Origin of the sequence: Pseudomonas sp. TH43 (genome assembly GCF_016650635.1) — a bacterium.
Taxonomy (GTDB): domain Bacteria; phylum Pseudomonadota; class Gammaproteobacteria; order Pseudomonadales; family Pseudomonadaceae; genus Aquipseudomonas.
On record NZ_JAEKFI010000001.1, the window covers coordinates 575,793 to 685,027 of the forward strand.

Sequence of the window (109,235 nt, forward strand, 5' to 3'; positions counted from 1 at the left end):
AGAAACAAACAAGGGTTTGCATCAGCTTTCGCCCGCAAACCCTTGATTTTAGATGGTGCCCGAAGCCGGAATCGAACCGGCACGCCCTTACGAGCGGGGGATTTTAAGTCCTAGGAGAAAACCAAGCGGGCTGAGGCTTTCAGCCTGTTTTCCGGGTCGCAATTACTCTCTAAACACCCATGTTTCGCCCAATGTTTTCGGATATTGAAAATTCATTGCGACCCGAAATTCTCTATCAAATTGGCGGCATCCCGGAGGTGATCGCTGCTATTTCGTCTTCCAGCATCATGCCTGTTTTGCATAATCCAACTCGCGGCGTTCCGCCGACAGATCAACCCCCCCCCTGCTACTCTGGTTTCGTTCAAAGAGGAAACCAAAAATGCCCAACTCCGACCTGCTCCCTTCCCGGCTCTTCAAGATCAACGAAAACCAGCTCGCCCTCGAAGGCGCCTCTACAATTGGCGTAACCGTGTAATCGCGTCGGTGATTGCTTTCGCATTTGTGTCCAGGGTTTCCATGGCCACGATTGCGTTCTCCGCAACAATTTCTACGCCACTCTCTGAAAGCCATTTCGTGACCTCCTCTATCGCAGCCCCTAGCGCATGCTGGTTATGCAGAAGCAATGTCAGTGCATCCGCTGTAGCAATGTTGGAGTCTGAGTTATTTGGCATGGAAGTCATCCTTGAGGTCAGGTGGCGCTAGCCTAGTCACTTTCCTACATTTCGTCGCCTCCTCCTCGTCTGCTCGCCGCACCTATATTACTGTACATAAATACAGCATTTGTACAGCGAACCTTGCTCCATGAATTTCGACCAAGCGAAAACCCTCCGGCTCAAGCAATGGCGCGCCACACTCGACGACCAGGGCTTCCGTATGCAAAACCCTGAAGGCCACCGGGAAACACTCCATGAGATGGCAGCAGCTCTCCATCGCGAAGGACTGATTGATCAGCTTGAGCGGTTCGACATGGGCGAAATGGCAGACGCCGCGTACTGGCATGCAGTTGAGGAGTTGCAGAACTCGCCGGGCCAGTACCGCGGAGCGTCGACCTATGACGTCGTGCGGATCGACAACGGAGAGTTGCTGGGCACGATCAGCCGCTCAATCTTCTACTTTGCAACTACCGAGCCGCGCTGCGCATTATCTTCCTATGACGGCAAGGTTTACTCGGGCCCAGAGGGGATACACCTGAATCTGGGGCTTTCCCGAAATGTCGGCAAGGTCACAGGGCTGATTTTGGAGATGCACGGGCGGCGGTACCAATTGATCGAGACGCAGCGGATGATCCGCGGAATCTGCCACACCCCCATCGACGACCCGGAAGCTTACCGAGCACTGGTTGATGCGGCTCAGATTACCCAGGAGGACCGGGATCTGCGCGTCTTTGAAAAAGTGCGCCCTCACATCGAGTTGGCGGCCTTTTGCATCTGCCCCACCTGCCGTGATTGCTTTGGTGAGCGCGACGATTGTTCGACCTGCGCCGGACAAGGGTTCGTCAAAAAGCTGATCCCAACTGCCCTCACTTGAAAGCTCAACAATGGAAGCGGATGCCAATTGGCCCCCACCGTTAAATTTCAGCCAAAGAAAAGCCCGCGAAGGAGCACGCGGGCTAAAGGTGTTGCAGGACAAATTCAACTATAGCCAACCCTTTCAAGGTCGCACTAATTTTTCATTGAGTCATTCGAAACTGTTGGCGCAGTGTTTCCTGTTATGACGTAAAGAATATCCACACCAACCTTCGCAATTTCAGCAAGGTAGTCTGCTTTTGGAATCCGAAGACTACGCTCGTATTTGTATTGCGCATCCGTCTTCACCCCGCCGATTGAGCCGAAATCTTGCTGGCTCATATTGAGTCTCACACGCTCTTGGCGAAGCCGATCGCCGAGCGTAACGGCTGTATCAGGGCTTACTGAAAAGCGACCATCCGTCATCTTGGCATCCTTTTTTTTCTGAGGCTTTTGGGATGCTATCAACTTCTCTCTGGGCAGAAAACAGGCTGCTGCCAGCGGCTCTACGCTGACAGAACCATGAGATGAACGAGCGTTTTGGTCAAGCGCCCCGGTTCATGAGCTACGCGACAGCGTTTTCAGCCGCTCCACCAGCGCAGCTTCAAAAATGATGTACAGCCTTTCAGCATCACCGGAGCGCAAAGCCCCGCCGGTTTCCAGACCAAGCACGAAGCCATCAGCCCGTGCCCCCGCCTTCACAGCGATGATCATCGAATCCGCCCGGACAATCTGCGCCAGCAGCCGATCTGCTTCTCGCTGCATCTTTTCGCTCAGCACCACGCCTTCCACGTCAGCCCCCATTACATTCACTACGACATCCAATAAATGACTGCAACAACCACTGAAACCCAGATAACCGTCATCACGATTGAGTAGCCAGCCAGTTGTTTGTCCATTCCACCAGTCATCCAGTTCGAAACTGAATAATGGTTCACGACTGGCAGCATCGCAAGAATGACTTGGAGCAATCAGTGCTGCAGGTTCCTCAAATAGTCCTGACAAGCCTGTAGCGCGATCAATCCCCGGTCACCTTCACCGGTAATGGCGATAATTCGTTGAGCATGCGCTGGGTCAAGTCGGGCTCGTACGGCTGCATGATCCACGCCGCCGGCGCCGGAGGTGGCTGGCACGTCGCAGCCTTTAGCAACGTCGGTTGCGTCGAGGAGGACTGACAAGCGGACATCAGCAGTAGCAAGGCGATCGCGCAGGCGATCTTGGTCACGTTGAGCATCAGTCATTTTCCTGAAGTGGGTTTGCTCGCTGGCTGCCAAGCGCTGCTCGAGCGCCAGACGTTTGTCCTGCTCGGCCTGCTGAGCGGTGGCGGCGGCCTGGGTCAGTTGATTGAGGGATTCGGCGTGCAGTTGCTCCTGCTCGGCGACTTGGCGGCCATAGCGCCAGTCTTGAAACTGCCAGGCACTACCGGCACCGATCAGCACCAGCGCCAGCGCTCCGATCAAGCGCCACGGTGCGGTAATCACGGCACGTCCTTGAAGAAGACGTGCCCACCCAGCCTCAGCGTCTGCTTTGCCTTCGCTGCCCACGCCGGCGGCGTCTTCATGCTGAGCGCGTAATAGTGCGTCGCGCCACCAGCTGGATCTGACACTTTGCCGTCGATAACCTGGTCAGCCGCGATTCGACATTGCGCCAGCTCGCGGAGCGGGATCTGCTTCACACCAATCAGGAACTGATAGTTCGGGTCGGTCTTGTTCCAGCAACTGAACTGGTATGGCTTCTGGCAGACACCGGCATACCCCTCACCCCACCATGACTTCTCCTTGCCATCGAACACGCGGTTGCGGACGGTCCATGCAACGGCTATTTGGCCGGCCGTTCCTTCTCCGCGCGCTTCGCCCCAAATCGTACGGGCGAGGATGTCGCGATCTTTATCGGTTGCAGTCATCACTTTTCTCCAGGCAAAAAAATACCCGCTCGATGGCGGGCTTGAAAATTCAGATTAAGGGCAGCGTGCTACCATCAGCGCTCAAATAACGCTGGATGGAAAGTTGCGGAAATGAATCGAGACACGTCTTACTTGAACGGCATCCGGGCCTTCGCGGCTTTTTGGGTTGTTACCGGACACTGTTTCATTTGGGGCGGTTCATGGTTGGAAATGTCGGTTCCTGCGCCAAAGATCGCTGTTGACCTCTTTATGGTGTTGTCCGGATTCCTGATGGCCTACACCGTTCAAAACCGTGAAACGAGTGAGCCAATGTCCAGCCCTGCCAATTGGTTGCGTTTTTACGTCCGCCGTTATTTTCGACTGGCCCCTGCGTATTACCTCTGCCTGTTCCTGGTAGTCGTATTGGCCCCGATTTATCTTGGCGGATACACGCACTTACGCGAACTGAACCCAGCCCTCTGGCAAGGTGACTGGGTCTACGATCCAGCAAGAACAAATTACACGATTGGCAATTTGCTCCTTCATGTCTCGTTTCTATTCGGCCTGTTCCCCACTTACTCTTTCTCGACGTTTTTGCCGGATTGGAGTCTCAGCCTGGAGATGCAGTTCTACATTGTATTTCCATTTATCTATCTCGCGATGAAGCGGTTCGGGGCTGGCAAAACAGCGGTCGTGCTTGCACTCCTTTCCTACGGGTTCATGTGGGTGTTTAACCAAGCGGTAGTAGCTGGCAAAGCAAATGCCTTTTTTGAGCCTTCAATGCTGTTTTTCAAGCTGCCGATCTTTCTCGCTGGCGTGCTGATTTACCGGGCGGCATCAACTGCAACCACATCGAATTGGCATCGACTTGCTTACGTTCTACTTGCCTTGCTGATGTGCGCGAAGCTTGAGGATATCTACCACGGCCAAGTAATTTACCTCGTTGCGCTGATTGCATTAATGTCTGTCATGGCCATACCGTACCGTCCTGTTGCGCGCCACCTGACCGGCCTCGAAACACTATGTCGCACCAGGATCGTCACATTCATGTCGGATGTTTCATACTCGGTCTACCTGTTCCATGGCCTGTTCCTAGCGATTGTTGGCTCGCAAATTGGCATGGCGGCAAAAGCTGCCGGTCTGCCTCTTATTGTTGGCACACTTGCGATCTGGCTGGCCGTAATCGTACTAACCTATGCATTCAGTTATCTCGTATTTCGCTTTGTTGAGCTGCCCGGAATTTCGCTTGGAAAATCGATAATTGATCGATTTAACACCGCGAAAGTTTCCATAGCGGATAGTCGATAGGTAACTAAAGAAGCCTTACATCGGGTTCAGCTGAGTGAGCGTATGGCATCCGGACAGAGGGTCTCAACAGCGAGTTTGGGCGTTCAGTCAAGGTCAGCTCGCAAAGGCTTCTCCAAGTAAAGGCGCGGCGATGATCTCAGGAGTCGCGGGCTCCGTGGGCCATACGGGCGCCTCGTACCACGTAGGCTGCACCGTGACCTTTCCCAGTGCGAACTTGTACGTTTTCCACGCCTTCAGGTTGAGCAGCAATGCGGCCTGTTCGGCTTCGTCCTCTACGGTTGCCTCGCCGATATCGATGCCGAAACCGATCGTATCGATACGGTCTTGAATGCGGGCGATTTGAGTGATCGCTTTAACATTGCGCGTCGCGAGATCGGCCTTGGCCGCGCTCAATTGAGCAGCCTGAATCGCTGCATCCTTCATCGCCTTGGTGACGAGCTGGCTCCAGTCAATATTCATTGCTGCAATTCCTCTACAGGCTCTGGTAACGGTTTCGGAAATGCGACTGGGCCGTCGGCGACATCGAGCAGAGGCAACGGAAAGGCCTGTTCAGGACTGAAATTTTCAGGAATCGGCAAGATCAACGTGAGTTCGAGCTCCTTATTGATATTCTCGACCTTATCGAAAAACCATTCTGAATTAATCGCCGAGGCTGGCAATGTATCGCCGTCCGCGATCGGTGAAAAGTCGAAGTCTTCGCCATTCACGGTCAATACGTTTCCAGACTTGAGCACGACCAAAGACTGATCGCGTCTTTGAGGTGAAAGGATAATCTTCATTAAAACCATCTCCCTATAGCGATTCGCGAAAGCCTTGCACCTGTAAGCGTTTTCGCAACTTCTGCAAACGGGTAACAAGCTGGCCATGCGGTGGCACTGGCCGCACCAGCAGGGCCGCTCCACGAAGCTCCTGTACCTTCGAAAAATTGAATAGTGGCTGGCGTGCTTACGAATGCCACCGCGTAAGCAACAGAGGGGGCTGGGGATGCAAAAAATATGTAGCCTGACGCGCCGGTGATGGCGACGCTAGCGAACGTGTCTACTCTCCAGCAAATTTGCGTGCCATCGGCATAACGAACAAATTCGCCATTCGCGTTGCTGCCCCTTTCCACTATCGCCCCTGTCGGCACCCCTCCAGATTGCGATACCGTCCCAACGATCGCGGCGACAGCGGCTGATCCGAGACCTAGACCTGTTCGGGCGGCGGCTTGAGTTTTTCCGCCTGTCCCTCCCATGGAAACAGGAACAGCAGTAGTTAAGGCTGTGAGTGAAGTTATGTCATTATTTGCACCGGATTTGGCGGCGCCAAGTGTGGCTCGAGCAGCTGCCGCATCAGCGTCATTCAATAAGCCTTCAATGAAAACAGACAGATCCGTAATACCAGTGCCGCCCTTGCTTGGCGGCAGGATTTCGTAATTGCCGGTGGTGCCGAGAGCCGCCAGCTTTTCGCCGTAGTCATTGAGGATCGCGCGCACCTGATCAGACAGGTCCTTCTGATAGCCCTGCACCGGCATGATCGAGTAAAAGCTACCGGTAGCTGTAGGGCCTTCGTAATTCGGAGAGATCGACAGAGCGGTGTTGCTGGCGATGTTGGTCACCTCGTACCAGCGACCGTCCGGCCCGCGGAAACCATCGCCGACACGGCTATTAGCAATGAAAGCGGTGCCAGTACCGATCACCGCATTGGAATTTTGGGTGACAGAAACCGTTCCTGATTTATACCAGGGCATGGCGGCATCCTATAAAGAGAGAAGTTAGACGGCTTGCTTGGCGAAAACCGCTGGGAGGAAGAAGTTGAACGGGTTGTTGGCGGCAACAGTTACGGCGTAGAGCGTGCCGGTGGAAAAATCCCAAGTGCAATAGAGCTGTCGGGGAATCGCGCCACCCGAAACCATTTTCATGCCGAAGTTGTTGATCAACATAAACTCGTTTTGCGGGAAGTTGAACGGCACTGAATAGTAGTTTCGGTACAGCCCCTGATCGGTTAGGTCGGATTTCACGTACGTCCAGTTTTGGAAGGCGCGTGTGAAAGTGGCGTTGGGTGTTCCTGAGTCGAAAAGCATTTTGCCTGTGCCATCCCAGAGCCGCATGCCGTACTGAGCCACTGCTTGCGCGGCAAAAGCTCCGACGAAATAGCGGCCATTAGGCTGGGCGGCTGCGGCGCTATACGCCCGAACATAGAACCCAGTCCAGTTTCCCGCCGAGCCGATCAGGCTCATGTTGCTCAGGCCGGCAATCCCCGCGACGGTGTCGGGCCTCACGAATACGAGTGGCGGCTCCTGCGATGTCGCTGCCCTTGCAAAGTAGGTCGTTGACCCCATTCCCCCCTCTTCCGTCGGAGCGTATCGGCCGCTGGCAATTACCATCAGCCTGGCAAACTCCGAGTCGATGGTGACCACGTTGCTGTTATTGGTGAACTCGAGTCCGAAGGACATTAATTGAACCTCATGACGATCAGTCGCATCGTCCCTGACGCAGCGTAGCTCGCGGCATAACCCCTAGTGTGGTTGTAAACCCGGGCTACGTTGTCGACGAGCTCGGTTTCAAACTGCTGCTGAAGGTCAGTGTAAGGACCGACGGGCACGACGATGGCACAGCCATTTCCAGGCCCGACGCCCGGCACCGAAAAGTCCTGATTGGTCTTCGCAGCATTGCTGAAGGTAACGAGTGTCGAGAGCACCACTCTGATCGTGAAGGAGTTTTCATCGACCTGGAGCACGCCATCGGCACCCCAGATCCGCATTCCATGTGCCATTGATCACCCCAGATAGCCAAGACGGACACGCAGCACGCCGTTAGCGTCGTACACGGAGACGTTCAGCGAGTTGATCACCAGCCGTCCCTGTCCGGGCACGATGCCATTGATCTCCAGCGTTCCGTCTTTATTGAGAATCCAGCCTTGCTGGCCGGCGATGTAGTTGGTGGAGCTGATGTAGCTGCCGATCTTGGCGTTGGTGATCGTGCCGTCAGCGATGAACGCCGAGTTCATAAACACCTGCCCACCCTGCACCGCAAAAGGAACCGAGATGGCCCCGCCTGCAATGGTGTTGACGATGGCAAACCGGTCAGCGCTGACCAGGAACTGGCTTTGCAGACCAGCACCTGTGTTCTCGATCCCTAGCCCGATACCCGCTGCGACATATTGTCCATTCGCCGTGACCTGCATCTTCACTGACCACATGGTGCTCAGCTTGCCGGCGGTGTCCGCGTAGGCCGAAGATGTCTGCTGAATAGCCGCAGAGTTGTCGCCTACAGACACATTTAACTGTTCAATCTTCGTGGCTGTAGCCGACTCATTGGTAGCCACCACCTCTTCAAGCTCGGTGATGTTCGCCGCGTTCTCGCCGATCCTTGCGTCAAAGGTCGTTACGCGCCGTGCCATCGCTTCATTCTCAGAGGCGCGCACCTTTGACTCGGAAGCGATCGCGGCCGTACTGGTATGGCTTTTGATCGCGTCGGCCAGATCGCCAGCCCCGTCATCGTCTCGAGAGGAGGCGCGAAGAGCCTCGAACGCTGTTGCCTGCGCCGTCACTACTCCGTCGAGCTCGGTAATCTCGGCGGTGTTGGTCGCCACCTGCTGAGCCAGGCCATTTGCCGTTTCCACGGTCTGGCCAACGTCGAGCCAGTAGGCAGGGTTCGGCGGTGGCGTATCGAGCGGTACCGGGCCGGTGGCCTGGTAGATGCGCTTGCCCACCACTACAAGGTCGTACTCCTCGTAGGTCGCTTCCGGGTCGTAACCCTTCAGCCCGTCGAGTGCATCGATCTGCGCCTGCAAGCCAGGAATCTTGTCGATTTCGTCGAGGATGTCCTTGCCCAATTCGGTGCGGCCGATTTCGCCGGCGATCATTTCCAGAATCGCAGCAGCGTCAGAGCTCGACTGCCCCTGCACGCCCATGCCGATAGGGTACCAAGGCCCGATGTTGCCGATCTTGTCGACGATCCGCCCCCAGAAGTAGAACGTCACGCCGGCGCGCAGGCCGAGCATGGAGAAGTCGCTCTGCGGGTAAGCCAGGTCGGTCAGTTTTGTGGCTGCATCCAGTTGAGTCGTCGGCCCGTACCAGATTTCAGTGCGCTGGCTATCCTCTGCACCTGGTGGGAAACCCCACTTCAGGTAGATACCGAAGAGCAGCGGCGTAGCTGTCAGGTAGCTGAGTGCCGGCGGTAGGCCCTGCTTGCCCTTGAGGTTGGTCAGAATCGAGTTGCGCCAGATCGACGTGATATCGAATGCACTCACTGCGCGCACCCGGGCCACGTAGGCTCCTGCGTAGATGCCGACCACGTCGACGTTGGTCATGCCGGTGCGCTGCAGCTTGATCCAGTTTCCGCTGTCCTTGCGCCATTCGATGTCATAGCCGACGGCGCCGGGCACGGCTGGCCAACTGATGGTCATCGTGGCCACGGCCAGGCCCTGAACGATCGCCGACGTCGAAACGACGGTCACGCTCGCCGGCGCCGGCACAACGGTGATCGGGATCACGCTGATGGGCCGCTCCTCCAAGCGAGCGCCGGTGTCGATGTAGGCGAACTTGCTCGGCTCGTATTGCAGCGCGCTGATCTCGAAATCGCCCTCGGTCGTGCGCCTGGTGCGCAGCACACGGTACAGCGGAATGGCGAGGTCATCGGCGTCGAGCGCCCATTGCAGTTGCGCGATCGGCGGCTCGCTGTAGTTGGTGGTGACGGTGACAGCGCGGCCATTTACGCTCTGCACGGTGCGGCCCTCTGCACGTCCGCCCGGCAAGTTGATGATCAGGCGATCACCAGCCTTAGCCTGTGTGTCGCGATCGAGGGTCACTACGCGACCGGACGCTGACGAGATTCGCCCACCCACCTCGCGGCCCGCCAGCAGCGAATCCGCCACCGGGATGATATGCCCCGGCAGCGGAATGACGCCTTCCATTCCGGTCTTGAACGACACAGTGCGATCTTGGTTGTTGCTCAGGATCGCCCACTTGCCGCGGCGTTGGGCCTCGGATGCGCGAGTGCAGCCAATGGCACTCAGCTCGGTCGGCCGGTCGCCGTAACGGCGCTGCAATTCCAGATCGGCGAAAGGGATAACGTCGGTGTCGTAGTTGTTCGCCGGGTTGTCGTAACTGACCAGTGCCCGGGTGAACCGCGTCTTCGCCGAAGCGCTTCCGTAGGAGAATTTCCCGTCGATGACGTTGGCGCGGGTGAAGACATAATCGAAGTCTTGCGCGCGCGGCATGTCGGCCTGCATCACCAACTGGCCTTGTGCCCAGTACGTCATGCCTCGGTAAATGCCGGCGATATCACGCAGCAGCGACCAGGCATCCGCCTTGCCTTGCAGGTTCATGTCGCAGAGGAATCGCGGCTCGACGCCGCCAAGACCGTTCGGCACCAGCTGGTCGCAGTACTGCGCGATGCGGTAAAGCTCCCACTTGTCGACCATGAATGGCTTGATACGCTTGCCCAGGCCGAACCGGTCTTCGGTGCACACGCCGTAGGTGATCCACGCCGGGTTGTTCGTCCACGCAGATTTCATCGAGCCATCCCACGTGCCGGTGTAGGTGCGCAAGATCGGGTCGTAGTTGCTTGGCACCATCCAGCGGCGCGCTTTGCACTTCACAGTCACGGCCGGAATGTTGGTGAACTGCTCGGCGTCGAACTCAATGTAAAGCAGCGCGGTGTTCGGGTAGCGCAGCTTGGCGTCGATCACTTCGGTGTAACCGGCGACCAGCATCGTGTCGGCGATTTTGTTGCTGTTCTGGTTTGGCGTCAGGCGGCGGACGCGGATCTGCCAACCTGTAGTGGCGTCCGGCAAGTCGATTCGGCGCGAACGCTCGTAGCGGGTCGTGGTTTTGCCATCGACAGCGTCCACCAGCACCTGCTGATAAGCGCCGCCGTCAGTGGCTACATCGATCGCGTACTCGATGCGGTAACCACCGATATTCCCTTCGTCATCAGCGCGCTGCAGGGCTGGCCACGCCAGGCGCATGCGTACCGCCGATAGTTGAATGTTAGTGATCGAGCGGACCCAAGCCGAATCGCTGCGCAGTTCGACGTTCAGTGAGGTCTCGTTCTCGACTGCCGGGATGCCCGGAATGTAGCTCTGATTTACCGAGCCTGAACGCCAATCCCACCGAACATTTGGGAAGTTGTAGTTTCCGCTGGCATCACGGATCGGCGTGTTGTCCAGGTAGATGTCGTATTCGGTCGGAACGCTGTCGAACTCGCCCTCGCCCACCGCAATGAGCAGCTTTGCCAAGTTGGTCGAGCGCAGGCTGTCGCTGGCTTCGACCGGCGACTTCGGCTTGCTGCTGCCGCCCTTCTCGCCGTGGATCTCGATCTGTGCTGCTGCGCCCATGCTTTCCTCCAGGCATAAAAAAACCGCCTCGCGGGCGGTTGGTGTGCTGCTGTTCTGATTACGTTTTGTCTTCAGCCACGATCGAGGCCGAGATGATCATTCCGCCCCACCGACGTTCGCCGATGCAGATTGGTACCGGGTTGCCACTGGCCGTAGTGTTCTTGGCGCTGCCGAAAGCGTAGGACGGGGAGTTCTCGGGGGATGCGCTTTGCTTCAGGCCAGAGGCTTGCGGGCTGAGCATTTGGATAACGCCGCCGGCAATAAGTCCAATACCCGCCGGGGTCAGATATGGCGCGGTAAAAGGAAGCGCGTACGAGATGGCCAGCAATACCACGCCGACGACAGTCTGCAAAACCCCGGCACGCTTACTGCCTTCGACGACTGGCACGATCCTGATTTCCCGAGTGCCGCCGAGATCCAAATCCGGCTCGCCAACATTGACGCGGTTTCTGAATACCGCAAAACGCATACCCAATGCGGCTAGCCGCCTGATTTCAGATTCAAATCCATCGATTGTGCAACTCAAAGACTTGAAAGCCTCACGGCTTGAGCCTGAATCGATTTGTTTGGAGTGAACTCTGCCAAACTTCTGCGCGAGAGATCCTGAAAGCTTTATGACCGTCATGCCGGTCTTGTGAGGGAATTCTGCCACTCTTGAGTCCACCCATAAAAAAACCGCCTCGCGGCGGCTTTAGATTATTTGCATTTCTGAAGCGACTCTCTCAAATCGCCCCTTCCGATTTGAGACCAAGCCACTCGCTGATAGAGCTTCGCAACGGAGCCCGTTTTGGCGGAAGAGATATCGAGCACATCGTCTGTTTGTTGAGCAAAACCGTTAACAAGCCTGTAACCACTGGCTGTTTCACTCATGCTTGCGTTCGAGTTGTGCTCCTGCCATGCAGGGAAAACACACAGCGCGATCGCTTTCGGGGTCTTCGCCGAAGAGACGGTTATCGACGGCGCCGACGCCATCAAGTCAGATGGTGAAGAGCACCCCGCCAACAGCGCTACCGCCAGCGCTCCTACGATCAATTTCATGCATATCACTCCTTTATGGACGTGACACTGTAGCGCGACACTGTGCAGGCATCCAGTGTGGACGAACTGCCAGTGGCGAATTTGGGATCATTGATAGTAGGGTCGCCAGTTTCTGAACTTGAGGAAAATCGGCAATGAGCGAAGAACCCCTGGCGATAAACGATCACCCTTTCAAGGGGGTAAAAGTGTGCTTCGTGCCGAGGGCATCTATCTCAAACACCCTTGAAAATTTGGAATTAGTAGGAACGACCTGCGAGTACGGCGGTGCAATATTTACGCGCATCAACAAGTTGACCTGCGACCGCTACTTCCCGGCAGGATCATTTGTAGCACTCAACGAAAGCGGAAATATCGAAAGCATTCACACGTGGTCAGATATTGGACAGCTCGATTTCGCATTCAATGACTATCTGAATTTCCTAATGGACGTTCGCCGGATCTATGAAGTGCCGGGGGCGGAAGAAGATAAGATACGGGCAATTGAATGTCTCGCCTTGGGAACCGGTAGGCAAGGGCATTCCCACGGATACTTCGTCGCCAAGCACGGAGGCGCGCGCCGCCTTCTTGAGAAATGCGAGCAGCGAAAGTACTAGCCCACATTTCCTACACCTCTTTGCCGAAGAACCATGCGCGTACGGTCGAGCCAAGGCCCACCGAAGCCGCTTAAACTCAGTCTGCTGACGTCACGAAAAACAGCCGCCACACCCTCGGCCTCAGGCTCTCTGGAGGACGTCATAGTCAGCGTGAGGTTGTACTTGCGATCCACCATTTCAATGGTCATCGAAGCTACGCAATTGTGCTCGAAAAAGAGTTCGTTTAAGCAGGACAGCTCCATTCACGACTCCGATTGCAAATCCGGTGATGCGCACAGCGCTACTGTTCAAAATAGCAACTCCAAGTGCGCTTGCGGTTTCGAGTCAGGGATCGACCTTCTCATCGAAAACTATCTGATACTGTTTTCTACCAGTGCCCTCAAGTAGGTCTTTCAGAGCCTGGGCTCGACGGTCTAAGCAAGCTTTAAAACCTGAGCTTTCAGGGGGGCCGAAATCTAAGCAAGGATCACGATTATCAAGTGGTTGTCTCTTGTGGGTGCACCCCAACAGGAGCGCTACCGCCAGCGCTCCTACGATCAATTTCATGCAGGTCACTCCTGTGGAAATGCGGGCAATGTAAAGCACCCAATGAACCGATGCAAAAAGCCCAGCGTTAGACAGGGATCGGCGATGCGCCTCACCTGCGTGCGGTGGGCTCCGACTTCTCTGTCAACAATGAGTCGATGACTTTGCCTGAAGAATCAAACCGTGCGGTGAACGCTTGACTCTTATAGCCGACCCCTAAAAAACTCGACCGAACATAGACCCAGGTAACCATCTTGTTTCCATTTGCGTCTTCGCTAAGTAGATAGGGTGGCCCAAAGCGATTCAGAAGCTCTTCGCGAGTGGTAACCCCTTTAGTCACTTGATCAGTGTCCGCAGGGGATATAGGCCGCCCGACTTTGGTGCAGGCAGATAAGACGCACACCAAAGCAAACACAAGAAACTGACGCATCAACGCTTTCCGATTACTGAAGATAATCTCCAATTATACCGGTAAAGCTTGCCCTAGCCATTGCCACTGTCCGGGCATCCAGCGTGGATGAAATCCCAGTGGCACGGAGTGCTTTTTGCGTAGTAGCGTTGAGCCATGTGGAGCTGGAGTCTAACGGGCTGGCTCAAAGAAAAGACCTCAAGGGAATCGCTTCATGGCAGCAAAAAAAGCAAGATTTTACGCGGTGGAGGCTCGGAACGGGCACGGTCCATACACTTTTATAGTCCCCGCGCAGAGCAAAGACGATCTCCTTAATACGCTGAGTATTCCAGGCAACGAGGTATTGCTTGGGGTAACGCACCTGAAGCATCACGAGGTTGACGCCCTACCTGATGAAGACAACGGTACAGTCGAGTTCAGAGCTCAAGTGAACGGAACTCCATGCACTGTAACTGTGGGACAGCAAGGCCACGAATACCTAACACGACAATTCCCAAAGAAAGTTAAAGAAGTTGAAGATTATTACAAGGAGCGTTACGCAGATTACAACGAGGATTGATCGAGAACCCCCAGCCCTTTGCCTGCAAGCCCAAGGACTGGGATTGCGCCAATATCGGCGCGTTTATGACCTGGAGGTCAATGTGGCATACGAAGTAAAACCTTTTGAACACGGCGTTCTCATGGCGCTTTTGTCGCTTACTCATGCATTGAAACAGACACCAGGGTTCAATGAAGAGGCGCTGCAACGCGCAGCACAGTTTTTCAGAAAGGTGCCTGCAGGTGGATGCGAAAGCGGCGAAGCAAGAGACGCTTACGAATGGCCGCTTGAGGTCATTCTGAAAGACGTTTCCTACATCGAAAAAATGCTGGAAAACAAAGGCAACTAACCCTTTGTTAGCCGCCAGACCGGTTCGCCACTGGCGGTTTTAGCCGCTGACTCAATTACACTCTGCATATTTTTCTCCCGCGGCGACGCCGCATCACGTAGTTGGTTGTGCATCTCTGTGCCTGAGAATCAGCCGTGTTCGGTCGAGCCAAGGGCCACCGAAAACGATGACGTCGGACGGCTTGCCGTACAGGTGGTGCAACAGGAACGGCCCGGGGCCGAAGGTCGCGGCATCCTCCCCGGGCAGAGCCGGATCGACGCCGAGGAAAATTCCGGCATGGTTTGGGAAAACCGTCCGCCCTACTTCCATCACGATCATGTCGCCGCGCTGCGGCTGGTCGACGCGATAGAAGCCGGCCGCCTCATAGTTCGCTTCGTACAGGCTGGTGTTGTCCTTGCTTTCCCACCAGCCATCAGCCCGCTTGAAGGTCTCGAACTCCAGTCCCCACTCGCGCTTGTACCAGTCGGCGCAGACCTGCCAGCAGTCCCAGGCACCGTGCACGAACGGTCGTTTCAGCAGCGGCACTTCGCCGGTCGGAACAATGGTTCGCAGATCCCCTTCCGGCCAGCTCAGGATGTGCCAGGGCATCGCCGTCGCTTCGCACATGGCGAGGTCACGCGGTGACGGGCGGCTGGTGGCGTCCGGATGCGAGTGCACCACGCCGATCACTTCGCCGAGGTCTTCGGCCGCCGCGTACTCCTCCGGATCAATTCGGAACTCTTCGTTCGGCTCGGTGGAAACATTGCGGCACGGGTAGTACTGCTGTTTGCGACCGACGGCCAGCAGCAGCCCGCACGATTCGGCGGGATAGCACTGCTGCGCGTGCACTTGGATCGCGCTCAAGATGTGCTTGCGCATTGTCAGCTCCTGGCAATGAGGGAAACTGCGGGAAATCCACCGAACGGATAGGCGTTTCCCTCGCCGAAGCGCGGGATGCAACCTTTGCCCAGCGTGGCGTCACACTCGTCCAGTTCCGGGTTGTCGGTGACCACGCCGTCCTTGGTTACATACGGGCCGGTGTAGCCGCAGTTCGGCCCCCGATATCCGCCAGTGAGGCACCAATGGCAAAGGGTCGTGGCCTGCCTGCCGATTGATTCATTGCCTACGTCGCCCGGGCTGGCCAACTCCCAACTGACCGTCTCCCCGTCCTCGTTTGTCTTCTGGTCGATGTACCAGACTTCAATCGTCTCTTGTGTCGGGTCAGCAGTTGGGTTGCCGGCGGGGAAGTTCGCTGCGTCGAGATAGGTGCCGAGCGTATGCCGCATCGTCAGCTTGAACTCGAGCAGATCCTCGAAGGCCAAGCACAGCGCAGTGATGCGCCCGTTGACGTTGCCGACCGAAAGCGTGGGCCGAACCGCTGTGCCATCGCCATTCGCCTCGATGCCGTCGATCTGCATCGGCCAGGCGCTGTACTCGTTGCCCTGCCAGTAAATCGCTTTCGCCGGCAGCTGGTCCGCGTCGTCGCCGGCGGCGATCAACTCGGCCGCCGTGTGCGGAATGGCATGCCCGTGGAAGCGCAGAACGTCTGCGCCGTAGTCCGTGCCGTCCAATTCAAAGAGCAGCACTTCGCTGCCAGGCTCAAGCACCTGGATGTCACTGATCAGCGGCATGATTGCCCCTTATGGTTGGAATGCACGCTCGAACGTGGCTGTGAGTTTGAACACGCCCCCACCCATTGGGGTTGGAGCGGGATTTTTGCAGGTGAACAGACCGAGTTGGCCGAGGGGCGTTGTCCAGAGAAACGCCTTGGCCCCGGCGTGCCGATCGAGGAAATCCATGATCTCCAGCACCTTGGCCTTCTCACCGGTGAAGGTGATCGGGTAGGAGTCCTCCTTGCTGTTTGGCCCGTCACCGACGTTCTGCGCATATCCGCCGCCGAATTGGGCGGTGCGCACCCGATAAGCAATCTCGGGTGTGCCGCCGCGCTCGGTTGGCCACGTGAATTTTTCGATGGCCATCAGCCTCTCCCATTTGTCAGACGCCAGATCGAACCGCCTGGCTGTAGCGCTCGGGCGATTGCGGTTTCCGCTTCGGTTTTTGCAGCCTGCTGGATGCCTTTGCCGAGCTGGTTCGATGCCTCTTGCGAGACCCCGCCGCCCTCGCCGGCCGACGTCTGCACCGAGACCGCCACAGGGAAGTTGTAGGTGTTGCCGCCACCGGTACCGGACATTGCGGCAAGCGCTGGCCCGCCCCCGGAAGTCAGAGGTGTGACGCTACCGCCGCTCGCGCCAGTCATGAGGTATGACCTGCCGCCCTGATTGAAAAGCTCAGGCCCCTTTTCGTTCACCTCATAGAAAGTGTTCGGTTCAACAGCACCGCCAACAGCGCGACCGCCACCGAAAGACACCGATGCAGAACTGGCATCAAACTGACTGCCAAAACTCTGAGCCCCGGCCTCCGCCCCGCCTGCCGTTGCAGACGCTGTGGCCCCGCCTCCCGTGAAGTAACTTGTAGCGGCGCCCACCAGACTGCTCAGCAATGCCGAACTGGCCTGCCGAGTGGCAATGCGCGCCATGTCCGCCAGAATCGATTTGGTGAAGTCGGCGAACGATAATTTCCCGCTCATGGCGAAATTGACGATTGCGTCTTCCATTGAGCTGAAGGCGTTGGTGAAAAGGCTTTTGGTTTGACCGGCGACATCTCGGGCCGATTCCAGGTAGTTCTGCCACGCCGACGATGCGCCAGCGCTCCAGTCACCTTGAGCCGCCGTCATCTCGTCATAGTTGGCTTGAACCGTGTTGTGCAGATCCTTCTGCGTGGCTTTGAGCGCCGCCAGTTTTTGGGTGTACTCGTCGAGGCTCATGCCGCGCGAGCCATCGCCATACTGGTTGGCCAGTTCGAGCTTCTGCGAGTTGAAGCGGTCGTCGATGGCGTTCTGCTGATCCGTCAGCCCTCGCTGCCGATCACCCTGGCCAAGTCCCGCAGCGGCGCGCTGGCCTTGTTCGCGCAAGGTATCAACTTGCTGCTGCAATGCGTTGGTGTAGGTCTGAACCGCCTGCTCCTGCTTCCTGAGCCGGCCTTGTTCGTTCTTCGCCAGCACATCCAGTTCGCTGTCCGCCGCCTTTTGTGCCCTGACCATATCCGCGCGTGCATCTTCGATCTTCTGGTCGAGTTGAATACGCTGCTCGGCCGTGGTGCTGGCCTTGGCCTTCGCCGCTTCAAGCGCCGCAATCTCGGCCTCGTAAGCAGTCGTGACCTCGTCCGTTTCGTTGCCGATCAGCGCCTCACGCTTCAGCAGATATTCCTGCTGCGAGATCAGCCCGGCCTTCTGTGCGGCATCCAGTTGTTTCTGGGTGCTCGCGTATTCGGCCTGGATTTCCTTGAGGGCATTTTGCGCGGCGTTGTAACCGGTAAGGTCAACGGCGCCAGCAGATGGGGCCTTGGGATCTTTGTACTTGTTCTTGATGTTCTGGATATCTTGCGCGACCAGCTTCTCATCGAGTAGCGGGCTCGCCGCATTATTCTTCCGCAACTCCTCGACGCGTTTTCGGTAATCCAGTATTTCCTTGTCGCGCTTCTGTTCGTTGCTCTGGAAGCTCTCGCGAACTTTGCCAATGTGCTCTGCCGCCGAAAGAGCTTTCTGTTCCTGCTGCTGCGCAAACCCCTTCGCGGCGGCCCGGCGATCCTGCTCACCCTTTTCGAGAAGGAGCTGGGTCTTTTCGGCTTCAAGCTTCGCAACGCCATTCGCCGCAAGGGACGCACCATAGCTCCCGCCGACGCTCTCACCCTGCGCCTTGAAGTCGGCAATGCGCCTTTCAAGGTCTGACATCTTGTCAGCAAAGGACTTCTCTCGACCGACATTAAGCATCGCATCCCAAGCACCTTTGGCGCCGTCCGCGACGTCCTTCCAAGCAGCCTCAATAACGCCGAGGTTCGCTTTCACGTTCGCAGAAACAGTGTTCAGCGAATCCGCATAAGCCTTGCTCGCAACTGTCGCAGCTTCTTGAGTTCGCCCTTGGCGCTCAAGCGAAGTGATCTGCTCATACGTGCTGACCGTGAGGAAGTTCATCGACTCGTTGAGGGCAATGACTGCCTTCACGGGGTCTTTGGCGATCTTCTCAAAGTTGGCTACGGTTTCTGAGGCAGCTTTGTCAGTGGCGTCCTCAAAGTTTGCGGCAGCGGTGGCAATCATCTCGAACGAGGTGACCGGAATCCTCGTCGACGCTGCGAGCAGTGCCAGACTCGCAGCGGCTTCATTGATGGTGCCGTTCGACTCGGATACAGATTTGGCCATCACGCTGAGTTGAGCGGCCGTTGTGCCAGCAGTATTTCCCGTCATCGCCAGCGCAGTAGTGTAAGCGGTGGACTCAGCACTGCCCTGCTTGTACGCGAGACCCAAAGCCGCAATGGCTGCGGCCGCAACGACGGCACCGCCAAGAATCAACCCAAGCCCAACCCCTAGCGGAGGTGTTGCGGCTCTGAGAGCGTCAGTAGCTTCCTTGGCATTTTTAGTCGCGTCAGCTGCGGTGTTTGCGCCTTCGGCCAGATCAGACAGACTTTCGCCTGCTTTCCCGGTGTTCTCGGCCATATCCTTGGCGTTGACAGCTATGCCGGCAAGCGACTCCCCCAGAACCGCCGCTCCGGCGCCGCCAGAGAAGATGGACTTAATTTTTGCCCCGAGGGCATCAAAGGTAGCGCCCACACCACCGAACGAATCCTTGATCTGCCCCCCCTGCTGGATGAGCACCAAGAGCGGGTTTTGTCCGCCGGCCAGGCTGGTAAAAATATCCGTGAACTGCGCAGGCAATTGACGCAGCGCAGCCTCGGTTTGCTTCGAGCTGACACCGGTCTTTTTCAGGCCTTCATCAAAGTCGCCCAGCTTCTGCCGAGAGGCATCCATACGAGCGGAGTACTCCCGGAACGTATCAGCATCGATCAGCCCTGCAGCCTTGTACTTCTGCAACTGCGCCTGCTGCTGATCCAGCTTGTCGAGCGCGGCAATTGCAGGATTGATCTTTCCCAGCAGCGCTTGCAGGCCTTCTGCCTGAACGCCGGTAGCTGCGGCCGACTTCTTCGCCGCCTCTGCCTGTTTTTCAGTCGAACCAACCAGCGCATCCGAATCAGCCTTCAACCGGCGAGCAAGTGCCGCCAAACTGCCGGCCGAGGAGCCGGTAGCATCCATCGCCGCCGAATTGGTCTCCATGCTGGTGGTCAGGCGCTGGTAGTACTCGCTCGACTCCAAAGACGCTTTGGCCATTGCCAAAAGACGACTTTTTGCATCCTCGGACGACTCTCCCAACTTCACTTCAGCAGTGCTGAGTTCAGTAGTTGCCGCCGTAGTGGATTTCAGTCCCTGCGTAACCTCCGCAAGCGAGCGTCCCACCGTCGCCATCAGTTGAGCGGTGGTGTCCTGCTTCGCGTTAAGAGCCTGCAACTCTTTCACGATCTGCTTGGTGTCACCTGCCATCCCGGCAAGGGCTTGCTCCCAGGCTGAGCCAGTTCGCTTTGCCGCTTCCTCCGCGTCCTTGCCCGCATCGACCAATTTATCCAGGTCAGTTGCAGCCTTGACCGCATCGCCCGAGTCAACCTCGATGCCTAACTGCGCGATAGTGCCCGACATGAGTGCTCCATTACTTTGATTCGCTCATGACGAGCAGGGCCTCGACCTCCATAGCCTGAAGGTCTGGGAAGATCTCTCTGAGTTGTTTTCTGGATGTGCCGACAAAGTCGGAGACGTCTCGAAGAGCCGTGTAATCAAGGCCGGTAGCCCCGCCCATGCCTGTTCGCCACTGAGTGGACATGGCGTTGAAGAGCACGAAGGCCGGCCAGTTTTCGGCCAGCACTTCGCACTCTTCCTCAGGAATGTCAGAGATGGACAAGCCGAATGCCGCCAGATCTGCCTCAGACGGACCAGGCTCGTACATCAGGCGGGCGACCTTCGTCAGTTTCCCAGCCGGGCTGCCGAGAAGGCCTTTTGGTAAGCATCGACAATCGCGTCACCGGCGCCGGCCGAGGTTTCCACCAGGGCTCGAATCGATTCGGGGCTCAGCTTGTCTTCAAAGCCCCAGCCGGTGACCAGTTGAGTCACCTGCTCGACCTGCCGCTCGACGTGAGAGTCGGTGATCTCGATCAGAGTGAGGTCGTCACCCTTGGCCTTGAAACGCTCTTGGTCTTCCTTCGCGCTTTCCTGCCAGCCAGCGAAGAGCTTTGCGAGCTCCTTGCGATCGCGATACTTGAATTCAAACGGCACCTTGATAGTGGTACCGCCGACGCGAGGAATATCCACGTCAGCTTTGAACGTCGGGTTTTGGGCGATCTTGAATTTAGCCATGGGTTACACCGCCGCCGCGTAACGAGTCGGGCGCGCAGCCAGCGACAGCGTGATGGTGCGGGTCATGATGTTGTTGCGGGACAGCGTCGGAGTCGAGGTGATCGACACGTACGCGTTGTAATAGATGACAGACCCGTTAGGCAGGGTCAGACGCAGCACTCGGGGCGCGCGGTCTTCGTCGGCAGTCTCCACCACGGCCACGTACGGCAGATCCGGATCATCTGCAACGGTGATGGACATGCTGATCGGCGACTTCGTGGTAGGCAACTGACGATCGTCGGATTCTTCCAAGAAACCGAAGGTCGTGAACTGCTGCTCGCCACCAGAACTCGAGCTATCGGTGATCTGGCTGATTTGCGCCCAGCCACTCGCGGCGCGCACCGATCCGGCGCCCGCGCCCGCAGTGTAAACAACGGTATTGGTGGTGTTGATGCCTTCGAGCTCGAACGTGCCCGAATCGGATTCGGCTATCCGCGCGATTTTGTCATTCAGACGGGTCCAGCCGGACTTAACGACGATCACATCGCCGTCCGCGAGGCCGTGCGCTGCCGCAGTGGCGACAGCCGGATTGGCGTTGCTGATAGCAGTTACTGGCTTCAACGCACTGAAAATCGCGGCGATCTCGAGAATGGAGCCGTTGGGGAGAATTGCGCTCATGGGTTTTCCTCTTTGCAGAAATGACAAAACCCGCTCAATGGCGGGTTCCGGGTTTGCCCAGTGGGCGGATTAAGTTGTGGTGTCAGCGCGGTACTGGAAGGACACCGGCACTATGAAATTTGTGTCGCCGGGAATGCCCGGCCCCTGATCAACCGGGGTCAACGTCACAACGGTGAGTGCCCCTTTCGTGTTTCGCTCATACAGCGGGAAAAGCGCGGCGATCTGATCCGCCAGCGCTCCAGCTGCGCCGCGGTACTTGCCTGAGGGCGTCACGATGCTGACCTGAAATACTCCAGTGAAGAGCCTGTGATCACCGCCGAGTGTGTTGCTCGCGGTGTCGGCCGGTAGCGTGAAAGCCCTCAGGTAAGTGGCGTCGTCGCCGGGAGTAAAGGCCTCGTTCTCGACCACGACCTTCAGCGGATTCGGCAACGCTTTTGCCCAGGCGATCAGCTTGGCTTCGTAGATCGAAGCAATGACGTTGTGGCTCATACCTGATTGTTCCTGATGGCCTCAAGCACGATCTGCTGGAAGCGAGCCACAGTGATGCGAACCATCCCGCCCGGCGCTTGGGTGGAATGCCCGAACTCCAGGGGAATCGCGTAACCAAGGCTGTTGGTGATGTAGCAGGTATCCCCTGCTTTGAACTCAATGGCACCGGCAACGATTCGCGCCGTTGATTTGGCACCGCTCGGATCGACTTCTTCCGTCGTGGTGCTGTCGGGCGCGCCGATGCTGAACATCCAGTTGCCGCGGAACCGGCCGCCGACGTAGCCCTTGCCAGCCACCAGGCCATTAACATTGAAGTTCTGTTCACGCTCAGCCTTGGTCAGCGGCTTGGCGTATTTCACACCGCTGCGGAGCTTGCCCGCCTTCGTGAAGTTCGACTCATCGAGATTGATGATCGTGTTGCGAATATTGACCTTGAAGTCGTAATCGTCTGCCGCCCGGGTGTTCGCTTCGCGATGAACGACGTTTGCAGCCCAGATTTCTGGATTGCCCACTGGAGACATGCGGATGACGCTGTTGCCAAGTTCGATGATGATCTCGCGAAGACTGGCGTCGATGGCTTCCGTGGCTTTGGCTGCGAATTCGGCAAGGCTCAGTGCAAAGCTACCGGACTGTCCGCCGTACTTGGATGCCATCTTCAAACCCTCAGTTGAATTGTCCAGGTGGCGCCAACTGGGTCCTGGCTGACGTTCAGAGCGCGCTTTCTGTCGATGATGTCGCCGATTTTCGGCTCGGCAATCATCGCTGTCGGCACTCCCTCAACAGTGAGGTACAACTCGTTCTGCAAGATCAGCAGCTTTTCGTCGGTTGTCTGGATCAATGACCCGTCGATTTCCTTGGCCAAGTAGCTGCCAAATACTCCACGACCGCCGAAGGTGGTGGTCACTTCGGGTGCACCGCCCAGATCAGGGTCATACTCGCCCGCAATCTTGCGCACACCTGTCACTGGCTTCACCGCATCGGCAAGGCCATCAGGATCATCGAACGCTTCAGCCATTTCAGCCTGGAGCTCTTCGCGCATGCCCATGATCAGATCCTCTTGAGCATCATTACGCCGGAGCGCTTGATCCACGGATCGAGCAGTGCCAAGGCGAAATTTACGCCCGCTGACTGATCGGTAGAGCCAGCCACGTAGGTCTTGCTCACTGACGTGCCGGACTGAGCCGATACGGTCTTGCTCTGCACTTCCTTCTGCGTGGACGTGTACAGCTTGCCCGCCGCCGCCTCTTTGGCGACCTGAGCGCCGGCTGTTTTGATCTCGGCCGGAACCGGATCTGGAACAGCCCGCTTAATCTTGGTCGTGAGCCAGGCATTGGCCATGGTCACGGCAAGGGCCGGATCACCGGTGCCAGCCCAGCCAGGACCAAGCTGGGCGTCAACATCGGCGACGGTGATGAAGTCGGTCATGTGCTCGTCCTTATTCCGCCGGCACCAACGCCTGCAGGTCTTCTTTCTTGGCGGTTGCGTCGAAGGTGATGCCCTTCTCGGTCAGCCATTCTTTCAGCTCGGGAACCTTCATTTTCAGAGGGTCGGTTTCCGGGGCTTCCTGCTCATTGCCGTCCGAGACCTTGATGCCAGCCGCTTGGTAGGCATCGACGATATCCGGTGCATCGCCATCGACGACCACCTCGGTGGCGGAGCCGATGACACCGAAGAATTCGCTCAACAGGCGATAGCACACGCCGCGCTCTTTGCCCGGCTTGTCCGTGTAGATCACTTTCATAAGTCACCTCAAAAGCATCCCGGCGCCAGACGGGCGCCAGGTTGTGCGGGCCGAGTTACGGCGTGGTGGTACCGCTGATCACGGCGGCGAATGGGACCTGCTTGCGGCTGAACACGCGCTGCCAGTTGGCGGCGGCGGCGTATTGGGTCGCGGTCGGGCTGGCGTTCTGAGCTTCAGAACCTTTCCAGCTGAAACCGGCAGGCTGGAGGATGTAGGTCTTCCGCTCCCAAAGCACTTCCGCACCGCCACCGTTGCCGCCACCTGGCTTACGCTCGAGTTCTACCGGCACCTTCGGCGTACCTTCGCCATAACCGAATGCGCCTTGGCCGAAGAACACGGACAGGTATTTGCCCGCGCCATATACCAAGGCATCGTCCATGAACACCGGCTTGCCCAGGTAAGTGGCCAGAATGATCTTACCGTCGGAGTCGCGCAGGTACTCGATGAGATCCTGTTTGACCATCTGGTTCATCACCACCGAGTGCACGCCGATCGCGCCAAACTGGTCGGCCGCATCACCGGCGGTGAACGCAGCATCCTGGAAGGCGTTCGCGCTGATGGTCGCGCCCGCGTCGATGACCATGTCACCGCCGTTATTCGCAATGTTCGAGGCGATGATGCCGCGAGCAGCTCCCAGGGTGTAACGCTGCCACTGGCGAGTCCAGTAGGTGCCGAAGCGGTTGCGGATCTGCTGCTGTGGTTCGGTGTTGGCCAGCTCTGCGGTCAGGTCGGTAACGCCGTAGCCTTTGTTGAGGTAAAGAACGCGGGCACGCATGCTGTCCTGCTCGACTTTGCCAACTTCGCCTTGGTCGTTCGGGTCGTCGTTGCTGATGTTCGGGGCTTCATCAGCGTTGAGATCCTGCCAGTAGCTGATCTCCGCGGTGCCCTGACTGCCGGAGGCGATCGCGTCCAGCACAGGCGAGCGGGTCACAATGCCCGATTCGTAAACAGCGGTCTTTTCCGGGCTGTTAACCGGCGCCAAGGAGGCGTAGTAGTCGCCGACGAAGATGTCGGTCAATTGGGTAGTTGCCATGGATTAGGTTCCTTTGGTGGCCTGGAGTTTTTTGAATGCGTCGGGGTTGTCCCGGGCCAGCGCGGCGCGCTCCTGCTCGGTGTACTCGCCCCATTTCTTCGTGGCCTTGCCACCTTGATCGCCGGTCTGACCGGCACCCTGAGCCCTTGGCCAAAGGTGTGTTGCTGTTTCACGCAGCGATTCCGCCCATTCGAGCGGCGACAGCGGGGTTTTCCCGTCCTTCCCGTAAACGACCTCGCCGTCACGGTCGGTGGCGATTGCCTCGCCGTCTTCACTGAGTTTGAAAGTGCCCCGGGCGCGCAAGATGATGTCCTCGGCAGCCTCTGGAAGCGCGCCGGCCTTGATGGCGGCAGCGCGGATGGAGTCGGCCAGCACTTTGTCGCTGTACTTGGCAGCGAAGGCTTCGGCCTTGTCGGCACGCTCGTTGGCGGCTTTGATTTGCTTCTCGGAGTCGGTGCGCAGGCGCTCGGTGCGGCGGTTGATCACCTCGTCGAGCTTGCCCTCTGCAATCAGCTTCGTTTCTTCGTCCTGACCGACCTTGACGAGCAAGCCTTTAACCGCGTCGATATCCAGGCCTTCAAACTGACCTTTCAGCTTGTCCAGTTCGGTTTTGATGGTCCGGTTGGAGCCCAACAATTCCTGATTCTTGGACTTGAGCCCGTTTACTTCCTTGTCCAGATACTCCTGAACTTTTCCGCCAAGCGCCTCCTGGAGGGCTGCAGTCTGAGTTGCATCGAGGGTGAGGCCAGCGGCGGCTGGGTCAAATTCAAATGGCATGGGTATCCCCTGGGGATTGGTTGGCCCGCCTGGCGGGCATAAAAAAACCGCCCATTGGGCGGTTTGGTGTGAATTCTGTGTTTTACCGGACTATTGAAAGTCCGCGCATGACAAGGTAATCAGCGAACTGCGTCCTACTCGGCGCGTATGGCGGCGGGCGCATGCGAAAGCCCGGCGTATCGCGATTGAGCCGCGTCCGCCGGCCGTTTGGTTCAGTGCAGTGAGTTGGCTCTTCGATCTGGAAGCCCTGTTCGGCAGCGTATAACCCAACTGCCAGCCGTACTTGGCCCCACTCAAGCTCAAAGGGCACGAACGTGTCGGACAGCGTCTGATATTCGATCTTGCAATCGCGCCGTGGCCGGGCCATGGCCTGATTCGTATTGGCCTTGCGTCCTTTCCATTGGCGAGCGTTGATATCGGCTGCAGCGCGCAGCAGAAGTTCGACCTGGTCAGCCTCTGCTTCAGGTATCTGGAACCCGTAGTAGTCACGGTAGAAGGTCAGCTTATCCAGCGGCACGAAGCTATTGGCGTCCGGCCTACCCTTCCCGTCCTCAACGATAATCTGCATGCGCTATCTCAACCTGGTTGAGCGCCGAGTGTAACGCCTGCTCGGATGAACATGTCAGGCTCTGCTTCCTTCAACTGCGCCAGCGTCAGCGGCTTGAACGACTTGTCGAGCTGCAGCTTGGCGAACTTCTCAGGAGTCAGCCCCCCATCGCGGAACAACTTGGCCCGCACAGGACCGAGAGCATGATCCTGAAAGCTCGCCGGCTGCGTTGCCAGCCACTCGTAATAGTTCAGGGCGGCGTCGACCTGGGCCCCGCCGCTATCGCCCACCGAGGCGCGCGTGGCGTCCTTAGCGAACATCTCCGAAAGCCTGGTTGTCGGCACCGTGGTTGAGCGGCAGTTGATGTGCGCCGGCGGCAGCGGCCCTTTACCCAAGTCGAAGCGCATGCCATCCAATCCTTTGCATTGCTGCGAGGTCTTGCGGTCGAGTGTCGAAACCCATCGATAGCCTAAAATCACATCGCTATTGGCCTTGAGCGTTTCCATCCGCGCCGTGGTGGCCACATGCTGGATTGCCGTCTGCACCACAGAGGCGGCGTTGCGATTGCTCACCGCAAGGATGCCGTCCGTGAAGTTCTGCGTAGCGGTTCCGCGAATCGCCTGAATGATCTGGGCGTTGGTCTGGCCCTGGCCGAAGCCGAGCCTGATGGTGTTCGTGACTCGCATCGTCTCGGTGCGCGTCCAGCCACTGACGAAGCTCTTCAACAGTTTGCCGCCGTCGATGCCCTTCACCTGCAACGGATACGAAAAGATCGCAGCACGGATGACGGTATTGGTCGGAACGACCGCGTCAATTGACAGCGCATTACTCAAGCTCTTGGCTTCAAAAGTCGATTCGTACAGCGCGATATCGGCCAGATCGGTCTGCACCAGGTCGCCATAAGCCTTGTAGATCTCCAACAGTTTTCCGTCCACTCGCGCCAGAAACTGTTCGAGACGGTCGCGACTGTAGGTGGTCAGCTCCTTGCGTGTCAGTTGCTCCCGCACCAGCTTGTCGATCTGGCGCAGATACTTCTCGAATTTCTTTACCTCACCGGCCTTAAGCCGCTCCAGCATTACCGAGTGGCGGGTCGTCTGCTCCAGTAGTTGGCTGTCCGCCTGCGCCTGGCTTGTCGTTGGCATCTTCTTTGTCCAGGTTGATGCCGGCCGACTCGCGCTCATCGCTGATCAGGTCGGCTTCATCTTCATATGGGCGGTCCGGCAGCTTGCCGGTGGTGAGGTACTGCCAGTAGGTATCGGCGCTGATCGTTCCGGCCATCACACCTTTCAGCAGCTCGGCGAGCACTTGCGCGTCGACCACTGGGGTCACGAATTCAGGGGTCACCTTGAACTTGACCTGCTTGGGGTCGTAGCCCTTCCACTCGGCGGCGTACCGCAGGCCTTGCTCCACCGCCTCGGCCACCGTGATGACGATGCTGTGCAGCGTGGCATGCTGGTCGTTTTGGCGTGTTTTTCGCGCCTCTCCCGACTCAGTACCGCCCACGTCCATAACCTTGGCGCCAGCCTCAAGCGCGGCGTTCTTCTGGTCATCCATGGCTTTGCGGACTGCTTCAATGCCGGCACCTTGGAACTCCAGGTAACCGCACTCGCCATTCGGGCCCAGATCCCAAGCAGCAGATGGCCCGGTCACGCTGAGCTCTACAGACTCATCAAGTCCAGACACCCACGGTTGAGGGTGGCTGGTCTGGTGCAGGGCAGTGAAGTAATCAGCGCTCAGTTGGTAGGACTTCAACGCGGCGCGCGCCATCGTCAACAGCGGCACCTCATCGACGTCCGGCGAGTTGTCGGTCGATCCGCAGTAGATCACCGGCAAGTACGACAGGCCTTTGACCAGGCGGTTGTCCGTTCCTGTGGTGCCCAGCGGCTTTTCGTTCTCGACCAGCTCACCGCCTTCATTCCGCACGGCGGTGTAGCAGACCTCGTTGAGCATGAAGAACTCACGGAACACGGTGTCGCAGTCATGACTGTATCGATCGCCGCCCTTCTTGCGAAACTCGCGGAACACCGAAAGGACCAGGTCTTGCCGACCGCCTTGATCAGCGGTGTCCCAGTTGATGGCGTTGCGTGTGGCATACGTCGAGAAGTACGGCTCGCCGCGGTCATCGATGTTCACCACCAGCGGCACCCGACCGTGCGAGATAGCCTGGCGCACCATGCGGAAGAACAGTTGCTTCAGACCGAAGCCGTCCGCAGTTGCGTTTTCCTCCAGTCCTTTCAGGCCGCCGGGCAGTTCGATCTCCGGGATCAACCGAGATACCAAACCCATCATCGAACGCAATGAGTCACGCACCCAGTGTTCGTATTGAGCGCGGTCGGTGTAGTTTTGGTACAGATACTTGTTGCCGGCGCCATCCAGCTTTTCGGCTTCGACCATTCCGCTCGGCTTGGGCAGATTGCGCTCGTTGCGCTTCACGGCGCACTCACCCTCGAGCGCGTCGTCCATCATCTCCCACTCCGCGATGTGCGCGTCGTAGTCGGGGTTTGTCGATTGCACTGGCATCAGGCCAAGCCTCCAATACGGCGGACACCGCCTGTGCGTTTACGTCTGCCCATCGAAACAGCGAAGTAGCGAAATGCATCCGCGCCGTGTGATGACCAGTCGTGTAAGGGTTTGTCTTTCCAGCAGCCCCGCTTGTCGTCCCACTCCTTTCGGTAATTCTCCAGACAGGAGATACCCAGTTCGCACTTGGACTCATCGAAGGCGCAGGCCGGAAGGATTTCCCGAACCTGTTCGATGCCTTCGTCGAGACCAAGCTTTGGAACAACGCTGAACTTGAGGCTGTATTTCTGCCCGTCGATCTCGTAGCCCTCGCGTGCCAGCTCGCGGCGAGTCTTGCCGTCGCTGCCGAACTCTCGGTTATCGATGTCGTGCGGCCCCCAGTGATCGCCATACGTGTATTTGCGATCCTTGAGCACTTTCATGTAATGCCGAAGGCCTTCACCGCTGTTCTCGTAGAAGTCGATGACGTGGTATTCCTCGCCGACGATCCGGACAAACCAGATCGCCGTAGAGTCGCCGACGCCGATATCCCAGATCGTGTGCACCGGCAGATGGCTGTTGTCGGGTAGTGCGCCGATGCGCTGAGCGGCGTAGAGCTTCGTAAATTGCTTGGCGTAGTAGGCGCCCTCAATCGACTGCTGAAAGGCCTCCGCCGGCAGAGACGGATATTCCCGCTTCATGTCGTCGCCGAGTGTCTTCTCCTTGGCGGCGTACCAGGCGCGCTGGCCCGGGTTCGTCTCGATGCCGTGCTTGGCGAACAGCTCGTTGAAGTAGTCGGTCAGGCGCTGCGGGATGACCGCGTCGGTGGGGTCAAGCCAGTACGCCTTGTTTTTCCACCAACTGAAAAAGAAGAACTTCCAGTCCAGCTTGCCGAGCGGCGTGCCTGACAGCAGCTGCTTCTCGGCAGTCTGGGAATAATCGAAGAAGTAGCCGGCCCGGCCCTCAGCCGTGGATTCGATCGTGACAAAGCAGTCAGTCGCCACCGCCTCGAAGGCGCCGGTGACGATCTCGCGCGCCTTGTGCGGAAATTTGGCGCAAATCTTCCCGAACTCGGAGACGTGCAAATAACGCAGGGTACCACCCCGAAACGAGGTGCTGACGTAGAGCGAACCGCCCTTGCTGAACACCAACTCACCGGCGGAGTCGTTGCTCGCAGGGTTGGCGGCGCGGATCTCTTTCGGCAGGTTGTCGTAGGCGTACTTAACCTTCTCCCGGAACAGGCGCTTGGCGTCGTTCAGGGTGTGGGCGATCAGCGCGCACTTGGCCGACTCAAACAGAGCGGCGTCCAGCTGGATGATGCAGCACTCAGTCGTGAAGCCGAGCTGCCGAGCCTTGAGGATGATGTTCCGGGTGTGCATCCCGTCGAAGTATTCAATCTGCTCGTCCGTCATCCGGAAGCGGGTTTTCTTACCCTGCTTGTCGGTGATGAAGTAGAGATTGTTCAAACGCCAACGCTTATCCCGGAGCAGCTTCATGTGCTCGGGCTTCATGTCAGGCGTCCTTCGATAGTTCGTCCATCATCTTCGAGAGTTCGTCGGCTTCGTCCGTCTTCTCCTTCTCGTCCAGGCTGTATGCCTGACGCTCCAGAACCTGCAGATTCTTCATTGCAGAGGAAAGCTGGAACAATGTTTTGGAATTGCTGGGCAGCGCTACGGCGGCGAGCATCGAGGCCCGGCGCATGCCGTTGTTGTCTTCGGAGGTTTCATCCTCGATCGCGTCTTCGATGTCTTCGCGGCGCTGGATGGTGATCATCAAATCATCCATCAACAGGTTCGCAAGGATCGTCGCCTTGCGAATGTCTCGCCGGTGGCTGCGAACCACCCGGGCACCTTCTTCTGCGGCCTCTTCGATGATCTCGGAGTCGAGTTCGCAGTTCGCGCCTTGGTCGTTGCGAACCTCTCCGCGAACCAGCTTGCTGCGAACCTCTTTCCGTACCTGGTCAGAAAGGTCTCTCGCCCATCCAAGAGCTTTGGCCTTCTTCCTGATTGCGGTGTCGCTCACGCCTTGGCGCTCCGCGATGGTTCTGATGGAAAGCGAGCCGGCCCGGTAGGCTCGTTTGATCGCCTCCCAGTCGGGTTGCTTGGTTGTCATTGAAACTCTCTGGCACTTGAAAAGGTGGCCTGTTGCCGGTATTGGTGCAGGCCATGTTATGAATGGACCAGAGACCTGACCCAATGATGTCGACCATCCAAATAGTTGCCGCTACCTCTATGGCCTTTATTGCACTGCTCTTCACGATTGCTAGGGCCACACCAGAAGAAACGTCTAAGGTGATCGGATGGGGGCGGCAAAGCGCATATTTCGGACTGCTTATCCTGCTAATTGGGGTGTGCACGTACAACATCATCAGTTTCGTGATCGGAGTCGGCCAGCCTAGTAGGGTAGAGATTGCCAATTTTGTGGCTGCCACCCTACTTTCGATTTGGTACACCTACCTGCTCTTCGCCCACCTCATTGACATCCGCAGAACCAAGCACAGGAAAAAAATCGAAGAGCTTGAATCCGAACTTGCTGAAATTAAGCAGCAGGCTCTTACACTCGAAATTGAGGCAAAAATAACAGAGAAGCTGTCCGTACTTTTCTCTGCGCTGCTGCAACCTCCGGCTAAAGATGCCGGAGGGCCAGGCAACGATAAGTCTTGTTGACTGCGCGAAAATGGCGATATCCCTGCTTTTTCCTTGTAGCGACACAATTTACTCATTTGCGAAACGTGTCGCGGTCTACTTGGATCGTCGCTCAATCCCGCCCGGCGCCTTTTCACAGCGCATGCAGTGCTCACAGTTCAGCGTCCGGCAGAGCAAGGCCTTCACCCGCTGCCACCAGATGACCATGAAGATGTGGCGCATGCCGGCCAGAGCCAGCGAGACGTGCAGCGTGATCCCGGCCGTGGTCGGGCCCATCATGAAGATGTTCTGCGCCCGGCTCATCACAACGAAACCGCTGATGGCGATCGCCGAATAGATCAGCTTGCCGATGACGCCGTCCCGCACTCGACCGCTCAGAACACACCAGGTCGCCCACAAGGCAATCAAGCCGCAGGCGATAGAGTTGATCAGTTCAAGACTCATGGTGGATTGCCTCCCCCGAACCGCTGGCGAATGAGCGCCCAGAGATCAGCGGCTTTGATGGCTCGATTGATGGCCGCGAGCAGCGAACCGCCGAAGGTGCCCAGCAGGAAGCCAATGCCCGCAACGATCTTCGGCTCGGTTACACCCAGATAGGTGCTGACCATGCTCGTCAGATAAAGAGAGCAGGCAATGCCGGTGACCAGAAAGATCATCCAAGCACGCCAGTCAGCCAGATCGTCTTTGTGCCACCAGCTTGCGACGACAGCGCCGACCAGTCCTGCGATCAGCAATTCAAACCTGTCGATCTTTTCGAGCAGGCGCTGCAATAACTCCATGCGCTCGACTCCTTGGGATGGGCATGAAAAAGCCCAAGTCATTGCTTGGGCTTGGAAAAAGAACTCTCAGGTGCTATCACTACATTTTCAAAAAATCAGAGAAACTAAATATGGGAAATGAAAAGGACGTCAGCTCTAGAACGTTTTACTTTGCGCCCTATGCGCCAGAGATCGAAGGAAGGTCTCCGAAAAGCCAAAACGATTTTATGTACAACTTCAACCGATCTGTATCAAAGGAAAAAATCAGCCTCGCCCACAAGATCTTGAAAGGAGCGTTGATATCCGACAACTCCAACAAGGGACTGGAAGAGAAGATTGAAAGAGCTCTTAGTGCCAATCTTGGACGGAAAATTGATCACCTCGTAGATAAGTCAATCCCTTATGGCCAAGCCGGTCGATGCACCTATGGGATAGTCGTCTGCTTCGAACGCCTTCCCGATGAACTGGAAATAGGGGAAGAGTGGGTTAGAGTGCCTACCGAAAATATCCCCCTGTATGACCAAGAAATAATTTGCGTTTCAAATAAATAACAAAAAACCCGGCTCGGTGGCCGGGTTTCGAAGTTGTCGTGCGCTGGAGGTAAGTTGCGCAGTGTGGGAAAAGTACATCAAATCCCCCACCATGGCAATATCTTTATGCCGCATCCTCTGAATTTTCTGCGTGAATAACCTGCCACACAGGTTGTTGAGCCTGAATATCCACTTCCTCAATAGCCTTTCGCAGGAAATTCCAGATGTCGAGCCAATCGCGATCCCAGTGCTTTGGCTGGATGGCGATCCCGTACAGCTTCATCATGGCGCCGGACACTCGAGCCGGCCCCCACGCATCGCCGCCGTTCGCCTCGGCCTTGTAGGACTGCAGGGCACAGGTGATCAGGCAATGCACCTTCGCCGCCTTAACATCGGTCAGCGCACTGAAGTCGGTATCCGACCAGATCAGCTTCTCGGCGTTGAGCATGTGAACGACTGTCATGCAGGGGTGGTAGAGGTAGTGTCCCAACTGCTGCACCTGGAACGGCAACGACTCGATCGCCTTCTGGACCTTCCCCATGGTCACCAGGTGAGCGGCTCGATGTGTCGATCGGCCAATAGGCGTGCGGCGCGTCTCGGCAATGTGGATCTTCTGGCGCACAGCCATGATGCGTTCTTCCTTGTCCTCGCCCTGGGCGGCAAAGATGACCTCTCGAAGCGCGGCCTTTTCCTTCCGGACGACAGTCGCGGATTTTGCCCGGTCAGCCGCTGCCGCACTGATTGAGGCGTTCGACTCATGCTGTGCGTCTGTCCACGCTTGACGTGCGTTGATCAATTTCATGCTGCCTGCCCCTTTTTCAGTTCGCGGGTCTTGGCCCGGTATTCGGCCTTGATGGTTTTGATTTCTTCGACGGTGTACTTGCGGGGCTCATGAGGCCCTTCGAGCCATTCCACTGTTTCGGCGCCGATGCGCTGCACCAACCGGATGCGGTACTCGACCGCGTTGCCGGACAGGTTCCGATTGCACTTCACGCACTGGCGGTGGATGTTCAGCGGCTCGAAACGCAGTTCCGGACAGGCGCCGACGGATCGGTAGTGGCCGGCGTCCCAACGGCTACCCGTCATCAGGTCGTTGTCGTTCGGCATTGAGTCGCAGCTGATGCACGGCAAGTGCGCGTCTCGCAGGCGGACGAACTCGTTGACCGCCGCTTGGGCTTCACGGAGGTGATCCGCCCTGCTCTTCAGCTTCTCCTTGCGGACTTTGATCTCATGGCGCTCGCATTGACCGATGGCTTTACGGGCTTTCTCGCTGTTCGCCGGCGCGTGAGCCAGCGCGCATTTCGGACTGCACACCACCTGCGTGGTGTTGAACATCGGAGAGAACTTGTCGCCGCAGGCCTTGCACGTCTTCTGCTTCGCTTCCTTGAGGGCTACGCGCATGGCTCGGCCTCCTTCGGTACGATCACGGCATTCACCCAGCGAGGGCTGTGTTCGCCCATCACCACCATGACTGTGTAATCCTTGAAACCAAGGCGGAAGGTTTCGCCAATTTTGGGCGGCGTCTCCTCCGCCGTTTTGATGATTGCCGTTTTGCCGAGATACCAGGTGGTGACGTACTTCGTGAGTGCGTCGGCGATGGTGAAAGTTTTGGCTTCTCGCATCAGTACCGACCTCCCCACTTGTCCTGTTCAGTCCAGCGCACGTCATGCTCGGCGCCGAAGGCATGCATCAACTCGAACAGATCGCTGAACCACTTCTGCGACTGCTTGCGGGTCGACACGGCCATGACCACGAAGCCACCGTCGAGGCCAGGCTCGGCGCGCTGCTTCTCCAGCGAGGCACTGAAAAGGCACTTCCAGTCCTCACTGGTCAGTTTCTTGCCGTGCCAGATGACCTGGTCCGAAACATCCTTGAGCATTGCCCACATCTTCCGGTTGCAGACGTCGGGGCGCTTTTCGTCGCGGATCACCACGACCTTCGGTTTGCTCAGGTCGATTGCATGCAGAACACCTGCCACGCGGTTGGCGTCGCGGCGATCTCGGATTGTGTATTCGGGGTTCATGGCTGTACCGCCTTGCTCAAGGCGGTGTCGAGGATCGCGCGAGTTCCTTCAAGCCCCGCGTATTCATCCCAGTATTCGCGCTGCACAGAATCACGAACGCCACTCAGCGCATTACGCAGCGCCTCGTTCTCGGCCAGCAGCTCAAGCGCGACCTCCTCCACGGTCTTCTCGCCGAGGAATTCCTGCAGGGCCTCGGTATTGCGCTTCCAGTCGGCGCAGTCCGCGCTCCACGATGCGGCTTCAGCCCACAGCAGCTTCTGGAGTTTTTGTTTATCGATGCTCATTGAGCCGCACTCCTTGCTTCCAATTGTTCGGCCTGCTGAATGAGCAGCGCCCGGCGATCCGCCAGCTCATTGGCTGCCAGAATTCGCAGTTCTGTTTTTTCCTCGGCCGATGCTTTGCGCATGGCCAGCATTGAGCCCTTCACCGCTGCGAGCTTCTCGCGCAGTTTTGGCGAAGGCCGCGCTACATCACCGGTCAGCAACGCGACGACAGCCCGTCCGTCTTCTGTGACCGGCGCGACACTCAAGTCGGCCAGGTACTGCTGAGCGCGCTCCTGTGGGATTCGCTCCATTTGCAGGGCTTTGGTAATCGCCTGCGTGCGGCGGTTGGCGTCGAAGCCGACAGACACATGCCAGTTCACCTCTTTGCTGTCCTCCCGAGCCTGCCCCACCAGACGCTCGTAAGCGCTGTTGAACGCCATGCGCGCACCGACCTTATCGCCAGCGTCGAGGACAGGTTTCGCAGCTGCCAGTGCAAGCTGGATTTCGTCGGTCAGCACCACGGTTTCAAACTCGTCGTTCGTAGTCATGGCGATTGCCCAAGCTTCGTCCTTGCCCGGGCGGCCGTCAGCGGCCTGCACGCGCTGGAGAATGTCAGCCATGGCCAGCTTGCCTTTCACCTCGAAACGGCAGGCCTTCAGCGCAGCTTTCACGGTGGGCACTGAGTAAGCGCAGAGGTCTTCCGCCATCATCGCCGCGGTGCCTGGGTTCATTTCCTGACCCATGGCCTCAGCGGTGGCGCAGATCGCAGCAGCCAATCCGGCGACCTGTTGATCATTCATTTCAAAGGTACTCATTGCGCTCTCCCGCTTGGCGCTTAGCCAATACCATTTGCGCGGCCTGCTCGGCGGCGGAGACGTTCGCTTCGGTCCGTTCCATCTGGCGTGCTGTCGTGCCGTTGATGCGCTGACCGGTCACCCACTGGGTGTGGTAGCTCTCGGCGTTGGCCAGCAGTTCGTTGAGGCTGTGGCACTTGCGCAGGACGGCGGCATCGCTGGTTTTCAGGTAGTGCGCAGCGACACGGTGGGCAACATCGGCACCGAGGCGGTCGACCAGTTGGCCAAGCTGGCCACCGACCTTGGCGTTCCACACCGGCCAAGCACCGTGGTAGCGCTTACGGTAGGCCATGGCGTAGTTCGCCCAGACCTTGAAGGTTTTGCAGGACTGGTCTTTAGGGCCTGGCATGTCGGCAGGGATCTCGACCCGTGGCGCATCGGTTCGATCAACCACCAGAACCAGATTGCGGGCCGGCTTGTCCGGGCTGCCTTGCAAGTCCTGACTGGTATCCTGATTGGTACCCTGATGATTGGTATCCTGATTTGTCGGAGATTTTTCCGACCCTTGCTCGGATTTTTCTCCGACCTTGCTCGGATTTTTTTCCGAGGTAGATCGGAGATTTTTCCGACCTTCGTTCTTTGGTGGGGTCGGATATTTTTCCGACCCATCCAGTTTCTGGTTCCACTCAATCGCCTTCTCGGTCAGGCGAAACAGGGTGATGTTCGACGTGCTGGAAAGCTCAATCAAACCCGCCTCTTCCAGGGCCTTCAGCATGCGATAAGCAGTGTCTGGCTTGTCAGTGAGCAGTGGCAGCTCCTCAGTGATCTTGGCCTTACTCAGCGCGAAGAAGATCCCGTCGTCAGTCTTGATTGGCTTGGTCCAGCTCGGGCAGCCGTAGACGAAGGCGAACAGCAGGGCCTGCTGAGAGTTCAGCCCCCACTCCAACGCCTTCACCTGATTGATCGTGACGGTGAATTGCATATCAGGCCTTCCCGACCAGTTTGGCCAGCTCAGGGAAACGATCCACGTACCAATGCGGCTGTGTTTCGCGGGGGCATTGAGGACTGGTGAGGTTCTTGCCGTAGGCCAGGCCTTTCTCGGTAACCGACCAGAATTCGACCGTCTCCTGCTTGGAGTTTTTGCGCTGCATGGTCTTGAGGAAGCCATGCGCCGCCAATGCTCGGTTGAAGCCTGGCGCGGTGCTGCTGATGGCGTTGTCTTTGATCAGTGCGGTAACGGCCTTGGTTGGCATGGATGAGCCGCCCACAGCGTCTGGTGCTGCGTCCACGGCATAGCCCGGCAAGAACTTGGCATCGAGCCCGTTGTTGGCGGCGATCTGGTTCAGCATCATCACCTGGCTGGATGGCGCAGGTTTCAGCAGGCGCGTGAAGCATTCTAGGATGGCGAGCTCGCCGACAACCTTGGTCCCGCTGAGCATGACCTGCTCGCGGGCGCCCTGCTGCTTCTCCAGTTCATGCCAGCGGCGGATTACGGCGAGGCGCATTTTTGCGCTGTAACCAGTGAGCAGTGTGTCGGTGAGTTCGCGGTTGAGGTTGAAGCATGGAAGTGAGCGTCCGGTACTGTCTTGGTACTGAGCCGAACAATCGGCCCAGTCAATTTCCAGCTCCTTCAACATTGAGCGAATGTCCGAAAGGACATGCTTGTGCGCTTTGCCGGTGAGCTTGGCAATCTCGCGGGACGACATGGTGGTGCGCGACACGCTTTCAGAATTTGTAAAATGTGTCGCGACACTGTTGGGGGTATTGACGTAAGCATTCTGTGTATTCATTATTGCCTCGCAGATGTAGCAATGAGCCAGGCCACGAACCTGGCTTTTTTGTGCCTGCGATTTATGCGCGGGCTTTATGCAACTGAATTACCGCCCCGATAGCCTCGAGGCTCGCCGACATGTATTTGGCGTGCAGGGCGCGGATCTTTTTTGCTTCGTTCGAATCGATCTCGCCGTCTTCCAAGGCGGAAGCCACCATCTGATCGAGAGCGCCACGCTGTGCGGATGCAGCCAACGAGCGTTGGTAAAGGTCGACGTTGTCCAGCTCCCCCGCCTCCGGGATCTTCACGAACACACCGCCGTACATGGCGCAGATGTAGTCCGGCAGGTGCTCAGTCTTCGTTTCGCTTTCCAGCACGAAGATCTCGGCATCGCTCAAAGGCTTGCACCCGGCCGTTTCGTAAATCTGGTTTTCAAGGCGCTTGTCCTTGATGCCAAGGCGAGCAGCTGCGCAATCCATCCCGCCAGGGAAAGCATTGGACACGGCTGCCATTACTTGGCGACGGGTCTCTAGTACGGGCGTTTTCATGTCCTAGTTTTACCTTGGGTCGGTTGCGGTCAAGATGGCTTCAATGGAACGGCGGACAGGGTTTTCAGGCGGCGGATTTGGCGTTTTTCTGGGGGGTGCATAGCTCGCGCGCAGTGATCTTTCCGCCAGTCAACTCTTCTGCCTTGAATGCTTTTTCGGCGCGCATCGGGTGAATACCGGCAACCCAGTACGAAACTGCTGCTTGAGATACGTCGAGTGCTGAAGCGGTTTTTGTTTGCCCGCCGAAGAAGTCGACGAGCCTTTCGATAGGGGTCATATGAGAGTCCTCCTGATAAGCCTGCTTATATCCTAATTAGTAGCAGCCTTATTTGCAAGCCAATAAGGGAACTTATAAATTCATGTGCATGAGCACACTTGCAGAACGACTAAAAGAAGCGCGAAAGCACGCCAATCTGACCCAGGCAAAACTGGCGGCAGTTTCCGGCGTCGAGCAACCACTGATCTCCCAATTGGAGACAGGGAAAAACCTCCAGAGCGCGCACCTTCCAAAGTTCGCCCACATATGTGGCGTCAGTGCGATTTGGCTTTCGGACAACATTGGCCCGATGATTGCGGAAACGAGAGAAGTCTCGAACGTATCTACGGCTGCGCAGCCCTCCCAAAGCTACCGTTACCCGGTCATCAGCTGGGTGTCGGCCGGCTCCTGGGCGGAGGCAGTAGAGCCCTACCCGAGCGGGATTTCGGACACCTACGAGTTTTCTGAGTACGACGCTAAAGGCCCGTCCTTCTGGCTGACGGTCAAAGGTGACTCGATGACCGCGCCCTCCGGCCAGAGCATCACCGAAGGCACGCTGATCCTGGTAGACACAGAAGCAGAGGTCGCACCAGGTAAGTTAGTGGTGGCCAAACTGCCTGACAGCAATGAAGCCACATTCAAGAAGCTGGTAAGCGATGGCGGCAAGCTGTTCCTAAAGCCGTTAAACCCGAGCTACCCAATTGAAGCGGTCGACGAGAACTGCCGGATCGTGGGCGTGGTTGTCCAGGCGTTGCAGAAGTTTTACTGATGTCATCCGCCCTTGGAAAGCCATCGACCTCATGGCGGGAGCAGAGCTTCTGGAGCAAGGTTGGGGTATGGGCTTGGTTGGCATTGCTCATGGTGATTCCCTACACTTCCGACGCGGGGTGGCCGGGTGGCGGCTCATCCTATCGAAAGCGAATCTTCAGCCCTGCCTTCGTTGTGCTCTGCACCTTCGTGGCTGTGATTGAGTTGATAGCGCTGAGCCATTACTATGCTCCATACAGCTGAGGGCTCACTTGAGCCCTCCTAATACATGAAAACCCCGAACTAATATAAATGGACTTATAATGAGCCTCTTACTTCAAACCAACTTAAAAGGCCGCCTTAGAAACACCTCACTACCAAAAAGCCACGGTCTTCTTCCGGTATTTGAGGCAATTGTAAACTCTATTCACTCAATAGAAGAGAAAGACAATCTTGATACGGGACGAGTTATTTTAGAAATAAATCGATCCCAACAATCAGCTCTCGAAATAGAGGCCGGGTTGGAGCCAATAGTTGGATTCACGATTTCTGATAATGGCTGTGGATTCAATGATACAAATTTCAACTCATTCCAAACCCTTGACTCCGACCACAAAATAGACAAAGGCTGTCGCGGCGTCGGAAGGCTGATGTGGCTCAAGGCTTTTGACAAAGCAGATGTTGAAAGCTTCTATTATGATGGCGAAAAGTTGCAATCCCGCTCATTCAGTCTAGACGAATTGAATGGAGTGAACAACTTATCACAACTTCCTAGGGAAGGCACTGGAAGTGGTTCAAGAATAAAGCTTTCTGGATTTAACGAAAGTTATCGAGACTCAACGCCAAAGTCCGCCGCGGTAATCGCCAACCAATTATTGGAGCACTGCCTCTGGTATTTCGTGCGTCCAGATGGGGCTCCGAGAATTCTGGTTAAAGATGGCCAAGACACCATTGATGTGTACAGTCTATATGACACCAATATGATGTCGGCAGCTACTCATGAGAAGATCGAAATCCTCGGTATAGATTTCGAATTGACACATATAAAATTTAGATATTCAACGTCTAGAAAGCACCAGATTGCTCTTTGTGCAGCAAATCGTCTAGCCAAAGAAGAAGGCATACAGGGAAAAATACCTGGGCTAACCGGAAAGCTGACAGACTCAACAGGAGACTTCATTTACAGCTGTTACGTTTCATCTACCTACTTAGACGAAAACGTGAGGAGCGAACGAACCTCCTTTAACATAGCTGAAGATTTCAATGGGATTTTTTCGCAAACTGAAATAAGCTTGCGGATGATACGAGAGAGGGTTTTAGACAGGGCTAAACTGTATCTTGAAACTTATTTAAAAGACAGCATTGAAGCTGGCAACAGAAGAATTGCGTCGTTCATAGATAATCAAGCACCACGCTACAGATTCATTACTCGCTATGCCTCACAAGAGGATCTCATCGTATCCCCAGACATCACTGACAAAGATCTAGACCTGCACCTTCATGAAATCTGGTATGACATCGAAAGGCAGCTTGTAAGTGAAGGCCACGACATTATGTCTCCTGCTAAAAATGAATCACTTCTAGATTACAAGGAGCGGCTAAACAATTACATAAGCAAGGCGGAAGACATTAAGAAGTCCGACTTAGCCAATTATGTTTCTCACCGCAAAGCCATCATAGATATTTTAGAGCAATCAATAGTTCGCCTAGAAGACGGAAAATACGCCAGGGAGGATACAATCCATGAGCTGATTTTTCCTATGGGTAAAGACTCAGACTCTGTAATGGCTGACGGAAGCAACTTGTGGCTGTTGGATGAGCGCCTATCGTTCCACGCATACTTAGCATCTGACAAAACGCTAAACTCAATGCCTATAACTAATAGCTCGTCAACAAAAGAGCCGGACATTTTGAGCCTCCGGGTTTTTGACAATCCTATCCTTGTTAATGACGGGGGCTCTTTCCCCATGGCTTCTCTTACTATTGTTGAAATCAAGCGCCCGATGCGAGACGACATGAGAGAAGGAGAAGATAAAGACCCGATAGATCAGGCTCTAGGTTATCTAGATCGTATCAGGGATGGTGGGATTATGACTAAGAGTGGTAGGCCGATCCCCGGAAACAAAGAAATCCCTGGCTATGTTTATGTAGTATGTGATCTCACACCGACGATGAAAAAGCGTTGCAGGCGAGCAAATTTAAGGATCACGTCTGATGGCCTAGGTTACTTTGGCTACAACGAACCAAGCCATGCATACGTTGAAGTAATATCATTTGATCAACTTGTAAAATCAGCAAAAGAGAGAAATCGTTCATTCTTCGATAAACTTGGCTTTCCTACACACTAGGAGTTGGGATATTGCCTTGCATTTTTTGAGTACGGCTCACCGACAAAATGGTGTAAAGAGGCTTTAAATTTTCACCAAACTGCAACAACTCTTCAGCCTTGGTCCTATCTGTAGTTACATGCTCTCCTAGATAGAACCATGACCAAGCAACTGGCCTAAGCAAAATCCCATCAGAAAGATGCGTCTCTCCTGATGGAGTTTTGCATCCGCGTGAAATATCGTCGATGCCCACGAGGTTCGTATCATTTTTAATAATAACAATGTCTTCGAATACGCTCTTTTTTCTCATATACCCTCCGAAACAAGCAAGCACTGTTCATTCATACAGCAGAAAATAAAGAATGGCAACGTGAAGCTCATTGACGCGGACACCCGCTCGACGATAGGGATTGGCGAGATCTAGGAGTCTGGGCCAGGGCTTGAGCCCTTGTTTGCGCCCCTTTACACTCTTTTCACAGCTGAGCGCCTATGGTCATGCCAGCTCCTACTGAGCATCACTTTAAGCCCGGCCCCCCATCGCGGGCTTTTCTTTGCCTGCGTTTTGGAGGGCCGACACTCGCCCTCCCCGACTTACCCGACGACGGCTATACACGCCCACCTTCAAAATGACACGATAACGTCTCGCCTTCGTAAGTAGGAATACAGGATGTTCAGTCACGTAACCGTTGGGACAAACGATCTTGATAAGGCCTCGATCTTCTATGACGCGGTGCTGATCCCCTTGGGGCTCTGTCGCAGGCCTGTAACGCCTGATGGCGGACCACCTTCGGCATGCTGGATTAAGCCAGAAAGCTCTCTCCCTCGTTTTTATGTGTACAGCCCCTATGACCGCAATGAAGCCGGAGCAGGGAATGGCAGCATGGTGGCTTTCACCGCACCATCTCCAAATGCGGTAGACAGCGCCTATGCAGCCGGGCTTCTCGCGGGCGGATCTGATGAAGGTGAGCCTGGCCAACGTCCCCACTATGGTGACGGTTACTACGGTGCGTACCTACGTGATCCAGATGGCAACAAGGTACATATCGCTCATCGTGGGGATTTGGACTTGGCGGGGTAGCCGCCGCTCACCTATTCGGTTGAAGCCCGCCCAACGCGGGCTTTTTCATGCCTACCGAAATGCACTCACCATAAAATATGCATTTATGCATGAAACTTACGATCGCCCTCTTGCCAAGATATGTCAGCGCCAATACTGTGTATACATACAGTACTCGCAAGGAGCGAAGAATGATCCAAGCCCCCTACCCCACAACGAAACCGAGAAATTCCTACGAGCTTGTTGGCCGCCGCCTGCAAGGCTTGATCGCCTCTCCTCGGGTTCAGAGGATTCAGCTGGTCGAGGTATCCAGGCGAGACGACGAAAGCCCCGAAGCTTGGCACCAGGTCATCCAAGATATCGGTGACACCGAGGGCATAAGGGTCGAGCATCTGAATGACGGCACCGTCAGGATCGGCTGGCGTGAGTACTGCGATTCCTAAATGAGCCCGCCAGTGAGCGGGCTTTTTATCGCCCGCAGCAAAATATATAAGCATGCTTATTGACGAACAAAATAAGCCCGCTTATATTTCACCCGTCGCAGCGACTCACAGCCACTGCGAAGGGCCTCAACACACCCGCAGTTCTTTAGATCCACCGCTTCACCTTGCCGGATCACCACCGGCCCAGATTCAAAGGCAGCGATGAACCGGCCTCAACGGTTCAGAGGGTTGGCAACTGACCCGGGCGTGCAGCGTAAAACGTCGAAAGCAGTTATCCAGCGGGAGAACAAGCCGAAAGGCCCGCGGCTGGAGGAACAATTTGAATCGATCTGTACCGCGCCAGTAGCGCCGAAAGATCAGCGGAAAGTTTCACTGATGCGCCTGGTTGGCCGGGCGCATTGGGAAAATAACCGATCAAGCACGGAGCATCAAATGAGCGAACAAACACTTCAATCGCTGCTCGCCGAGCGCGTCACTGCTTTTGCAAACAGCGACAAGCCAGTCGAAATCATCGACGAGCAAGTCAAGAAGATGTTCATCAGCGTGATCGATAACTGCTTCGGCCGTTACGGCGACATGGGCAAGCAGGTCGAGGAGGCAATCAAGTCCGCACTGCCGGCCAATTTGACCGAAATCTTTGAGCTGACTCGCTATAACGCAATGATCGCTGCTGCTTTGAAGGAGAAGTGGGAAAACAGCGGCGTAGAAGCCGACATGGTGCGCTTGGCGCAAAAGCAGATTGATGAAGTACTGAACAAAGACGCGCTGCCTGAAGTGATCAGTTTGCAGGATCTACTGGAAGCCTTTGTCGAAGACCACAAAGAGTCAGCGGCCGAAGAGCATTGGGAAGCCCCGGACATCCGTTTCCAGCCATCCGACTACGGTGGCCTGCACATCTACTTCGACAAGAAGCCAAAGGATCACGGAATTTCGACCTACTCCAGAAGCACTGAGCGCAGCGAGTACATGCTCGACAACGCGATCCACATCAGCTTTGACCGTTACGGGAAAGACCGAAACGAAAAGGGTCATGAGGTTGGCTCGGTGTACGCCGCCAAAATCGACAACGAGAAGATCAGCCAAACACTGAAATTCCGCTCTCCATTCGAAAAGATGGTCGCTGCACTCTACTTCGGTAAATCCAAAATCATCGTCGACTGCGATGAGGATGAGTTTAGCTACGGCATCTACGACTGACTAATCAGCGCCACGATAGCCTGTCGTTAACTGCCTGATCCTCTCTATGAGAGCGCATCGGGGTGTGATCTGAGGCTAAGTCTCGGGCAGCGGATGAGCCAACCGGTCGCCTATAGGGCCACCCCTTCCGCCAAATGCCGGTTGAGCCCCGGCCAGATCCCACCCTGATGCGGACGAAACTGCGGTCTATAACCGCCCACCTGCATCGCAACCAACTACCGAGGGATGCTCGGCAGTTGCCTTCAGTCAGAGGAATGGCAGCCATGTAAAAGTGAGCGATTCACCTGCGCGGCGCGGCAAGCCTGAAGGCCGGCGCCCATCACACATACAGGCAGCGGACAGTAGGACGTCGATGTCACCGCGCATCGGCCGGAGTTTCCGGTAGTCCACCCCACGCACGTCGACAATGTGATGCTTCAAGCCCGGACCGACGCCAGTAGCGGGTCTGGGTGCTTTGCTGATCACTCAGTTAGAAAAATTGAATTAGCCAGTTGCCCGCTCGGTCAAGAATTATGAACGCAGAAAATCTGACGAGGTGACAGCAATGACTATCCAAGCAGAGACACTCGTACAACTGACCGAAGCGCTCCAAGAGCGAGGCATGAATCTGGTTTCAGATGTGCACTTCACTCGCGCTCCTTACCGTTACAACCACCGCTGGATCTGCATCGTAGAGTAACCCTGCTCAATGCCGGCGGCTCGGACTAAGACTCCACCGCCGGCCCCACTGCCCCGTTACACAGTTTCCTATGGCCTAACCCTGCCGCCGTATACCAGGTGAGCCCCGGCCAGGTCACACCCAGATGCAAAAGAAGCTGCGGATTACTCCCGGTCCTTTGCATCTCGAAAATAGCTATCACATACGACTTCAAGTAAATCTTGGGTGGCCTCGGTCCGCATGCGCAGAACAGTATCCTCAAGTTCTGCTTTGTGTTTTGGCTGCGAGGAATATTCCCTAATGTCGTTTGCCAATTTAGTCGACATGTGTGGATGTAGCGATATGTATTGCTCTAAAGAAAGTTCCTTTTCTGGATGCTTCTGTCCGCAGACTTGGTAGAGAGCTGCACCACCGACGGCCATCTCATGTTCGCTGGCAGCCTGTGCAGTCGACGCAAAAGTGCAGCCGATAAGTGTTGCGAATACGCCAGTACGCGCTTTATTCCACGGCATTTCATACTCCAGCTTTCATGTTTGGCATCATTGCCGACGCAAGCCTATCGGCTTAGTCCAATCATTTCTTTAACCCCGCCCCGCTGCCGACACCACCTGAATGCACTCACCTCCGCGCCCAACGGCAATCAGCGGAGCGGATGAGTGCATCCGAGTTTTGTTGGATCAACACCCGCCGCTCTGGAGGCAACCATGAACGCAGCAATGAATATCTGTCAGTCCATGCACGATGCGAAGTTGCCTCCGGCGGTGAGCGAACCGGACGAACAACGGGAGTGGCTGGAAAGCGCCGCCGAGCAGTTGGTGTGCGGCTCGGATGTGGAATGGAAGCGCCGATTTGGCCCGGTCCAGAAGGCGACCAAGGCGCAATATGCCGAACACCTACAGCACCACCTGAACCAGCGGCAGATTGACGGGCTGGATGATCGCGACTCGTTCGCCAACCTGGTGCTGGCCGTCGTGGTTGGCAGCCCCGCCGAAGCGCTAACGCACGCCAAACTCCTGCTTGGGAGTAGCAGCCCGGTGACGCAACTTGAGGCGATCGCCGCCGACTTCCTACGCCCGCACGCTGCCAACGCCGTAGCCGCGGAGCGCGAGACGGCCGAAGACGATGTGGATGGCGACTTGTGAGTCCTTACATCCTGATCGATCAAGCCCTTGATGGTGTGTCGGCGCCCGCCGGCGAAGAAGACATCAGCCTGCTGGTGCAAGGCTTGATCACCCGCCTGTTCACTGACGGTGCGATCACCACCGATGAGTTCAACCACTACTGCAAACGTCTGCGTGACACCTGTCAGCGGCGCAAGGAGGAAGCATGAGTACGGCACCGGTTAAATCGCTGATCGACGAGCAGCTCGAGGACATCGAACACAAGATCGCTGTCCTCGGCTTCGGCCTTCCCTTCAACGAGGTGATAGGCCGCAAGCGCGAGGATCTAGTCGCCAATCTGCCGCAGCGCCTGGCACCTTCCATGAAGGGCAAGCGGATTGCGGTGAGAGTTCGGCCGTGACCGCTCTCCAATGGGCGCGCCGCCTGATCATCTGGCGTGGCGCGTTCTCTTCCCTCGGCGTTTTCACCTTCTTGATGCTGCTCAGCGCACTCGCCGACCGCATCACTCAATAAACAAAGCATTCAATCGCTGCGCACCGCGCGGCAAGGAACAGTCATGTCCGCTCAAAGCGTGGCGCCGGTGGCGCACGACCGAAACCTTCACGTCCTTCCGCATGCAGCAACCAGCACCAGCGCTCTGGTGCTGGACGGTGACAGCCTGGACAAGATGATGCGCCTGGCTGAAGTCATGGCCACCGGCCGAGCCACACTGCCTAAGCATTTCAACGGCAACCCGGCGGATTGTCTGGCGGTCGTCATGCAATCGATGCAGTGGAAAATGAACCCGTTCGCCGTGGCGCAGAAAACGCACTTGGTCAACGGCGTGCTGGGCTACGAAGCGCAGCTGGTAAACGCGGTGATCACCACCTGCGCACCGGTGGTGGATCGCCTGCACTACGAGTGGTTCGGTGCCTGGGAAAAGGTGATCGGCCAGTTCGACATCAAGACCAATAGCGAAGGCAAACAATACCGTCAGCCAGGCTGGAAGCTTGAGGACGAGCAAGGTTTGGGCGTGAAGGTCTGGGCGACCTTTCGGGGCGAAGACGAGCCTCGGGTGCTTGAGCTGCTGCTGGCCCAAGCCCGCACCCGCAACAGCACGCTTTGGGCTGATGACCCTCGCCAGCAGCTCGCGTACCTCGCCACCAAGCGCTGGTCGCGTCTGTACTGCCCGGACGTGATCCTCGGCGTGTACAGCCCCGACGAGCTGGAAGAAACTGCGCCCACCATTCGCGACGTATCACCGGCGCGTAGCGCGGCACCAGCTGAACTTCCGCCCTACCCCGACGAGAAGCTCGCGGAAAACCTGCCCAAATGGCAAACCGCGGTCGACGCCGGACGCTCCGCCCCTGATCACCTGATCGCAACCGTCAGCAGCAAATTCATCTTGAGCGAAGAGCAGATCGCCAAGATCAAAGCGCTCGCGCCAATTGAAGGAGACCACGAATGAAAATCCACAATGTCGCTCAGGGCTCCGAAGCCTGGCATGCGCTCCGCGCCAACTACTTCACTGCTTCAGAAGCGCCGGTGATGATGGGCGCCTCGAAGCAGATGAAGCGCACCGAACTGTTGCACGCGAAAAAGACCGGGCTCGATCGGGACGTGTCGTGGTGGGTGCAGAAGAACTTGTTCGACAAGGGGCACGAAGCCGAGGCACTTGCTCGACCGATTCTCGAAGGACAAATTGGCGAGGACCTGTTTCCCGTCGTCGGCACCGAAGGTGATCTGCTCGCATCCCTCGATGGCTGCACAATCCTCGGTGACGTGCTGTTCGAGCACAAAATGTGGAACGAGCAGCTTGCTGCCGACGTTCGTGCCGGCAGCCTTGATCCGCACTACTACTGGCAGCTCGAACAGCAGTTGCTGGTCAGCGGCGCCGAGAAGGTAATTTTCGTCTGCTCCGACGGCACCGAGGAAAACTTCGTGTCGATGGAATATGCGCCGGTACCGGGCCGGGCCGCGACACTCGTCGCAGGCTGGAAACAGTTCCACGCCGATCTGCAGGACTTCACTCCCGCCGAGGTGGTGCCGGAAGCTGTAGGTAAAACGCCGGAATCCTTGCCAGCACTGCGCATCGAAGTAACCGGCATGGTAACCGCCAGCAACCTGGAGCAGTTCAAAGCCCACTCACTGGCTGTCTTCGGCTCGATCAACACCGAGCTGGAAACCGATCAGCACTTCGCCGACGCCGAGAAAGCGGTCAAGTGGTGCGGCGATGTCGAGGAGCGCCTCGAAGCTGCCAAGCAACACGCCCTGAGCCAAACCGAAAGCATCGACGCACTGTTCCGCACTATTGACGAGATCAGCGCCGAGGCCCGCGCCAAGCGTCTGATGCTCGACAAGTTGGTGAAAGCCCGCAAGCTCAGCATCCGTGAAGACATCGTCATGGATGCAGCCAAGGCGCTGCAGATCCACATCGGCCAGATCAATGCCTCACTGGGCGGCAAAGCGCGCATGCCGGCGGTGCCTGCAGATTTCGCCGGAGCCATCAAAGGCAAGAAGACGATCAGCAGCCTGCGCGATTCTGCCGATTCCGAGCTGGCCCGGGCAAAGATTGCTGCCAGCCAGGTCGGCGACAGCATTCGGAGCAACTTGGCCACCCTGGACGAGCTCGCAACCGACTACATGTTCCTGTTCAGCGACGTTCAGCAACTGGTGATGAAAGCAAACGACGACTTGGTCGCGCTGATCAAGGTGCGGATCTCGGAACATCAGACGGCGGAGGAGCAGAAAGCCGAAGCGCAGCGTGAGCAGATCCGTCAGGAGGAGCTGAAGCGAATCGCGGACGAGGCGAAAGCCAACGCACCGGTTGAGCCTGCAACGGTCGCAAGTCCAGCACCGGTGAGAGCCGCCGCTTTGGTTCAGTCTGCCTCGAAGCCGGCGACCTCAACTGCGGTGACGGTGAACCTGCAAGCTGAGGTGTTTGATCTGGAAGCGCTGATCCATGCCGTCGCTGGCGGTCATGCTCCAATCTCGGTTCTGACCGTGGACTGGGAGAAGCTCGACGCGATGGTCGCTGCTCAGGGCGCAAACTTCAGCATGGCCGGCGTGAAGTTGGTCAAGGTGGCCGCATGATCAGCAACCACCTAAACGACGTCGAACAGCGGCGCCAGGACGCCAGCGAGCTCTCCGAGCAAATCGCCCAGTTCCTGGTGGCCGGCGGAAAGATCGACGTACCAGAACCGGCGCCGATCAAGTTCACCAGCACCTCCGAGCGGAAGCATCCGCCAAGCTTTCAGCGACCGAAGGTGAAGGACGAAACGACCGCTCGCGTTGCGCGAATCCGAGAAATGGCAAAGACACTGACCCGGAACGAGATCTGCGAGCGGGAAGGAATTGCGCTGGCCACACTGAAGGCGATCGCCTCCAAGCACGCCATCAAGTTCCAAGTTCGGCAAAAAATCGGAACGGCGCCGAACAAGGTGCCGCCAGATGTGGAAACGCGATTGGTCAATCAGATCAAGGACTGCATCGCCGGCAGCTTGAACCGAAGCCAGTGCTGCAAGGCTCTGGCGATCAGTTACAACATGCTTGACCGGATCGTCCGCGACCACAAGATCGACTATCCAAAGCTGAAGTCCGCATTTCGATGAAACGAACAACCAACCGGGCGGCCACGCGCCGCCGACAAACCTGGCTTGACTTGCCGGCCAGCGGAATTGAAGAGGTATCCCATGGCCAAGAGCAACGCGGAACGCTCAGAGAAAGCCGCGGCGAAGAGGAAGAGCCGCGGCGAAGTAGAGGTTCGGTTCCACACCCTGCCAGCTACTCGCCAAGCCCTTGCTGAGCTGATGGCCTGGAGCGGCATCGAGGAAACGGGCGAGGCGATCACACTGATGATTCACCACTTGCACGGCCTTGGCCCGGGTGGCGCCCTTCCCTTACTGACACCTCCGCGACACGAAATCACGGTCTCGCCATCTGTGGCGCGGAAGCTTCAGCAGTTCAGCCAGCGCGAAGCTGGCCGCATCACTCACGACTAATCGTTATCTCAGGCGTGAGCCGATGTACTTCAGGTACTCCGCGGCCTCTGTCTTTTGCTCCGGGCCGCCGGGACCATCGCTACCGAACAAAGATGCGTTCGCCCGTTCTATAAGCTCGCTCTTGGGCACGCCGTTAGAGATGGTGCTGTTAAGCACCGCAATCAGCAAATGTTCGATCGCATCGACTTGCGCGTTGTTACTCATCACCACTCCTTGATCCGGCCGCATGCCGGGCCATCAAGCAATAGCTCACAAACACATATCTCGCCACCACCGGTCACGGAGGGCGGCGCCTGACTGGAGATAATCCATGGACAAGAACACGAAGATCCTGATCCCGGAGATCCCTGGTGAGTGGACCCAGCGGCAGCGTAAGGGCAGCCTCAACGTGTGGAACGGTAAGGATCATCACCGATTTCACCGTACCACCACTGACCTGCCTGAAGTCAGACTGCAGCCCCCGGAAAACGGACTGTACGCCGAGCGTATTGAGGGAGCTTGGTATTGGGTGTCTGGCTGCGCCAAGTGCAACGGAACCGGTGATAAGTACAGCTACTCGGTGTGCGACAAGCACAACGTTTGCCGCCTGTGCGGCACTCACCGATCGAAGCTGACGGAAACACCGTGGGGCCATCCGGACGGCTTTACGTGCAAACCCTGCCAAGACGCCGAAGACGCAGTTGCCAAAGCACGGGCGCTGGCCAAGGTTGCCGAGAGCGACTACGACGAGTGGGACTATCGTCTTCAAGACGAATGCAAGTGCCCGCATTGCGCAACCGTGATCCACATCGAGTCGGAAGACTACGGCAACAAGAACATGACCTGCGACACCTGCGGCGGCGAATTTGAGTTGGTCACCGAGTACACCGTGCAGTTCACCACCACCGTGATAGGCGAACACATCACCGCCTGATCCGGCCTAATGCTGGACCGGACACAAATATTCAAATTTTTACAATGAGGCCAGATTCGCGCTATTTTTTTTGCAGGTACCAATCATAGAAACATTTCCAAAAGCGTCCCGGTCCTAGATAGATGAAATAGAGCGAAGCCAGCCAGTATCACAGGGATTATAAAATCAACAACAAGCCAACGTATATTTTGGCTAATCAAAAACATATGAAATCTTCTGTCAAAGATTTTCAGCGAGTCGTTAACCTGTGAAGATTCGTAGGTTTTCAACGCTACTTTGACAGACCCCTCAATACCGGTGAGTTGATTCCGTATATCGTGCAACTCAATGCGCACGCGATCTAGCTTACTATCATGCCGATCTCGCAGCACTTCCAATATTTCTTCTGGTATCTGGCCAATCTTTTCGCTGCAATCCTGCAATGTCGAAGATAGATCGCCAATGCGTGCTGCTTGTGTAGTCCACCAAAAATAGAGAGTCGACTGCCGAGGGTCGGAAGGCATTGAAGGACGGAACGTTTCTTCGATGTCGTGCCTAATGACTGGGGCAAACGCTTTTTTGGTTCCGGTTGTACGGATCTCCCATTCCTGGAGGGCGTCGTAACTCATCCAAATAAAGTGGATAACCATATAAGTTATAATTATGAATAAACCAAACCTTATAGCTTGCTCAGTGAGCCCAGTAAACTTAAAACCAAAAAAAATAGAACCTTGATCTACATGCACGCCCCCCAAGGTTAGAAATAATGCAATGAAACTCAGGATCATTAAATGCGTTTTTATTTTTAAAGATGAATCATCACTGATTATAAAGATAGGGTTTGCGAGTATTTCTTTAACTTGGTTATGCGTTTCCATGCATTTCACTCTGAATGTGTAGGTGCCTCGAAAACCGACAGCCCTCGAAACAACCATCCGGCTCAATTCATTCGATCTTATCACCACACCGCCCGGGCATGCCCCGATATAGGACGCCCCATGCCCACAGAAAACAAACCGGCCGAGCCGCTGAAGGTTGAGCGCTCGACTGTGACGAAGCTGGTCATCACCGGCGCGCCGCGACTCGACCCGATCACCGTGTTCCTCGAGGACTTCGGCCGCCGCGACTGCCCTACTGAATCCGACCCGAGCTATCAGACCGCCCAAGGCAAGATCACCATCAACTGCTGGGACCGGAGCTGGAACGCCTACTGGGGCGGCATGGGGCCCCGCACGGTGGCCGAGTTCGTGGCCGACTGTGATTGGCACTACGTCCTGAACTGCCTCGACCGCGGTATCAGCAGCACGCGGTTCAGCGGGAACGCCTTTCACGCCTTCGCGAAAAAGTGCATCGTCCAGCGCCGCCGGCAACAGACCGGCCGACACGACTGGGAGTGGCATCGAAAGCGCTAACGAGTGCTAGCATCAAAGCAGGCTGCTTACCGAATTGTTCGGAGACGAGTGGCACTACGCGCTAGATGGAAAGGCTCTCGAAGAAAACCAAAAATTCACATTTTTGCAACGAGTCGTCGAGGCGGTGCAGCAGGCGCTTCGAAAGTAACAATAACAACTGGCAAAATCTAGGTAGCGAATACCCGAGTTTTTACTAAAAATGAATACGTCTAATTTCACGAGCTAACCCATCGAGATCCGGAAATAGAGAGTATTCATTTACTCCCGCAATTAGCAGAAATCTTCTTGCATCAGCAATAGCCCGCCTTGGGATCAAAATTTTTCTAACTGCTTTGGGTGCAAGTTCATCTAGAGACGTTCTCGAATCCATATGAATGGTAAAATGTGATTTCTGGCTAAAGGCTCGTGGATGGTGACGCCCTGGCGCAGCAGCAACCACTGAGCCGGACAACTTTTTATCCCTATCGATGAATATAGTCTGATAATCACCTACGATATCCTTCATTGTAAATAACGTCGGATCTTGTGATAACTCTCTATTCAACTCATATGGATCAAGCATCCATACACAAGGGACCTCTCGCCCTTCATCCCTAAGCGCAAAATAGAGAGCCACGGCAAAACTATCAGTCCAGTCTAGCAATCTTGTAGGTATACCATGATGCTGCATAGATATCGCTAACGACCAAGGATTAATACCCTCCGGAAGTAGCGGCCCAGCCATTGTTTGATAATCAAAATATATAGATTTTTCAGTTGAGGGCGATACGCGCGTACGACCAATGCCTGGAATCAGCTTCCATTCGGCATCCCGATGCCCCCTAAAAAGTAGCCCGAACGGACCAGCATCTTCAACTAAAGCAGCAACCTCTTCGTATATTTTATTCCAAACCAAAATCACAACTCCATTTTCTGATTATACGTCTTACCGCACATTTCAACATAGGTTAGCTGGAAGCGCGCAACCGCTCCATCTAAAAACTCTACTCCCTTCAAAGTCAGCCGCTATAGCGGCAAGGACGAAGTCATGCCTGAAGAAAATGAAATTCGCCTGAACAGCGCTGCGCGGGATGTCATGGCCGAGCGACAACGCCAAGTGTCCGCCGAGGGCTTTTCGCTGTATCGCGACGACCTGTACGTGAATGGCGAACTTGCCGAAGCAGCATCCACCTATGCAAGCCTCGCCGGGAAGCCGCGCAGCCTGAGTACGGCCTGGCCCCGTGTGATCGGCGAGTTCAAGCCGAGTGCTGATCGGCGCCGCGACCTTGTGAAGGCAGCGGCGTTACTGCTGGCAGAGATTGAGCGCGTCGATCGCGTCGGCCTGATCAAACACTGGCCGGTAAGGCGGGATGAAAACGGGATGTTCCAGCACCCCGATATGCCCGACTTCGACGAGGGTGATGGCGACAAATGCAAAGCATGGATCGCTGAGCAGGGCCTGACCGTGGCCATGGTAAGTCTTGAGTCCGCTGAGCCAGCAATTGCCGACCGCTACTTCGAATCACACGATCCGAATTGCAGCTACTGGGAACCTGACCGCCCCGACGGCGAAGGATGGTTCTGCCTGGCTATTCACGATACCGACGATGGCCCGGTCTGCTGGTGGGCACGCCGCGAGGTGACGCCATGAGCCAGGTCAAGGAACGGCCGATCCTGTTCTCGGCGCCGATGGTGCGCGCCATTCTGGATGGCCGGAAGACGGTCACGCGGCGGCCAGTGAAAACAGATTGGATTCAGTCGGATCGAGCGCCGCTCAACACCGCTCCCGGCCTTTTCCACTTCTGGTGCAGTGGTGAGCACGTCTGTCCTTATGGTGAGCCTGGACAGCGGCTATGGGTTCGCGAGACCTGGTACTGCGATCACGACGACGTCATGCGCGGCCCATACCTCGAGCCGGATAACTTGGATGTCCGCGAGGCGCGCGAGGACGGCACGCTGGTCTATGCCGCCGATGGCCTGACGCCTTACGAACAAGAGCAGCCTGTCTGGAAGCCGAGCATCCTCATGCCGCGCTGGGCCTGCCGCATCCTGCTGGAGATCACCGACGTTCGCGTCGAACGCTTGCAGGACATCAGCGAAGAGCAGGCCAAGGCCGAAGGCTGCTTCTTCACCGACCACGGCAAAGCCTGCTTTCACAGCGGCAAAGGTGTCAGAGACGCCGCGCATTGTGAACTGCCGGAATCCACTCACCAGCAGCGCAATGGCTGGATGTGGGACCAAACGACCAGCCACGAACAATGCCTTGGTTCCGCTCGCAACGCCTTCGGCAACCTGTGGCAAACGACTGGCGGCGACTGGGCCGCCAACCCGTGGGTCTGGGTCATCGAGTTCAAGAGGGTGACGCCATGATCTTCGCCCCGCTCTACATGGCCTACATCATCTACAAGGGGCCGTGGCGATGACAGAACAACACCGCATTCTGGTCGGTGACTGCGTCGACATGATGCGGACGCTGCCGGATAAGTCAGTTCACACCTGCGTTACCAGCCCGCCCTACTTCGGCCTGCGCGATTACGGCGTAGACGGGCAGATCGGCCTGGAGGAAACCCCGGGCGAGTTCATTGCCCGACTGGTCGAAGTTTTCCGCGAAGTGCGTCGGGTACTCCGCGACGACGGCACTGCCTGGGTGAACATGGGCGACAGTTATGCCGGCAGCTGGGGCGCGCAAGGCAAACGCGAGACGCCCGCCGCGATTAGTCGGAATAGCATCAGCAATCATCCGAAGCGCGCCGGCACGGGGCGCCTGACTGAAGGCTACAAAGGGAAGGATCTGATGGGCATGCCCTGGCGCCTCGCCTTCGCTCTGCAGGATGACGGTTGGTATCTGCGACAGGACATCATCTGGAACAAGCCAAACCCGATGCCGGAGAGCGTGCGCGACCGTTGCACCAAATCGCACGAATATGTGTTCCTGCTCAGCAAGTCGAAGAAGTACTACTTCGACCAAGCGGCGATCCTTGAGCCGTGTTCGCCCAACACTCATGCCAGGCTGTCGCAGGACGTACAGGCGCAGATCGGCAGCGAGCGGGCGAATGGCGGAGCCAAGAGCAACGGCAACATGAAGGCGACCGCGCGGAAGACCAACGGCGTTGGCTGGGGTTATGGAAGCGATGCTGATGAGCGCCAGCGCGGAAGGGTCAAGGATAACGAGTCGATGAATTCGGCACTCGCGATCATGCCGACGGAGCGAAACAAGCGCAGCGTTTGGACTGTGGCCACACATAGCTTCAAGGGCGCCCACTTCGCCACCTTCCCGCCTGATCTGATCCGCCCTTGTGTTCTCGCCGGCGCACCCCGCGGCGGCGTGGTTCTCGACCCGTTCGGCGGCGCCGGTACCACTTCGCTGGTGTCGATGCAGGAAGGTCGCCGTTCGATCATCTGCGAGCTGAACCCCGAGTACGCCGCAATGGCCCGGCGCCGGATTGACGCGGCCTGGCTCGACGGCGCCGCGCAGATGGACGTTTTCCACGACGCTGCAAACGCCTAACCCCTCCCCCAACTCAACAGCCTGCCGGTGTACGGCGGGCGAGGAATTCTGCATGCCAAAAGTTATGCGGTCCGTCGCAGACTCAAGCGCGGAACACGGCTTCCGAATCGAGCCTGCGACATACGAGCAGGCGGAAGAACTTGCGGGTTTCCGGCTTGATCGCCGACGCAAATACTGGATCACCGAGGACGGCGAGGTTGAGAAAGACGGCGTCGTGACGCTGTCGTGTAGCGGGTGCAGTTGCGGATGTGAGGGTGGCTGCAGTTGCGGCCCATCGTCCGGATGCAGCGAGTGCGGCTACACGGGCAGGCGGCGCTTTCACTTCGGGTACCCCGCTCAATCCCCCGAGCAACGAAAAGAACTTCGAAACCTTTAACCACCTTCTGCCGCCACGCGCGGCATGGATAGCTCATGAACATTCAATTTTTATCGCATGAGGAGGTTTGCGAGCTGACCGGCGCGCGGACCAAGGCAGGACAAATCCTGAATCTAAAGAAAAATGGGATCCGGCATTCAATCAAGCGCAGCGGCTGGCCAGCAGTGACGGCCTTGGCAGTCACCGCCGTCGGATCGTACGAACCAGAAAAACCTGTGTGGACGCCAAGAAAGGCCAGTTGAGATGGGAAGAAGACCAATGAAGCCGGGTTCCATAGCCCGGCTGCGGGAACGTAAAAAGGCAAGTGGCCGGATCTACTATTACTACGAGCTGGGTGGAAAAGACCGTAAGGAAATAGCGTTGGGCAGCGATTACGGCCTGGCGATCATGGAATACGCGAAGCTGGAGCGTGATCGAACCGCGGTTGAACTGGTTGCCAAGGTCGTCACGTTTCGCTACGTGGCCGAGAAGTACATGATCGAGGTAGTGCCAACCAAGGCAGAAAGCACTCAGAAGGACAATGTGCGCGAGCTAAAGAACCTGATGGCGTTCTTCGATGATCCGCCGGCACCGCTCGAGACAATCGAACCGCTCCATGTCCGCCAGTATTTAACCTGGCGAAAATCTGCACCTGTTCGGGCAAATCGGGAAAAGGCTTTGCTGAGCGCGATCTGGAACTACGCACGAGACAAGGGCTACACGTCGCTGGCCAACCCTTGCTCCGGAATCAAGGGCAACAAAGAAACGGGCCGGGATACCTATGTCGAGGATGAACTGTTCAAACGGGTACATGACAAGGCTGACGCCGGATTGCGCGACGCCATGGACCTGGCCTATTTGACCGGACAACGAGTGACAGACACGCGACTTATGGATGAACGAGACGTGCGCGACGGCCAGATCTGGGTGCTCCAGGGGAAAACGAAGGCCAAACGACGGATCGAGGTAACTGGTGAGCTGAAAGTTTTGATTGATCGAATCATGGCCCGGAAGTCCGGACACAAAGTCCGCTCGACGCGGCTGATCGTGGCAGAAGACGGCACTCCGATGACGGAGGCAATGTTGCGCAGGAGATTTGATGTGGCCAGGGAGGCCGCAGGCGTTGAAAAGGCCGAGTTTCAAATGCGCGATTTACGCGCCAAGGCTGGTACAGATAAGGCTGAATCGAGCGGCGACATCATGCAGGCCAAAGATCAACTTGGGCATACCACCGTGGTGATGACCGAGCAGTACATCCGTAATCGTAAGGGTAAAAAGGTCATGCCCACAAAGTGAATTGCGAACCACTGTCAGAATTGCGACCCGGAAACAAACAAGGGCTTGCATCAGCTTTCGCCCGCAAACCCTTGATTTAAGATGGTGCCCGAAGCCGGAATCGAACCGGCACGCCCTTACGAGCGGGGGATTTTAAGTCCCATGCGTCTACCAGTTTCGCCATTCGGGCGGTAGCGCGGTGTTGCTCTCTTCAGTCGTCGAGTCGCGATCCTCAAAGGATGGCAGGCTTGAGCAGCAGAGCGGGAAATATATACATCAGTTCCCGGTGAAGCAAGTTCGCAATGGCCTTATTCAAGACTAAATCTTGCAGCGCACTGGAAATAAAAAAGCTCCGTAAATCATGGATCTACGGAGCTTGTTTATAGTGGAGGCCGAGGTCGGAATCGAACCGGCGTAGGTGGATTTGCAATCCACTGCATAACCATTTTGCTACTCGGCCTCAAAACGTTTGTTATCAGTAGCACAACAACAAACGCGTTTTAACTTGGAGCGGGAAACGAGACTCGAACTCGCGACCCCGACCTTGGCAAGGTCGTGCTCTACCAACTGAGCTATTCCCGCTTGGTGATGCGCATTTTATAGAATTAAGAAGCTCCGTCAACCCCTTGATTCAAAAAAGTTTTATTTCTTTTCAACATCGGTCTTCAGATGCGGCCAGGCGGCGCGAAGGTATTGAACCATCGACCACAAAGTCAGGCCCGCAGACACCATCAGCAAGGCATAACCCAGAACAACCCAGAAACTGAAATCCCTCGGGTTGGCCAGCAGAATCACCAGCGCGAGCATTTGCGCGGCGGTTTTCCATTTACCCAGGTTGGACACCGCGACGTGGGCACGGGCGCCGAGTTCGGCCATCCACTCACGTAATGCTGACACAACAATCTCGCGACCGATAATCACCGCTGCGGGCAGCGTGAGCCAGAGATTGCCGTGCTCTTGCACCAGTAGCACCAACGCCACTGCCACCATCAGCTTGTCGGCGACCGGATCAAGGAACGCGCCGAACGGCGTGCTCTGCTCCAGTCGGCGGGCCAGATAACCATCCAGCCAGTCCGTTGCAGCCGCAAAGGCAAACACCGAGGCGGAGGCCATGTAACTCCACTGGTAAGGCAGATAAAACAGCAAAATGAAGATCGGGATGAGCAGGACGCGTAGAACGGTAATCAGATTAGGGATATTCATCGGCACAACTGGCTACGAGGTGAGGGGGCATTCTACTCGCTATGCAGGTTCGCATAAATCGACTCTGCGAGCTTTTTACTGATCCCCGGGGCTTTGGCGATCTCTTCGATGCTTGCACGAGTCAGTTCCTGCAATCCACCAAAATGTTTCAACAAGTCGCGACGTCGCGTCGGCCCTACTCCCGCAACGCCTTCCAGCGTTGAGGTGCGACGGGTTTTGCCACGGCGCGCACGGTGTCCAGTAATTGCAAAACGGTGGGCCTCGTCACGGATCTGCTGAATCAGGTGCAGCGCCGGCGAATCACCCCGCAGAGTAAATTCGTGAGCTGCATCATTCAGATACAAAGTTTCAAATCCTGCCTTTCGAGTCGCGCCCTTCGCTACACCGAGCAAAATCAGATCTGGCACGGCCAGTTCGTTGAGCACGTCACGCGCCATCGACAGCTGGCCCTTGCCACCGTCCACCAGGAGAATATCGGGCAACTTGCCCTCGCCGTCCTTCAGTTTGCTGAATCGTCGAGTCAGGGCCTGGTGCATGGCGGCATAGTCGTCACCTGCCGTGACACCTTCGATGTTGTATCGGCGGTAATCCGATTTGATCGCACCTTCCGGGCCGAATACTACGCAGGATGCAACCGTCGCCTCACCACTGGAGTGACTGATGTCGTAACACTCCAGGCGCTGCGGTGGCTCATCGAGATTAAGCACTTCGGCCAACGCCTCGAAGCGTGCGGCGGTGTGTTGACGATTAGCCAAGCGCGCGCCCAATGCCTGTTCGGCGTTGGTCACAGCCAATTGCTGCCATCGCGCTCGGGTACCGCGAACCCGGTGGCTGATGACCAGTTCACGTCCACGCAGCTCATTAATCGCCTCGATCAGCGTCGGAAAGTCTTCGTGCACCACGTTGACGATAAGCTCGCTCGGCAAATCGCGTTCCGGGCTGCTGATGAAGTACTGGCCGAGAAACGCCGCCATGACTTCAGAAACGTCCTCTTCAATTCCCACTTGCGGGAAGAAGTTCTTGCTACCCAGCACACGCCCGCCACGGACACTGATCAAATGCACACAAGCGCCGCCCGGGTTGACGAATGCCGCAATGACATCGATGTCGCCCGTACCACCTTCCATACTCTGTTGATCCTGCACACGGCGCAGCAAAGCGATCTGATCGCGCAACTCGGCAGCGCGCTCGAACTCAAGGTTGATCGCCGCCTCTTCCATTGCCGTGGACAGTTCATTGGTTAGCGCATGACTGCGTCCCTCGAGGAACATTACCGAGTGACGCACATCTTCGGCATAGACCTCAGGTTCCACCAGGCCAACACAGGGGGCCTTGCAGCGTTTGATCTGGTATTGAAGGCACGGACGAGTCCTGTTCTTGTAATAGCTGTCCTCACACTGGCGAACGAAGAATGTCTTTTGCAGCAGACTGAGACTTTCGCGTATGGCCCCGGCGCTCGGATACGGGCCAAAGTACTTACCTTTGGCTTTCTTCGCGCCGCGATGGATGCTCAGACGTGGGAACTGGCCGTCAGACAGAAACACGTAGGGATAGGACTTATCGTCGCGCAACAGAATGTTGTACGGCGGACGCCACTCCTTGATCAGCGTCTGCTCAAGCAGGAGCGCCTCGGTCTCATTCGCCGTGATGGTCGTTTCGACCTGCGCTATGCGCCCAACCAGCGCAGCGGTTTTCGGCGCCAGCCCGGTCTTGCGAAAATAACTGGCCAGACGCTTTTTAAGATTCTTGGCCTTGCCGACATAGAGTAGACGCGCATCGCTGTCGAACATGCGATAGACGCCAGGACGCCCGCTGACGGTCGACAGAAAAGCACCAGAATCAAATGTTTCAGTCATGATCAGGCGCTGGCATCGACCATGCCGTGGCGAACCGCTAACAGCGTCAACTCAACATCGCTACTGATCGAAAGCTTTTCGAAAATACGGTAGCGGTAGGTGTTCACGGTTTTCGGTGACAGGCACAACTTGTCGGAAATGATCTGGACCTTCTGACAGCCGACAATCATCAAAGCGATCTGAATTTCCCGCTCGGACAAGGCATCGAACGGCGAATCGTTGGTAGGCTGAAAGGACTTGATCGCCAACTGCTGAGCGATCTGCGGGCTGATATAGCGCTGGCCAGCGAATACCAGGCGAATGGCCTGCACCATCTCCGGCAATCCTGCACCCTTGGTCAGATAGCCCGCGGCGCCAGCCTGCAACAACCTTGTAGGGAAAGGATCTTCCTCACAGACCGTGACGGCAACTACCTTGATATCCGGATGACTGCGCAACAGCTTGCGCGTCGCTTCCAGGCCGCCAATGCCAGGCATTTTGACGTCCATCAGGACAACGTCGGGTTTCAACTCACGGGCCTTGATCAGGGACTCTTCCCCGGACTCGGCCTGGCCGACCACTTGCAAGCCATCGATATCGGCCAGCATACGTGTAATGCCTGTACGAACGAGATCATGGTCATCGACCACTAGCACCCTAATCAAGCAGACACCTCGCGATATGGTCTTATTGGGATGCCGGACACCTTAGCAAAAAGAGCCAGACAGACCTAGCGGAAAGCCGCATTTAAAAAGTTTCAATTCATCTTTCAGAGCTTGCCGGCCGTGGGTTTCAGAGCACAGGCGTTCTCAAATCAAGCTGCATGCGCAAGAAACACTCGTCCTTACCTTGAACCTGTAGTCCTTTTCTCTGATACAAATTTTTAGCCGGATTATTTTCGAATACAGTGAGGCGCAGCGCCGGACGACGCTCCTTGCGGGTTATTTCAATAACCTGATCAATTGTCCAGGAACCGGCCCCCTGCCCCCGAAAGGCTTCAGCCACTTGTAATTCCCGGATATACAAAGCTCGCGCATCGCGGCTAAGGCTGAAAAACCCTATCGTCACATCGCCTTTATATACCAACCAGCTCTCACGCCCTGACCACGCCACATCGAACGCTTCGTCCTGCCACAACAAATCATGCTGAATGTAGTAACGCAGCATGTTTTGACAGGTGAGCGCCCTGGCGAATGCCAGATCCTCAGGCAAAGCGCGACGCATCTGGAAAGACATTACCCGTGCACCACAGGCACTACATCGCCCTGCCATGCCCCATCGATCCGCCGGGCGATAACCAAACAATCCCCCGTACCAGAGGCCGACGCGATCAGCGTTCCATTCGCGGACCAGATCACGCTGCGGCCTGCCGACTGCCACCCGCCGGTAACGCCTCCATGGTTGGCCATCAGCACGGTCATAGAGTGTTCGCGAGCGTAGCCTTGAAGCACCGCTGCATCTGCTGCGTAGCCAGCTTCGCTGATCAATACTCCAGCGGCATATACGTCGGCACCCTGGGCCGCGGCGTTAACAGCATGGCTGGCGTGAGAAAAGTCCGCACAGACGGCCAGTGCAACGGTGTCGCGGCCGAATTTCAACGTGGATCCGCCGCTTCCAGGGGTAAAAATCAGTTCTTCGCCCGTGTGCAAATGCTGCTTGCTGTATACACCGAGCGAGCCATCGGGTCTCAACACCAGCGCACCAATCAACACCGCAGGATTTTTCCCCAGCCGTATTGGCATACCAACGACAGCGGTCACGCCGAGTTGGCGAGTCAAATCTCTTAGCGGTTGAAGAACATCATCGTCTGGGTCAATCGCCAGTGCGGCGGCCACCTCGCCTTCATAGCCGGTCAGCGACAACTCCGGGAACACCAAAAGCTCAACGCCCTGCTCCGCTGCCACCTTTATAAAACGCTTGTGGCGAACGATATTGCCGGCCAGATCACCGGCAACGGATATCGATTGAGCAGCGGCAATGGTCAACGTCGACATGATGCGTCCCTAGTCTTAGGCAAAACAGCGAGTGTGTCACAGCGCTCGCAACACTCAAGCGATAGGTAAATTCCTCAGCGCTCGATAGCATTTTCTGATTGCTGTCGCGTATCGGCGTCGAGTAAGCTCGGCGCATTCAACGGAGACAAACCATGTTCAATGCACTTTCACAGCTTCATACCGCCAGCGCCCTGCGCTCGGTTTTGGCTGCGCGCATGAATGACGTTTGCACTCCTGCCAGCTTTTATTTTGGGTATTGGTTTAGCCACTAGCGCGCCTGATACCCAAAAGGCGCCCATAACACGGGTCGCCACCAGAGAATTCTCAACCCCCGGTCGGCCTCCCGACCGGGGGTTTTGTTTTTTCAGGCCCAAACTTTCAGCAACACTCCAGACAATTTGAGGGATCCCCCAATGAACTACGCCACTTATTACCGTTACGACAGCTTTACCGCCTGGCGATTTACCAGCCTCCGCTCGGGACAGCCTGCCGCCTCCGATCGGTCACCCACAGGTGGCAAGCACACACACCTAGCCAATACGGCCAATTGTCGAACACCCCAGTAGGGCCGAGTGAGCGGGAAGCACCCGCCATCAGCCCAGGAAGACCGAATATGAACTCCTCCGTTTCTGCTCTGCCACTGTCATCCCTCGATTGCGCCAACGAAACGCTGACGCTGCGTCTGCCCACTTCGTTGCAGCTCAAGCAGCAGTTGCCTCTGAGCAATGCCCTGACATTGCAAATCGCTGCTCATCGCCAAGCAGTTCGCGCAATTCTCGATGGCGAAGACCCGCGCTTGCTGGTAATCGTCGGTCCTTGCTCGATCCATGACCCTCAGTCCGCCCTCGAATATGCCAGCAAACTGGCTCGACTTGCCGACGAAGTCAGCGATGAAATGTTGCTGGTCATGCGTGCCTATGTCGAAAAACCGCGAACAACTGTTGGCTGGAAAGGCCTCGCTTACGATCCCCACCTTGACGGCAGTGATGACATGGCCGCAGGCCTTACGCGTTCCCGTGAACTGATGCTGGGAATGATTCACCTTGGCCTGCCGGTTGCCACCGAACTGCTGCAACCTATGGCCGCCGGCTACTTCGACGACCTGTTGAGCTGGGTCGCCATCGGCGCCCGTACGACCGAGTCGCAGATACACCGCGAGATGGCCAGCGGATTGAATATGCCGGTCGGCTTCAAAAACGGCACCGACGGCGGCGCGGCCATTGCTGTCGACGCGATGCGCTCCGCAGCCCATTCGCATCGACATTTCGGGGTCGATAGCCAGGGCCATCCTGCGATCATTCAGACGTCCGGCAACCCAGACACTCATCTGGTCCTGCGCGGCGGCCACCAAGGCCCAAACTACGATCAGTTCAGTGTCGAAAAAATCAACGTCGAGTTGGCCCGCCTGAAAATCCCGGGCCGGATCATGGTTGATTGCAGTCATGCCAACAGTGGCAAGGACCCGCTGCGTCAACCAGCAGTGTTCAATGATGTGCTCGAGCAACGCCTGCAAGGCAATCCATCGCTGATCGGCATGATGCTGGAGTCGCACCTGTTCGAAGGTTGCCAACCATTGAAGCCATCACTGCAATACGGCGTATCCATCACGGATGGCTGCCTCGGCTTCAGCGCGACAGAACGCTTGTTGCTGGACGCTGCGCAACGCCTGAAAGATCAGAACCGAGGCTGACTCAAGGTAAGTCTTCCGGCGCATTCAGCGCCGGAAGATCGGAGCTTTACTCGACACGTACGTGTGTCACCCCTGATGCCTGACTTACATCATCCGAGCGCTCTACCGAGTAGGCTATCCGCACGGTCGTCCCTTGATGCTCGCGCCAGAAACGATGAGGGACGATGAAGACCAACGGCTGTCCCGCTGAATCGCGGGTGATTTCGCGGTCGTCGCGGTGATTGAACAACTCACCATCGCACTTGAGATACACCAGCTCACCCTCTTGCGTCTGGGCATTGCCAATCACCACGGTAACGCCGTCAGTGGAATCTTCCACGTCGAGCATACCCGCTTGAGCCTCCAAAACATCCGGGGCGTCCAGCGCTCCCCGAATCAGTGAAGCGATGACAATTTTTGCAGGCTCGGAATCGCGCGCTTCGCCGTTTTTCGGCTCAACCCGATAGCGGACGGTCGCTTCGCTACCAAGGTGTGCAGCGAAACAACCTGGTGGCACCCAAAACGACAGAGGCTCTCCGACTGCAAAGGCTTCAACAACCAACGCATCGTTGAACACTACGTCCGACGCGAGCCCTTGCCAGCTCAGCAGCACTCGATCACCTTCGGCCATGCGCGCATAAGGCTGGAGAGTGACGCGCGCACCCTCGGGAAATCTTTCGGGATCCAGAACACCTGCGACCGTGTCGTCAATATAAAGAGCACGCAAATACGGTCGAACATCTCCCACATCCAGTTGCAGCCGCCCGGAACTAGCCGGCTCCATGTACATCGCACTGTGAAGCGTCCAATACACTTCGAGCGATCCGCCATCCAGTGCCGCGACGTGTACACCTTTGATGACGAATACGACTTCCTTGCCTACCAGCCCCTCACTGACGAAACGGGAAGCTTCGTGCTGATAGGCAAACCCTTCGATATCCAGCCCCTCCCAGTGCAGTAACAGCTTGTCGCCACAGGTCATGCCTGGATAAGGCGCGATCCGCACAATGACTCTCTTCACAGAAGGATCAAGTACAGCGTCTGCCACAGACTCAAGGACGGGTAGCGGCAGCAGGACAGTTGCCGCACCGGTATCGACGGCCTCGCCTGCCTGATAACAAAACTGCAGAGAGGTTTCATCCGCCCTGAAACTCAGCCAGCCCGGTCTATTGAGCTTAATACAGCCCTCCCGCGATGCGCCTGACGATCCATCGTTTTGATGCGGTGACGGTATTTGCGGGTGTGCCTCATACATTGTCATCGGAGCCTCCAGTCCTTGGAAAAAACGCGCGCTTCAAACACCGCGTCGACAGCCCATATTGAACGCTAACGAGCAACGCACTGATGTCAGCCGATACGCCGAATAGAAGGGGCAATGACTACGAGCAAGGTAGGCAAACAACAGGAAATCAGCTTTAGCCTTGCAGTAGACGGCGGGAGATTTGTAGGTGGATCTCAGCATTATCCGAAAATTCGTACACCTCTTAGTCCAGATTCAGTCAACACCTGAAGCCCCTTCGTACTTCGCCGAGTGAATGACTGTTTTAGAGTGGCAAACAGATTCCACCGAGAACTCCTGCAAGAAGGTAAATGACATGCAACGGAATGCCACAACGCACTACCCGATCTTGCTGGTACATGGTCTGTTCGGATTCGAGCGTATCGGCCAGTTCGAGCTCTTCCACAAGGTCCGAGAGGCACTCGTAACGACTGGCAACCGCGTGTTTGTGCCGCACCTTTCTGCGGCCCATGACAATGAAGTACGCGGTGAGCAGTTATTGTTGCAAATCGATAGAGTCCTCAAAGGCACAGGAGCTGGCAAAGTCAACCTTATCGGCCACAGCCAAGGTGCACTCGCCGCACGTTATGCTGCTGCGCTTGCACCACACAGGGTTGCGTCAGTGACATCGGTCAGCGGTCCGAACCAGGGTTCCGAACTGGCCGATACCCTGCGACTGGCACTTATCCCCGGACGACTGCGGGAACATGTCGCCAATAACGTGGCCATCGCTTTTTCAGATTTTCTGACCGTGATCAGCGGCAATCTGACCTTGCCGCAGAATGCGTTATCAGCACTCAATGCCCTGACCACCGAAGGCGTCGGCCGTTTCAACGCCAAGTACCCGCAAGGTCTGCCCGCCACGTGGGGAGACCACGGGGCGGCACTGGTTGACGGTGTTCGCTACTATTCCTGGAGTGGCATCCTGGCGGATCACGCCTCGTACAGCCTTGATCCGGGCAATATCGTCTGTCGGGCGATGTCCAGGCATTTCAGCAAGGAAGCCGGGCAAAACGACGGATTTGTCGGTCGTTTCAGTTCCCACTTGGGTGAGGTGATCCGCTCGGACCTTCCGCTCGATCACTTGTCGACTCTGCGCGGCACAGCGACTGTCGGCGCGGTCTCGCCCGATCCGATTGACCTCTATGTAGAACATGCCTATCGCCTGCAAGCGGCGAAACTCTAAGACGGCGCGACATCGGCAAGGGAACTTTGCCGAGAAATCGCCCACTGAATCCGGTAGGCTCCGCATTTTACTGAAATAGATTGGAGAGTTTCCTCATGGCTAAAGCCACTGCCCGCCACATCCTGGTTGCAAGCGAAGACAAGTGCAACGAACTCAAGTCCCAGATCGAAGGCGGCGCTGACTTCGCTGAAGTCGCCAAAGCCAACTCCACCTGCCCGTCCAGCCGTCAGGGCGGCGACCTGGGTTCGTTCGGTCCTGGCCAGATGGTCAAGGAATTCGACACCGTGGTTTTCAGCGCGCCGATCAACGTCGTGCAAGGCCCGGTGAAAACCCAGTTCGGTTATCACCTGCTGGAAGTCACCAGCCGTCAGGACTGATCCCTCGTCCGGTTTGCTGTGCAACGGCCCGCCCTTTGGTGGGCCGTTGTGTTTGAGTTACACGATTGGGCTGGCGACTGACGCGCCTCTCGCGTACAAATTGCGCATATCGATCACCCGGCTTTAAGGCTGACAATGCGACTGGCTTTTTCCACATTGATGTTCACTGCCGTGGCTCTGCTGTTGAGCGCCGCTGGTGTGAACGCCGCACCGCAACATGCGTTGACCGTCTACGGCGAACCCGCCAAATACCCGGCCGGCTTCAGCCACTTCGACTACACCAATCCGCAGGCCCCGAAAGGCGGGACAATGCGCCGCTCGGCGGTCGAAATCGGTCACTTCGATCACATGCTGCCGTACATCGACAAAGGCATCGGCGTCACCCAGATCGACGGCATGCTCTATTCCCCTTTGGCCCAGCGTTCGATGGACGAGCCTTACACCGTCTACGGCCTGGTCGCACAGCAGATGGAGCGCTCGGAGGACGGTTTGTCCTTGCGGTTCTTCATCAACCCCAAAGCGCGTTTCGCCGATGGCAAACCGATTACCGCCGAAGACGTGCGTTACACCTATGAGCTGTTGATGACCCAGGGCAGCCTGCGTTATCGCACCCAGTTCGCCGATGTCAAAGGCGTTGAAGTGGAAGCACCGCTGACGGTGCGTTTCGATTTCAAAAGCAATGAAAACCGCACCTTGCCGCTGGACATCGCCACCCTGCCGGTATTTCCCGAGCATTGGTGGAAGAGCCGTGATTTCGCCGGCGGTGGCGGCTATGAACCCCCGCTGAGCAGCGGCCCGTATCGTGTCGGCAAGGTCGACTCCGGGCGCAGCATCACCTTTGAACGCAATCCCGACTGGTGGGGCAAGGACCTGCCGGTCAGTCGCGGACTCTACAACTTCGACCATTTCAGCATCGAGTACTTCGGCGACACCGATGTAGCCCGCCAGGTGCTGCGCGGCGGCGCCTATGATTACAACCGTGAGTTCTCTGCCACCGGCTACTCCATCGGTTACGACAGCCCGGCCCTGAGTGACGGGCGCCTGCAAAAGGCCCACTTGGCCACCGAGGCACCGCAGTCGGCGCAGGGCTTCGTGTTTAATCTGCAACAACCGGTGTTTCAGGACCGCCGCGTGCGACAGGCGCTGGCCATGCTCTGGGATTTCGAGTGGAGCAACCGGCAGATGATGCGCAACATGTACATCCGCCAGCAGAGCTACTTTTCCAACTCCGAGCTGGCGGCGCGGCAACTTCCCGATGCGGCAGAGCTGAAAATCCTCGAACCCTTGCGCGGACAGGTTCCCGACGAGGTCTTCACTCAGGTCTTCCAAGCCCCGAAAACCGATGGCAGCGGCCTGATTCGCGACAAGCAGTTGCAGGCCCTCGCACTGCTTGAGCAGGCCGGCTGGAAACCCGATGGCGATCAACTGGTGAACGCCGCCGGAAAGCCGCTGAGTTTCACCTTTCTGGTCAGCCAGAACGGCATGGATCGTTTGCTGTTGCCTTACAAGCGCACGCTGAAACAGATCGGCATCGACCTCAATATTCGTCGCATCGACTCCTCGCAATACGTCAATCGACTCATGAGCCGTGACTACGACATGATCGTCACCGGTTATCCCGTCACGACGTCTCCGGGCGGTGAGCTGCTCAACTACTTCGGATCGATTTCGGCCAATGATCCCGGTGCCAACAACTACATGGTGCTGAAAAATCCGGCGGTCGATACCTTGATCAACGGTTTGATCCGCGCCTCGACCCAGAGCGACATGCTGCATTACGCGCATGCGCTGGATCGGGTGCTGCAATGGAACTTCTACTGGATTCCCAACTATTACCCACCGGGGACTTCCACGGTCTGGTGGAACCGTTTCGGCATACCGGCGGTACAAGCGAGCAACGATGAAGCCATCGAGAGCTGGTGGGAGATCAGCAGCACGCCGCTGACCAACCAACAGATGACTGCCGAAAAAATCGCTCGCGGCAGACCTGGAGGCGCGCACTGATGTGGGCTTACATACTGCGGCGTCTGCTGCTGATCATTCCGACGCTGGTAATCATCCTGCTGGTCAATTTCGTGATCATCCAGGCCGCGCCCGGCGGGCCGGTCGAACAGGCCATCGCCCATTTGCAAGGCATTGGCGGCGCCAGTGTCGGCGGCAGTTCCAGCGAGACCATGAGCAGCACCTCGCGCGCCAGCCGTGGCCTCGATCCGCAACTGATCAAGGACATCGAAAAACAGTACGGTTTCGACAAACCGGCGCACGAACGTTTGTGGCTGATGCTCAAGAACTACGCGCAGCTGGATTTCGGCAAAAGCTTTTTCCGCGGTGCGACGGTCACTGATCTGATCCTCGAAAAAATGCCGGTAACCATCTCCCTCGGGCTCTGGGCGACGCTGATTACTTATCTGGTGTCGATTCCCTTGGGCATCCGCAAAGCCGTACACCACGGCAGCCATTTCGATATCTGGAGCAGCACCGCGATCATCATCGGCTACGCCATGCCGGCGTTTCTGTTTGCGATGTTCCTGATCGTGGTGTTTGCCGGTGGCACATCCCTGAACTGGTTCCCGGTGCGCGGTTTGGTGTCGGACAACTTCGAATCGTTGTCGACGTTGGGCAAGATCGCCGATTACTTCTGGCATTTGGTGCTGCCCGTGACGGCGCTGGTGATCGGCGGATTTGCTACCTTGACCATCCTTACCAAAAACTCGTTCCTCAATGAAATAACTCGCCAGTACGTGGTCACCGCCAGGGCTAAAGGCCTGAGCGAGCGCCGCGTGCTGTACGGGCATGTGTTTCGCAACGCGATGTTGCTGGTGGTATCGGGGATTCCACAGGCATTCATCAGCGTGTTCTTTGCCGGGTCCCTGCTCATTGAGGTGATTTTCTCGCTCGACGGCCTCGGTCGCATGAGCTACGAAGCGGCCGTGTCGCGGGACTACCCGGTGGTGTTCGGTTCGCTGTTCATCTTCACCCTCTTCGGACTCTTGATAAAACTGATCGGTGACCTTTGCTACACCCTGGTCGATCCGCGCATCGACTTCGCCGCGAGGAACGCCTGATGTTCAAGCTCTCGCCCCTGGGCCGTCGTCGTTTCGAACGTTTCAAGAAAAACCGCCGCGGCTGGTGGTCGTTGTGGCTGTTTATCGGCCTGTTTCTGCTAAGCCTCGGAGGCGAACTGATCGCCAACGACAAGCCGTGGGTGGTCAGCTATCAGGGCCAATGGTATTTCCCGGTGCTCAAGCGATACACCGAGCAGGAGTTTGGCGGGCAATTGCCGTTTCAGGCTGATTACCGCAGCGACTATGTGCAGAACCTGATCCGCAAGGACGGTGGCTGGCTGTTGTTCCCGCCGATTCCGTTCAGTGACGACACACCCAACTACGACCTCAATCAACCGGCCCCGAGCCCGCCGTCATCGGTCAATTGGCTGGGCACCGACGATCAGGCGCGGGATGTATTGGCACGGGTGATTTTCGGCGCCCGGGTGTCGATTCTGTTTGCGTTGATGCTGACCTTTGTCAGTGCCTTGATCGGCATCGCCGCCGGCGCCCTGCAAGGTTATTACGGTGGCTGGGTCGACCTGATCGGACAACGCTTGCTGGAAGTCTGGAGCGGCTTGCCGGTGCTCTACCTGCTGATCATTCTCTCGGGGTTCGTCGAACCGAATTTCTGGTGGTTGCTCGGGATCATGGCGCTGTTTTCGTGGCTCGCTCTGGTGGACGTGGTGCGCGCCGAGTTCTTGCGCGGCCGCAACCTGGAATACGTCAAAGCCGCGCGGGCGCTGGGTTTGAGCGACCGCAAAGTGATTGTCCGGCACATTCTGCCCAACGCCATGAACGCGACGCTGAGCTACCTGCCGTTCATTCTGACCGGGGCGATTTCCACCCTGACAGCGCTGGATTTCCTCGGCTTCGGCATGCCCGCCGGCAGCGCGTCCCTGGGCGAGCTGATCGGTCAGGGCAAACAAAACCTGCAAGCACCGTGGCTCGGGTTGACGGCGTTCTTCACCCTGGCGCTGATTCTTTCCCTGCTGGTGTTCATTGGCGAAGCACTGCGCGATGCCTTTGATCCACGCTCCTGACGCGGTTAATGACATGACGGACAACCTGATCGAAATCCGCGACCTCAACGTCGCCTTCCACGGCCAAAGCGCAGTGCGCAACCTGTGCCTGGACATTCGCCCCGGCGAGTGCCTGGCGCTGGTCGGCGAATCGGGCTCGGGCAAATCGGTGACGGCTCATTCGATCCTGCAACTGCTTCCCGAGGGCGATGCGCAAACCACCGGCAGCATCCGTTATCGCGGCCAGGAGTTGGTCGGCTCGGACCCAAAGGTCTTGCGCGAGTTACGCGGCAACCGTATCGCGATGATCTTTCAGGAGCCGATGACCTCGCTCAACCCGCTGCACACCATTGAAAAGCAGATCGGCGAAACCCTGCTGGTGCACCGTGGAATGGGCGGCAAAGCCGCGCAACAGCGCATCCTCGAACTGCTCGAACTGGTCGGCATCCAGAAACCCGAAGAACGGCTAAAAGCCTATCCGCATCAACTCTCCGGCGGGCAGCGGCAACGGGTGATGATCGCCATGGCCCTCGCGTGCGAACCGGAATTGCTGATTGCCGATGAGCCGACCACTGCACTCGATGTCACCGTGCAGCGCAAGATCCTGCTGCTGCTCAGATCCCTGCAACAACGCCTCGGCATGTCGTTGCTGCTGATCAGCCATGACCTCAATCTGGTGCGCAGCATCGCCCAACGGGTCTGCGTGATGAAGGCCGGAGAAATCGTCGAACAGGCGCCGTGCGAAACGCTGTTTACTGCGCCGAAGCACCCTTACAGCTGCGTCTTGCTCAATGCCGAACCGGACGGCGAAGCCCTGCCCCGGGACGAGCGCGAGAACGTGCTGGAGGTTGATGATCTGCGGGTCGAGTTTGTCGTCGGTGGCGGGCTGTTTCAGCGCAAGCAGTACCTGCGCGCGGTCGATGGCATCAGCCTGAACATCCAGCGTGGCAAGACCCTGGGCATCGTCGGCGAATCCGGCTCAGGCAAATCCACACTGGGGCAGGCGATCCTGCGTTTGCTCGACTCCGAAGGCAGTATTCGCTTCCAGGGCCAGGCCCTCGACGGTCTGGATCAGAAACAGCTGCGGCCATGGCGCCGACAGATGCAGGTGGTTTTCCAGGATCCTTTCGGCAGCCTCAGCCCACGGATGTCAGTGGCGCAGATCATCAGCGAGGGCCTGGAGGTGCATTGCCAGTCCACCGCCGAGGAATGCGATGAGCAAGTCATCCGCGTGCTCGAGGAAGTCGGCCTCGACCCGCAGAGCCGCCACCGCTACCCCCACGAGTTCTCCGGTGGTCAGCGTCAACGCATTGCCATCGCCAGAGCACTGGTGCTGAAACCGGCGCTGATTCTGCTCGACGAGCCAACCTCGGCACTCGATCGCACTGTGCAGAAACAAGTGGTGGCCCTGCTCCGCCAGCTTCAGGAAAAACACGGCCTGACCTACCTGTTCATCAGCCACGACCTGGCAGTGGTGCGCGCCCTCGCCCACGACATGATCGTGATCAAGGACGGCAAAGTGGTCGAACGCGGTGCCAGCCATGAGGTGTTTGATACGCCACAGCATCCGTACACTAAAGAGCTGTTGGCGGCGGCGCATCCGGGGTAAGCATCCTCTCGCGCCTGCCTTGGGATCGAGTCGCCTCTATCGCGGGCAGGCTCGCGCCTACAGGGAATGCATTCCAAATTCAGGAGTGAGCCTGCTCGCGATGGGGCCGGCATTGGCAACACATAATCAGGATCTGCCGTCATGAACACCACCGAAAGCCTCAAGGACTACCAACGCGTTCGCACGCTGGCGATCCGTTCGTTGTTCGAGATCATTGAGCAGTCGAGCGAAGGCACGGTCATTGTTGATCGCGACGCGAATATCGTCTGGATGAACGAGCGTTACGCGCGGCGTTTTGGTCTGCAATCGGCGGAAGGCGCCATCGGCAAGCCCTGCGAAAGCGTGATTCCCGGCAGTCTGTTACGTGACGTCGTACGCACGGGGCGGCCGATTTTGCTGGACATGCAAGACACGCCAAAAGAGCCGCTGGTGGTGATGCGCCTGCCGATTCATGACGACGCCGGCAGCGTGATTGGCGCCATTGGTTTTGCCCTGTTCGATGAGTTGCGCACATTGTCGCCCATGCTCAAACGTTACTTGAGCATGCAGGAAGAACTGGCCTCGACCCGCTCCCTGCTGCGCGCGCGGCAGACTAAATACAATTTCGCTCATTTCATCGGCACCAGCGCGGCCAGCCTGGAAGTCAAACGCCGCGCCCGGCGCAGCGCCAGTGCTGAGTCACCGGTGTTGTTGCTCGGCGAAACCGGCACCGGCAAGGAGTTGCTCGCCCAAGCGATTCACAGCGCGTCGCCTCGGGCGCACAAGGCGTTTGTCAGCATCAATAGTGCGGCGATTCCAGAGGCGTTGCTGGAGGCAGAGTTTTTCGGCACGGCGCCCGGCGCCTTCACCGGCGCTGACCGCAAGGGTCGCACCGGCAAATTGCAGATCGCTCAGGGCGGCACGTTGTTTCTCGACGAGATCGGCGACATGCCGCTGCCGCTGCAAAGCAAACTGCTGCGGGTGCTGCAAGAAAAGGAATTCGAACCGGTCGGTTCCAATGAGGTGATTCAGAGTGACGTGCGGGTGATCGCTGCCACTTCCACGGATTTGCAAGCGGCAATCAAGCGTGGCGAGTTCCGCGCCGACTTGTACTACCGCCTCAATGTGCTGCCGATCCAGGTGCCGCCATTGCGTGAACGCCTTGATGATCTGCCGGCACTCAGCGAAGCCATTCTGGAAGAGCTGCGCAGTCAGCATGAATTGCACCGCGATGCGCTGGAACTGCTCGGACAGCACGCGTGGCCGGGGAACATCCGCGAGCTGCGCAACGTGCTGGAGCGAGCGGCGCTGCTCAGTGATGACTTGATGCTCAGTGAACAGGACATTGGGGCGGCCATCGGTACGTTTACGCCGGTTGAGCGTGCGCCGACGCCGATGCTTGAGCCGCTGACTAACGAGACATTTGCGCAGGCGCGCGAGCGTTTTGACCGACAACTGATTCAGTCCACCCTCGCGCAATGCGCGGGCAAGGTACCGGAGGCTGCGGCTCGACTGGGGCTGGGGCGCTCGACGCTGTACAAGAAAATGCTGGCGTTGGGGATTGCAGAGTCTCAATAACGAGACTTTATCTCTTATTTGAGATTGGCCATTTCGAGATCAACAGATCGCAGCCTTCGGCAGCTCCTACAAGGGGTTCACATGTTGCCGATGCAGGGGGCGCCGGAGGCTGCGATCTCTTGATCTGTCAACAAAGTCTCCAAACGGAGACAATCCATCGAACAACTCTTCATATATCCAATTTAAAAGCTTATAGATCAACAGCTTACGCATCTGGCACAGATCTGGCTTTACCCTCTCCCAGACCCGTTTCAACCACAAAAATAACAATCCCTGGAGAACACACCATGAGTGTGATCATTGCTTTGGCAGCCCTCGCGCTGCTGATGCTCGCCGCCTACCGTGGCTACAGCGTTATCCTTTTCGCCCCGATCGCCGCCCTCGGCGCTGTCCTGCTCACCGACCCTTCTGCCGTCGCCCCTGCGTTCACCGGGGTGTTCATGGAGAAAATGGTCGGTTTCATCAAACTGTATTTTCCGGTGTTCCTGCTCGGCGCCGTGTTCGGCAAGTTGATCGAGCTGTCGGGGTTCTCGCGTTCGATTGTCGCTGCTGCCATTCGCCTGCTTGGCACCCGCCAGGCGATGCTGGTGATCGTACTGGTCTGCGCCCTGCTCACTTACGGCGGCGTGTCACTGTTTGTTGTGGTGTTTGCGGTGTATCCGTTTGCGGCGGAGATGTTCCGTCAGAGCAATATTCCTAAACGCCTGATCCCCGCGACCATCGCCCTCGGCGCGTTTTCGTTCACCATGGACGCCCTGCCCGGTACGCCGCAAATCCAGAACATCATCCCCAGTACCTTCTTCAACACCACTGCATGGGCGGCGCCGTGGCTGGGTGTGATCGGCACGATTTTCGTGTTCTGCGCCGGCATGCTGTTCCTTCAGCGTCAGCGCAACAAGGCGCAACGGGCCGGCGAAGGGTATGGCACCGAACTGCGCAACGAGCCGGAAACTGCTGAAGACCTCAAGCTGCCAAACCCATGGATCGCCCTGTCGCCGTTGCTGGCGGTGGGCGTCATGAACCTGTTGTTCACTCAATGGATTCCGCAGTGGTACGGCAAAACCCACAGCCTCGCGTTGCCCGGCATGGCCACACCGGTAACCACTGAAATCGCCAAATTGACCGCGATCTGGGCCGTTCAAGCGGCGTTGCTGATCGGCATTCTGATGGTGTTGGCGTTCGGCTTTAAAGCGATCCGCAGCAAACTCGCAGAAGGCAGTAAAAGCGCCGTCAGCGGCGCGCTGCTGGCGGCGATGAACACAGCCTCGGAATACGGTTTCGGCGCGGTGATCGCTTCGCTGCCGGGCTTTCTGGTGCTGGCCGACTGGCTTAAACAGATCCCCAATCCGTTGGTCAACGAAGCAATCACCGTGACCTTGCTGGCCGGTATCACCGGTTCGGCTTCGGGCGGTATGAGCATTGCGCTGGCGGCGATGTCCGAGCAGTTCATCAGCGCCGCCCACGCCACCAACATTCCGCTGGAAGTCCTCCACCGCGTGGCCGCGATGGCCAGTGGCGGCATGGACACCCTGCCGCACAACGGCGCCGTTATCACCCTGCTGGCGGTCACTGGCCTGACGCACCGCGAAGCCTATAAAGACATTTTCTGTATTACGCTGATCAAGACCCTGGCGGTTTTCGTAGTGATCGGCACTTTTTACGCCACTGGCATTGTGTGAGGTATTGATGACGACTCTTTCAGGCAAGACTGCACTGGTTACCGGTTCCACCAGCGGCATCGGCCTCGGCATCGCGCTGAGTCTGGCCAAGGCCGGCGCCAATGTGATTCTCAACGGTTTCGGCGATGCCTCCAAAGTCATCGTCGACGTCAGCCAGTTTGGCGGCAAGGTCGGCCATCACCCGGCCGACGTCAGCGACCCGGCCCAAATCGCCGAGATGATCGCCTACGCCGAGCGTGAATTCGGTGGTGTCGACATTCTGGTCAACAACGCCGGCATTCAACATGTCGCCGCCGTGGAGGAGTTCCCCGTCGAGCGTTGGGATTCGATCATCGCCATCAACCTCTCCTCGGTATTTCACAGCACTCGTCTGAGCCTGCCGGGCATGCGCAGCAAGGGCTGGGGGCGGATCATCAACATCGCCTCGGTGCATGGGCAGGTCGGTTCGACCGGCAAGGCTGCCTACGTGGCGGCCAAGCACGGGGTGATCGGTTTGACCAAAGTGGTCGGCCTGGAAACCGCGACCAGCAACGTGACCTGCAACGCGATCTGTCCGGGTTGGGTGTTGACGCCGCTGGTGCAGAAGCAGATCGATGATCGCGCGGCCAATGGCGTCGATCCGCAGCAGGCGCAACATGATTTGCTGGCAGAAAAACAGCCGTCGCTGGAATTCGTCACGCCGCAGCATTTGGGTGAACTGGTGTTGTTCCTGTGCAGCGAGGCTGGCAGCCAGGTGCGGGGCGCGGCGTGGAATATCGATGGTGGGTGGTTGGCGCAGTAGTCCACCGGCAGTCCGCGCCATCGTTCATCGCGAGCGAGCCACGCGATTGGATCTGAAGATAAAACAAGAGGCAAACAATGTCCGACATCCTTTGGCAACCCGACGCCAACCGTATCGCCCAGTCGCGCCTGGACACTTTCCGGCGCGCCATCAACGAGCGCCACGGGCTCGACCTGGCCAGTTACGACGACCTCCACACCTGGAGCGTCGAACAGCGCGAAGCCTTCTGGCAGGCGATCGTCGATCAATTCGACATCCGCTTTCACAGCCAACCCGATGCCGTGCTGCGCGAGGGCTTACAAATGCCCAGCGCCGAATGGTTTCCCGGCGCTACCCTGAATTTTGCCGAACACCTGCTGCGCCGCCGCGACGATGCCGTAGCGGTGGTCGCCGTCGCGGAAAACGGCCAGCGCGAGCAACTGACCTGGGCCGAACTGGCGCAACACGTCGCCGGCTTCCAGAACAGTTTGCAAGCGGCCGGCGTCGGCCTCGGCGATCGGGTGGCAGCGTGCATGCCCAACACTTGGCAAACGTTGGTGGCGATGCTCTCGACTACCAGCCTCGGCGCTATCTGGTCCTGTTCGTCGCCAGACTTTGGCACCCATGGCGTGATTGACCGTTTCGGCCAGATCGAGCCGAAGGTGTTGATCACCTGCGCCGGCTATCGCTATGCCGGCAAGGAGATTGACCAGACCGGCAAACTCAATGAAATCCTCCAACAACTGCCCTCTCTGCAGCAGTTGATCATCGTCCCCTACGCCCGTGCACAAGCGCGCAGCGAGGATTACCGAACCAGCGCCAACGTCACGCTATGGAACGACTTTTATCAGCCCGGCGACGAGCCGCGGTTCATCCCGGTACCGTTTGATCACCCGCTCTACGTGCTGTATTCCAGCGGCACCACCGGTGTGCCGAAATGCATCGTTCACAGCACCGGCGGCGTGTTGTTGCAGCATGTGAAAGAACACGGCTTGCACGTCGATCTGGGCCCCGGCGACCGCTTGTTTTATTACACGACGTGCGGCTGGATGATGTGGAACTGGCTGGTTTCGGCGCTGGCGGTGGGCAGCGCGGTGGTGTTTTACGACGGCTCACCGTTTCATCCTTGCAATCGGCGCCTGCTTGAGTTGATCGACGATGAGCGCATCAGCGTGTTCGGCACCAGTCCCAAGTTCCTCGCGACACTTGAAAGCAGCGGCGTCATACCGCGCGCGGAGCACGACCTGAGCAGCCTCAAGACGTTGCTCTGCACCGGCTCGGCGCTGTCGCCGCAGAGTTACGATTTTGTCTACCGAGACTTCAAGGCAGACGTCTGCCTCAGCTCGATGTCTGGTGGTACCGACATCGTGTCCTGCTTCGTCAACGGTAATCCGCTGTTGCCGGTACGGCGCGGTGAAATCATGGGCAAGAGCCTGGGCATGGCGGTTGAAGTGTGGAATGACGACGGGCGGCCGGTGATCGGCGAAAAAGGTGAGTTGGTGTGTACCCGGCACTTCCCGGCGATGCCGATTGGCCTGTGGAACGACGCGGACGGCGCAAAGTTGCGCCAATCCTATTTCAGTCTGTTTCCCGGTGTCTGGGCGCAAGGCGATTACGCCGAACAACTGGCCCACGGCGGGATGCTCATTCACGGCCGCTCCGATGCCGTGCTCAACCCCGGCGGCGTGCGCATCGGTACGGCGGAGATCTATCGCCAGGTTGAAAAAGTCCCGCAAGTGTTGGACAGCGTGGCCATCGGGCAGCAATGGCAAGATGACGTCCGCGTGGTTTTGTTTGTCCGTCTCGAAGACGATGTCGAACTGGATGAAGCGCTGCAACAGCAGATTCGACAGGTCATTCGGGACAACACCACGCCACGGCATGTGCCGGCGCGGATCGTCGCGGTGAATGACATCCCGCGGACCATCAGCGGCAAGGTCGTCGAACTGGCAGTGCGCAATGTCGTGCATGGCGAGCGAGTAAAAAACACCGATGCACTGGCCAATCCTGAAGCGCTGGAGCAGTTCCGCAACCGAGCGGAATTGGCCGAGTAAGCGCCCGGATTTTCCCTGTGGGCGCCGGCAGCCGGGCGCCCACAGCGGCATGCCGTTCAGTCCATCAACCCCCAGTCTCCTGACGGCGATGACGCAGGCGTCGTCGCCGAGTCGGCATGCAGCTTCAGCCGCAGGCGCAGGTTGTTCACCGAGTCGGCATGCTTCAGCGCTTCTTCCTCGCTGATCGCGCCTTCGATGACCAGTGCGTACAGCGCCCCATCGAAGGTCTGCATCCCCGCCTCAGCGGACTTCTCCATGATGCCCCTGAGTTCGTGGAGTTCATTGCGCCGGATCAGGTCGCTGACCGTCGGCGTGCCCAGCATCACCTCGACCGCAGCCCTGCGCTGTCCATCGCGGGTTCTGACCAGCCGCTGGGAAACAAAGGCCTTGAGATGGTTGGCCAGCGCATGCAGCAACGGCGGCCGGCGCTCTTCGGGAAACATATTGATAATGCGATCGAGCGCCTGATGGGCGTTGTTGGCATGCAGGGTCGACAGCACGAGGTGCCCGGTTTCGGCGAACGCCAGGGCGTGCTCCATGGTTTCGCGGTCGCGGATCTCGCCGATCAGCACCACGTCCGGCGCCTGACGCAGGGTGTTCTTCAATGCGGCGTGGAAGCTTCGGGTGTCGACGCCGACTTCACGCTGGTTGATGATCGAGCGCTGGTGCCGATGGATGTACTCGACCGGGTCTTCAATGGTGATGATATGGCCGCTGCTGTGGCGATTGCGATGGTCGATCAGCGCCGCCAGCGAGGTAGACTTGCCGGAATCGGTGGCACCGACGAACAGAATCAGGCCCTGCTTGAGCATCACGCTTTCGAGCAGCACCGGCGGCAGCCTGAGGTCATCGAAACGCGGGATATCGAGCTTGACGTTGCGGATCACGATCGATACATCGTTGCGTTGTTTGAAGATGTTCACCCGGAAGCGCCCGATACCGGTACGCGAGATCGCCAGGTTCATTTCCAGATCCCGGTCGAACTCCTTGTGCTGCTCGGCGTCCATCAGAAACGCGGCGATGGCCGCCACCTCGCCGGGCTTGAACGCCCGCTCGCTCAACGGCGTCAGCACGCCGTCGAAACGGGCGCTGGGTGGCGCCCCCGTCGACAGAAACAGATCCGAGCCGTGCTGACTGGCCAGACGAATTAACAGCGCGTCGATTTCCATGGCAAAAAGCACCTGCAAGGCATTCAATTGGCAAACATGGCTCACTGTCGTGACACAACGAGCTTTTAAGCGTCTATCGTCCTGCAAGCATAGTAGACGCCGCCCCACCGACTTACGCCCAGGATACAAGTGATGAACGCTGCACCCACCAACGACGATGCCACGGCACTGATTGCCCGCACAGACTGGAGCAACAGCCCGCTCGGTGAGGCCGGTACCTGGCCGCAGAGCCTGCGTACGGCGGTGGACATCGTGCTTCACTCGCCGATGCCAATGCTGCTGTTGTGGGGGCCGCACCTGACGCAGATCTATAACAATGGCTTTGCGATGCTCGCCGGCAGCAAGCATCCGCACGCTTTCGGACAGCCGGCGCACCTGATATGGCCAGAACTTCGCGACTTTACTGACCCGATTTACAGCGCCGTCCTACAAGGCCAAGTGCGCACCTACAGCGAACGGCGCTTTACCCTGCAACGTGATGGGAAAGAATCCGACTTCTGGCTGGACCTCACCTACAGCCCGATCCGCGACGAAACCGCGCAAGTGGCCGGCATTCTGGTCACGGCCATCGAAACCAACGAACGGCGACGCATCGCGCTGGAGCTGCAACAACGCTCTGATGAAAGCCTCAGGGTTCAGCGCGAAACCGAAGAGCGCCTGCAATTGGCACTGGCGGCCACCGACGCCGTCGGCACCTGGGATTGGGACATCGGCGAAGACCGTTTCATCGCTGACGCGCATTTTGCCCAGTTGCATGGCATTGATCCGGCGCAGGCTGGCCAGTTGCCGATCAGCGATTATTTACAGGCTGTGCATCCTGAAGACCGAGCGCTGATCGCACGCAGCATCAAGCACTGCATCACCCATGGCACCGAATACGCCGAGGAATATCGCCTGCTGCAAACCGATGGCGAGATACGCTGGGTGTTCGCCCGCGGGCGTTGTTACAAGGACCACCATGGTCGGCCGGTACGCTTTCTCGGCGCGGCACTCGACCTGACCGAGCGCAAACATACTGAACAGGCATTGCGCCAAAGCCAGACGGAATTGCAGCTGATCATCAACGCCATGCCGATCCTCATCAGTTACGTCGACCACGAGGAGCGTTTCCGTCTGAACAACGCGGCATACCTGGAGTGGTATGGGCTGACGCCGCAGGAACTCTATGGCCGCACGATTCGCGAAGTGATCGGTGAAGAGGCCTACTTTCTGCGCTCGCCGTTTATCGAAGAGGCACTGGCCGGGCGACCCTGCTCGTTCAGCCTGTCCACACCACACCGCGATGGCAGCAACCGCCACGCACTGATGAATTACCTGCCGCGCCACGGCGCCGACGGTGCGGTCAACGGTTTCTACATTTTTGTGATCGATGAAAGCGAACGCAGAAAAACCGAAGAAGCGCTGCGCAATCTCAATGAAACCCTTGAGGAACGCGTCACCGCGCGCACCGAGCAATTGGCGCAGGCCAATCAGCGCCTGCAGAACGAGATGTTCGAACGCGAGCGCGCCGAAGACGCCCTGCGCCATGCGCAGAAAATGGAGGCGGTCGGCCAGCTCACCGGCGGCATCGCCCACGACTTCAACAACATGCTCACCGGGATCATCGGCAGTCTTGACCTGATGCAGCGCTACATCGCCAACGGTCGCGCCAGCGAAATCGGTCGCTTTACTGAAGCAGCCGTGGCCTCGGCCAATCGCGCGGCAGCGCTGACCCATCGTCTGCTGGCGTTTTCCAGGCGCCAGTCGCTGGACCGCAAACAGCTCAACGTCAACGAACTCATTCATTCGCTGGAAGACCTGATCCGTCGCACCAAAGGCGACCCGATCGACCTCAAACTGCGCCTGGCCGATGACTTGTGGCCGGTCAGCACCGACGTCAGTCAACTGGAAAACGCTCTGCTCAATCTGGTGATCAACGCCCGCGACGCCATGCCTGAGGGTGGCGAGTTACTGATCGAAACCGCCAACGTCTACCTCGACGGCAGTGACATCACGACGCTGGAGCCGGTCAAGGCCGGCGATTACCTGATGCTCGCGGTCAGCGACAACGGCACGGGCATGACGCCGTCCGTCAAGGCCAAGGCGTTCGATCCATTTTTCACCACCAAACCCATCGGCCAGGGCACCGGCCTGGGTCTGTCGATGATCTATGGATTTGCCCAGCAATCGGGTGGCCATGTAAGCCTCGACAGTCTGCCGGGGCAAGGCACCAGCGTGCGCCTGTACTTGCCGCGCCTGTACGGCCTGCAGCCGCAGGACCCGTCAATCGAACCGATCCAGCCCACTCCGGCCACGACGACCGGAGAAACCGTGTTGGTGGTCGAGGACGATCCGGCGGTGCGCATGCTGGTGCTCGACCTGCTCAAGGAGCTGGGTTATCAGGGTCACGAAGCCGAAGACGCCAAGACCGCCCTGCCGTTACTGGAATCCGGGCTACGGGTCGACCTGTTGGTAACGGATGTTGGCTTGCCGGGCATGAATGGCCGGCAACTGGCGGAAATCGCCCGCCAGCATCGCCCGGGTCTGAAGGTGTTGTTCATGACCGGTTACGCGCAGAAAGCCGCTGAGCGCCAGGGTTTTCTCGAGGATGGCATGGACATGGTCGCGAAACCGTTTTCGATTGAACTGCTGGCCAGCAAGATCCGTACGATGATCAGCCAAAACCCGTGACTTGAGGCATAATCGCGCGCCCCGCCGTCACCCCGTTATCAGGTACCGCAAGATGAAAGCCCAAGCCCGCCACATTCTGGTGAAAACCGCCGAAGAGGCCGAACAACTCAAACAGCGCATCGCCAAGGGTGAAGCCTTTGATGTGTTGGCCAAGAAATTTTCAACCTGCCCGTCCGGCAAGCGCGGCGGTGATCTGGGTGAAGTGCGACCGGGGCAAATGGTCGGAGCGATTGATGCGGTGATCTTCAAGAAACCACTGCGCACGGTGCATGGGCCGATCAAGAGCAAGTTTGGTTATCACCTGGTGCAGGTGTTTTACCGCGATTGAGCGTTTCGGCCTGAGGGCCCTGTCGCGAGCAGGCTCACTCTTACAGAGGAACGCATTCCAAATGCAGAGTGAGCCTGCTGGCGATTGATTGCGCAGCACTCAGACTATTTCGGGATCAACGCCCCAGGCACCTGAATCACCTGGCTGGCCAAAAGATGCCCCGCCTCGGCCGCTTCAGCGGGACTCGCGCCCAGCAAGCGACTCGCCAGATACGCCGCGCTAAATGAATCCCCCGCCGCCGTGGTATCCACTACCTTCTCGACTCTCTGCACCGGCACTTCTAAAGCCTCGCCATCACAACGAATCAAGCACGCCTCGGCGCCCCGTTTCAATACCACTTCCGGCGTGCCGATTTGCGCATACGCGGCGAACACCGCCTCGCAATCGGAAAACTGAAACAGCGCCTGCTCGTCATCCACCGTCAACAATGCCAGATCAACGTGCGGCAAGACGCTGCGATAGGCCGCCCGCGCCTCCTCCAGCGATGCCCACAGGCGCGGCCGATAGTTGTTGTCGAAGACGATGCGCGCATTGCGCTTGCGCGCTTCGATCAAGGTCTGGATCAGCTTTTCCCGACCTGTGACGCCCAGCACCGCAAGGGTGATGCCGCTGAAATACAGCACGTCGTAATCCGGCAATGCCGCCAGAATCGGTTCGGCCGCCGGGGTGGTGAAACAATCACGCACCGCGGCTTCGTTGCGCCAATAGAGAAAGCGCCGTTCGCCAGCGGCATCGGTCTGAATGCAGTACAGGCCCGGCAAGCGCCCGGGCAGGCGTTGCACTTGTTGCAGGCCAATGCCTTCGGCAGCCCAGTTTGCGCACATGGCGTCGCTGAAACTGTCGTCGCCCAACGCGGTGACGTAGTCGACTTGCGCTCTGTCGCCCAAGGCGCGGGACAGGTACACGGCGGTATTGAGGGTATCGCCGCCGAAGCTTTGTTGCAGGCTGCCGTCGGCGCGTTGCTGGAGTTCGATCATGCATTCGCCGATCAGGGCGATGCGCGGGGTGTTGGGGCCCAATGGGCTCAGGCTGGTCATCTTGTGGTGTCTCTGCTGATTCGATGGTGTCTGGTCTGGCCTCATCGCTGGCAAGCCAGCTCCCACGGTTTTTTGGTGTACACAACATTTGTGAACGCCCGAAGAACCTGTGGGAGCTGGCTTGCCAGCGATGGCCATTACACGGTTTCGAGACTTAGAAACAGGTTTCCATGCTTTCGATCACCGACAACTGCTCGTCCACCAGCAATCCCACACGCCACTTGTCGAACGTCAGGCACGGGTGCGAAGTACCGAAGGAAATGATGTCGCCTACGCGCAACTCAACCCCCGGCGCCACGGTCATGAACGCGTGCTGGTCCATCACCGCCGTGACCTTGCATGCGCCGACGTCCTCGCCGACTGCCGGCACAGCTCCAGCCTTGTAACGCAGCAACGGCACCGGCAACCCGGCGTCGTACGCCACGTCGCGCTTGCCGAGGGCGATCACGGCAAACCCCGGTTCCGGCAGCGACTGCACGTGCGCCCAGACTTCCAGCGCCGGGCGCAAACCTTCGTGCAGATCGCTGCGGCGATCGAGCACGCAGCATTGCGCGTCTTTGTAGATGCCATGGTCGTGCGCCACATAGCTGCCGGGACGCAGCACGCTGAGGAAACGTCCGCCGGCATTCTGTGCCTCGAACGATTCGGCGATCAGGTCGTACCAGGCCGAGCCCGAGGCGGTGATGATCGGTTTGGCGATGGCAAACGCGCCGCTGTCCTGCAGTTGCACCGCCAGGCGCACCAGCGACGCGGCGAATTCACGAATGCCGCTGACGGCGTGATCGCCGTGAATTACACCCTCGTAACCTTCAATGCCAGTCAGGGCCAGCGCCGGTTGCGCGTTGATCGCCTTGGCCAGCGCAATGACTTCCTGCTCACTGCGGCAACCGCAACGGCCGCCGACCACGCCGTATTCGATCATCACATTGAGTTTTACCCCGCGCGAAGCGAAGTAGGTCCCGAGATCGGCGACATTGTCCGGGTGATCGACCATGCAATAGAAGTCGAACGACGGGTCCGCCAGCAGATCGGCAATCAACGCCATGTTCGGCGTGCCGACCAACTGGTTGGCCATCAGTACCCGACGTACGCCGTGCGCATAGGCCGCGCGGGTCTGCGTGGCGCTGGCAAGGGTGATGCCCCACGCGCCGGCGTCGAGCTGACTTTTGAACAGGGCTGGCGTCATGCTGGTTTTGCCATGGGGCGCGAGTTCCGCGCCGCTGTCGCTGACAAATTTCTGCATCCAGCGAATGTTGTGCTCCAGCGCCTCGCGATGCAGCACCAGCGCCGGCAGGCTGACGTCACGCACCAGTTGCGCGCCGATGGCTGCATTGCCCTTTTCCACAGCAGTATTGATGGCAGTCGTCATGCTCGAATTCCTCACAGTCGCGGCCGCAGGCAGCCGCTTTTATTCGTTGATTCGCCGGGCGAGGCTGTTGGCACTCTCGATCAGTACCCGGCGATAGTCGTGATAATTGTTCTTCGCATCAGCCCGTGGGGCGACGATGCACAAAGTGCAAATGGCCACGCCGTTGCGGTCTTTGACCGGGGCGGCGAAGCAATGGGTGAAGGTGTCGGCGACACTGTCGAAGGAGAAGAACCCATCGATGCCAGCCTGACGGATTTCACCGAGAAACGTCTCCAGCGGCAGGCGTTCACCACCGGGCAAAATGAAGTCGTCGGTGTCGATCAGATCGACAATCTGCTGATCGCTCAAATGCGCGAGCAACAGCCGACCGGAAGCCGTCCACGGGATCGGTGCGTTCTCGCCGATATCGGAAGAAATACGGAAATGCCGCTCGCCTTCCTTCATCAACGCCACGGTGTATTTGCGCCCGTTGAGCAAGCACATCTGCGCGGTCTCGCGGGTCTGGCTGACGATCTCCTGCAAGGCGTGATCGGCCTCGCGACTGAGGTCGAAATGGCGCAAATGCGCCTGGCCGAGAAAGTACAACTGACGGCCGAGATAGACGTGCCCGTCCTTGCCTACCGGCTCCAGAATCCGCCGTTCCACGAGGGACGCGACCAGTTCGTAGACCGTGGATTTCGGGCTGCCGATGCCGTTGGCGATATCGTTCGGACGCAGCGGCTGACCGATTTCCTTGAGGAAATCGAGGATATCGAACGCCCGGTCCAGACCGCGAGCCCGGCGTTTGATGGTGTCTTCGGTCATGTCAGTGGATTCCCATAAAAGATGCCGGGATGGTAACTGGGCCATCGTGTTGTGTCAGCGTGATTGCGGCCCTCACCCCCCGCCCTCTCCCAGAGGGAGAGGGAGCCTGACCGCATCGATCCAGATGCCTTTGTATGACATCTGAATCTGCATCGACGGAGATCAGTCCCCTCTCCCTTGGGTTAGGGTTAGGGTGAGGGGCTGCGGCCGAAGCAACCACGCAACTCTCAAGCCTTCTTCTTGTAAGCGATGCAGTCGATCTCGACCTTGCAATCAACCATCATGCTCGCCTGCACACAGGCGCGCGCCGGGGCGTGCTCCGGTTTGAAGTACTCACCGAAGACCTTATTGAAACTGCTGAAATCCCGTGGGTCGTCCAGCCACACGCCTGCACGAACGACATCTTCCAGGCCATAACCGGCTTCTTCGAGAATCGCGATCAGGTTCTTCATGGTCTGGTGGGTCTGCTCGACGATACCGCCAACGATGATCTCGCCATTCACCGCCGGCACCTGGCCGGAAACGTGTAGCCAGCCATCCGCTTCAACAGCGCGAGCGAATGGACGTGGCTGGCCACCAGCGGCGGTGCTGCCGGTGCCGTAACGGGTAATGCTCATGGGTACTTCTCCTGATTACAAAACGAAAGGCTAAAACCGCGTGCTCTTGAGAAACTCAGCCAGCCGCGGTGATTGCGGGCGCTCGAACAAGTCCTTGGGAGGCCCCTGCTCTTCGATCCGCCCTTGATTCATGAAAACGATTTTGTCCGAGACCTCGAAAGCAAAACGCATCTCGTGGGTCACCAGCAACATGGTCATGCCGTCCTCGGCCAGGCCCTTGATCACGTTGAGCACTTCGCCGACCAGTTCCGGATCAAGGGCCGAGGTGACTTCGTCGAACAGCATCAGGCTCGGGTTCATCGCGATGGCCCGGGCAATCGCCACGCGCTGTTGCTGACCGCCGGACAACTGACCGGGGAAGTGATTTCGCCGCTCCAGCAAACCGACCCGCTCCAGCCATTTTTCGGCGAGCACCACAGCCTCGTCCTTGTGCATTTTCTTGACCTTGAGCAGGCCAAGGGTGACGTTCTGCAACGCCGTCAGATGCGGGAACAGGTTGAACTGCTGGAACGCCATGCCGGTCATCGCACGATGGCGAGCGATGATTTTTTCCGCGTGGCGCACGCGTTTGCCGTTGACCTCGTCATAACCGATGGATTCGCCGTCGAGCAGAATCTGCCCGCCCTGGAATTCTTCGAGCATGTTCACGCAGCGCAATAGCGTGGTCTTGCCCGAGCCGCTGGAGCCGATCAGCGTCACGACGTTGCCGCGCTGCATGCTCAGGTCGACTCCCTTGAGCACTTCGACCGCACCGTATTGTTTGTGCAGGCCACGGATATCCAGCAATGGCTGGGCGTTTGGAGCGTTGGAAACTTGAGCGTCAGTCATGGCAAGGCCACCCGCTTTTCAATGTGCCGGCCGAGTAACTCGATGCCGTAGTTGATGACGAAGAACAGAAAACCGGCGAACAGATAGAACTGCAACGTCATGAAGTTGCGGGCGATGATCTGTTGGGTACTGAGCAGCAGTTCGGCGACGCCGATCACCGAAAGCAGGGTCGAGGCCTTGACGATTTCGGTGGACGAGTTGACCCAGGTCGGCAGGATCTGCCGCAGTGCCTGAGGCAACAGCACGTAGCCGAGCGATTGATAAAACGTCAGGCCGATGGCCTTGCTGGCTTCCATTTGGCCATGAGGCAAGGCTTGCAAGGCTCCGCGCACAATCTCGGCGACATGGGAGCCGCAGAACAGCGTCAAGCCCAAAGCACCGGCCTGAAACGCGCTGATCTGCCAACCGAGTGCCGGCGCCATATAGAAGCAGGCCAGCACCAGTACAAACACTGGCGTGCCGCGAATGATGTCGACGTAAAAACGGAACGGCGCGCGCATCCAGAACTTGCCGTAGGTGAGGACCAGACCGGTCACCACGCCAAGCACCGTGCCGAGCAAAATCGCCAGCGCCGAGACTTGCACACTGGTCAAAAAGCCCTGCCAAAGCGGCTCGCGTGCTACCCATAATTCATGCAACCAACTGGGAGATTCGTACATCACAGCCTCCTATCGGCGGATCGCCAGACGCTGCTCGAGGTAACGCAGCAGCATGGCAATGAGGTAACAGGCCGCGACATACAACGCCGTGGTCACCAGCCAGGTTTCGATCACCCGGTAGCTCTCGACGTTGATCTTGCGCGCGTAATAGGTCAGCTCCGGCACCGCAATCGCAGCGGCCAGCGAGGTGTCCTTGAACAGCGAGATGAAGTTGTTCGACAGCGCCGGCAAAACGTTGCGCAACATCACCGGCACGGTGACGTAGGCCTTGACCTGCCATTCGCCCAAGCCGATGGCCAGCCCCGCTTCGCGCTGACCTTTGGGAATGCTCAGCAAACCACCACGGAACACTTCGGTCAGGTAAGCCCCGGCATACAGCGACAACGTGATGATGAACGAGGGGATCTTGTCCAGACGAATCCCCAGGCTCGGCAACGCAAAGTAGATCAACAGAATCAACACCAGAATCGGCGTGTTACGAATCACCGTGACGTACACCGAAGCCAGCACCCGCAAGGCGCGATGCTTTGACAGCAAAGCGAACGCCATCAGCAGGCCGATCACGCAGCCGATGGCGATCGACACCAACGCCAGCTCAAGACCCAGACCGAGCCCCGCCAGCAAGGTGTCGAAATCGCGCCATACGGCAGCAAAGTTCAACTGATAGTTCATGGTCAGCAGTACCTTGAGCGGGGCGACATGGATCGCCCCACTCTCACGGGATCATTTGAATTCGACAGGGAAACCGATCGCTGGCGATGGCAAGTCAACGCCAAACCACTGTTTGAACGACGCCGCGTAAGTCGGGAATTCAACGCCCGTCATCGCCTCATGCAACGCTGTGTTGACGAAATTCAGCCAGTCCTGATCGCCACGTTTCACCGCACACGCGTAGGTTTGCGGGCTCCACGCATAGGTCGGGCTGCGGTAGCGGCCAGGGTTCTGCACCATCAGGTATTTGACCGAGGACTGGTCGGTAGCAGCGGCGTCGGCGCGGCCGGAGTTCACTGCCTGATACATCAGGTCGACGCTGTCGTACTGGTCGACTTTGGCTTTGGGCAGTGCCTGGTGCACCAGCTCTTCGGCGTAGACGTTTTGCAGCACCGCCACGGTGACGCTGTCGCCGGCGGCTTGCAGGTCTTCGATTTCCTTGTACTTGCTGTTGTTCGGCAGCAACAGGCCAACACCTTCGCGGTAGTACGGCAGGGTGAACGCAACTTGCTGTGCACGGCTGGCGGTCACGGTGATGAACTGGCAGCTCATGTCGACCTTGTCGGTGAGCAGGTTGGGAATTCGCGCGTCAGACGACTGCACCACGAACTCGACCTTGGTCGGGTCGTTGAACAGACCTTTGGCGACGATCCGCGCGATGTCGATATCAAAGCCCTGCAACTTGCCATCCGCGCCCTGGAAGTGCCACGGCGCATTGGTGCTGCCGGTGCCCACGATCAATTTGCCACGGGCCAGCACACTGTCGAGCTTGCTGTCGGCGGCCTGGGCCATACCCATGACAGCGGAAGAAGCCGCAAGAACAAAAACACACGCTTTGAACAACGAAGGACGGCGATGCATGGCAAGCACTCCAGGATGGTGTTTATTCCGCTATACCGGAACATGGTTTGTTACTACGGAATAGACAGCAGAAAGTGTGCCACAGCATCCGCAAGGGATCTGCAAGGAATTGAAATGTTTTTTGAATCAAGGGGATGCGCGTGGTGGGGAAGAAGGTGTTGATGAGGGCGCTGAACGGATGCGCTACCGATGGCCACACTCTGCGGGTATTGGGGCCACATTTCAGTGCGCCCGCATCAGCGCAGCGCGTTTTTTCTTAACACGCACCTGTCAACTCTGACAGTAGAAGGACAGTTGCTGCTGGTTTACCGTCAACGGCACACAAAAGCTATGACCGGAGGTTGCCATGAGTTCGACAACTCAACGTTCAGATCTACCCTCCCTCTACCGCAAAGCCCTGAAAACCTGGCGCCCGGTAATCCTTTATTTCGCCAACGACCACTGCTCCGCGTGCGAATGGGCAGGGCCGATTTTCCGCGAGATAGCCGAGCCTTACCGGCATCGCGCCAACATCTACATGCTCAACACCAGCGAATCGCCCCGCCATCCGCAGGTGACCGGCACGCCGACCGTGCTGTTCTACAAGGACGGCAGACTGGTGAAGAAACTCAAGGGGATTGGCACTGAAGAAACCCTGGCGGTGGATTTTGTCCGACACATCGGCAGAACCAAGGCCCCCGGCACTCATTTGAAACCACGGCATGATCTGCCGTGGTTGCGCCGAACGTTGAGCGGGCTCTGCACAATCACGCGCGCGCATCGTCGGCTGATTTGAGGCAATGCATTTCCCGTAATCGTTGCGGCGTCTGAAAAATCGCTTTCGCGGGCAAGCCCGCTCCCACAGAGGTCAACGTCGTTGACAAATTTCGTGTACGACGCGGACAGTGTGGGAGCGGGCTTGCCCGCGAAGGGGCTGGCACTGTCAGCGCCAGCGCTGGATTTACGCGGCCTCACGCACCAGCAACACCCGCGTCACTCGCCGTTCTTCAACTGCCTTGACGGTCATTTGCCAGCCTGCATATTCCAGACGATCACCCACCATCGGCAGCCGATCCAGCAAGCTCATCACCAGGCCGGCCAGCGTTTGATAGTCCTCGGTCGGCTCTGCACCAAACCCGGTGCGCTGGCGCACGCGCATCAGGTTCAATGCTCCGCTGACCATGAACCCACCCTGCTCCTCGACCACGTCCGGGCCTTCGACTTCACTGGCGTCGGGCAGCTCGCCGGCAATCGACTCCAGAATGTCGGTCATGGTCAATACGCCGACAAAATCGCCAAACTCATTGACCACAAACGCGATGTGCGTCGATGCCGCACGCATTTGCTCCAGTGCATTGAGGATCGAGTAACTGTCGAGCAGATTGATCGTCTTGCGTGCCAAATGCTCCAGATCCGGCTCTTCGCCCGCCAGATATTCCTTGAGCAACTCCTTCTTGTGCACGAAGCCCAGCGGTTCATCCACCGCACCGTTGCGAATAAGCGGCAGACGCGAGTAGGACGAATGCATCAGTTTGGTACGAATGGTCTCGGCATCGTCGGCCAGATCGATGGTGTCGACATCGGCACGCACGGTCATCAGGGCGCGGATCGGCCGCTCTGCCAGTTGTAAGACGCCGCTGATCATCACCCGCTCGCGACGGTCGAACAGTTCCGCAGTCGGCGCATCACCATCATCCAGCAGATCGGAAATCTCCTCGCCAACCTCCTCCACCGCCAACTTGCGACCGCCGAGCAAGCGCATCACCGCATGGGCCGTGCGCTCGCGCATCGGCCGCAGGCCCTGCATCGAGCGTTTGCGACGAGCCCGGGCGATCTGGTTGAACACCTCGATCAGGATCGAGAAACCAATGGCCGCATACAGATAGCCTTTCGGGATGTGGAAACCCAGACCTTCAGCGGTCAGGGCAAAACCGATCATCATCAGGAAGCCCAGACACAGCATGATCACCGTCGGGTGTGCGTTGACAAAGCGCGTCAGCGGCTTGCTCGCAACAATCATCAGACCGATGGAGATGATCACCGCGATCATCATCACCGCCAGTTCATCAACCATGCCCACTGCGGTAATGACCGCGTCCAGCGAGAACACCGCGTCGAGCACCACAATCTGCGCCACGATCGGCCAGAACATCGCATATGCGGTGTTTGTCGAACGCTCGCCAATATGGCCTTCCAGGCGTTCGTGCAATTCCATGGTGGCCTTGAACAGCAGGAACACACCACCGAACAGCATGATCAGGTCACGGCCGGAGAAGCTTTTGTCGAATACCTCGAACAATGGCTGCGTGAGCGTGACCAGCCAGGAAATACTCGCCAACAAGCCCAAGCGCATGATCAGTGCCAGGGACAGGCCAATGATTCGCGCACGGTCGCGCTGATGCGGGGGCAGTTTGTCCGCCAGAATTGCGATGAACACCAGGTTGTCGATGCCCAGCACCAACTCCAGCACGATCAATGTCAACAGGCCTAACCAGGCCGTGGGATCCGCTAACCATTCCATAAACGTCTCGATCTCTATTCAGTAAATTCAGACTGCCAGATACGGCAAAGCACAACGCGCAAGCTCTGTGGCTGCGTTGTCCAAAACAGTCGGGGGTCGAAATACTGGATGTTGCGAGTGCGTCAAGACTGCGCCGTGGCGCCTGGAAAACGGATAACTGGGAGGCTCCGAGAGGGTGTTCATGTAGATCCTGAAGGAAAAATGGCCTTCGAGAATACAGGCTGTAGCGAAAAGCCCTGCACGCGCAATTATTTCAAAGTTTGTAGGACAAAACCGAGGTCTGATCCGCTGTCGTCGCAGCGACGGCAGCAGATCCCGGGCTCGCAATACTCAAAGACCCGCCAGACTTCTCAACTGCGCCAGTGTTTCCACGTCCAGCAGAATGCCGTGCTGCAACGATTTTTCCCGCTGCAAATGCCGGCGATCACCCGGCAGGCGCTTAAGGCCAACACCGTGCATTTGCCGCACCAGTTCATGACTGCGCTCAGCGAAACTCTGCCCGGCGGCCTTGTCCGGATCGATCACGATCAATAGCTGACCGGTCCAGGGCGTCTTCGCCCCCGGGTGGTTCTTCCAGTCAAACTCGAAGGAAAAATTACCGCCGGTCAACGCCGCTGCGAGCAATTCCACCATCATCGACAGGGCCGAACCCTTGTGGCCGCCAAACGGCAGCAGCGCGCCACCTTCAAGAATGGCTTTCGGATCCTGAGTCGGCTGCCCGAGACTGTCGACCCCCATCCCAGGTGGCAAACGCTCGCCCTTGCGCGCCGCGATCTGCACGTCACCGTGGGCGATGGCGCTGGTGGCCAGATCGAAAACGATCGGCGCTGCACCTGCACGTGGCGCCGCGAAGGCGATGGGGTTAGTGCCGAACAGCGGCCGGTCGGCGCCATGCGGCACGACGCACGTCATGCTGTTGACCACACTCAGAGCCACCAGACCTTCTTCGGCGAAAGGCTCGACGTCCGGCCACAACGCCGCGAAATGATGCGAATTGCGAATCGCCAGAACAGCGATTCCGGCACTGCGGGCCTTCTCCACCAACAACCTGCGTGCCGCCTCCAGCGCTGGCTGAGCGAAACCGTTGCCGGCATCAACCCGCACAAACCCCGAGGCGACGTCCTCGACCTGCGGCACGGCTTGGCCGTCGACCCAGCCACTGTTGAGGGTCGACACATAACCGGGAATACGGAACACGCCATGGCTGTGGGCACCGTCTCGCTCGGCATTGGCGCAGTTAGCTGCGAGGGATCGTGCAACGGCGGCGGATGTGCCGTGGCGCAGGAAAATCGTTTCAAGCAATTGCGTCAACGCCTCAAGCGACAGCGTTGACGAGGCAGCAGCAGACAGGTGATCGGATGGCGCAGACATCTGAAGCTCCAGATTAATTATTGGAGGGAACAACAGCGTACGAACTCGCGAACCGATTAATCACGTCGTCAAGGCAACGTGTCAACCCTTGAACGGGGTGATCGGGCAACGGCGTCGCAGATAGGCACATTGCGCCACGCAGCGTGCGGTAACTATGTACCACCCGACGCTCGCTGCAGACTCATACCCTTGGGCCTCAATCTATCGGCGCTGCAAATGCGCCCCGTCGAGGCTCGATCATGCCCGCAGTTATTTCCCCATTGTTGTTTCCCGAAACGTTGAAGTCGCCTGGGCTCTGGGACGAGTTGGGGTCAATGCATGGGTTGTCCCGCGAGGACTTCGACTGGCTGGCCCATACCGAATTGGCCTCGCAATCCATGCGCAGCCAGCAAGTCCCGTCGATGCTCGCCCAGCGCATCCTGCTCAGCACAACGGGGCTGCCCGCTGTGCCGTTGGCCGGCAGTTTCACGCTCGGTTCCACAGCGGATAAAAATCGGGAGATTCTTTACACACCCTATCAAGGCATCCAGAAACACCCCAGCCGCGCAGACCTCAAGAAGGAATTGGAAAAACGCCTCAAGACGCCCGACGTTGCTCGACGTTTACTGGCCTTCCTACCGATAGCTCAACGCAAGCATCTGCTGGAAGCCGATGCTATCCAGATCACCTTTGAAACCATTGCCGAAGATCTATTCGATGATCAGCGTTCCGTCATCACTCAGGCTCAGCGCATAAACGCCGAAGCGCTGCTGGTTGAACTGAAGCAACTGCCCTCCCTCGCCTCGCTGATCGAAGATGTGCTGCAACAGTTGCTTCAGCCCACATTTCCCGATCTGCAACAACGCCACACTCGCGTCAGTTTCTACAGCAGCCCCGACAACGGCATCACTCGACACTGGCTGGAGTCCATGAGTCTGAGCGATGCCGTGCTGATGTATTTCCGACACCAGCACTGGCCGCACGGCCAGTTACACGAGTACTCCAATTCGGCGAGGTCGCCGCAGACGACGGATCAAGCCCATTGGGAGAACGCGGTGATCAGCGCTTCAAGCAAATTGACCGCGTTGCTGTTTGAACGTCTTGAAACCTATTGGCAAGCGCCCTGCGCCGACGGCTCCTCTCGTCGTGCGTTTTTTGCTCTGGCACTGGAAGACCAGGCCCGCGCCGAACTGCTGCTCAAACGCGAAACCAATGTCATCGATGCTGCGCAGTTCACCACCTTGCATGAAATGATCGAGCCGCTGCCGTCCGCCTCTCGCCGCCCCACGCTGGAGACCGTGCGCATGTGGGAGTACCAGCCCAACTACGTGGAGCTGGCAGGTTCGGTGATGATCAGCCACACCAATGCCTACCTGTATACGCCGACCCAGGGCCTGCAAGTGCTCAAGGACTACCAGGATCTCAAGCAAACCCTGTTGAGCAAGTTCAAGACTGCCGGCCACAAAGACGAACTTTACGGGCTGTTGAGTCTGGAGGAGCGCAGCCGCTTTATCGGTTTCGACCAACCGCAGGTGACAGGCGACGTCATATCCGGCGAAATCTTTGAAGTGCTGTTTGAATTCATCATCACCAAACAACGGGGGAACACCGAATACGCCTTACAAGTATGTCGCCACAGTGATGGCGCCGTAGACGCACATGCCTTGTACGACAAAGCCCTGGATATCCGCACGATGCTCCATGAGCAGTTGCTCACGCTCGATGCCGGCGAGCGCTGGAGCACCCGCCCGATATTGCTCGGCCGGGAGCAACCCTCGCAGGTGTTGGCCGACAAAGCGACGATTGCAATCAAGTCGTTCCGCGACGTGAAAGCGGCGCTGCTCCTTGAGTTCGCCGCCCAGCCACTCACCACCGCAGCCACTCAGCGCGATTATCTGGAGAACATGAAACCAAGGCTGGCTCATTCCCTGTATGTCGGCGTGCATGGCGAAGCAGAGCTGAGGGTCACTCACGGCACATTGCAAAACACCCAGCGGGCCATTGTCGATACCGTGTTCAACGCTGACCGCCCCACCCGAAAGGATCGGCACTCACTCAACGGCTTTCGCCCCGATGCCTGGTCGCTGACGGTGAGCGTCTCCGGGGAGGAAAAACCATTGCCGCTCGATCAGTGCGTATTGCTGACAGAGCGCGGTGGCCTCGACGCCGACTATTCCGGATGGGTGATCTTGTGGACACCGGCCCTGGGACTTGAGGCGTTCGAAAACATTCTCAGTGCCCGCCAGGCGCTGAACCGGCGGCTAAAAGACAGCGTTCAGCGACTCACCCTTCTGGAAAACCTGCGCCCCCAACCAGAACTGCTCCATCGCCAATATTCGTTGGGCCCGCTGCAGTTGATCGAAGGAAATGTACTCGAGGCCTGCATGCAGTCGGCGATCGAGCTTTATCTGGCTCGCTGCGAACAACTGCGTACACAGCTGAAAGATCCCGCGCACCTGGCAAAGGCACTCACTTCACTTGGCAAAAACCTGCTGGAAACCAACCTGCAACGAGCGACCGACATCGCTCAGGCCATCAAGCAGCAGCAATCACTGGCGGCCTGGCTGGGTATGGCGCCGATTGCCGAACAACAACTGCAGCTCGAATTGTTGGAGCGATGGCGCAACAGCGTCATCGATGACAAGGACTACCTGCACGGTATTCCGTCCCTGGTGCACTACGTGCGCGAGACGCTGGCGTCGTTGCTCAAGGCTCGATTTTCGGCGGGTCAGGTTGATCCGCAACAGATTGAGATCATCCCGAACCTGGCCCTTGCCGGGCCGCCGCGCAACCTCGTCGAGTTCGCCTTGAACCACGTCAACATCGCTCAGGGCACCGGCTTCAAAGTGGCGTCGAAAACCACCCAGGCCCTACCCGCTGGCCTTGATCAGCAGGTTGTTCGACAGTTGCTGCTGTCACTGGCGATTCCGACTGTCTACACAAAACAAATCACCGATGTGCTCTCGGAAAAAACCCCTCAGGCTGACTCGCGCAAACAACGCTTTGTACAGCAAATACCTTGGCAATTGCTGCAACACGCGCACGCATTAAAACTGCAACAGCGCCTGTCCGGGCACTCCTTCGATCTGCTCAGCCAAGTGCTGGACATGCCAGATGGCAAGGCACGCGCCAGCGTTGAGGGCGCCCATGCAATCGTGTCACCCCTGGCGTTGATCAAGACTGCTGGCGCTGCGCCTGTCGAGATTCAGGCAATGTATGTGATCGGTACTTCGCTGCCGGGTCCACGGGTGCTTTACACGCCCTACGCCGATGAAGTTTTTCGTCAATTTGCAAGCGAGGCTGACCTCGTGGCCGCTCTGAATACGCCGGGGTTGCTGCAGGATCTGCTGATTCGACGCTCGCCCGAGAGTCAGCAAGCTTCATTGCGCGGGTTATTGGCGTCGAGCGTTGGCGAAGTCAGCGAAATGACGCTGTCGGTCAAGGCTATCGAAGAAAATTTTCTTTCGCGTTTATACCGCGACAACCTTGCCCTGCTGCCGCACCTGCTCGCCAGTCAGTTGCAAAGTACTGCGCAGGCCGATTGGGAGGCGGCAAAAAACCTCTTCAGCGAAGGCGTCAATCTGGTCTCCGGCCTGTTGCCGGGCAAACTCGCCTATGTGCCATTCCTCTGGAATAGCTACAAAGCGTTCAAGGACTCCGCCGAGGCCTTACAGGATCACCATTGGAAACGCGCACTGAAGGCGTTCATGACGGGCGCCGTGCAAATGGTCAGCATGGGGCGTCTGTCGATGGAGTCATCCTCGGAAACGGTGACGGATGCCGAGTCAGCACTACAGGAAACGCCGTTGGCAGCCCCCCGCCGCGACCAGATCAACCCGACCGCGCCCTCACGCACTGAACTGCAACCGTTCGAATCCACGACGGTCGCACTGACCCATCTCACCCATGATCCCGTCAGCGGAATCTACACCAACCCCATCGACAAGCGCACGTATGCAGCCATTGCCGGCAAGGTCTATCGCGTCGACAAGCCAGGCGTCGTTTGGCGAATGGTCAATGAGCATTCGTACGGCCCGACCTTGCGTAAAAATGCTACGCAACTGGTGCTGGATCCGGATCGACATACCATCCATTACGGCAAGGCCCTGTCGAAAATGTACAACCGTTATGCGGCCGACCGTGAACGCCGGCTGGTGCTGAACATCGAAGCACAGGGCATGGAAGACATTCGTGCCAAACACCCCGACAAGGCTCGAATGCTGCTGCAGTCTGTCGAGATGGCCCGCCATTACGCGTTCAACAGTTTGTACAATCTGGCCCTGTTCAAAGGCGAACGCTCCGGTAGCCGGCTGGATAACTTCCTCAAGCTTTTTTTTGATCTGGACGAGATCGACAACGCAGTCATCGGCAAAGTGAAAAACGCGATAGTCCCGCTGTGCACCGCGCTGGTGGATCCGATGGAAGACTTGATGAATACCGACCGTTTCGTCATAGGTTCGAACAAATACCCTGAGGCCAATCTGATTGCTTTTGTTCTGGATGACGACGAACAGCGCAAGGTGCACTTCACCGAGAAGTTTTTCAATCAGCAACTGGACTGGTACAAATCCTCCCTGACTGAACCCTTCAATGTCGACGGACATGCCCAGGCATCCACCTTGATTCACGAGTTCGCGCATCAAATCTGCAAGGCCGTGGACATTGCCACGCTGGAAGCTCGACGACCGTTTACCGATCTGATCGAGACAATCACCGGGCATGGCGCCGCAATGAAAAGCTCGCAGCAGGCGTTTCAACGCGACGCACTATCGCTGGCAACACCCAGGCAGGAGTTGTTTTCGCGCTGGAGTGACAAACATCAATCGTGGATCGACTACGATCAAATTCCTGAACTGTCGAGCGTCAGCAAAGCGATTCTCGACGCTACGCGCAGCCCCACCCTGGCGGCAGCACGCGATGCTTTCCTCGATCAGCAGACGCCGCATGCGCGCATTGACACCATCCTGCGCAATGCCGATTCAATTGCTTTCCTGATTTGTCAGCTGGGCAGACAACTCGATCCGGTGAGCAATTCTTCGCCGTAAGCAGGCAAAAAAAATGCGCAGGCGAACCTGCGCATATTCAGGGCTGTCGACAGCGCTGCGGATCAGTCTTTCTGATCCCTCAGTACATTGCCCGATGCGCCGTCGATGCGAAATTCGTAAACAACGCCATCGGCTTTGCGCCCCTCGCCTTTCCAGTAACCGTTGTTGTCGGCTTCGATTTCATAGACTTCGACATAACCGGCCTTGGTTTTGACGATTTCGATGGCTTTTTCAATGGTGACCCAGCCGGCACCTGGTTTATCCGCCAAAGCGGCACCCGCAGTCAGCAAACTGGCGGTGGCAATCACGGCTGCGAAGGTTCTTTTGATCATTTTTTCACTCCATTTGTGGATAGTAGTCAGTGGCGTCCTGCTTTTTGGGCGTCAGAGCGAAAAATAAGTTCCACTTTGATGGGTAATTGCCATGACGGATGTTCTCGGCAACTTCCCCTCAAGGTTAGAATGTGCGAAATCAGGACGAGTCAATGACCCAAGACACTCTCTCGGAAGCCGAATACGATGCGATCACCGATGCCGCCGCGCATTGGTGCATGCGTCTGCATGCCGCCGATTGCACGGATGGAGAACGTCGCGCATTCGAACAATGGCATGACGCTCATCCTCTGCACGCATTCGAGTATGAAGCCATGCTGGAAATCTGGGACGTCGCCGAGCACCTGCCGCGCCCGGAACCTGCCGCTGTGGTGCCAATCCGCCAACCTTCACGCGCATGGCGTCAATATGCGGTAGCGGCGGGTGTCTGTGCACTGGCCTTGCCGCTGGCGGCTTATGCCGGCTGGAATCTCGGCTGGTTGCCTGACAGCTATGAGCATTTCGCCGCGACCGACAATGTGCGCCAGGTCACCTTGAGTGACGGCAGCCAGCTCCAACTGAACCTCAACACTGACCTGACCTTCAGCAATTACAAGGATGAACGACGCGTTACCTTGAAAAAAGGGGAAGCGTTTTTCACTGTCAGCCACGACCTCAGCCATCCGTTTATCGTTCGCGCAGGCGAAGGCAGAGTTCGCGTGACAGGCACGCGCTTCAATGTCTGGATGTACGAAGATCAAGTGCGGGTGAATCTGGTCGAAGGTTCAGTGCTGGTCACCAGCAATTCCGCACTGCCGGGTGATGGCTTGCGTCTCGGACCAGCGATGCAGGCGCGTTATCGGCAAGGCGATTACATGCCACAAATCAGCCAGACGTACCCCGGCGACACGTCGCTGGCCTGGCTGAGCGGAAAACTGGTGCTGGACAATCTGGCACTCAGCGATGCGCTGCCGCTGATCAACCGTTACCTGAAAACCCCCTTGATGCTCGCCGACAGCAATACCGGCTCGCTTCGGGTCGGCGGCATTTACAACATCAAAGAACTGAACAACCTGGTGAGCTCCCTGCCCAAAGTGTTGCCGGTCTACGTGACGCGCAACAAGGAAGGCAACACCGTTATCAATACCCTGCCGCAACAGCCGCCAAAAAGCTGAAGGCCACATCCTTTAACGGAATGTGGCCTTCGGGTCTTGCGTAGAAAGCAATCTAATTATTGCGCTGCCACTTTCCCGCTCTTGTCTAGCGAATCACCGACTGTTTGCACTTGATACTGCGGGTCGGCCTGGATCTGCTGTTCAGTAAACGGCAGCACACTCCACTGCTTCTTCGAAAATGCCTCGGTCTGGTCCCGTGAGTATTTCGACGCCGGATCACTGGACAGCGAGAATGCCAGCAGTCCCTGCGCGTGTGGCCCCTTTTCATCGAACGTCACGACTTGCAGATAGCTGGTGCCACCCACCACCTCAAGCTTGCCATCCTCGCGCGGCACACTTTGAATCGCGTTGTAGATCCCCAACGTACCCGGCCCACCGTGGATCGGCGTTTGTTGGCCGCCACTGCTGACCACCTGGATATCGCCCCAGCGAGTTTGCGCCTTGAGGCCCATTTTGCTCGCCGACTCTGCCGAGGCCAGCATGGCTTCGCGCAGTGCCTTGGCCACTGCCGGTTGCTCGACAGCCAGGCCACGCGGCGTGTGTTGTGCATCTTTAGGGTCGAAGGCGACGCTCCAGATATCCGGCGATTGCTGCAACGCTTGCATGATGTGTTGGAAATGCACCAGACCCAGGCCCGAATCGAGGTTTGCCCGACCATCCCACGCCTTGAGGCTGGCACACACCGACTTCAATGTTGCGGCGTTGCTAGCCTGCTCGGCAGCACAGAACTTCAACAGATCCGGTACCACCAGCGTCGCCAGATACACCTGATCGTCCATGACCATCTGTTGCAGATCCTTGACGGCCAGTGGGCCTTTCTTGCTCAGATTGACCAAGCGATCCAAGGCAAAACGCGAGCGCAACCCCAGCGGTTGGCCTTCCTGACTGATCAATGGCGAGAAACCGGTCAGCGGCTGAGCCGGGTTGGCCAACCACGCGGAATCGTTGGAATGCTGGACAAAGTCCTTGCGCAGCAATTGCGGCAATTGACTGGCGGCATAGATCCCCTTCTGCGCGGCCTGCGGATCAATGTCCCAGGCACAGCCGCTGTTGGCACCGTCCAGCACGATCAGTTGCAGACCGATACGCGGGTCGCTGCACTTGGCCAGTTTCTCGGCGCTAACGTTCGGCACCACCGACAGGTTCATGTACAGCGTCTGCCCTTTGTCATCCACTGCCAGGGTGTTCACCCAAGGGATGCCCTGAATCCTGTGTACCGAATCCTGCAGATCCTTGAGGCTGGCAGCCTGATTCATGGCGTACCACTGCTTCAGCACTCGGTCGTTGTCGAGATTGGCATCGCGCAGGCTATAAGCGTACTGCTTGTCCCAATCGAGCTTGCCCGGCCATTGCACAATCGGACCGAACTGCGAGCTGTAGACATCGCGTGCAACCGGCACCACTTGGCCGTCCGCCTGCTTGACCTGCACGGTGACGGTCTGCTTGCTCATCGGCAGCGATTTGCCGTCAAGCAGGTAATGCGTGGGATCCTTCGGATCAAGTTGCAAGCGATACAACGTGAAGTGCTTCGACGAATCGACGGTGTGAGTCCAGGCGAGATGCTGGTTGAAACCGATATTGATCATTGGCAGGCCAGGCAAGGCGGCGCCCATGACGTCGAGTTTGCCGGGAATGGTCAGATGCATCTGATAGAAACGCATACCGCCCACCCACGGAAAGTGCGGGTTTGCCAACAACATGCCACGGCCATTGAACGAGCGCTCGCTGCCCACGGCCACCGCGTTGCTGCCGCGATCCAGGGCAAAGCGTTGCTGGCGCGCGTCGGCCAGTTGGTAGGCGCGCTGGTCGTGCGTGATGCTCGCAGTCGCTTGCGGCGGTGTCGCGCCGGCCAAGGCTTCGGCAAACTGGCCAACGCCGCCCTCAACCAATAGACGACGCGTCAGCTTGACCAGATCCTCGGGCGCAATATCGCGCACCCACTCGCCCTGACACTGCTGCGGCAAGCCCTGCTGGCGACGCTCGGCAAGATAACGGTTGTAGCCTGCGGCGTAGCCTTCGACCAGATCGCGTACCTGAGTAGATTGCGCCTGCCAGAACGTCTGTACCGCCTCGGGCGTATTGAGCCAGGTGAAGAACACATCGCTGACGCGGTTTTCGCGTTGTTCGACCGTGAACTGATCGGGACCAAAATAACGTGAGCGCTGACCGTTGACCGTAACGATCTCGTTGGCCAGCAGGCAGAGATTGTCCTGCGCATAGGCATAGCCGATGCCAAAACCGAGGCCGCGTTCGTTTTCAGCGCGAATGTGCGGCACACCAAAACCGGTACGGCGGATATCGGCGCGGGCTTCAGTGGCTGGACTGAATGCATGGGCCGACAGACTCAGTCCGAGAAACATACCGGCAAGGGTCAGTCCGGTTAACTGCCTGGAAATAATCACGTTCGCTCCTGATCGAAATACCGAAGAGCGGATCAGACGTTGCCACGCGAATAGGACGGCAGCGGATCCGCTCTGGAAACGCCCACGCGTCCACGCGCAATGAGCCTGTCCTGAAAACGAAGCCGGAAGAAAAAAATTTAACCCGTTGAATGGCAATCCGGAGCCCTGAAAACGCAGAAAAGACGAAACAGCGACGAATTTTCTACATTTTTTCTTTCATGATTTGCCGAGCTGATACGTCTTGTTTAGAGAACGCAAAAAAACCTTTCCCGATCAGGTTCTGAAAAGGAGTAATCGCATGTACAACTCGCAACTACCAACGGACGGTAGCCAGGCGCCACAAGGAGCTTCCATGAGCCCACACGCGAGCGATTTCGGGCACAGTGTCGACCGTCACGGCAACGAACGGATCCGGCTGCTGCTGAAAAGCTTCGGGTTGCGCACCAGCCTGATCCGCCTGAAAGTCATCGACGCCCTGCTGGTCGCTGCTCAAACCGAGCGTCGCCTGGGCGTGCGCGGTGTCCACAGCCAATTGCTGGATCTGGACATTCCGCTGTCATTTCTCAGCGTACGCGAAGTTCTCAAGCGTCTGTGCGCCGAAGGCGTCATCACCTTCAATGCGGACAAGAGCTACAGCCTGCATCCACAGGCTGCGGCAGTCCTCAACAACGAGTGAAGCGCGTAGCGATCGCCGTCAGGGCTTGACCTTGCGGCGCATCACGCCGTTGATAATCACCACGACTACCGCAACACCAATTGCGATGAACTGAAACATCTTCTCCGTGATCATCCCGGCGTTTTGCAGCCAGGACAGACCTAACATGATCAGCAGTACGGACACGGCGATCACGATCGAATAAATCAAGCGTTGCTTGTGGGTCATTGCGGCTTCCTGAAACTTTGAAATGTATCCGGTTTGTATCCGTTTGCATGCCATGCGCTTACCGTGTTTCGGGGATGCGCCTGCGCAAACGGGGTCTCATGTTACAGCCGATGAAGAGTTTTGGCTTCATGACGGCATCACCATGAGGACTTTTGAAATGCTGCGTCGAATCACCTGGCTGATTCCCCTTCTCGCCCTGCTGACCCTGAGCGGTTGCATCATCTTCCCGCACGGCGGCTGGCACGACGATCACCATCGTTATTACCAGGGCGGTCCTGGTTATTATCAACATCGTTAGAACAGGATTGTTCGCCCTGCCCGCCTACCGATAATGCGCGCAGGGAAATTGACAGCCGAACCACTTCAAAGATGCCCGCTCCTAGCGGGCATTGTTTTTTCCGACGTCCACCGACAACGAACGTCGGATCCAATCAACATGGCGTAGCCGTTGACTTGGAAATACACGCTAATCGTTATGACATGCTGCTGAAAGACTGCGGGCTGGCACCCATGGAAGGTAAAGGGGGGGATGGCTGGCGCTGTTTCACCGCGGTTACCGGTTGCGCGAGCTGGCGTTAGCCTGCCCGCACATGCAGCAACTGCACGATCAGGCCCAACAGGAACTTGCCAATCACTTGATCGAGACACCGCCATCGCGCGATTGAACGCAGTGCCGTCATTCGACAACGGCCCGCTCAATGTCGAGCGGGCCACATTGAAGTCTCAAGCCTTGGCTTTGACGCCTTGGTCGACCGGTTTCGCCGCGTTGCCTTCACCGTACGTCTTGAGGTTCTGCAGTACGTAGATGGCTTTTTTGTACTCAGGGATCAGGGCTTTCCCGTAAGCGTTGCCATTGAGGCCATTGTTCTGGATCGCATCGAGCTGAGTCGCGAAATACTCCAGTGCGTTGAATTTGACATCAACGTCTTTGGTTACGCCGAAACGGTCGAATTTGTCGCCGGCATTCATCAGCGTGAAAGACGTGATCTCGGAGATCAGCCCTCGGCTGCGCAGCATGGCGCTGAGGTTGCCCATCTGTTTTACCGAGACGTTCGTAGGATCAAAGCCCTTGATGTTCTTGCGCAGGCCTTGCTTGTCCATTTCGGCGGTATTGATGGCGTTGGGATCGGTGCCGACCTTGGTGAGCATCTGCTGCACCTTGACACTTTGCGCAACCTGCTTTTTCGCGCCAGTGTCGCGCACCAGAACCCCTGCCTTGCTTTGCCATTGGCCGACAATGCCGATAGTCATGCGCGGACTCCCTGTGAAATGTGCATTGAATGTCCTTGTTGAACAACGTGAATAGCGCGGAGTATCTACCGGCCAACTGATAGCACCAACCCTTTTGGTGCACTTTTTTACAATTCTTGTACATTCTCGATACAAACAGGCAAACGCCCATAAATGCTGGTCTGTACGCCCTTGATCGAAAATCTTTCAATAGACCGTTTGCTCTAACGAACGAGCCCGAGAGGCTGCCTGTATCAGACCCGATACTGACCAGTCGTCGGTACGCGTATTTTTAGTACGCCAGTACCTAAAGCTTCTTTCAACGGCGACGATACGTTAGGGATACCCGCACTGTTTTATCCCCCGCCCCTAATAAGAATCGCAGCTCAAGGACCGGTCTCCATGCCCGCATTCCGCACCATTCAGGCTCGCTACACGCTGTTTCTGGTTCTGTTCATCTTGCTGTTGTCGGTGCTGACCGTGGTCGGTATCAGTCAACTGGTTGCGCCCAAACTGCGGCATACCGAAGAGCAGGTAGTGCTTAACCGTATCGCCGAAGTCGCCGAGCAGATTCAGGGCGAGCTGAACAAGGTTCAGTCGCAGCAACGCAGCATCACTCAGACCATCCCGCTGCTCGACAGCGCAGCCATCGACACGGTATTGCCGGGGCTGGTGGATCAGTACGGCGAGTTGAAGGTTTTTGGTGGCGGGATCTGGCCTTTGCCCGGCCAGCGTGAAGCCGGGCGCAACAAGTTCAGCACCTTCTGGCACCGTGACGCCTCGGGCAAACTGGCGGTGAACACCTTCTGGAACAGTGACGCGGCGCCCAACTATTACGACCAGAGCTGGTACAAGGGTGGCATGGCCACGCCTCGCGGTCAGTGCGCCTGGGCCGCGGCCTATAAAGATGACGCCAGCGCCGAGCCGCGCACCAACTGCGCCATGGCCATTCAGAAAAATGGCAGCGCGTGGGGCGTTTCGACCATTGACGTGACCCTGGGCTTTTTCAATGACCTGGTGGCGCGCAAGGAAAAAGACCTCAACGCCGAAATGCTCATCGTCGAGGCCGACGGCAAGATCATCAGCAACAGTTCGCGCATCAGCGGTCCGATCGTGTTGAAAAACATCAACGAACTCGCCGGGAGCTCGACGTTCGCCAGCCAGATCAAAACCGGCCTGCAAAACCGCGATCAAGCGCAACGCGTCGAGTTCGACAACAACGGTGAAGCCAGCACCTTCTTCATGCGTCCGATCGAAGGCACACCATGGTTCCTTGCCACGGCCCTGCCGACCAAAATGCTCACAGCGCAACGCGATGACGTGCTGAGCACCTTGAGCCTGTTGCAGATTCCGCTGGTGATCCTGCTGGTGCTGTTGCAGGTCTATGCGATTCGCCAGTTGGTTCAGCGCATGAAAGCACTCAAGGCCAACATCGATTTGCTCTCCAGCGGCGATGCCGACCTCACCAAACGGATCACCATCCGTGCTGAAGATGAACTCGGTGCGATCGGCCATTCGATCAACACCTTCATCACCTACCTGCAAAACATGATCGGTGAAGTCACCCAGGCCACCGGTGCCATGGCGTCGAGCCTCGACAACCTGCAACGCACGTCGGCGCACACCAGCCAGATTCTGCTGCGCCATGCTTCGGAAACCGATCAGACCGTGACGGCCATCACCGAGATGAGCTCGACGGCAGACAGCGTCGCGCAGAACGCCGCCGAAACCGCAGCGTTCACTCAGCGTGCCAACGAAAACGCCGACCGCTCGCGGGTGGTGGTGGGCGAAGCCACCAATAGCGTCGTGGCGCTGATTGATGAAGTGGCCAGTGCCACACACAAAGTCGAAAACATGCAACAGGACGCCCAGCGCATTACCGAGATTCTCGGGGTGATCGGCGCCATTGCCGGCCAGACCAATCTACTGGCACTCAACGCGGCGATTGAAGCGGCACGCGCCGGTGAACAAGGTCGCGGTTTTGCCGTGGTGGCCGATGAGGTTCGCGCCCTCGCCGCCCGCACCCAGGCCAGCACTTCAGAAATCAATGAGATGTTGACGCGCCTGACCCAAGGCGTGAGCTCGTCGGTTGCAGCCATGGAAAACACCCAGGCCAGCTGCCAGTCGGCGGCCGACGCGACCGCACGGGTCAATTCCGGTCTGGATGAAATGGCCGGTTCGGTCAGCCACATCAACAGCCTCAGCACGCAAATAGCGACGGCGGCCGAACAGCAAAGCGCGGTAACCGAAGAAATCAACCGCAGCATGGTGCAGATCCGCCACATGGTCGATGAACTGGTGCAGAGCGGCCAGGCCAGCGAGCTCAACACCCGCCAGTTGCTGGAAGCCAACAGCCGAGTGAGCGCGATCATGGGCCGCTTCAAAGTCCGCTAACCCGCCGCGTCCCCGTAGGAGCTGGCGCAGGCTGCGATCTTTTGATTTTGTCTTTTAAAAGATCAAGATCAAAAGATCGCAGCCTGCGGCAGCTCCTACAGGGCGACTGACAGATTTGTCATCTTGCGCTCAGTTATTTGTCAGCGTTGATCTACGATCATTCTGGCAGTCTGTCTTGTAGCAACTGGAAACACTCCGTTGATGCCAAGCAGGAAAAACCGGTCAAAATGCGTTCTTTTTGACCGCCAACCGAGTCGAGAACCCGTCATGCGAACCCATTTGCGTCTGGTCGCCCTGAGCGCCCTGTTCATCTCCTCCCTGGCTCAAGCGGCCGACCTGATCCCCATCGAAGTCCACCGCGATGCAAATTGCGGTTGCTGCAAAAAGTGGATCAGCCACCTCGAAGCCAACGGTTTCAAAGTCGAAGACCACGTCGAAGCCGACATGAGCAGCTTCAAGCAACAACATGGCGTACCGCCGCGCCTGGCGTCGTGCCACACCGCAATCATCAATGGCAAATTCGTCGAAGGCCACGTTCCCGCAGAACAGGTGCTGGCATTGAGCAAACGCGACGATCTGCTGGGCGTTGCCGCCCCGGGCATGCCGATGGGCTCGCCGGGCATGGAAATGGACGGCATGAGTGACGCCTATCAGGTCATCGGCCTGAAGAAAGACGGCGCGGATGTGGTGGTGGCGGACTACCCGGCCCATTGATCGGCGCTGCCTACACAGGGCTGTTCGTTGCCGCGTTTGGTGCGGCGACCCTGTTGCCGCTGCAGTCGGAGGCGTTGCTGGTCGGTTTGATCGTCAGCGACCGTTACTGGCTGTGGGGCCTGCTCGGCGTGGCAACGCTGGGCAATGTGCTCGGCTCGCTGGTCAACTGGTGGCTGGGCCGAGGCATTGAAAGGTTTCAGGAGCGGCGCTGGTTTCCAGTCAGCCACAAACACATGGCCAGCGCGCGCAAGCACTATGAGCGTTACGGGCATTGGTCGTTGCTGCTCAGTTGGCTGCCTGTGATCGGCGATCCGCTGACCTTGATTGCCGGCGTGATGCGTGAACCACTCGGGCGTTTCCTGTTGATCGTCACCTTCGCCAAAGGCGCGCGTTATGCGGTACTGGCGATGCTGACCCTCGGCTGGCTCGGTTGAACGATCAACCTGCAACATTGCCTGTGTTTAACGTCGCCCTAATCCAGCCGTTCCAGCATCGACCGATTTCCATGGAGTTTGCCCTTATGACCGTCACGCTTTCCCGCTGGCTGCCCGGCCTGTTCCTCAGCGCTGCCCTGCCGCTGTTCGCTCATGCCGCCACCGAGGCGGCGCCCGCAGAGGGCCCGGCGTACGGCCCGGAACTGCAAGGCTTCGAATACCCTTACACCCTTAAACACTTCGCCTTTCAATCCCAGGGTAAATCCCTGCAGATGGGTTACATGGACGTCGCGGCGCACGGCAAGGCCAACGGTCGCACCGTGGTGCTGATGCATGGCAAGAATTTTTGCGCAGCAACCTGGGACAGTTCGATCAAGGCTTTGAGCGAAGCGGGCTACCGGGTGATCGCGCCGGATCAGATCGGTTTCTGCACCTCCAGCAAACCGGACAACTATCAATACAGCTTCCAGCAACTGGCAACCAACACCCAGCAGTTGCTCAAAGCGCTGGGCATCCAGAAAGCCACCCTGCTCGGCCATTCCACCGGCGGCATGCTCGCCACCCGTTATGCGCTGCTGTTCCCCGAGCAAGTCGAGCAACTGGCACTGGTCAACCCGATCGGCCTCGAAGACTGGAAAGCCCTCGGCGTGCCTTACCGCACGGTGGATCAGTGGTATCAGCGTGAATTGAAAGTCAGCGCTCAGGGTATTCGCGACTACGAACGCACAACGTATTACGACGGCCGCTGGAAGCCTGAATTCGATCGCTGGGTCGACATGCTCGCCGGCCTCAGCAAAGGCCCGGGCAAGACTCAAGTGGCGTGGAATTCGGCGTTGATCTACGACATGATTTTCACCCAGCCGGTGTACTACGAGTTCAAGGACCTGAAGATGCCGACCCTGTTACTGATTGGTACTTCCGACACTACAGCCATTGGCAAGGACCTCGCGCCACCTGAGGTGAAAGCGAAAATCGGCCACTATGCGGTGCTCGGCAAACAAGTGGCCAAGCTGGTCCCGCAGTCCACGTTGGTGGAATTTCCCGGCATGGGCCATGCGCCGCAGATGGAAGAGCCCGCGCAGTTTCACAAAGCCCTGCTCGGCTGGCTGAGCACAACCAATCCCGTTCGTTGATGAGGTGAAGCTGATGGCGGTGCAGATTGCAGTGATCGATGACTGGCAGGACGTGGCCCGTGACGTGGTCGACTGGTCGGTGCTCGACAGCCTCGGTGAAGTGACGTTCGAGCATGATTACCCGGCGGACAACGCCACCCTGGCCGAGCGCCTGGGCCGCTATCAGGTCATTTGCGTGATGCGTGAACGCACGCGGTTCGATGAAGACCTGCTCAAGCGATTGCCCAACCTCAAGCTGCTGGTCACGGGTGGCATGCGTAACGCGGCGCTGGACATGCAAGCGGCGGCAACGCTCGGCATTCAGGTCTGCGGCACTGACAGC

120 protein-coding genes, 3 tRNA genes and 1 pseudogene (1 of these 124 only partly in view) are annotated in these 109,235 nt (G+C 57.6%); 50 read left to right on the forward strand and 74 right to left on the reverse strand.

Going from position 1 to position 109,235, the window contains the following annotated elements:
- Positions 1-452: 452 nt before the first annotated feature.
- Positions 453-671 carry a hypothetical protein gene (locus JFT81_RS29355; protein ID WP_242485544.1) on the reverse strand — a complete coding sequence of 73 codons (219 nt, stop codon included), beginning with the start codon at positions 669-671 and terminating at the stop codon, positions 453-455.
- Positions 672-801: 130 nt separating this feature from the next.
- On the opposite strand from JFT81_RS29355, the gene JFT81_RS02385 reads away from it, so the two are divergent.
- Entirely contained in the window at positions 802-1,527 is a 726-nt protein-coding gene (locus tag JFT81_RS02385; RefSeq protein ID WP_201225962.1) for a hypothetical protein, read from the forward strand.
- Positions 1,528-1,703: 176 nt separating this feature from the next.
- On the opposite strand, the pseudogene JFT81_RS02390 reads toward JFT81_RS02385, so the two are convergent.
- The 4 genes and pseudogenes from JFT81_RS02390 to JFT81_RS02405 all read right to left on the reverse strand — a co-directional run.
- Positions 1,704-1,931, reverse strand: a pseudogene (locus JFT81_RS02390) (helix-turn-helix transcriptional regulator); the annotation flags it as partial.
- Positions 1,932-2,063: 132 nt separating this feature from the next.
- Positions 2,064-2,510 (reverse strand): hypothetical protein, encoded by a 447-nt coding sequence (locus tag JFT81_RS29360; protein WP_242485545.1) that lies wholly within the window; start codon positions 2,508-2,510, stop codon positions 2,064-2,066.
- Positions 2,477-2,983, reverse strand: coding sequence for a lysis system i-spanin subunit Rz (locus JFT81_RS02400; protein ID WP_201226656.1), 507 nt, complete (start codon positions 2,981-2,983; stop codon positions 2,477-2,479). The genes JFT81_RS29360 and JFT81_RS02400 overlap by 34 nt, the downstream gene beginning before the upstream one ends.
- Positions 2,983-3,408 (reverse strand): cell wall hydrolase, encoded by a 426-nt coding sequence (locus JFT81_RS02405; protein ID WP_201225963.1) that lies wholly within the window; start codon positions 3,406-3,408, stop codon positions 2,983-2,985. Before JFT81_RS02405 ends, JFT81_RS02400 begins: the two co-directional genes overlap by 1 nt.
- Before the next feature lie 111 nt (positions 3,409-3,519).
- Here JFT81_RS02405 and JFT81_RS02410 point away from each other — a divergent pair, with 111 nt between their 5' ends.
- Entirely contained in the window at positions 3,520-4,695 is a 1,176-nt protein-coding gene (locus tag JFT81_RS02410) for an acyltransferase (RefSeq protein ID WP_201225964.1), read from the forward strand.
- Between the two features lie 93 nt (positions 4,696-4,788).
- Here JFT81_RS02410 and JFT81_RS02415 read toward each other — a convergent pair whose 3' ends face one another.
- From JFT81_RS02415 to JFT81_RS02450, 8 genes are all read right to left on the reverse strand, one after another.
- Positions 4,789-5,154, reverse strand: a complete 366-nt coding sequence (locus JFT81_RS02415; RefSeq protein ID WP_201225965.1) for a phage tail protein — start codon at positions 5,152-5,154, stop codon at positions 4,789-4,791.
- Positions 5,151-5,474 carry a hypothetical protein gene (locus JFT81_RS02420; RefSeq protein WP_201225966.1) on the reverse strand — a complete coding sequence of 108 codons (324 nt, stop codon included), beginning with the start codon at positions 5,472-5,474 and terminating at the stop codon, positions 5,151-5,153. Before JFT81_RS02420 ends, JFT81_RS02415 begins: the two co-directional genes overlap by 4 nt.
- Positions 5,474-6,424, reverse strand: coding sequence for a phage tail protein (locus JFT81_RS29365; protein ID WP_242485546.1), 951 nt, complete (start codon positions 6,422-6,424; stop codon positions 5,474-5,476). Before JFT81_RS29365 ends, JFT81_RS02420 begins: the two co-directional genes overlap by 1 nt.
- Positions 6,425-6,448: 24 nt before the next feature.
- The gene (locus tag JFT81_RS02430) at positions 6,449-7,129 is read right to left on the reverse strand and encodes a hypothetical protein (protein WP_201225967.1); all 681 of its coding nucleotides are present in this window, start codon (positions 7,127-7,129) and stop codon (positions 6,449-6,451) included.
- On the reverse strand, positions 7,129-7,437 hold the full coding sequence (locus tag JFT81_RS02435) for a hypothetical protein (protein WP_201226657.1): 309 nt from the start codon (positions 7,435-7,437) through the stop codon (positions 7,129-7,131). Before JFT81_RS02435 ends, JFT81_RS02430 begins: the two co-directional genes overlap by 1 nt.
- A 15-nt stretch (positions 7,438-7,452) precedes the next feature.
- Positions 7,453-11,016 carry a phage tail protein gene (locus JFT81_RS02440; RefSeq protein ID WP_201225968.1) on the reverse strand — a complete coding sequence of 1,188 codons (3,564 nt, stop codon included), beginning with the start codon at positions 11,014-11,016 and terminating at the stop codon, positions 7,453-7,455.
- A 58-nt stretch (positions 11,017-11,074) separates the two neighbouring features.
- Positions 11,075-11,641, reverse strand: coding sequence for a tail assembly protein (locus JFT81_RS02445; protein ID WP_201226658.1), 567 nt, complete (start codon positions 11,639-11,641; stop codon positions 11,075-11,077).
- Positions 11,642-11,712: 71 nt separating this feature from the next.
- The gene (locus tag JFT81_RS02450) at positions 11,713-12,054 is read right to left on the reverse strand and encodes a hypothetical protein (protein ID WP_201225969.1); all 342 of its coding nucleotides are present in this window, start codon (positions 12,052-12,054) and stop codon (positions 11,713-11,715) included.
- A 134-nt stretch (positions 12,055-12,188) separates the two neighbouring features.
- Between JFT81_RS02450 and JFT81_RS02455 the strand changes: the two genes are divergently transcribed.
- On the forward strand, positions 12,189-12,647 hold the full coding sequence (locus tag JFT81_RS02455) for a hypothetical protein (protein ID WP_201225970.1): 459 nt from the start codon (positions 12,189-12,191) through the stop codon (positions 12,645-12,647).
- Positions 12,648-12,971: 324 nt separating this feature from the next.
- Here JFT81_RS02455 and JFT81_RS02460 read toward each other — a convergent pair whose 3' ends face one another.
- Positions 12,972-13,193 carry a hypothetical protein gene (locus tag JFT81_RS02460; RefSeq protein WP_201225971.1) on the reverse strand — a complete coding sequence of 74 codons (222 nt, stop codon included), beginning with the start codon at positions 13,191-13,193 and terminating at the stop codon, positions 12,972-12,974.
- A 602-nt stretch (positions 13,194-13,795) separates the two neighbouring features.
- On the opposite strand from JFT81_RS02460, the gene JFT81_RS02465 reads away from it, so the two are divergent.
- Complete coding sequence (locus JFT81_RS02465; protein ID WP_201225972.1) at positions 13,796-14,140, forward strand: hypothetical protein; 345 nt, start codon at positions 13,796-13,798, stop codon at positions 14,138-14,140.
- 82 nt (positions 14,141-14,222) lie between these two features.
- Positions 14,223-14,468 carry a hypothetical protein gene (locus tag JFT81_RS02470; RefSeq protein ID WP_201225973.1) on the forward strand — a complete coding sequence of 82 codons (246 nt, stop codon included), beginning with the start codon at positions 14,223-14,225 and terminating at the stop codon, positions 14,466-14,468.
- 93 nt (positions 14,469-14,561) lie between these two features.
- Here JFT81_RS02470 and JFT81_RS02475 read toward each other — a convergent pair whose 3' ends face one another.
- The 19 genes from JFT81_RS02475 to JFT81_RS02565 all read right to left on the reverse strand — a co-directional run bounded on the left by JFT81_RS02475 (position 14,562) and on the right by JFT81_RS02565 (position 30,594).
- Entirely contained in the window at positions 14,562-15,326 is a 765-nt protein-coding gene (locus JFT81_RS02475; RefSeq protein WP_201225974.1) for a C40 family peptidase, read from the reverse strand.
- A 2-nt stretch (positions 15,327-15,328) separates the two neighbouring features.
- A complete protein-coding gene (locus JFT81_RS02480; protein ID WP_201225975.1) occupies positions 15,329-16,078 on the reverse strand; it encodes a phage minor tail protein L in 750 nt (249 codons plus the stop codon).
- A 9-nt stretch (positions 16,079-16,087) separates the two neighbouring features.
- Complete coding sequence (locus tag JFT81_RS02485) at positions 16,088-16,426, reverse strand: phage tail protein (protein WP_201225976.1); 339 nt, start codon at positions 16,424-16,426, stop codon at positions 16,088-16,090.
- Complete coding sequence (locus tag JFT81_RS02490; RefSeq protein ID WP_201225977.1) at positions 16,426-20,028, reverse strand: phage tail tape measure protein; 3,603 nt, start codon at positions 20,026-20,028, stop codon at positions 16,426-16,428. Before JFT81_RS02490 ends, JFT81_RS02485 begins: the two co-directional genes overlap by 1 nt.
- A 10-nt stretch (positions 20,029-20,038) precedes the next feature.
- A complete protein-coding gene (locus tag JFT81_RS02495; RefSeq protein WP_142579744.1) occupies positions 20,039-20,332 on the reverse strand; it encodes a DUF1799 domain-containing protein in 294 nt (97 codons plus the stop codon).
- A 17-nt stretch (positions 20,333-20,349) separates the two neighbouring features.
- Complete coding sequence (locus JFT81_RS02500; RefSeq protein ID WP_008076942.1) at positions 20,350-20,739, reverse strand: phage tail assembly chaperone; 390 nt, start codon at positions 20,737-20,739, stop codon at positions 20,350-20,352.
- Positions 20,740-20,742: 3 nt separating this feature from the next.
- Positions 20,743-21,396 carry a phage tail protein gene (locus tag JFT81_RS02505; protein ID WP_201203884.1) on the reverse strand — a complete coding sequence of 218 codons (654 nt, stop codon included), beginning with the start codon at positions 21,394-21,396 and terminating at the stop codon, positions 20,743-20,745.
- A gap of 69 nt (positions 21,397-21,465) precedes the next feature.
- Positions 21,466-21,885 carry a phage tail terminator-like protein gene (locus tag JFT81_RS02510; protein WP_201225978.1) on the reverse strand — a complete coding sequence of 140 codons (420 nt, stop codon included), beginning with the start codon at positions 21,883-21,885 and terminating at the stop codon, positions 21,466-21,468.
- Positions 21,882-22,538 (reverse strand): hypothetical protein, encoded by a 657-nt coding sequence (locus JFT81_RS02515; RefSeq protein ID WP_201225979.1) that lies wholly within the window; start codon positions 22,536-22,538, stop codon positions 21,882-21,884. Before JFT81_RS02515 ends, JFT81_RS02510 begins: the two co-directional genes overlap by 4 nt.
- A gap of 2 nt (positions 22,539-22,540) precedes the next feature.
- Positions 22,541-22,930: a hypothetical protein gene (locus JFT81_RS02520; protein ID WP_201225980.1), complete on the reverse strand. Its 390-nt coding sequence runs from the start codon at positions 22,928-22,930 to the stop codon at positions 22,541-22,543.
- A 2-nt stretch (positions 22,931-22,932) separates the two neighbouring features.
- Complete coding sequence (locus JFT81_RS02525; protein WP_201203893.1) at positions 22,933-23,310, reverse strand: hypothetical protein; 378 nt, start codon at positions 23,308-23,310, stop codon at positions 22,933-22,935.
- 10 nt (positions 23,311-23,320) lie between these two features.
- Positions 23,321-23,626, reverse strand: a complete 306-nt coding sequence (locus JFT81_RS02530; RefSeq protein WP_201203895.1) for a HeH/LEM domain-containing protein — start codon at positions 23,624-23,626, stop codon at positions 23,321-23,323.
- A gap of 55 nt (positions 23,627-23,681) precedes the next feature.
- A complete protein-coding gene (locus tag JFT81_RS02535; protein ID WP_201225981.1) occupies positions 23,682-24,659 on the reverse strand; it encodes a major capsid protein in 978 nt (325 codons plus the stop codon).
- A gap of 3 nt (positions 24,660-24,662) precedes the next feature.
- A complete protein-coding gene (locus JFT81_RS02540) occupies positions 24,663-25,436 on the reverse strand; it encodes a hypothetical protein (protein WP_201205289.1) in 774 nt (257 codons plus the stop codon).
- An 82-nt stretch (positions 25,437-25,518) separates the two neighbouring features.
- On the reverse strand, positions 25,519-26,004 hold the full coding sequence (locus JFT81_RS02545; protein ID WP_201225982.1) for a DnaT-like ssDNA-binding protein: 486 nt from the start codon (positions 26,002-26,004) through the stop codon (positions 25,519-25,521).
- Positions 26,005-26,012: 8 nt separating this feature from the next.
- Positions 26,013-27,125 carry a minor capsid protein gene (locus tag JFT81_RS02550; RefSeq protein WP_201225983.1) on the reverse strand — a complete coding sequence of 371 codons (1,113 nt, stop codon included), beginning with the start codon at positions 27,123-27,125 and terminating at the stop codon, positions 26,013-26,015.
- On the reverse strand, positions 27,043-28,503 hold the full coding sequence (locus tag JFT81_RS02555) for a DUF4055 domain-containing protein (protein ID WP_201225984.1): 1,461 nt from the start codon (positions 28,501-28,503) through the stop codon (positions 27,043-27,045). Before JFT81_RS02555 ends, JFT81_RS02550 begins: the two co-directional genes overlap by 83 nt.
- Positions 28,503-29,993 carry a terminase gene (locus JFT81_RS02560; RefSeq protein WP_201225985.1) on the reverse strand — a complete coding sequence of 497 codons (1,491 nt, stop codon included), beginning with the start codon at positions 29,991-29,993 and terminating at the stop codon, positions 28,503-28,505. Before JFT81_RS02560 ends, JFT81_RS02555 begins: the two co-directional genes overlap by 1 nt.
- A gap of 1 nt (position 29,994) precedes the next feature.
- Positions 29,995-30,594: a hypothetical protein gene (locus JFT81_RS02565; RefSeq protein WP_201225986.1), complete on the reverse strand. Its 600-nt coding sequence runs from the start codon at positions 30,592-30,594 to the stop codon at positions 29,995-29,997.
- Between the two features lie 83 nt (positions 30,595-30,677).
- On the opposite strand from JFT81_RS02565, the gene JFT81_RS02570 reads away from it, so the two are divergent.
- Positions 30,678-31,148 (forward strand): hypothetical protein, encoded by a 471-nt coding sequence (locus tag JFT81_RS02570; RefSeq protein WP_201225987.1) that lies wholly within the window; start codon positions 30,678-30,680, stop codon positions 31,146-31,148.
- Between the two features lie 75 nt (positions 31,149-31,223).
- Here JFT81_RS02570 and JFT81_RS02575 read toward each other — a convergent pair whose 3' ends face one another.
- Together JFT81_RS02575 and JFT81_RS02580 are read right to left on the reverse strand one after the other, a co-directional pair.
- A complete protein-coding gene (locus JFT81_RS02575) occupies positions 31,224-31,571 on the reverse strand; it encodes a hypothetical protein (protein ID WP_201225988.1) in 348 nt (115 codons plus the stop codon).
- On the reverse strand, positions 31,568-31,906 hold the full coding sequence (locus tag JFT81_RS02580) for an MFS transporter (protein ID WP_201225989.1): 339 nt from the start codon (positions 31,904-31,906) through the stop codon (positions 31,568-31,570). The genes JFT81_RS02575 and JFT81_RS02580 overlap by 4 nt, the downstream gene beginning before the upstream one ends.
- A gap of 23 nt (positions 31,907-31,929) precedes the next feature.
- Here JFT81_RS02580 and JFT81_RS02585 point away from each other — a divergent pair, with 23 nt between their 5' ends.
- The gene (locus tag JFT81_RS02585; protein ID WP_201225990.1) at positions 31,930-32,436 is read left to right on the forward strand and encodes a hypothetical protein; all 507 of its coding nucleotides are present in this window, start codon (positions 31,930-31,932) and stop codon (positions 32,434-32,436) included.
- 103 nt (positions 32,437-32,539) lie between these two features.
- Here the strand turns inward: JFT81_RS02585 and JFT81_RS02590 are convergent, their stop codons facing one another.
- The 10 genes from JFT81_RS02590 to JFT81_RS02635 all read right to left on the reverse strand — a co-directional run bounded on the left by JFT81_RS02590 (position 32,540) and on the right by JFT81_RS02635 (position 38,091).
- Positions 32,540-33,217, reverse strand: a complete 678-nt coding sequence (locus JFT81_RS02590; protein WP_201225991.1) for a hypothetical protein — start codon at positions 33,215-33,217, stop codon at positions 32,540-32,542.
- On the reverse strand, positions 33,214-33,816 hold the full coding sequence (locus JFT81_RS02595; RefSeq protein ID WP_201225992.1) for a recombination protein NinG: 603 nt from the start codon (positions 33,814-33,816) through the stop codon (positions 33,214-33,216). Before JFT81_RS02595 ends, JFT81_RS02590 begins: the two co-directional genes overlap by 4 nt.
- A complete protein-coding gene (locus JFT81_RS02600) occupies positions 33,807-34,037 on the reverse strand; it encodes a hypothetical protein (protein ID WP_201225993.1) in 231 nt (76 codons plus the stop codon). The genes JFT81_RS02595 and JFT81_RS02600 overlap by 10 nt, the downstream gene beginning before the upstream one ends.
- The gene (locus JFT81_RS02605; RefSeq protein WP_201225994.1) at positions 34,037-34,438 is read right to left on the reverse strand and encodes a recombination protein NinB; all 402 of its coding nucleotides are present in this window, start codon (positions 34,436-34,438) and stop codon (positions 34,037-34,039) included. The genes JFT81_RS02600 and JFT81_RS02605 overlap by 1 nt, the downstream gene beginning before the upstream one ends.
- Positions 34,435-34,722, reverse strand: a complete 288-nt coding sequence (locus tag JFT81_RS02610; protein WP_201225995.1) for a hypothetical protein — start codon at positions 34,720-34,722, stop codon at positions 34,435-34,437. The genes JFT81_RS02605 and JFT81_RS02610 overlap by 4 nt, the downstream gene beginning before the upstream one ends.
- Positions 34,719-35,516 carry a hypothetical protein gene (locus JFT81_RS02615; protein ID WP_201225996.1) on the reverse strand — a complete coding sequence of 266 codons (798 nt, stop codon included), beginning with the start codon at positions 35,514-35,516 and terminating at the stop codon, positions 34,719-34,721. Before JFT81_RS02615 ends, JFT81_RS02610 begins: the two co-directional genes overlap by 4 nt.
- Entirely contained in the window at positions 35,503-36,477 is a 975-nt protein-coding gene (locus JFT81_RS02620; RefSeq protein WP_201225997.1) for a phage replication protein, read from the reverse strand. The genes JFT81_RS02615 and JFT81_RS02620 overlap by 14 nt, the downstream gene beginning before the upstream one ends.
- Position 36,478: 1 nt before the next feature.
- Positions 36,479-37,285 carry a Rha family transcriptional regulator gene (locus JFT81_RS02625; RefSeq protein WP_201225998.1) on the reverse strand — a complete coding sequence of 269 codons (807 nt, stop codon included), beginning with the start codon at positions 37,283-37,285 and terminating at the stop codon, positions 36,479-36,481.
- Between the two features lie 61 nt (positions 37,286-37,346).
- On the reverse strand, positions 37,347-37,814 hold the full coding sequence (locus JFT81_RS02630) for a YmfL family putative regulatory protein (RefSeq protein WP_201225999.1): 468 nt from the start codon (positions 37,812-37,814) through the stop codon (positions 37,347-37,349).
- 64 nt (positions 37,815-37,878) lie between these two features.
- On the reverse strand, positions 37,879-38,091 hold the full coding sequence (locus tag JFT81_RS02635) for a Cro/CI family transcriptional regulator (protein ID WP_201226000.1): 213 nt from the start codon (positions 38,089-38,091) through the stop codon (positions 37,879-37,881).
- An 82-nt stretch (positions 38,092-38,173) separates the two neighbouring features.
- Here JFT81_RS02635 and JFT81_RS02640 point away from each other — a divergent pair, with 82 nt between their 5' ends.
- The 3 genes from JFT81_RS02640 to JFT81_RS02645 are packed head-to-tail and all read left to right on the forward strand — an operon-like array spanning position 38,174 to position 41,165.
- Positions 38,174-38,839 (forward strand): LexA family transcriptional regulator, encoded by a 666-nt coding sequence (locus tag JFT81_RS02640; RefSeq protein WP_201226659.1) that lies wholly within the window; start codon positions 38,174-38,176, stop codon positions 38,837-38,839.
- A complete protein-coding gene (locus JFT81_RS29370; protein WP_242485547.1) occupies positions 38,839-39,081 on the forward strand; it encodes a hypothetical protein in 243 nt (80 codons plus the stop codon). The genes JFT81_RS02640 and JFT81_RS29370 overlap by 1 nt, the downstream gene beginning before the upstream one ends.
- 59 nt (positions 39,082-39,140) lie before the next feature.
- Positions 39,141-41,165 carry an ATP-binding protein gene (locus JFT81_RS02645; protein WP_201226001.1) on the forward strand — a complete coding sequence of 675 codons (2,025 nt, stop codon included), beginning with the start codon at positions 39,141-39,143 and terminating at the stop codon, positions 41,163-41,165.
- Here the strand turns inward: JFT81_RS02645 and JFT81_RS02650 are convergent.
- Positions 41,155-41,454, reverse strand: a complete 300-nt coding sequence (locus tag JFT81_RS02650) for a hypothetical protein (RefSeq protein WP_201226002.1) — start codon at positions 41,452-41,454, stop codon at positions 41,155-41,157. The two genes, JFT81_RS02645 and JFT81_RS02650, sit on opposite strands and share 11 nt — an antisense overlap.
- A gap of 357 nt (positions 41,455-41,811) precedes the next feature.
- Between JFT81_RS02650 and JFT81_RS02655 the strand changes: the two genes are divergently transcribed.
- The 3 genes from JFT81_RS02655 (at position 41,812) to JFT81_RS02665 (ending at position 43,841) form a co-directional block, all read left to right on the forward strand.
- On the forward strand, positions 41,812-42,222 hold the full coding sequence (locus tag JFT81_RS02655; protein ID WP_201226003.1) for a VOC family protein: 411 nt from the start codon (positions 41,812-41,814) through the stop codon (positions 42,220-42,222).
- 170 nt (positions 42,223-42,392) lie between these two features.
- Positions 42,393-42,644, forward strand: coding sequence for a DUF1654 domain-containing protein (locus JFT81_RS02660; RefSeq protein WP_201226004.1), 252 nt, complete (start codon positions 42,393-42,395; stop codon positions 42,642-42,644).
- 201 nt (positions 42,645-42,845) lie between these two features.
- The gene (locus JFT81_RS02665) at positions 42,846-43,841 is read left to right on the forward strand and encodes a hypothetical protein (protein WP_242485548.1); all 996 of its coding nucleotides are present in this window, start codon (positions 42,846-42,848) and stop codon (positions 43,839-43,841) included.
- Positions 43,842-44,663: 822 nt separating this feature from the next.
- On the opposite strand, the gene JFT81_RS02670 is transcribed toward JFT81_RS02665, so the two are convergent.
- Positions 44,664-45,011: a hypothetical protein gene (locus JFT81_RS02670; protein ID WP_201226005.1), complete on the reverse strand. Its 348-nt coding sequence runs from the start codon at positions 45,009-45,011 to the stop codon at positions 44,664-44,666.
- A 192-nt stretch (positions 45,012-45,203) separates the two neighbouring features.
- Between JFT81_RS02670 and JFT81_RS02675 the strand changes: the two genes are divergently transcribed.
- The 7 genes from JFT81_RS02675 (at position 45,204) to JFT81_RS02705 (ending at position 49,600) form a co-directional block, all read left to right on the forward strand.
- The gene (locus JFT81_RS02675) at positions 45,204-45,641 is read left to right on the forward strand and encodes a hypothetical protein (protein WP_201226006.1); all 438 of its coding nucleotides are present in this window, start codon (positions 45,204-45,206) and stop codon (positions 45,639-45,641) included.
- A complete protein-coding gene (locus tag JFT81_RS02680; RefSeq protein ID WP_201226007.1) occupies positions 45,638-45,829 on the forward strand; it encodes a hypothetical protein in 192 nt (63 codons plus the stop codon). The genes JFT81_RS02675 and JFT81_RS02680 overlap by 4 nt, the downstream gene beginning before the upstream one ends.
- Positions 45,826-46,020, forward strand: a complete 195-nt coding sequence (locus JFT81_RS02685) for a hypothetical protein (RefSeq protein WP_201226008.1) — start codon at positions 45,826-45,828, stop codon at positions 46,018-46,020. Before JFT81_RS02680 ends, JFT81_RS02685 begins: the two co-directional genes overlap by 4 nt.
- Before the next feature lie 156 nt (positions 46,021-46,176).
- Positions 46,177-47,067 carry a RecT family recombinase gene (locus JFT81_RS02690; protein WP_201226009.1) on the forward strand — a complete coding sequence of 297 codons (891 nt, stop codon included), beginning with the start codon at positions 46,177-46,179 and terminating at the stop codon, positions 47,065-47,067.
- Positions 47,064-48,692, forward strand: coding sequence for a YqaJ viral recombinase family protein (locus JFT81_RS02695; protein ID WP_201226010.1), 1,629 nt, complete (start codon positions 47,064-47,066; stop codon positions 48,690-48,692). Before JFT81_RS02690 ends, JFT81_RS02695 begins: the two co-directional genes overlap by 4 nt.
- A complete protein-coding gene (locus JFT81_RS02700) occupies positions 48,689-49,210 on the forward strand; it encodes a hypothetical protein (protein ID WP_201226011.1) in 522 nt (173 codons plus the stop codon). The genes JFT81_RS02695 and JFT81_RS02700 overlap by 4 nt, the downstream gene beginning before the upstream one ends.
- Before the next feature lie 81 nt (positions 49,211-49,291).
- On the forward strand, positions 49,292-49,600 hold the full coding sequence (locus tag JFT81_RS02705; RefSeq protein ID WP_201226012.1) for a hypothetical protein: 309 nt from the start codon (positions 49,292-49,294) through the stop codon (positions 49,598-49,600).
- Positions 49,601-49,603: 3 nt separating this feature from the next.
- Here JFT81_RS02705 and JFT81_RS02710 read toward each other — a convergent pair whose 3' ends face one another.
- Complete coding sequence (locus JFT81_RS02710; RefSeq protein WP_201226013.1) at positions 49,604-49,804, reverse strand: hypothetical protein; 201 nt, start codon at positions 49,802-49,804, stop codon at positions 49,604-49,606.
- Positions 49,805-49,910: 106 nt separating this feature from the next.
- Between JFT81_RS02710 and JFT81_RS02715 the strand changes: the two genes are divergently transcribed.
- The gene (locus JFT81_RS02715; RefSeq protein WP_201226014.1) at positions 49,911-50,513 is read left to right on the forward strand and encodes a hypothetical protein; all 603 of its coding nucleotides are present in this window, start codon (positions 49,911-49,913) and stop codon (positions 50,511-50,513) included.
- A gap of 83 nt (positions 50,514-50,596) precedes the next feature.
- On the opposite strand, the gene JFT81_RS02720 is transcribed toward JFT81_RS02715, so the two are convergent.
- The gene (locus tag JFT81_RS02720) at positions 50,597-51,370 is read right to left on the reverse strand and encodes a hypothetical protein (protein WP_201226015.1); all 774 of its coding nucleotides are present in this window, start codon (positions 51,368-51,370) and stop codon (positions 50,597-50,599) included.
- 120 nt (positions 51,371-51,490) lie between these two features.
- On the opposite strand from JFT81_RS02720, the gene JFT81_RS02725 reads away from it, so the two are divergent.
- Positions 51,491-51,904, forward strand: coding sequence for a hypothetical protein (locus JFT81_RS02725; protein ID WP_242485549.1), 414 nt, complete (start codon positions 51,491-51,493; stop codon positions 51,902-51,904).
- A gap of 193 nt (positions 51,905-52,097) precedes the next feature.
- On the opposite strand, the gene JFT81_RS02730 is transcribed toward JFT81_RS02725, so the two are convergent.
- Complete coding sequence (locus JFT81_RS02730; protein ID WP_201226016.1) at positions 52,098-52,799, reverse strand: FRG domain-containing protein; 702 nt, start codon at positions 52,797-52,799, stop codon at positions 52,098-52,100.
- A 465-nt stretch (positions 52,800-53,264) separates the two neighbouring features.
- Between JFT81_RS02730 and JFT81_RS02735 the strand changes: the two genes are divergently transcribed.
- From JFT81_RS02735 to JFT81_RS02755, 5 genes are all read left to right on the forward strand, one after another.
- Positions 53,265-53,534 carry a hypothetical protein gene (locus JFT81_RS02735; RefSeq protein WP_201226661.1) on the forward strand — a complete coding sequence of 90 codons (270 nt, stop codon included), beginning with the start codon at positions 53,265-53,267 and terminating at the stop codon, positions 53,532-53,534.
- The gene (locus JFT81_RS02740; protein WP_201226017.1) at positions 53,531-54,253 is read left to right on the forward strand and encodes a hypothetical protein; all 723 of its coding nucleotides are present in this window, start codon (positions 53,531-53,533) and stop codon (positions 54,251-54,253) included. Before JFT81_RS02735 ends, JFT81_RS02740 begins: the two co-directional genes overlap by 4 nt.
- 49 nt (positions 54,254-54,302) lie before the next feature.
- Positions 54,303-55,391: a site-specific DNA-methyltransferase gene (locus tag JFT81_RS02745; RefSeq protein ID WP_201226018.1), complete on the forward strand. Its 1,089-nt coding sequence runs from the start codon at positions 54,303-54,305 to the stop codon at positions 55,389-55,391.
- Between the two features lie 411 nt (positions 55,392-55,802).
- A complete protein-coding gene (locus JFT81_RS02750; RefSeq protein WP_201203989.1) occupies positions 55,803-56,009 on the forward strand; it encodes a DUF4224 domain-containing protein in 207 nt (68 codons plus the stop codon).
- A gap of 1 nt (position 56,010) precedes the next feature.
- The gene (locus JFT81_RS02755) at positions 56,011-57,042 is read left to right on the forward strand and encodes a tyrosine-type recombinase/integrase (RefSeq protein WP_201226019.1); all 1,032 of its coding nucleotides are present in this window, start codon (positions 56,011-56,013) and stop codon (positions 57,040-57,042) included.
- A gap of 82 nt (positions 57,043-57,124) precedes the next feature.
- On the opposite strand, the gene JFT81_RS02760 is transcribed toward JFT81_RS02755, so the two are convergent.
- The 8 genes from JFT81_RS02760 to JFT81_RS02795 form a co-directional block, all read right to left on the reverse strand.
- Positions 57,125-57,211, reverse strand: a tRNA-Leu gene (locus JFT81_RS02760).
- 196 nt (positions 57,212-57,407) lie between these two features.
- A tRNA-Cys gene (locus tag JFT81_RS02765) sits at positions 57,408-57,481 on the reverse strand.
- 46 nt (positions 57,482-57,527) lie between these two features.
- Positions 57,528-57,603: transfer RNA gene (locus JFT81_RS02770), tRNA-Gly, on the reverse strand.
- 60 nt (positions 57,604-57,663) lie between these two features.
- Positions 57,664-58,224, reverse strand: coding sequence for a CDP-diacylglycerol--glycerol-3-phosphate 3-phosphatidyltransferase (gene pgsA, locus JFT81_RS02775; RefSeq protein WP_008080159.1), 561 nt, complete (start codon positions 58,222-58,224; stop codon positions 57,664-57,666).
- Between the two features lie 32 nt (positions 58,225-58,256).
- Positions 58,257-60,080 (reverse strand): excinuclease ABC subunit UvrC, encoded by a 1,824-nt coding sequence (uvrC, locus tag JFT81_RS02780; protein ID WP_201226020.1) that lies wholly within the window; start codon positions 60,078-60,080, stop codon positions 58,257-58,259.
- Positions 60,081-60,082: 2 nt separating this feature from the next.
- Positions 60,083-60,724: a UvrY/SirA/GacA family response regulator transcription factor gene (uvrY, locus tag JFT81_RS02785; RefSeq protein ID WP_024012761.1), complete on the reverse strand. Its 642-nt coding sequence runs from the start codon at positions 60,722-60,724 to the stop codon at positions 60,083-60,085.
- A gap of 127 nt (positions 60,725-60,851) precedes the next feature.
- Complete coding sequence (locus tag JFT81_RS02790; RefSeq protein WP_201226021.1) at positions 60,852-61,295, reverse strand: GNAT family N-acetyltransferase; 444 nt, start codon at positions 61,293-61,295, stop codon at positions 60,852-60,854.
- Positions 61,295-62,053: a carbon-nitrogen hydrolase family protein gene (locus tag JFT81_RS02795; RefSeq protein WP_201226022.1), complete on the reverse strand. Its 759-nt coding sequence runs from the start codon at positions 62,051-62,053 to the stop codon at positions 61,295-61,297. The genes JFT81_RS02790 and JFT81_RS02795 overlap by 1 nt, the downstream gene beginning before the upstream one ends.
- Before the next feature lie 613 nt (positions 62,054-62,666).
- Between JFT81_RS02795 and JFT81_RS02800 the strand changes: the two genes are divergently transcribed.
- On the forward strand, positions 62,667-63,743 hold the full coding sequence (locus JFT81_RS02800; RefSeq protein WP_201226023.1) for a 3-deoxy-7-phosphoheptulonate synthase: 1,077 nt from the start codon (positions 62,667-62,669) through the stop codon (positions 63,741-63,743).
- 46 nt (positions 63,744-63,789) lie between these two features.
- On the opposite strand, the gene JFT81_RS02805 is transcribed toward JFT81_RS02800, so the two are convergent.
- The gene (locus JFT81_RS02805; protein ID WP_201226024.1) at positions 63,790-64,983 is read right to left on the reverse strand and encodes a hypothetical protein; all 1,194 of its coding nucleotides are present in this window, start codon (positions 64,981-64,983) and stop codon (positions 63,790-63,792) included.
- Positions 64,984-65,317: 334 nt separating this feature from the next.
- Here JFT81_RS02805 and JFT81_RS02810 point away from each other — a divergent pair, with 334 nt between their 5' ends.
- The 10 genes from JFT81_RS02810 (at position 65,318) to JFT81_RS02855 (ending at position 78,289) form a co-directional block, all read left to right on the forward strand.
- Entirely contained in the window at positions 65,318-66,187 is an 870-nt protein-coding gene (locus JFT81_RS02810) for a triacylglycerol lipase (RefSeq protein ID WP_201226025.1), read from the forward strand.
- A 95-nt stretch (positions 66,188-66,282) separates the two neighbouring features.
- Positions 66,283-66,564, forward strand: a complete 282-nt coding sequence (locus JFT81_RS02815) for a peptidylprolyl isomerase (protein WP_201148009.1) — start codon at positions 66,283-66,285, stop codon at positions 66,562-66,564.
- Positions 66,565-66,699: 135 nt separating this feature from the next.
- Positions 66,700-68,568: an extracellular solute-binding protein gene (locus JFT81_RS02820; RefSeq protein WP_201226026.1), complete on the forward strand. Its 1,869-nt coding sequence runs from the start codon at positions 66,700-66,702 to the stop codon at positions 68,566-68,568.
- Complete coding sequence (locus tag JFT81_RS02825) at positions 68,568-69,629, forward strand: microcin C ABC transporter permease YejB (protein ID WP_003225430.1); 1,062 nt, start codon at positions 68,568-68,570, stop codon at positions 69,627-69,629. Before JFT81_RS02820 ends, JFT81_RS02825 begins: the two co-directional genes overlap by 1 nt.
- On the forward strand, positions 69,629-70,651 hold the full coding sequence (locus JFT81_RS02830) for an ABC transporter permease (protein ID WP_201226027.1): 1,023 nt from the start codon (positions 69,629-69,631) through the stop codon (positions 70,649-70,651). The genes JFT81_RS02825 and JFT81_RS02830 overlap by 1 nt, the downstream gene beginning before the upstream one ends.
- Positions 70,652-70,664: 13 nt before the next feature.
- A complete protein-coding gene (locus tag JFT81_RS02835; RefSeq protein WP_201226028.1) occupies positions 70,665-72,239 on the forward strand; it encodes an ABC transporter ATP-binding protein in 1,575 nt (524 codons plus the stop codon).
- A 141-nt stretch (positions 72,240-72,380) separates the two neighbouring features.
- A complete protein-coding gene (locus JFT81_RS02840; RefSeq protein ID WP_201226029.1) occupies positions 72,381-73,796 on the forward strand; it encodes a sigma 54-interacting transcriptional regulator in 1,416 nt (471 codons plus the stop codon).
- Positions 73,797-74,083: 287 nt separating this feature from the next.
- Positions 74,084-75,475: a GntP family permease gene (locus tag JFT81_RS02845; protein WP_201226030.1), complete on the forward strand. Its 1,392-nt coding sequence runs from the start codon at positions 74,084-74,086 to the stop codon at positions 75,473-75,475.
- A 7-nt stretch (positions 75,476-75,482) separates the two neighbouring features.
- Entirely contained in the window at positions 75,483-76,256 is a 774-nt protein-coding gene (gene hbdH, locus JFT81_RS02850) for a 3-hydroxybutyrate dehydrogenase (protein WP_201226031.1), read from the forward strand.
- Positions 76,257-76,333: 77 nt separating this feature from the next.
- A complete protein-coding gene (locus tag JFT81_RS02855; RefSeq protein ID WP_201226032.1) occupies positions 76,334-78,289 on the forward strand; it encodes an acetoacetate--CoA ligase in 1,956 nt (651 codons plus the stop codon).
- A gap of 56 nt (positions 78,290-78,345) precedes the next feature.
- On the opposite strand, the gene JFT81_RS02860 is transcribed toward JFT81_RS02855, so the two are convergent.
- Entirely contained in the window at positions 78,346-79,458 is a 1,113-nt protein-coding gene (locus tag JFT81_RS02860) for a PilT/PilU family type 4a pilus ATPase (RefSeq protein WP_201226033.1), read from the reverse strand.
- A gap of 132 nt (positions 79,459-79,590) precedes the next feature.
- Here JFT81_RS02860 and JFT81_RS02865 point away from each other — a divergent pair, with 132 nt between their 5' ends.
- A complete protein-coding gene (locus JFT81_RS02865; RefSeq protein ID WP_201226034.1) occupies positions 79,591-82,128 on the forward strand; it encodes a PAS domain S-box protein in 2,538 nt (845 codons plus the stop codon).
- A 52-nt stretch (positions 82,129-82,180) separates the two neighbouring features.
- Positions 82,181-82,456, forward strand: coding sequence for a peptidylprolyl isomerase (locus JFT81_RS02870; RefSeq protein WP_007912322.1), 276 nt, complete (start codon positions 82,181-82,183; stop codon positions 82,454-82,456).
- 104 nt (positions 82,457-82,560) lie between these two features.
- Here the strand turns inward: JFT81_RS02870 and JFT81_RS02875 are convergent, their stop codons facing one another.
- The 8 genes from JFT81_RS02875 to JFT81_RS02910 form a co-directional block, all read right to left on the reverse strand.
- Positions 82,561-83,493: a sugar kinase gene (locus tag JFT81_RS02875; protein ID WP_201226035.1), complete on the reverse strand. Its 933-nt coding sequence runs from the start codon at positions 83,491-83,493 to the stop codon at positions 82,561-82,563.
- 154 nt (positions 83,494-83,647) lie between these two features.
- Positions 83,648-84,862, reverse strand: coding sequence for an amino acid deaminase (locus JFT81_RS02880; RefSeq protein WP_201226036.1), 1,215 nt, complete (start codon positions 84,860-84,862; stop codon positions 83,648-83,650).
- A gap of 39 nt (positions 84,863-84,901) precedes the next feature.
- Positions 84,902-85,666: an IclR family transcriptional regulator gene (locus JFT81_RS02885; RefSeq protein WP_201226037.1), complete on the reverse strand. Its 765-nt coding sequence runs from the start codon at positions 85,664-85,666 to the stop codon at positions 84,902-84,904.
- Positions 85,667-85,893: 227 nt separating this feature from the next.
- The gene (locus JFT81_RS02890; RefSeq protein ID WP_201226038.1) at positions 85,894-86,283 is read right to left on the reverse strand and encodes a RidA family protein; all 390 of its coding nucleotides are present in this window, start codon (positions 86,281-86,283) and stop codon (positions 85,894-85,896) included.
- Between the two features lie 30 nt (positions 86,284-86,313).
- On the reverse strand, positions 86,314-87,111 hold the full coding sequence (locus JFT81_RS02895; protein WP_201226039.1) for an amino acid ABC transporter ATP-binding protein: 798 nt from the start codon (positions 87,109-87,111) through the stop codon (positions 86,314-86,316).
- Complete coding sequence (locus JFT81_RS02900; RefSeq protein WP_201226040.1) at positions 87,108-87,770, reverse strand: amino acid ABC transporter permease; 663 nt, start codon at positions 87,768-87,770, stop codon at positions 87,108-87,110. The genes JFT81_RS02895 and JFT81_RS02900 overlap by 4 nt, the downstream gene beginning before the upstream one ends.
- 9 nt (positions 87,771-87,779) lie before the next feature.
- Entirely contained in the window at positions 87,780-88,442 is a 663-nt protein-coding gene (locus JFT81_RS02905) for an amino acid ABC transporter permease (RefSeq protein ID WP_059405928.1), read from the reverse strand.
- Positions 88,443-88,493: 51 nt separating this feature from the next.
- Entirely contained in the window at positions 88,494-89,342 is an 849-nt protein-coding gene (locus tag JFT81_RS02910; RefSeq protein WP_201226041.1) for a transporter substrate-binding domain-containing protein, read from the reverse strand.
- A gap of 346 nt (positions 89,343-89,688) precedes the next feature.
- Between JFT81_RS02910 and JFT81_RS02915 the strand changes: the two genes are divergently transcribed.
- Entirely contained in the window at positions 89,689-90,117 is a 429-nt protein-coding gene (locus JFT81_RS02915) for a thioredoxin family protein (RefSeq protein ID WP_201226042.1), read from the forward strand.
- A 165-nt stretch (positions 90,118-90,282) separates the two neighbouring features.
- Here the strand turns inward: JFT81_RS02915 and JFT81_RS02920 are convergent, their stop codons facing one another.
- Positions 90,283-91,842: a TerC family protein gene (locus JFT81_RS02920; RefSeq protein ID WP_201226043.1), complete on the reverse strand. Its 1,560-nt coding sequence runs from the start codon at positions 91,840-91,842 to the stop codon at positions 90,283-90,285.
- A gap of 330 nt (positions 91,843-92,172) precedes the next feature.
- A complete protein-coding gene (locus JFT81_RS02925; RefSeq protein ID WP_201226044.1) occupies positions 92,173-93,213 on the reverse strand; it encodes an Ldh family oxidoreductase in 1,041 nt (346 codons plus the stop codon).
- A gap of 239 nt (positions 93,214-93,452) precedes the next feature.
- On the opposite strand from JFT81_RS02925, the gene JFT81_RS02930 reads away from it, so the two are divergent.
- Positions 93,453-98,237 carry a DUF6543 domain-containing protein gene (locus JFT81_RS02930; protein ID WP_201226045.1) on the forward strand — a complete coding sequence of 1,595 codons (4,785 nt, stop codon included), beginning with the start codon at positions 93,453-93,455 and terminating at the stop codon, positions 98,235-98,237.
- A gap of 62 nt (positions 98,238-98,299) precedes the next feature.
- Here JFT81_RS02930 and JFT81_RS02935 read toward each other — a convergent pair whose 3' ends face one another.
- Positions 98,300-98,569, reverse strand: a complete 270-nt coding sequence (locus JFT81_RS02935; protein WP_201226046.1) for a PepSY domain-containing protein — start codon at positions 98,567-98,569, stop codon at positions 98,300-98,302.
- A gap of 152 nt (positions 98,570-98,721) precedes the next feature.
- Between JFT81_RS02935 and JFT81_RS02940 the strand changes: the two genes are divergently transcribed.
- A complete protein-coding gene (locus JFT81_RS02940) occupies positions 98,722-99,723 on the forward strand; it encodes a FecR family protein (RefSeq protein WP_201226047.1) in 1,002 nt (333 codons plus the stop codon).
- 56 nt (positions 99,724-99,779) lie between these two features.
- On the opposite strand, the gene JFT81_RS02945 is transcribed toward JFT81_RS02940, so the two are convergent.
- On the reverse strand, positions 99,780-102,125 hold the full coding sequence (locus JFT81_RS02945) for an acylase (RefSeq protein WP_201226048.1): 2,346 nt from the start codon (positions 102,123-102,125) through the stop codon (positions 99,780-99,782).
- A gap of 298 nt (positions 102,126-102,423) precedes the next feature.
- On the opposite strand from JFT81_RS02945, the gene JFT81_RS02950 reads away from it, so the two are divergent.
- On the forward strand, positions 102,424-102,801 hold the full coding sequence (locus JFT81_RS02950; RefSeq protein WP_201226049.1) for a fe2+ zn2+ uptake regulation protein: 378 nt from the start codon (positions 102,424-102,426) through the stop codon (positions 102,799-102,801).
- Positions 102,802-102,819: 18 nt separating this feature from the next.
- Here the strand turns inward: JFT81_RS02950 and JFT81_RS02955 are convergent, their stop codons facing one another.
- Entirely contained in the window at positions 102,820-103,008 is a 189-nt protein-coding gene (locus tag JFT81_RS02955; protein WP_201226050.1) for a hypothetical protein, read from the reverse strand.
- Positions 103,009-103,165: 157 nt separating this feature from the next.
- Between JFT81_RS02955 and JFT81_RS02960 the strand changes: the two genes are divergently transcribed.
- A complete protein-coding gene (locus JFT81_RS02960; protein WP_177431341.1) occupies positions 103,166-103,306 on the forward strand; it encodes a hypothetical protein in 141 nt (46 codons plus the stop codon).
- A 425-nt stretch (positions 103,307-103,731) separates the two neighbouring features.
- On the opposite strand, the gene JFT81_RS02965 is transcribed toward JFT81_RS02960, so the two are convergent.
- Positions 103,732-104,259, reverse strand: a complete 528-nt coding sequence (locus JFT81_RS02965; RefSeq protein WP_201204053.1) for a hypothetical protein — start codon at positions 104,257-104,259, stop codon at positions 103,732-103,734.
- Positions 104,260-104,640: 381 nt separating this feature from the next.
- Between JFT81_RS02965 and JFT81_RS02970 the strand changes: the two genes are divergently transcribed.
- The 5 genes from JFT81_RS02970 to JFT81_RS02990 form a co-directional block, all read left to right on the forward strand.
- Entirely contained in the window at positions 104,641-106,632 is a 1,992-nt protein-coding gene (locus tag JFT81_RS02970; protein WP_201226051.1) for a methyl-accepting chemotaxis protein, read from the forward strand.
- 267 nt (positions 106,633-106,899) lie between these two features.
- The gene (locus tag JFT81_RS02975; protein ID WP_201226052.1) at positions 106,900-107,346 is read left to right on the forward strand and encodes a DUF411 domain-containing protein; all 447 of its coding nucleotides are present in this window, start codon (positions 106,900-106,902) and stop codon (positions 107,344-107,346) included.
- Positions 107,346-107,780, forward strand: a complete 435-nt coding sequence (locus tag JFT81_RS02980; RefSeq protein WP_201226662.1) for a YqaA family protein — start codon at positions 107,346-107,348, stop codon at positions 107,778-107,780. Before JFT81_RS02975 ends, JFT81_RS02980 begins: the two co-directional genes overlap by 1 nt.
- Before the next feature lie 86 nt (positions 107,781-107,866).
- Entirely contained in the window at positions 107,867-108,913 is a 1,047-nt protein-coding gene (locus tag JFT81_RS02985) for an alpha/beta hydrolase (RefSeq protein WP_201226053.1), read from the forward strand.
- Between the two features lie 13 nt (positions 108,914-108,926).
- A protein-coding gene (locus JFT81_RS02990) for a D-2-hydroxyacid dehydrogenase family protein (protein ID WP_201226054.1) crosses the window boundary here: on the forward strand, positions 108,927-109,235 show its 5' end (the start). It continues 645 nt past the right edge of the window; the window shows 309 of its 954 coding nt (coding positions 1-309); it begins with the start codon at positions 108,927-108,929; its stop codon lies beyond the right edge, outside the window.

What these genes read in the sequence shown, in the direction of transcription:
- JFT81_RS02545 (WP_201225982.1), bottom strand. Translation starts at nt 26,004, where the DNA reads ATGCAGATTATCGTTGAGGACGGGAAGGGTAGGCCGGACGCCAATAGC.
- JFT81_RS02610 (WP_201225995.1), bottom strand. Translation starts at nt 34,722, where the DNA reads ATGAGCATCGATAAACAAAAACTCCAGAAGCTGCTGTGGGCTGAAGCC.
- JFT81_RS02565 (WP_201225986.1), bottom strand. Translation starts at nt 30,594, where the DNA reads ATGACAACCAAGCAACCCGACTGGGAGGCGATCAAACGAGCCTACCGG.
- JFT81_RS02835 (WP_201226028.1), top strand. Translation starts at nt 70,665, where the DNA reads ATGACGGACAACCTGATCGAAATCCGCGACCTCAACGTCGCCTTCCAC.
- JFT81_RS02505 (WP_201203884.1), bottom strand. Translation starts at nt 21,396, where the DNA reads ATGAGCGCAATTCTCCCCAACGGCTCCATTCTCGAGATCGCCGCGATT.
- JFT81_RS02920 (WP_201226043.1), bottom strand. Translation starts at nt 91,842, where the DNA reads ATGGAATGGTTAGCGGATCCCACGGCCTGGTTAGGCCTGTTGACATTG.
- JFT81_RS02640 (WP_201226659.1), top strand. Translation starts at nt 38,174, where the DNA reads ATGTGCATGAGCACACTTGCAGAACGACTAAAAGAAGCGCGAAAGCAC.
- JFT81_RS02675 (WP_201226006.1), top strand. Translation starts at nt 45,204, where the DNA reads ATGAACGCAGCAATGAATATCTGTCAGTCCATGCACGATGCGAAGTTG.
- JFT81_RS02655 (WP_201226003.1), top strand. Translation starts at nt 41,812, where the DNA reads ATGTTCAGTCACGTAACCGTTGGGACAAACGATCTTGATAAGGCCTCG.
- JFT81_RS02965 (WP_201204053.1), bottom strand. Translation starts at nt 104,259, where the DNA reads ATGACTATCGGCATTGTCGGCCAATGGCAAAGCAAGGCAGGGGTTCTG.
- JFT81_RS02535 (WP_201225981.1), bottom strand. Translation starts at nt 24,659, where the DNA reads ATGGCAACTACCCAATTGACCGACATCTTCGTCGGCGACTACTACGCC.
- uvrC (WP_201226020.1), bottom strand. Translation starts at nt 60,080, where the DNA reads ATGACTGAAACATTTGATTCTGGTGCTTTTCTGTCGACCGTCAGCGGG.
- JFT81_RS02600 (WP_201225993.1), bottom strand. Translation starts at nt 34,037, where the DNA reads ATGCGAGAAGCCAAAACTTTCACCATCGCCGACGCACTCACGAAGTAC.
- JFT81_RS02910 (WP_201226041.1), bottom strand. Translation starts at nt 89,342, where the DNA reads ATGCATCGCCGTCCTTCGTTGTTCAAAGCGTGTGTTTTTGTTCTTGCG.
- JFT81_RS02580 (WP_201225989.1), bottom strand. Translation starts at nt 31,906, where the DNA reads ATGGAGTTATTGCAGCGCCTGCTCGAAAAGATCGACAGGTTTGAATTG.
- JFT81_RS02720 (WP_201226015.1), bottom strand. Translation starts at nt 51,370, where the DNA reads ATGGAAACGCATAACCAAGTTAAAGAAATACTCGCAAACCCTATCTTT.
- JFT81_RS02825 (WP_003225430.1), top strand. Translation starts at nt 68,568, where the DNA reads ATGTGGGCTTACATACTGCGGCGTCTGCTGCTGATCATTCCGACGCTG.
- JFT81_RS02550 (WP_201225983.1), bottom strand. Translation starts at nt 27,125, where the DNA reads ATGCCAACGACAAGCCAGGCGCAGGCGGACAGCCAACTACTGGAGCAG.
- JFT81_RS02985 (WP_201226053.1), top strand. Translation starts at nt 107,867, where the DNA reads ATGACCGTCACGCTTTCCCGCTGGCTGCCCGGCCTGTTCCTCAGCGCT.
- JFT81_RS02820 (WP_201226026.1), top strand. Translation starts at nt 66,700, where the DNA reads ATGCGACTGGCTTTTTCCACATTGATGTTCACTGCCGTGGCTCTGCTG.
- JFT81_RS02710 (WP_201226013.1), bottom strand. Translation starts at nt 49,804, where the DNA reads ATGAGTAACAACGCGCAAGTCGATGCGATCGAACATTTGCTGATTGCG.
- JFT81_RS02670 (WP_201226005.1), bottom strand. Translation starts at nt 45,011, where the DNA reads ATGCCGTGGAATAAAGCGCGTACTGGCGTATTCGCAACACTTATCGGC.
- JFT81_RS02440 (WP_201225968.1), bottom strand. Translation starts at nt 11,016, where the DNA reads ATGGGCGCAGCAGCACAGATCGAGATCCACGGCGAGAAGGGCGGCAGC.
- JFT81_RS02620 (WP_201225997.1), bottom strand. Translation starts at nt 36,477, where the DNA reads ATGCAATTCACCGTCACGATCAATCAGGTGAAGGCGTTGGAGTGGGGG.
- JFT81_RS02895 (WP_201226039.1), bottom strand. Translation starts at nt 87,111, where the DNA reads ATGACTGACGCTCAAGTTTCCAACGCTCCAAACGCCCAGCCATTGCTG.
- JFT81_RS02975 (WP_201226052.1), top strand. Translation starts at nt 106,900, where the DNA reads ATGCGAACCCATTTGCGTCTGGTCGCCCTGAGCGCCCTGTTCATCTCC.
- JFT81_RS02430 (WP_201225967.1), bottom strand. Translation starts at nt 7,129, where the DNA reads ATGTCCTTCGGACTCGAGTTCACCAATAACAGCAACGTGGTCACCATC.
- JFT81_RS02880 (WP_201226036.1), bottom strand. Translation starts at nt 84,862, where the DNA reads ATGACGACTGCCATCAATACTGCTGTGGAAAAGGGCAATGCAGCCATC.
- pgsA (WP_008080159.1), bottom strand. Translation starts at nt 58,224, where the DNA reads ATGAATATCCCTAATCTGATTACCGTTCTACGCGTCCTGCTCATCCCG.
- JFT81_RS02870 (WP_007912322.1), top strand. Translation starts at nt 82,181, where the DNA reads ATGAAAGCCCAAGCCCGCCACATTCTGGTGAAAACCGCCGAAGAGGCC.
- JFT81_RS02540 (WP_201205289.1), bottom strand. Translation starts at nt 25,436, where the DNA reads ATGCCATTTGAATTTGACCCAGCCGCCGCTGGCCTCACCCTCGATGCA.
- JFT81_RS02520 (WP_201225980.1), bottom strand. Translation starts at nt 22,930, where the DNA reads ATGGGCATGCGCGAAGAGCTCCAGGCTGAAATGGCTGAAGCGTTCGAT.
- JFT81_RS02705 (WP_201226012.1), top strand. Translation starts at nt 49,292, where the DNA reads ATGGCCAAGAGCAACGCGGAACGCTCAGAGAAAGCCGCGGCGAAGAGG.
- JFT81_RS02810 (WP_201226025.1), top strand. Translation starts at nt 65,318, where the DNA reads ATGCAACGGAATGCCACAACGCACTACCCGATCTTGCTGGTACATGGT.
- JFT81_RS02385 (WP_201225962.1), top strand. Translation starts at nt 802, where the DNA reads ATGAATTTCGACCAAGCGAAAACCCTCCGGCTCAAGCAATGGCGCGCC.
- JFT81_RS02510 (WP_201225978.1), bottom strand. Translation starts at nt 21,885, where the DNA reads ATGAGCCACAACGTCATTGCTTCGATCTACGAAGCCAAGCTGATCGCC.
- JFT81_RS02685 (WP_201226008.1), top strand. Translation starts at nt 45,826, where the DNA reads ATGAGTACGGCACCGGTTAAATCGCTGATCGACGAGCAGCTCGAGGAC.
- JFT81_RS02905 (WP_059405928.1), bottom strand. Translation starts at nt 88,442, where the DNA reads ATGAACTATCAGTTGAACTTTGCTGCCGTATGGCGCGATTTCGACACC.
- JFT81_RS02970 (WP_201226051.1), top strand. Translation starts at nt 104,641, where the DNA reads ATGCCCGCATTCCGCACCATTCAGGCTCGCTACACGCTGTTTCTGGTT.
- JFT81_RS02405 (WP_201225963.1), bottom strand. Translation starts at nt 3,408, where the DNA reads ATGACTGCAACCGATAAAGATCGCGACATCCTCGCCCGTACGATTTGG.
- JFT81_RS29365 (WP_242485546.1), bottom strand. Translation starts at nt 6,424, where the DNA reads ATGCCCTGGTATAAATCAGGAACGGTTTCTGTCACCCAAAATTCCAAT.
- JFT81_RS02590 (WP_201225991.1), bottom strand. Translation starts at nt 33,217, where the DNA reads ATGAAATTGATCAACGCACGTCAAGCGTGGACAGACGCACAGCATGAG.
- JFT81_RS29355 (WP_242485544.1), bottom strand. Translation starts at nt 671, where the DNA reads ATGCCAAATAACTCAGACTCCAACATTGCTACAGCGGATGCACTGACA.
- JFT81_RS02915 (WP_201226042.1), top strand. Translation starts at nt 89,689, where the DNA reads ATGAGTTCGACAACTCAACGTTCAGATCTACCCTCCCTCTACCGCAAA.
- JFT81_RS02795 (WP_201226022.1), bottom strand. Translation starts at nt 62,053, where the DNA reads ATGTCGACGTTGACCATTGCCGCTGCTCAATCGATATCCGTTGCCGGT.
- JFT81_RS02805 (WP_201226024.1), bottom strand. Translation starts at nt 64,983, where the DNA reads ATGACAATGTATGAGGCACACCCGCAAATACCGTCACCGCATCAAAAC.
- JFT81_RS02815 (WP_201148009.1), top strand. Translation starts at nt 66,283, where the DNA reads ATGGCTAAAGCCACTGCCCGCCACATCCTGGTTGCAAGCGAAGACAAG.
- JFT81_RS02725 (WP_242485549.1), top strand. Translation starts at nt 51,491, where the DNA reads ATGCCCACAGAAAACAAACCGGCCGAGCCGCTGAAGGTTGAGCGCTCG.
- JFT81_RS02485 (WP_201225976.1), bottom strand. Translation starts at nt 16,426, where the DNA reads ATGGCCATCGAAAAATTCACGTGGCCAACCGAGCGCGGCGGCACACCC.
- JFT81_RS02845 (WP_201226030.1), top strand. Translation starts at nt 74,084, where the DNA reads ATGAGTGTGATCATTGCTTTGGCAGCCCTCGCGCTGCTGATGCTCGCC.
- JFT81_RS02885 (WP_201226037.1), bottom strand. Translation starts at nt 85,666, where the DNA reads ATGACCGAAGACACCATCAAACGCCGGGCTCGCGGTCTGGACCGGGCG.
- JFT81_RS02865 (WP_201226034.1), top strand. Translation starts at nt 79,591, where the DNA reads ATGAACGCTGCACCCACCAACGACGATGCCACGGCACTGATTGCCCGC.
- JFT81_RS02650 (WP_201226002.1), bottom strand. Translation starts at nt 41,454, where the DNA reads ATGAGAAAAAAGAGCGTATTCGAAGACATTGTTATTATTAAAAATGAT.
- JFT81_RS02660 (WP_201226004.1), top strand. Translation starts at nt 42,393, where the DNA reads ATGATCCAAGCCCCCTACCCCACAACGAAACCGAGAAATTCCTACGAG.
- JFT81_RS02740 (WP_201226017.1), top strand. Translation starts at nt 53,531, where the DNA reads ATGAGCCAGGTCAAGGAACGGCCGATCCTGTTCTCGGCGCCGATGGTG.
- JFT81_RS02735 (WP_201226661.1), top strand. Translation starts at nt 53,265, where the DNA reads ATGTTCCAGCACCCCGATATGCCCGACTTCGACGAGGGTGATGGCGAC.
- JFT81_RS29370 (WP_242485547.1), top strand. Translation starts at nt 38,839, where the DNA reads ATGTCATCCGCCCTTGGAAAGCCATCGACCTCATGGCGGGAGCAGAGC.
- JFT81_RS02875 (WP_201226035.1), bottom strand. Translation starts at nt 83,493, where the DNA reads ATGACCAGCCTGAGCCCATTGGGCCCCAACACCCCGCGCATCGCCCTG.
- JFT81_RS02435 (WP_201226657.1), bottom strand. Translation starts at nt 7,437, where the DNA reads ATGCGGATCTGGGGTGCCGATGGCGTGCTCCAGGTCGATGAAAACTCC.
- JFT81_RS02585 (WP_201225990.1), top strand. Translation starts at nt 31,930, where the DNA reads ATGAAAAAGCCCAAGTCATTGCTTGGGCTTGGAAAAAGAACTCTCAGG.
- JFT81_RS02890 (WP_201226038.1), bottom strand. Translation starts at nt 86,283, where the DNA reads ATGAGCATTACCCGTTACGGCACCGGCAGCACCGCCGCTGGTGGCCAG.
- JFT81_RS02800 (WP_201226023.1), top strand. Translation starts at nt 62,667, where the DNA reads ATGAACTCCTCCGTTTCTGCTCTGCCACTGTCATCCCTCGATTGCGCC.
- JFT81_RS02475 (WP_201225974.1), bottom strand. Translation starts at nt 15,326, where the DNA reads ATGCGCAAGCACATCTTGAGCGCGATCCAAGTGCACGCGCAGCAGTGC.
- JFT81_RS02555 (WP_201225984.1), bottom strand. Translation starts at nt 28,503, where the DNA reads ATGCCAGTGCAATCGACAAACCCCGACTACGACGCGCACATCGCGGAG.
- JFT81_RS02560 (WP_201225985.1), bottom strand. Translation starts at nt 29,993, where the DNA reads ATGAAGCCCGAGCACATGAAGCTGCTCCGGGATAAGCGTTGGCGTTTG.
- JFT81_RS02860 (WP_201226033.1), bottom strand. Translation starts at nt 79,458, where the DNA reads ATGGAAATCGACGCGCTGTTAATTCGTCTGGCCAGTCAGCACGGCTCG.
- JFT81_RS02595 (WP_201225992.1), bottom strand. Translation starts at nt 33,816, where the DNA reads ATGCGCGTAGCCCTCAAGGAAGCGAAGCAGAAGACGTGCAAGGCCTGC.
- JFT81_RS02530 (WP_201203895.1), bottom strand. Translation starts at nt 23,626, where the DNA reads ATGAAAGTGATCTACACGGACAAGCCGGGCAAAGAGCGCGGCGTGTGC.
- JFT81_RS02840 (WP_201226029.1), top strand. Translation starts at nt 72,381, where the DNA reads ATGAACACCACCGAAAGCCTCAAGGACTACCAACGCGTTCGCACGCTG.
- JFT81_RS02500 (WP_008076942.1), bottom strand. Translation starts at nt 20,739, where the DNA reads ATGGCTAAATTCAAGATCGCCCAAAACCCGACGTTCAAAGCTGACGTG.
- JFT81_RS02490 (WP_201225977.1), bottom strand. Translation starts at nt 20,028, where the DNA reads ATGTCGGGCACTATCGCGCAGTTAGGCATCGAGGTTGACTCGGGCGAT.
- JFT81_RS02700 (WP_201226011.1), top strand. Translation starts at nt 48,689, where the DNA reads ATGATCAGCAACCACCTAAACGACGTCGAACAGCGGCGCCAGGACGCC.
- JFT81_RS02625 (WP_201225998.1), bottom strand. Translation starts at nt 37,285, where the DNA reads ATGAATACACAGAATGCTTACGTCAATACCCCCAACAGTGTCGCGACA.
- JFT81_RS02495 (WP_142579744.1), bottom strand. Translation starts at nt 20,332, where the DNA reads ATGTACGAGCCTGGTCCGTCTGAGGCAGATCTGGCGGCATTCGGCTTG.
- JFT81_RS02605 (WP_201225994.1), bottom strand. Translation starts at nt 34,438, where the DNA reads ATGAACCCCGAATACACAATCCGAGATCGCCGCGACGCCAACCGCGTG.
- JFT81_RS02645 (WP_201226001.1), top strand. Translation starts at nt 39,141, where the DNA reads ATGAGCCTCTTACTTCAAACCAACTTAAAAGGCCGCCTTAGAAACACC.
- JFT81_RS02950 (WP_201226049.1), top strand. Translation starts at nt 102,424, where the DNA reads ATGTACAACTCGCAACTACCAACGGACGGTAGCCAGGCGCCACAAGGA.
- JFT81_RS02855 (WP_201226032.1), top strand. Translation starts at nt 76,334, where the DNA reads ATGTCCGACATCCTTTGGCAACCCGACGCCAACCGTATCGCCCAGTCG.
- JFT81_RS02515 (WP_201225979.1), bottom strand. Translation starts at nt 22,538, where the DNA reads ATGGCATCCAAGTACGGCGGACAGTCCGGTAGCTTTGCACTGAGCCTT.
- JFT81_RS02445 (WP_201226658.1), bottom strand. Translation starts at nt 11,641, where the DNA reads ATGACGGTCATAAAGCTTTCAGGATCTCTCGCGCAGAAGTTTGGCAGA.
- JFT81_RS02480 (WP_201225975.1), bottom strand. Translation starts at nt 16,078, where the DNA reads ATGCCGCTGATCAGTGACATCCAGGTGCTTGAGCCTGGCAGCGAAGTG.
- JFT81_RS02955 (WP_201226050.1), bottom strand. Translation starts at nt 103,008, where the DNA reads ATGACCCACAAGCAACGCTTGATTTATTCGATCGTGATCGCCGTGTCC.
- JFT81_RS02745 (WP_201226018.1), top strand. Translation starts at nt 54,303, where the DNA reads ATGACAGAACAACACCGCATTCTGGTCGGTGACTGCGTCGACATGATG.
- JFT81_RS02415 (WP_201225965.1), bottom strand. Translation starts at nt 5,154, where the DNA reads ATGAATATTGACTGGAGCCAGCTCGTCACCAAGGCGATGAAGGATGCA.
- JFT81_RS02755 (WP_201226019.1), top strand. Translation starts at nt 56,011, where the DNA reads ATGGGAAGAAGACCAATGAAGCCGGGTTCCATAGCCCGGCTGCGGGAA.
- JFT81_RS02935 (WP_201226046.1), bottom strand. Translation starts at nt 98,569, where the DNA reads ATGATCAAAAGAACCTTCGCAGCCGTGATTGCCACCGCCAGTTTGCTG.
- JFT81_RS02790 (WP_201226021.1), bottom strand. Translation starts at nt 61,295, where the DNA reads ATGTCTTTCCAGATGCGTCGCGCTTTGCCTGAGGATCTGGCATTCGCC.
- JFT81_RS02900 (WP_201226040.1), bottom strand. Translation starts at nt 87,770, where the DNA reads ATGTACGAATCTCCCAGTTGGTTGCATGAATTATGGGTAGCACGCGAG.
- JFT81_RS02925 (WP_201226044.1), bottom strand. Translation starts at nt 93,213, where the DNA reads ATGTCTGCGCCATCCGATCACCTGTCTGCTGCTGCCTCGTCAACGCTG.
- hbdH (WP_201226031.1), top strand. Translation starts at nt 75,483, where the DNA reads ATGACGACTCTTTCAGGCAAGACTGCACTGGTTACCGGTTCCACCAGC.
- JFT81_RS02410 (WP_201225964.1), top strand. Translation starts at nt 3,520, where the DNA reads ATGAATCGAGACACGTCTTACTTGAACGGCATCCGGGCCTTCGCGGCT.
- JFT81_RS02665 (WP_242485548.1), top strand. Translation starts at nt 42,846, where the DNA reads ATGAACCGGCCTCAACGGTTCAGAGGGTTGGCAACTGACCCGGGCGTG.
- JFT81_RS02575 (WP_201225988.1), bottom strand. Translation starts at nt 31,571, where the DNA reads ATGAGTCTTGAACTGATCAACTCTATCGCCTGCGGCTTGATTGCCTTG.
- JFT81_RS02455 (WP_201225970.1), top strand. Translation starts at nt 12,189, where the DNA reads ATGAGCGAAGAACCCCTGGCGATAAACGATCACCCTTTCAAGGGGGTA.
- JFT81_RS02960 (WP_177431341.1), top strand. Translation starts at nt 103,166, where the DNA reads ATGCTGCGTCGAATCACCTGGCTGATTCCCCTTCTCGCCCTGCTGACC.
- JFT81_RS02615 (WP_201225996.1), bottom strand. Translation starts at nt 35,516, where the DNA reads ATGAGTACCTTTGAAATGAATGATCAACAGGTCGCCGGATTGGCTGCT.
- JFT81_RS02525 (WP_201203893.1), bottom strand. Translation starts at nt 23,310, where the DNA reads ATGACCGACTTCATCACCGTCGCCGATGTTGACGCCCAGCTTGGTCCT.
- JFT81_RS02930 (WP_201226045.1), top strand. Translation starts at nt 93,453, where the DNA reads ATGCCCGCAGTTATTTCCCCATTGTTGTTTCCCGAAACGTTGAAGTCG.
- JFT81_RS02715 (WP_201226014.1), top strand. Translation starts at nt 49,911, where the DNA reads ATGGACAAGAACACGAAGATCCTGATCCCGGAGATCCCTGGTGAGTGG.
- JFT81_RS02450 (WP_201225969.1), bottom strand. Translation starts at nt 12,054, where the DNA reads ATGAAATTGATCGTAGGAGCGCTGGCGGTAGCGCTGTTGGCGGGGTGC.
- JFT81_RS02630 (WP_201225999.1), bottom strand. Translation starts at nt 37,814, where the DNA reads ATGAAAACGCCCGTACTAGAGACCCGTCGCCAAGTAATGGCAGCCGTG.
- JFT81_RS02635 (WP_201226000.1), bottom strand. Translation starts at nt 38,091, where the DNA reads ATGACCCCTATCGAAAGGCTCGTCGACTTCTTCGGCGGGCAAACAAAA.
- JFT81_RS02420 (WP_201225966.1), bottom strand. Translation starts at nt 5,474, where the DNA reads ATGAAGATTATCCTTTCACCTCAAAGACGCGATCAGTCTTTGGTCGTG.
- JFT81_RS02465 (WP_201225972.1), top strand. Translation starts at nt 13,796, where the DNA reads ATGGCAGCAAAAAAAGCAAGATTTTACGCGGTGGAGGCTCGGAACGGG.
- JFT81_RS02570 (WP_201225987.1), top strand. Translation starts at nt 30,678, where the DNA reads ATGATGTCGACCATCCAAATAGTTGCCGCTACCTCTATGGCCTTTATT.
- JFT81_RS02460 (WP_201225971.1), bottom strand. Translation starts at nt 13,193, where the DNA reads ATGAAATTGATCGTAGGAGCGCTGGCGGTAGCGCTCCTGTTGGGGTGC.
- JFT81_RS02695 (WP_201226010.1), top strand. Translation starts at nt 47,064, where the DNA reads ATGAAAATCCACAATGTCGCTCAGGGCTCCGAAGCCTGGCATGCGCTC.
- JFT81_RS02750 (WP_201203989.1), top strand. Translation starts at nt 55,803, where the DNA reads ATGAACATTCAATTTTTATCGCATGAGGAGGTTTGCGAGCTGACCGGC.
- JFT81_RS02690 (WP_201226009.1), top strand. Translation starts at nt 46,177, where the DNA reads ATGTCCGCTCAAAGCGTGGCGCCGGTGGCGCACGACCGAAACCTTCAC.
- JFT81_RS02830 (WP_201226027.1), top strand. Translation starts at nt 69,629, where the DNA reads ATGTTCAAGCTCTCGCCCCTGGGCCGTCGTCGTTTCGAACGTTTCAAG.
- JFT81_RS02940 (WP_201226047.1), top strand. Translation starts at nt 98,722, where the DNA reads ATGACCCAAGACACTCTCTCGGAAGCCGAATACGATGCGATCACCGAT.